The sequence below is a fragment of the Mesorhizobium sp. M7A.F.Ca.US.008.03.1.1 genome, from assembly GCF_003997495.1.
Taxonomy (GTDB): domain Bacteria; phylum Pseudomonadota; class Alphaproteobacteria; order Rhizobiales; family Rhizobiaceae; genus Mesorhizobium.
Genome location: NZ_RZRU01000023.1, coordinates 1 through 97,263, shown reverse-complemented (window position 1 = coordinate 97,263; position 97,263 = coordinate 1). Strand labels below are relative to the sequence as shown.

General features: G+C 63.4%; 90 protein-coding genes, 2 tRNA genes, 1 pseudogene and 1 riboswitch. Of the genes and pseudogenes, 57 read left to right on the top strand and 36 right to left on the bottom strand.

Going from position 1 to position 97,263, the window contains the following annotated elements; genetic code table 11:
* Window positions 1-273 precede the first annotated feature (273 nt).
* Complete coding sequence (locus EOA16_RS26275) at window positions 274-2,103, bottom strand: ATP-binding protein (RefSeq protein WP_127260799.1); 1,830 nt, start codon at window positions 2,101-2,103, stop codon at window positions 274-276.
* Window positions 2,104-2,257: 154 nt separating this feature from the next.
* Between EOA16_RS26275 and EOA16_RS26270 the strand changes: the two genes are divergently transcribed.
* From EOA16_RS26270 to EOA16_RS26260, 3 genes are read left to right on the top strand one after another with little or no spacing between them, the layout of a single operon-like run.
* On the top strand, window positions 2,258-2,821 hold the full coding sequence (locus EOA16_RS26270) for an XRE family transcriptional regulator (RefSeq protein WP_127260798.1): 564 nt from the start codon (window positions 2,258-2,260) through the stop codon (window positions 2,819-2,821).
* A 4-nt stretch (window positions 2,822-2,825) separates the two neighbouring features.
* The gene (locus EOA16_RS26265; RefSeq protein ID WP_127260797.1) at window positions 2,826-3,134 is read left to right on the top strand and encodes a hypothetical protein; all 309 of its coding nucleotides are present in this window, start codon (window positions 2,826-2,828) and stop codon (window positions 3,132-3,134) included.
* A 38-nt stretch (window positions 3,135-3,172) separates the two neighbouring features.
* Window positions 3,173-3,700 carry an N-acetyltransferase gene (locus EOA16_RS26260; protein WP_127260804.1) on the top strand — a complete coding sequence of 176 codons (528 nt, stop codon included), beginning with the start codon at window positions 3,173-3,175 and terminating at the stop codon, window positions 3,698-3,700.
* Between the two features lie 4 nt (window positions 3,701-3,704).
* On the opposite strand, the gene EOA16_RS26255 is transcribed toward EOA16_RS26260, so the two are convergent.
* Entirely contained in the window at window positions 3,705-4,583 is an 879-nt protein-coding gene (locus EOA16_RS26255) for a LysR family transcriptional regulator (RefSeq protein WP_127260796.1), read from the bottom strand.
* 120 nt (window positions 4,584-4,703) lie between these two features.
* Between EOA16_RS26255 and EOA16_RS26250 the strand changes: the two genes are divergently transcribed.
* Window positions 4,704-5,855 (top strand): gamma-butyrobetaine dioxygenase, encoded by a 1,152-nt coding sequence (locus EOA16_RS26250; protein WP_127260795.1) that lies wholly within the window; start codon window positions 4,704-4,706, stop codon window positions 5,853-5,855.
* Window positions 5,852-6,439: an HD domain-containing protein gene (locus EOA16_RS26245; protein WP_127260794.1), complete on the top strand. Its 588-nt coding sequence runs from the start codon at window positions 5,852-5,854 to the stop codon at window positions 6,437-6,439. Before EOA16_RS26250 ends, EOA16_RS26245 begins: the two co-directional genes overlap by 4 nt.
* A gap of 72 nt (window positions 6,440-6,511) precedes the next feature.
* Here EOA16_RS26245 and EOA16_RS26240 read toward each other — a convergent pair whose 3' ends face one another.
* Entirely contained in the window at window positions 6,512-8,314 is a 1,803-nt protein-coding gene (locus EOA16_RS26240; protein WP_127260793.1) for an NAD(P)/FAD-dependent oxidoreductase, read from the bottom strand.
* Window positions 8,315-8,665: 351 nt separating this feature from the next.
* Between EOA16_RS26240 and EOA16_RS26235 the strand changes: the two genes are divergently transcribed.
* The 12 genes from EOA16_RS26235 (at window position 8,666) to EOA16_RS26180 (ending at window position 21,574) form a co-directional block, all read left to right on the top strand.
* Window positions 8,666-9,889, top strand: coding sequence for a DUF6600 domain-containing protein (locus tag EOA16_RS26235; protein ID WP_245456028.1), 1,224 nt, complete (start codon window positions 8,666-8,668; stop codon window positions 9,887-9,889).
* A 257-nt stretch (window positions 9,890-10,146) separates the two neighbouring features.
* Window positions 10,147-11,928 (top strand): acetolactate synthase 3 large subunit, encoded by a 1,782-nt coding sequence (locus tag EOA16_RS26230; RefSeq protein ID WP_127260792.1) that lies wholly within the window; start codon window positions 10,147-10,149, stop codon window positions 11,926-11,928.
* An 86-nt stretch (window positions 11,929-12,014) separates the two neighbouring features.
* Entirely contained in the window at window positions 12,015-12,587 is a 573-nt protein-coding gene (gene ilvN / locus EOA16_RS26225) for an acetolactate synthase small subunit (protein WP_127260791.1), read from the top strand.
* An 82-nt stretch (window positions 12,588-12,669) separates the two neighbouring features.
* Complete coding sequence (locus tag EOA16_RS26220) at window positions 12,670-13,266, top strand: LysE family translocator (protein ID WP_127260790.1); 597 nt, start codon at window positions 12,670-12,672, stop codon at window positions 13,264-13,266.
* 108 nt (window positions 13,267-13,374) lie between these two features.
* Entirely contained in the window at window positions 13,375-13,662 is a 288-nt protein-coding gene (locus EOA16_RS26215; RefSeq protein ID WP_127260789.1) for a type II toxin-antitoxin system RelE/ParE family toxin, read from the top strand.
* On the top strand, window positions 13,662-13,976 hold the full coding sequence (locus tag EOA16_RS26210) for an addiction module antidote protein (protein WP_127260788.1): 315 nt from the start codon (window positions 13,662-13,664) through the stop codon (window positions 13,974-13,976). The genes EOA16_RS26215 and EOA16_RS26210 overlap by 1 nt, the downstream gene beginning before the upstream one ends.
* A 219-nt stretch (window positions 13,977-14,195) precedes the next feature.
* Window positions 14,196-15,455 carry an efflux RND transporter periplasmic adaptor subunit gene (locus EOA16_RS26205; RefSeq protein ID WP_127260787.1) on the top strand — a complete coding sequence of 420 codons (1,260 nt, stop codon included), beginning with the start codon at window positions 14,196-14,198 and terminating at the stop codon, window positions 15,453-15,455.
* A complete protein-coding gene (locus EOA16_RS26200) occupies window positions 15,452-18,613 on the top strand; it encodes an efflux RND transporter permease subunit (RefSeq protein ID WP_127260786.1) in 3,162 nt (1,053 codons plus the stop codon). The genes EOA16_RS26205 and EOA16_RS26200 overlap by 4 nt, the downstream gene beginning before the upstream one ends.
* A gap of 80 nt (window positions 18,614-18,693) precedes the next feature.
* Window positions 18,694-19,299, top strand: coding sequence for a nitrile hydratase subunit alpha (gene nthA / locus EOA16_RS26195; RefSeq protein WP_127260785.1), 606 nt, complete (start codon window positions 18,694-18,696; stop codon window positions 19,297-19,299).
* Window positions 19,296-19,955 (top strand): nitrile hydratase subunit beta, encoded by a 660-nt coding sequence (gene nthB / locus EOA16_RS26190; RefSeq protein ID WP_127260784.1) that lies wholly within the window; start codon window positions 19,296-19,298, stop codon window positions 19,953-19,955. Before nthA ends, nthB begins: the two co-directional genes overlap by 4 nt.
* Window positions 19,942-20,301: a nitrile hydratase accessory protein gene (locus tag EOA16_RS26185; protein WP_127260783.1), complete on the top strand. Its 360-nt coding sequence runs from the start codon at window positions 19,942-19,944 to the stop codon at window positions 20,299-20,301. Before nthB ends, EOA16_RS26185 begins: the two co-directional genes overlap by 14 nt.
* A gap of 145 nt (window positions 20,302-20,446) precedes the next feature.
* Window positions 20,447-21,574, top strand: coding sequence for an ATP-dependent RecD-like DNA helicase (locus EOA16_RS26180; RefSeq protein WP_127260782.1), 1,128 nt, complete (start codon window positions 20,447-20,449; stop codon window positions 21,572-21,574).
* Here the strand turns inward: EOA16_RS26180 and EOA16_RS26175 are convergent.
* Window positions 21,567-21,989 carry an STAS/SEC14 domain-containing protein gene (locus tag EOA16_RS26175; protein WP_127260781.1) on the bottom strand — a complete coding sequence of 141 codons (423 nt, stop codon included), beginning with the start codon at window positions 21,987-21,989 and terminating at the stop codon, window positions 21,567-21,569. The genes EOA16_RS26180 and EOA16_RS26175 overlap by 8 nt on opposite strands.
* 134 nt (window positions 21,990-22,123) lie before the next feature.
* Between EOA16_RS26175 and EOA16_RS26170 the strand changes: the two genes are divergently transcribed.
* Together EOA16_RS26170 and EOA16_RS26165 are read left to right on the top strand one after the other, a co-directional pair.
* Window positions 22,124-22,864 (top strand): pyridoxine 5'-phosphate synthase, encoded by a 741-nt coding sequence (locus tag EOA16_RS26170; protein ID WP_127260780.1) that lies wholly within the window; start codon window positions 22,124-22,126, stop codon window positions 22,862-22,864.
* A gap of 103 nt (window positions 22,865-22,967) precedes the next feature.
* Entirely contained in the window at window positions 22,968-24,887 is a 1,920-nt protein-coding gene (locus tag EOA16_RS26165) for a potassium transporter Kup (protein ID WP_127260779.1), read from the top strand.
* 61 nt (window positions 24,888-24,948) lie between these two features.
* Here EOA16_RS26165 and EOA16_RS26160 read toward each other — a convergent pair whose 3' ends face one another.
* A complete protein-coding gene (locus EOA16_RS26160; RefSeq protein WP_127260778.1) occupies window positions 24,949-25,842 on the bottom strand; it encodes an SDR family oxidoreductase in 894 nt (297 codons plus the stop codon).
* Window positions 25,843-25,977: 135 nt separating this feature from the next.
* Here EOA16_RS26160 and EOA16_RS26155 point away from each other — a divergent pair, with 135 nt between their 5' ends.
* The 3 genes from EOA16_RS26155 to EOA16_RS26145 all read left to right on the top strand — a co-directional run bounded on the left by EOA16_RS26155 (window position 25,978) and on the right by EOA16_RS26145 (window position 30,593).
* Window positions 25,978-26,388 (top strand): helix-turn-helix domain-containing protein, encoded by a 411-nt coding sequence (locus EOA16_RS26155; protein ID WP_127260777.1) that lies wholly within the window; start codon window positions 25,978-25,980, stop codon window positions 26,386-26,388.
* A 155-nt stretch (window positions 26,389-26,543) separates the two neighbouring features.
* Complete coding sequence (locus tag EOA16_RS26150) at window positions 26,544-27,746, top strand: NAD(P)/FAD-dependent oxidoreductase (protein WP_245456030.1); 1,203 nt, start codon at window positions 26,544-26,546, stop codon at window positions 27,744-27,746.
* Window positions 27,747-27,782: 36 nt separating this feature from the next.
* Window positions 27,783-30,593 (top strand): CHAT domain-containing tetratricopeptide repeat protein, encoded by a 2,811-nt coding sequence (locus EOA16_RS26145; RefSeq protein ID WP_164754395.1) that lies wholly within the window; start codon window positions 27,783-27,785, stop codon window positions 30,591-30,593.
* Window positions 30,594-30,612: 19 nt separating this feature from the next.
* On the opposite strand, the gene EOA16_RS26140 is transcribed toward EOA16_RS26145, so the two are convergent.
* On the bottom strand, window positions 30,613-31,359 hold the full coding sequence (locus tag EOA16_RS26140) for a glutathione S-transferase family protein (RefSeq protein WP_127260775.1): 747 nt from the start codon (window positions 31,357-31,359) through the stop codon (window positions 30,613-30,615).
* Between the two features lie 100 nt (window positions 31,360-31,459).
* Here EOA16_RS26140 and EOA16_RS26135 point away from each other — a divergent pair, with 100 nt between their 5' ends.
* The 3 genes from EOA16_RS26135 to ilvC all read left to right on the top strand — a co-directional run bounded on the left by EOA16_RS26135 (window position 31,460) and on the right by ilvC (window position 33,767).
* Window positions 31,460-31,918, top strand: a complete 459-nt coding sequence (locus EOA16_RS26135; RefSeq protein ID WP_127260774.1) for a MarR family transcriptional regulator — start codon at window positions 31,460-31,462, stop codon at window positions 31,916-31,918.
* A 148-nt stretch (window positions 31,919-32,066) separates the two neighbouring features.
* On the top strand, window positions 32,067-32,720 hold the full coding sequence (locus tag EOA16_RS26130) for a TetR/AcrR family transcriptional regulator (protein ID WP_127260773.1): 654 nt from the start codon (window positions 32,067-32,069) through the stop codon (window positions 32,718-32,720).
* Window positions 32,721-32,747: 27 nt separating this feature from the next.
* The gene (gene ilvC, locus EOA16_RS26125) at window positions 32,748-33,767 is read left to right on the top strand and encodes a ketol-acid reductoisomerase (protein ID WP_013531065.1); all 1,020 of its coding nucleotides are present in this window, start codon (window positions 32,748-32,750) and stop codon (window positions 33,765-33,767) included.
* A gap of 106 nt (window positions 33,768-33,873) precedes the next feature.
* On the opposite strand, the gene EOA16_RS26120 is transcribed toward ilvC, so the two are convergent.
* The gene (locus tag EOA16_RS26120) at window positions 33,874-34,437 is read right to left on the bottom strand and encodes a BA14K family protein (protein WP_127260772.1); all 564 of its coding nucleotides are present in this window, start codon (window positions 34,435-34,437) and stop codon (window positions 33,874-33,876) included.
* A 189-nt stretch (window positions 34,438-34,626) separates the two neighbouring features.
* Here EOA16_RS26120 and EOA16_RS26115 point away from each other — a divergent pair, with 189 nt between their 5' ends.
* Window positions 34,627-35,754, top strand: coding sequence for an endonuclease/exonuclease/phosphatase family protein (locus EOA16_RS26115; protein WP_127260771.1), 1,128 nt, complete (start codon window positions 34,627-34,629; stop codon window positions 35,752-35,754).
* Between the two features lie 18 nt (window positions 35,755-35,772).
* Window positions 35,773-36,489 (top strand): hypothetical protein, encoded by a 717-nt coding sequence (locus EOA16_RS26110; protein WP_127260770.1) that lies wholly within the window; start codon window positions 35,773-35,775, stop codon window positions 36,487-36,489.
* Here EOA16_RS26110 and EOA16_RS26105 read toward each other — a convergent pair.
* The 4 genes from EOA16_RS26105 to EOA16_RS26090 all read right to left on the bottom strand — a co-directional run bounded on the left by EOA16_RS26105 (window position 36,486) and on the right by EOA16_RS26090 (window position 40,084).
* Window positions 36,486-36,728, bottom strand: coding sequence for a hypothetical protein (locus EOA16_RS26105; protein WP_127260769.1), 243 nt, complete (start codon window positions 36,726-36,728; stop codon window positions 36,486-36,488). The genes EOA16_RS26110 and EOA16_RS26105 overlap by 4 nt on opposite strands.
* A gap of 131 nt (window positions 36,729-36,859) precedes the next feature.
* Window positions 36,860-38,077, bottom strand: coding sequence for an ABC transporter permease (locus EOA16_RS26100; RefSeq protein WP_127260768.1), 1,218 nt, complete (start codon window positions 38,075-38,077; stop codon window positions 36,860-36,862).
* A 2-nt stretch (window positions 38,078-38,079) separates the two neighbouring features.
* Entirely contained in the window at window positions 38,080-38,787 is a 708-nt protein-coding gene (locus EOA16_RS26095; protein ID WP_127260767.1) for an ABC transporter ATP-binding protein, read from the bottom strand.
* Window positions 38,788-38,791: 4 nt separating this feature from the next.
* Complete coding sequence (locus EOA16_RS26090) at window positions 38,792-40,084, bottom strand: efflux RND transporter periplasmic adaptor subunit (protein WP_127260766.1); 1,293 nt, start codon at window positions 40,082-40,084, stop codon at window positions 38,792-38,794.
* 101 nt (window positions 40,085-40,185) lie between these two features.
* Here EOA16_RS26090 and EOA16_RS26085 point away from each other — a divergent pair, with 101 nt between their 5' ends.
* The 3 genes from EOA16_RS26085 to EOA16_RS26075 all read left to right on the top strand — a co-directional run bounded on the left by EOA16_RS26085 (window position 40,186) and on the right by EOA16_RS26075 (window position 42,368).
* Window positions 40,186-41,094, top strand: coding sequence for a PhzF family phenazine biosynthesis protein (locus EOA16_RS26085; RefSeq protein ID WP_127260765.1), 909 nt, complete (start codon window positions 40,186-40,188; stop codon window positions 41,092-41,094).
* Between the two features lie 276 nt (window positions 41,095-41,370).
* Window positions 41,371-41,446 (top strand) — tRNA-Lys (locus EOA16_RS26080).
* 100 nt (window positions 41,447-41,546) lie between these two features.
* Window positions 41,547-42,368: a hypothetical protein gene (locus EOA16_RS26075; protein ID WP_127260764.1), complete on the top strand. Its 822-nt coding sequence runs from the start codon at window positions 41,547-41,549 to the stop codon at window positions 42,366-42,368.
* A 19-nt stretch (window positions 42,369-42,387) separates the two neighbouring features.
* Here the strand turns inward: EOA16_RS26075 and cobT are convergent, their stop codons facing one another.
* From cobT to cbiE, 7 genes are read right to left on the bottom strand one after another with little or no spacing between them, the layout of a single operon-like run.
* On the bottom strand, window positions 42,388-43,398 hold the full coding sequence (cobT, locus tag EOA16_RS26070; RefSeq protein WP_127260763.1) for a nicotinate-nucleotide--dimethylbenzimidazole phosphoribosyltransferase: 1,011 nt from the start codon (window positions 43,396-43,398) through the stop codon (window positions 42,388-42,390).
* A 37-nt stretch (window positions 43,399-43,435) separates the two neighbouring features.
* Window positions 43,436-44,212, bottom strand: a complete 777-nt coding sequence (locus EOA16_RS26065; RefSeq protein WP_127260762.1) for an adenosylcobinamide-GDP ribazoletransferase — start codon at window positions 44,210-44,212, stop codon at window positions 43,436-43,438.
* A gap of 3 nt (window positions 44,213-44,215) precedes the next feature.
* Window positions 44,216-45,529 carry a cobyrinate a,c-diamide synthase gene (locus EOA16_RS26060; protein WP_127260761.1) on the bottom strand — a complete coding sequence of 438 codons (1,314 nt, stop codon included), beginning with the start codon at window positions 45,527-45,529 and terminating at the stop codon, window positions 44,216-44,218.
* Entirely contained in the window at window positions 45,526-46,344 is an 819-nt protein-coding gene (cobA, locus tag EOA16_RS26055) for a uroporphyrinogen-III C-methyltransferase (RefSeq protein WP_127260760.1), read from the bottom strand. Before cobA ends, EOA16_RS26060 begins: the two co-directional genes overlap by 4 nt.
* Window positions 46,341-47,105, bottom strand: coding sequence for a precorrin-4 C(11)-methyltransferase (gene cobM, locus EOA16_RS26050; RefSeq protein ID WP_127260759.1), 765 nt, complete (start codon window positions 47,103-47,105; stop codon window positions 46,341-46,343). Before cobM ends, cobA begins: the two co-directional genes overlap by 4 nt.
* Window positions 47,102-47,488 carry a cobalamin biosynthesis protein gene (locus EOA16_RS26045; protein WP_127260801.1) on the bottom strand — a complete coding sequence of 129 codons (387 nt, stop codon included), beginning with the start codon at window positions 47,486-47,488 and terminating at the stop codon, window positions 47,102-47,104. The genes cobM and EOA16_RS26045 overlap by 4 nt, the downstream gene beginning before the upstream one ends.
* Window positions 47,485-48,726, bottom strand: coding sequence for a precorrin-6y C5,15-methyltransferase (decarboxylating) subunit CbiE (cbiE, locus tag EOA16_RS26040; protein ID WP_127260758.1), 1,242 nt, complete (start codon window positions 48,724-48,726; stop codon window positions 47,485-47,487). Before cbiE ends, EOA16_RS26045 begins: the two co-directional genes overlap by 4 nt.
* A 1-nt stretch (window position 48,727) precedes the next feature.
* Here cbiE and EOA16_RS26035 point away from each other — a divergent pair, with 1 nt between their 5' ends.
* On the top strand, window positions 48,728-49,489 hold the full coding sequence (locus tag EOA16_RS26035; RefSeq protein ID WP_127260757.1) for a cobalt-precorrin-6A reductase: 762 nt from the start codon (window positions 48,728-48,730) through the stop codon (window positions 49,487-49,489).
* Here EOA16_RS26035 and EOA16_RS26030 read toward each other — a convergent pair.
* From EOA16_RS26030 to EOA16_RS25995, 8 genes and pseudogenes are all read right to left on the bottom strand, one after another.
* Window positions 49,453-50,217 carry a precorrin-3B C(17)-methyltransferase gene (locus tag EOA16_RS26030; protein ID WP_127260756.1) on the bottom strand — a complete coding sequence of 255 codons (765 nt, stop codon included), beginning with the start codon at window positions 50,215-50,217 and terminating at the stop codon, window positions 49,453-49,455. The genes EOA16_RS26035 and EOA16_RS26030 overlap by 37 nt on opposite strands.
* Complete coding sequence (locus EOA16_RS26025) at window positions 50,214-50,972, bottom strand: precorrin-2 C(20)-methyltransferase (protein WP_127260755.1); 759 nt, start codon at window positions 50,970-50,972, stop codon at window positions 50,214-50,216. Before EOA16_RS26025 ends, EOA16_RS26030 begins: the two co-directional genes overlap by 4 nt.
* Window positions 50,969-51,601 (bottom strand): precorrin-8X methylmutase, encoded by a 633-nt coding sequence (locus EOA16_RS26020; RefSeq protein ID WP_127260754.1) that lies wholly within the window; start codon window positions 51,599-51,601, stop codon window positions 50,969-50,971. Before EOA16_RS26020 ends, EOA16_RS26025 begins: the two co-directional genes overlap by 4 nt.
* Window positions 51,576-53,106 (bottom strand): annotated as a pseudogene (gene cobG / locus EOA16_RS26015) (precorrin-3B synthase). Before cobG ends, EOA16_RS26020 begins: the two are co-directional and overlap by 26 nt.
* A complete protein-coding gene (locus tag EOA16_RS26010; protein ID WP_127260752.1) occupies window positions 53,103-56,630 on the bottom strand; it encodes a cobaltochelatase subunit CobN in 3,528 nt (1,175 codons plus the stop codon). The pseudogene cobG and the gene EOA16_RS26010 overlap by 4 nt, the downstream one beginning before the upstream one ends.
* A gap of 18 nt (window positions 56,631-56,648) precedes the next feature.
* A complete protein-coding gene (gene cobW / locus EOA16_RS26005) occupies window positions 56,649-57,701 on the bottom strand; it encodes a cobalamin biosynthesis protein CobW (protein WP_127260751.1) in 1,053 nt (350 codons plus the stop codon).
* A 2-nt stretch (window positions 57,702-57,703) separates the two neighbouring features.
* The gene (locus tag EOA16_RS26000; RefSeq protein ID WP_127260750.1) at window positions 57,704-58,132 is read right to left on the bottom strand and encodes a DUF1636 family protein; all 429 of its coding nucleotides are present in this window, start codon (window positions 58,130-58,132) and stop codon (window positions 57,704-57,706) included.
* A 38-nt stretch (window positions 58,133-58,170) separates the two neighbouring features.
* A riboswitch (cobalamin riboswitch) is annotated at window positions 58,171-58,374 on the bottom strand.
* A 29-nt stretch (window positions 58,375-58,403) separates the two neighbouring features.
* On the bottom strand, window positions 58,404-59,603 hold the full coding sequence (locus tag EOA16_RS25995) for a winged helix-turn-helix domain-containing protein (protein ID WP_127260749.1): 1,200 nt from the start codon (window positions 59,601-59,603) through the stop codon (window positions 58,404-58,406).
* A gap of 331 nt (window positions 59,604-59,934) precedes the next feature.
* On the opposite strand from EOA16_RS25995, the gene EOA16_RS25990 reads away from it, so the two are divergent.
* The 24 genes from EOA16_RS25990 to EOA16_RS25875 all read left to right on the top strand — a co-directional run bounded on the left by EOA16_RS25990 (window position 59,935) and on the right by EOA16_RS25875 (window position 85,237).
* Entirely contained in the window at window positions 59,935-60,300 is a 366-nt protein-coding gene (locus EOA16_RS25990) for an NADH-quinone oxidoreductase subunit A (RefSeq protein ID WP_010910112.1), read from the top strand.
* The gene (locus EOA16_RS25985) at window positions 60,291-60,872 is read left to right on the top strand and encodes an NADH-quinone oxidoreductase subunit B (protein WP_127260748.1); all 582 of its coding nucleotides are present in this window, start codon (window positions 60,291-60,293) and stop codon (window positions 60,870-60,872) included. Before EOA16_RS25990 ends, EOA16_RS25985 begins: the two co-directional genes overlap by 10 nt.
* 4 nt (window positions 60,873-60,876) lie before the next feature.
* Window positions 60,877-61,479, top strand: a complete 603-nt coding sequence (locus tag EOA16_RS25980; protein WP_127260747.1) for an NADH-quinone oxidoreductase subunit C — start codon at window positions 60,877-60,879, stop codon at window positions 61,477-61,479.
* A gap of 34 nt (window positions 61,480-61,513) precedes the next feature.
* The gene (locus EOA16_RS25975) at window positions 61,514-61,891 is read left to right on the top strand and encodes a four helix bundle protein (RefSeq protein ID WP_127260746.1); all 378 of its coding nucleotides are present in this window, start codon (window positions 61,514-61,516) and stop codon (window positions 61,889-61,891) included.
* Between the two features lie 66 nt (window positions 61,892-61,957).
* Entirely contained in the window at window positions 61,958-63,148 is a 1,191-nt protein-coding gene (locus EOA16_RS25970; RefSeq protein WP_127260745.1) for an NADH-quinone oxidoreductase subunit D, read from the top strand.
* Window positions 63,149-64,429, top strand: coding sequence for an NADH-quinone oxidoreductase subunit E (locus tag EOA16_RS25965; RefSeq protein ID WP_127260744.1), 1,281 nt, complete (start codon window positions 63,149-63,151; stop codon window positions 64,427-64,429).
* A 10-nt stretch (window positions 64,430-64,439) separates the two neighbouring features.
* A complete protein-coding gene (gene nuoF / locus EOA16_RS25960) occupies window positions 64,440-65,744 on the top strand; it encodes an NADH-quinone oxidoreductase subunit NuoF (protein ID WP_127260743.1) in 1,305 nt (434 codons plus the stop codon).
* 71 nt (window positions 65,745-65,815) lie between these two features.
* Window positions 65,816-66,505, top strand: coding sequence for an NADH-ubiquinone dehydrogenase (locus tag EOA16_RS25955; RefSeq protein WP_127260742.1), 690 nt, complete (start codon window positions 65,816-65,818; stop codon window positions 66,503-66,505).
* Window positions 66,506-66,578: 73 nt separating this feature from the next.
* Complete coding sequence (nuoG, locus tag EOA16_RS25950) at window positions 66,579-68,660, top strand: NADH-quinone oxidoreductase subunit NuoG (protein WP_127260741.1); 2,082 nt, start codon at window positions 66,579-66,581, stop codon at window positions 68,658-68,660.
* 2 nt (window positions 68,661-68,662) lie between these two features.
* On the top strand, window positions 68,663-69,706 hold the full coding sequence (gene nuoH, locus EOA16_RS25945; RefSeq protein ID WP_127260740.1) for an NADH-quinone oxidoreductase subunit NuoH: 1,044 nt from the start codon (window positions 68,663-68,665) through the stop codon (window positions 69,704-69,706).
* Window positions 69,706-70,197: an NADH-quinone oxidoreductase subunit NuoI gene (nuoI, locus tag EOA16_RS25940; RefSeq protein WP_023812382.1), complete on the top strand. Its 492-nt coding sequence runs from the start codon at window positions 69,706-69,708 to the stop codon at window positions 70,195-70,197. Before nuoH ends, nuoI begins: the two co-directional genes overlap by 1 nt.
* 120 nt (window positions 70,198-70,317) lie before the next feature.
* The gene (locus EOA16_RS25935; protein WP_063172416.1) at window positions 70,318-70,938 is read left to right on the top strand and encodes an NADH-quinone oxidoreductase subunit J; all 621 of its coding nucleotides are present in this window, start codon (window positions 70,318-70,320) and stop codon (window positions 70,936-70,938) included.
* A gap of 1 nt (window position 70,939) precedes the next feature.
* Entirely contained in the window at window positions 70,940-71,248 is a 309-nt protein-coding gene (gene nuoK, locus EOA16_RS25930; protein WP_010910101.1) for an NADH-quinone oxidoreductase subunit NuoK, read from the top strand.
* A 10-nt stretch (window positions 71,249-71,258) separates the two neighbouring features.
* Window positions 71,259-73,232 (top strand): NADH-quinone oxidoreductase subunit L, encoded by a 1,974-nt coding sequence (nuoL, locus tag EOA16_RS25925; protein ID WP_127260739.1) that lies wholly within the window; start codon window positions 71,259-71,261, stop codon window positions 73,230-73,232.
* Window positions 73,232-74,737 (top strand): NADH-quinone oxidoreductase subunit M, encoded by a 1,506-nt coding sequence (locus EOA16_RS25920; protein WP_127260738.1) that lies wholly within the window; start codon window positions 73,232-73,234, stop codon window positions 74,735-74,737. Before nuoL ends, EOA16_RS25920 begins: the two co-directional genes overlap by 1 nt.
* Before the next feature lie 18 nt (window positions 74,738-74,755).
* Entirely contained in the window at window positions 74,756-76,192 is a 1,437-nt protein-coding gene (nuoN, locus tag EOA16_RS25915) for an NADH-quinone oxidoreductase subunit NuoN (RefSeq protein WP_127260737.1), read from the top strand.
* A gap of 5 nt (window positions 76,193-76,197) precedes the next feature.
* Window positions 76,198-77,019 carry a biotin--[acetyl-CoA-carboxylase] ligase gene (locus EOA16_RS25910; RefSeq protein ID WP_127260736.1) on the top strand — a complete coding sequence of 274 codons (822 nt, stop codon included), beginning with the start codon at window positions 76,198-76,200 and terminating at the stop codon, window positions 77,017-77,019.
* A 118-nt stretch (window positions 77,020-77,137) separates the two neighbouring features.
* Window positions 77,138-78,808 (top strand): ribonuclease J, encoded by a 1,671-nt coding sequence (locus EOA16_RS25905; RefSeq protein ID WP_127260735.1) that lies wholly within the window; start codon window positions 77,138-77,140, stop codon window positions 78,806-78,808.
* 133 nt (window positions 78,809-78,941) lie between these two features.
* Window positions 78,942-79,346, top strand: coding sequence for a methylmalonyl-CoA epimerase (gene mce, locus EOA16_RS25900; protein ID WP_063168232.1), 405 nt, complete (start codon window positions 78,942-78,944; stop codon window positions 79,344-79,346).
* The gene (locus EOA16_RS25895) at window positions 79,343-79,627 is read left to right on the top strand and encodes a DUF1467 family protein (protein ID WP_023812375.1); all 285 of its coding nucleotides are present in this window, start codon (window positions 79,343-79,345) and stop codon (window positions 79,625-79,627) included. Before mce ends, EOA16_RS25895 begins: the two co-directional genes overlap by 4 nt.
* Window positions 79,628-80,294: 667 nt before the next feature.
* A complete protein-coding gene (gene proS / locus EOA16_RS25890; RefSeq protein WP_127260734.1) occupies window positions 80,295-81,623 on the top strand; it encodes a proline--tRNA ligase in 1,329 nt (442 codons plus the stop codon).
* The gene (locus tag EOA16_RS25885) at window positions 81,620-82,906 is read left to right on the top strand and encodes a lipoprotein-releasing ABC transporter permease subunit (RefSeq protein WP_013531108.1); all 1,287 of its coding nucleotides are present in this window, start codon (window positions 81,620-81,622) and stop codon (window positions 82,904-82,906) included. The genes proS and EOA16_RS25885 overlap by 4 nt, the downstream gene beginning before the upstream one ends.
* On the top strand, window positions 82,903-83,586 hold the full coding sequence (locus EOA16_RS25880) for an ABC transporter ATP-binding protein (RefSeq protein WP_206517368.1): 684 nt from the start codon (window positions 82,903-82,905) through the stop codon (window positions 83,584-83,586). The genes EOA16_RS25885 and EOA16_RS25880 overlap by 4 nt, the downstream gene beginning before the upstream one ends.
* A gap of 400 nt (window positions 83,587-83,986) precedes the next feature.
* Window positions 83,987-85,237, top strand: a complete 1,251-nt coding sequence (locus EOA16_RS25875; RefSeq protein WP_127260732.1) for a site-2 protease family protein — start codon at window positions 83,987-83,989, stop codon at window positions 85,235-85,237.
* Window positions 85,238-85,310: 73 nt separating this feature from the next.
* Here EOA16_RS25875 and lipB read toward each other — a convergent pair whose 3' ends face one another.
* Window positions 85,311-86,054 (bottom strand): lipoyl(octanoyl) transferase LipB, encoded by a 744-nt coding sequence (lipB, locus tag EOA16_RS25870; RefSeq protein ID WP_127260731.1) that lies wholly within the window; start codon window positions 86,052-86,054, stop codon window positions 85,311-85,313.
* Window positions 86,055-86,289: 235 nt separating this feature from the next.
* Between lipB and EOA16_RS25865 the strand changes: the two genes are divergently transcribed.
* Window positions 86,290-86,374 (top strand) — tRNA-Leu (locus EOA16_RS25865).
* Window positions 86,375-86,403: 29 nt separating this feature from the next.
* Here EOA16_RS25865 and EOA16_RS25860 read toward each other — a convergent pair.
* The 9 genes from EOA16_RS25860 to EOA16_RS25820 all read right to left on the bottom strand — a co-directional run bounded on the left by EOA16_RS25860 (window position 86,404) and on the right by EOA16_RS25820 (window position 96,189).
* Window positions 86,404-86,661 (bottom strand): hypothetical protein, encoded by a 258-nt coding sequence (locus tag EOA16_RS25860; protein WP_127260730.1) that lies wholly within the window; start codon window positions 86,659-86,661, stop codon window positions 86,404-86,406.
* Between the two features lie 242 nt (window positions 86,662-86,903).
* Window positions 86,904-87,638 (bottom strand): ABC transporter permease, encoded by a 735-nt coding sequence (locus EOA16_RS25855; RefSeq protein WP_127260729.1) that lies wholly within the window; start codon window positions 87,636-87,638, stop codon window positions 86,904-86,906.
* Between the two features lies 1 nt (window position 87,639).
* A complete protein-coding gene (locus tag EOA16_RS25850) occupies window positions 87,640-88,347 on the bottom strand; it encodes an ABC transporter permease subunit (RefSeq protein WP_164754394.1) in 708 nt (235 codons plus the stop codon).
* 77 nt (window positions 88,348-88,424) lie between these two features.
* On the bottom strand, window positions 88,425-89,222 hold the full coding sequence (locus tag EOA16_RS25845) for a transporter substrate-binding domain-containing protein (RefSeq protein WP_127260727.1): 798 nt from the start codon (window positions 89,220-89,222) through the stop codon (window positions 88,425-88,427).
* A 75-nt stretch (window positions 89,223-89,297) separates the two neighbouring features.
* Window positions 89,298-91,313: a DUF2817 domain-containing protein gene (locus tag EOA16_RS33580; protein WP_127260726.1), complete on the bottom strand. Its 2,016-nt coding sequence runs from the start codon at window positions 91,311-91,313 to the stop codon at window positions 89,298-89,300.
* Window positions 91,314-91,335: 22 nt separating this feature from the next.
* The gene (locus EOA16_RS25835) at window positions 91,336-92,862 is read right to left on the bottom strand and encodes an FAD-binding oxidoreductase (RefSeq protein ID WP_127260725.1); all 1,527 of its coding nucleotides are present in this window, start codon (window positions 92,860-92,862) and stop codon (window positions 91,336-91,338) included.
* A complete protein-coding gene (locus EOA16_RS25830) occupies window positions 92,859-93,980 on the bottom strand; it encodes an aminotransferase class I/II-fold pyridoxal phosphate-dependent enzyme (protein ID WP_127260724.1) in 1,122 nt (373 codons plus the stop codon). Before EOA16_RS25830 ends, EOA16_RS25835 begins: the two co-directional genes overlap by 4 nt.
* A gap of 44 nt (window positions 93,981-94,024) precedes the next feature.
* On the bottom strand, window positions 94,025-95,152 hold the full coding sequence (locus EOA16_RS25825) for a 2Fe-2S iron-sulfur cluster-binding protein (RefSeq protein WP_127260723.1): 1,128 nt from the start codon (window positions 95,150-95,152) through the stop codon (window positions 94,025-94,027).
* Window positions 95,149-96,189 (bottom strand): aromatic ring-hydroxylating dioxygenase subunit alpha, encoded by a 1,041-nt coding sequence (locus tag EOA16_RS25820; RefSeq protein WP_127260722.1) that lies wholly within the window; start codon window positions 96,187-96,189, stop codon window positions 95,149-95,151. The genes EOA16_RS25825 and EOA16_RS25820 overlap by 4 nt, the downstream gene beginning before the upstream one ends.
* Before the next feature lie 123 nt (window positions 96,190-96,312).
* Between EOA16_RS25820 and EOA16_RS25815 the strand changes: the two genes are divergently transcribed.
* Window positions 96,313-97,230 carry a LysR substrate-binding domain-containing protein gene (locus EOA16_RS25815; RefSeq protein ID WP_127260800.1) on the top strand — a complete coding sequence of 306 codons (918 nt, stop codon included), beginning with the start codon at window positions 96,313-96,315 and terminating at the stop codon, window positions 97,228-97,230.
* Window positions 97,231-97,263: the final 33 nt, after the last annotated feature.

The following is a 97,263-nucleotide window of genomic DNA, read 5'->3' as shown; positions in this document are numbered from 1 at the left end:
AACGCTCTTTGACGTATCCAGGCCAATGCGAATAAGATTTTCCACGGACGGTCTCCCTTGTTTGAGATCTGCAACGACCTCATTCTGGCACATCACGATGCCGTCGGGGGCCGTCCACCCCAACACGGACTGAATGTCCGCTCCGCTCCGGCTTCTCGAAACCACGCCATTCAACCCGGCCTGATGAATTCCCTTTCGGGATTTACCCAAGCTGGTTTGACGATGCGGAGTCCCCGGTGCGGCTTACCGGCCGGTCGTCAGGGAACTGCAGGCTCAATCGTTTTGCGGGCGCAGGCCAAAGGTTGCGGGCTTGAGACCGTAGCGCATGTCGAAATCGTCGTCCGACGGCGCGCGCGCGGCGGGTGGCTTGCGGTAGTCGGGATCGCCGGCCTGGCGGCCCGAATCGACGACCTCGGCGAAGGCCATCGCCTGCTGCGTTGATTTAGGCACGTTGCGCAGTCGTTCGACGATCGCAACCAGATCGACATCGTCGCCCGGCTTCGACGTGGCCTCTTCGCGTTTTGCGGTGCCGGGGAGCAGTTCGCTCGGCAGTTTTTCGAACTTCAGCCGCATGGTCGTCGCCACGCCTTCGCCGAAGGCGATGGCTTCGCGCTGGCCCATGGAGGACAGGAAGGCAAGCGTCGAGGCGGAAGAGTCGGCAATCGCCGAGCGGATGATCGCCTGGTCCTGCTCATTGGCGAGCCGCATGGCGAAGAAGGTCGAGCATTGCGACAGGATGGTCGGGTCGAGCTCGCCAGGGCGCTGGGTGACGACGCCGAGATAGCAGCCATATTTGCGGCCTTCCTTGGCGATGCGCGACAGCGCATGCCTGGTCGGCGCGAAGCCGAGGCGCGGGTCAGCCGGCATATAGCGGTGCGCTTCTTCGCACAAAAACAGAAGCTGCAACTTGCCCTCGCTCCACAGAGCGAGGTCGAAGGCCAGGCGCGCCAGCACCGAGCAGACCGAATTGACCACTTCGGACGGCATGCCGGCCATCTCGAAGCAGGTTACCGGTCGGCCATGATGCGGCACGCGGAAGATGTTGCCGATCGTCTCGTGGATGGTGTCCTCGATCAGGCGCGAGTTGAACATGAAGCGGTAGCGTGGATCGGCCGCCGCCGATTCGATGCGCGTCTTCAGCGATTTGAGCGTCGGGCGATCGGTCTTGCTTTCGAGCATGCCCATGCGCTCATCGATCTGCTTGAGCAGGTCGGCGATGCGGTAAGGCACCGGCGTATCGGCCGTCAGCGCATCGCTGCCGCGCCTGATATAGGAGCCCGAATTCGGGTTGCGGTAGAGATTCTTGGCGGCCGGGATGAGATCGCGCAAGGCGTCGATTTCTTCCGGCTCGGTCTCGCGACCTCGGAACAGCACCTCGGCGAATTCCTCGAGCTTGAACATCCAGAACGGCAGATCCAAGGTTTTGGAATCGACCCTGACGCAGTATTCGGGCAGCGATGCAGCGAACTCGTTGTGCGGGTCGAGGATCAGGATGCGCAGATCCGGCCGTGCCGCTATCGACTTGCGCAGCAGCAGCGAGACGGCGGTGGATTTGCCGACGCCGGTTGTGCCGACAATGGCGAAGTGACGCGCCAGCGTATCGTCGATGGCGATGTTGGCGGCGATCGTCTCGTCCTGCGCGAGCGTGCCGATGGTGATCGAATGACGCCCGGCGAGGTCATAGACCGCCTGCAGGTCGCGGGTGCGGATGCGATGCGCAACGGCACCGATATGCGGATAAGTGGTGATGCCGCGGTCGAAGACCGGTTTGGCGCCGGGCTCTGCTCCGTCACGGACTTCGCCGATCAGCTCGATGCTGACCTCGATGGCGTTTTGGCCCTCATTGCTCCAGGCGCGGTCCGACTTGCCGATCCCGTAGACCAGGCCGACGGTTCGCGTCGATCCGAGATTGATGGAAATCATCTTGCCGACCGTCCACAGGCCGGTCACCGCGCCGTCGGCATCGTCCGCATAGGCGCTGATGGTGGCGCGCGCGCCATCGCATTGCACGACATTGCCAAGGATGCGCTTGTCGTTCTGCTCGGCCTGACGGCGCTCCTGCGAGGTCGGTTCCCCGACGGAGGCTTCGCGTTCGACATACATGGACAGGCCAATCCCCATTTCCCTGGAGCATCGATCCTACCCGAATGGGGTTAAGGCCCGATGAGGTCGGATGGTGTAGAGAGCATTAAGGGCCCCGTGAAAATTGTCGCAAGGCGGCTCTTCTCCGGTGCTATATTTTCGCTATAATAGACATATGAATGATATAGCGAACGACATTTCCTCGACGATCGGCCGCAGGATACACGCCGAAAGAATCGCGCGCGACTGGTCCCTGGCCGAACTCGCGGAGCGTTCCGGCGTCTCGAAGGCGATGCTCAGCACGATCGAGCGGGGCAAGACCAGCCCGACGGCGGCGCTTCTGGTGCGCATCGCGGCGGCCTTCGGCATGACGCTGTCGACCCTGATCGCACGCGCGGAATTGCAGGGCGGCGCGCTGTTGCGCGAGGCCGACCAGCCGGTGTGGCGCGATCCCGATACCGGCTATGTCAGGCGGCATCTTTCGCCGGCTTCCGACATGCCACTGGAGCTGATCAAGGTGCATCTGCCGGCGGGAGCCAGGGTCAGTTTTCCGGCTGCTTCATACGCCTTCATCAAGCAGCAGATATGGCTGATATCCGGGCGGCTGGAATTCGTCGAAGGTGAGACAGTGCACAGGCTCGAACCAGGCGACTGCTTGGCGCTTGGGGCGCCGTCGGACTGCACCTTCCACGCCCTGGAGCCCGGTGCCGACTATCTGGTCGCGCTGGTCAGGGGCTGACACAATGGCAAGAAGACCAAAGCGCTCCCACAATGGGGGGCCGCCTCTCGATGAATACAAGGGCCCGCCATGGGGCAAGGGCGATCCCTACATCTTCCTGGCCTGGCAGGCCGCCCATGCCAAGGCGTGGAAGGCGCCGAGCCACGAGGTGATGCTGCTGCGCATGGACAGAGCCGAGCGGCTGGGCCTGACCTATGAGGAGTACACGCTCGAGATTCTCGAGCGCGGGCGGCATCTCGGGCACGAAGACACCGAACGCATCAGCGCCATCAAGGCGGCGCGAAAGCGGCGGCGCGCGCGCCATCTGGAGTGACAGCGATGCGTCAGCTTCTATCACAGGATGTCCTGCACATGAATTCGATCGAGATCGCAACCCTTGACCCGGCTGCCGAGACGCAGGACATGCTGGCCGAATTGCTGGTCGCAACGGTGGCGGCAGGCGGATCGGTCAGCTTCATGCATCCGTTGGCACCGCAGGCGGCAAGGGCGTTCTGGGAGAAATCGCTGGCCGCGGCGGCAAGGGGCGAACGAGCGGTGCTTGGCGCCTGGGACGGCAAGAACCTGGTCGGTACCGTGACCTTGCTGCTCGACTGTCCGCCCAACCAGCCGCACCGGGCCGAGATCGCCAAGCTGATGACATCAGTCGATTGCCGGGGCAGGGGTGTGGGAACGCGCCTGATGCGGGCCGCCGAGAGCCTCGCCGTGGAGAAGGGCCGCACGCTGCTGGTTCTGGACACGGCAACCGAGGAGGGCGCTTCAGGCCTCTATGAAAAGCTTGGCTTCACGCTGGCCGGTGAGATACCGGACTATGCACTGAAGCCGCATGGCGAGCTGACCGGCACGCTGATCTACTGGAAGCGGATCGGGCCAATCTCGTAACCGGTCATGCCGGCGCGGAGAGGCGCGACAGCAGCCAGTTGCGGAAATCCTGTTCGGCACCGGTCAGGCGCGCTGTCGACGCCTTGGTCAGGAAATGCCCCGATGTGCTGGAGAGTTCGTAGTCGGAAAGCCTGACCAGCGTCTTGCTGTCGAGCGCCGCGTCGACCAGCGGCCGCGAGCCCAAAAGCACGCCGGCGTCGGCCTTGGCCGCTTCCATGGCGGCAACGAAACTGTCGAAGCGGTGCGATCGCCTGGGGTGGCCGGCCAGCCCGGCGGCGGCGAACCATTCCGCCCACATCTCGCGCGCGCCGGCAACCAGAAGCAGCGGCAGGGAGGTCCAGTCCGCGACGCCGGTCAAGCCCGGCGACGCCACCGGCACGAGCCGCTCGGCGGTCAGCCTGTCGGCTTCGCGTCCGGGGAACGATCCGTTGCCGAAGCGGATGTCGAGCACCGAGCCCGGCAGATCGTAGTCAGCAGGGCGATGGATCGTCACCAGGTCGAGCTGGATGCGCGGCAGTGCCTTTGCCAGAACGGGCAGCGCCGGAACCAGCATCAGCAAGGCAAAGGAGATCGGCGCCCGGATGGTCACGGTCTGGACCGCGCGTGGCTCGAACAGTTCCGCGGTGCTGTTGCCGATGGTGGCGAAGGCCGACTGGATGTGGGGCAGGTAGGCCGCACCCTCCGGCGACAGCGCGACGCCGCGCGCCAGCCGCGAAAACAAACGTGTCTTCAGCCGCTCCTCGAGAAACCGGATGTGCTGGCTGACGGCCGCCTGGGTGAGGCCAAGCTCGCCTGCCGCCGCGGTGAAATTCGACAGCCGCGCCGCCGCCTCGAAACTGCGCAGCCAGTCCAGAGGCGGCAAGGGTGGGTTTGCTCGAGTCATTAGTGTTCTGCGGTCATTGGCCAAAAAATGATAATTTGAGTTATGCCTGTCGCGCGATCACCATGCAATCGAAACCCTGCGGATAAGGCGCGGGGACGCAAAGGACAGGAACGGATCTCCATGCTCACCCACGCGCTGATCGGCGACGAAGGCAGAACAATCGAACTTGGCTGGCAGGACGGGACGCGCAGCCATTTTCATGCCGTGTGGCTGCGCGACAATGCGCTGGACGACAAGACGCGCAGCGCCGGCAACGGCCAACGGCTGATCACCATTCTCGACATTCCCGCCGGCACCAGGATCGGTGCCGCATCGGTCAAGGGCGGCGCCCTGGAAGTCAGCTTCGTGCCCGAGCAGAAGACGGTCAGCTTTCCCGCGTCATGGCTGCGCGCCAACACCTATGATCGCCGTGAGGCGCGCCGGCCTGGCTGGACAGGCGAGGATATCTTGCGATGGACCAAGGCCACCATGCAGAATTCGGTGCCGCGCGCCGGTTATTCTGCTGCCAGCGGCGATCAAGCCGTCTTGCGGCAGTGGCTGTCGGCGGTGAAAGCCTATGGTTTTGCGGTGATGGACGATCTGCCGGCCGAATCCGGGGCGCTGTGCAAAGTGTCCGATCTGTTCGGCTATATCAGGGAGACCAATTACGGCCGCTGGTTCGAAGTGCGCGCCGAGGTCAATCCGAACAATCTCGCCTACACCAATCTCGGCCTCCAGGCGCACACCGACAACCCCTATCGCGACCCCGTGCCGACGCTGCAGATCCTGTCCTGCATCGAGAATACGGTTGAGGGCGGCGAATCCAGCGTCGTCGACGGGTTTGCTGTCGCGGCTGCGCTGCAGGCTGAGAACCCGGAAGGTTTCCGGCTGCTGAGCTCATGCCCGGCGCGCTTCGAATATGCCGGCTCTTCCGGCGTTCGGCTGCAGGCGAAGCGGCCGATGATCGAGCTCGGGCCCGATGGCGAGCTGATCTGCATACGCTTCAACAACCGCTCGCTGGCGCCGACGGTCGACGTTTCGTTCGCCGACATGGAAGCGTACTATGCCGCCTATCGCCGGTTCGCCGAACTGATCGAGGATCCATCCTTCGAGGTGACGTTCAAGCTGGAAGCGGGGCAGGCGTTCATCGTCGACAACACGCGCGTCATGCATGCGCGCAAGGCATTTTCCGGTACCGGCAAGCGCTGGCTGCAGGGCTGCTACGCCGACAAGGACGGTTTGCTATCGACGCTCGCGGCGATCGAGCACGGGTTCAAGGAGGCGGCGGAATGAGCCAGGATTTGAACGCGGACACCATCGTCGAATTCATTGCCGACATCTTCGAGCGCCGGGGCGCAGAATCCTATCTCGGCGAACCCGTCACCATGTCGGAGCACATGCTGCAGGGCGCCTGGTTCGCCGAAAAGGACGGCGCGCCGGACGAACTGGTTGCGGCGGCGCTGCTGCACGACATCGGTCACTACACCAGCGAGTTCGGCACCTATTCGCCCGAGGATGTAGAAGACAAGCATCATGACGAGGCCGGCGGCGAGGTGCTGGCACCGTTCTTTCCACCGGTCATCGTCGAATGCGTCAGGCTGCATGTCGCGGCCAAGCGCTATCTCTGCGCTGCCGACCCGACCTATTTCGGCAAGCTTTCGCAGGCCTCGGTTCATACGCTGTCGCTGCAAGGCGGGCCCATGAGTGCCGAGGAGGTTGCCGAGTTCCGCAAGAACCCCTTCCATGAGGAAGCGGTCCGGGTCCGCATCTGGGACGAGAGCGGCAAGATCGCCAACATGAAGACACGGACATTTCGCGATTACGTGCCGCTGCTGCAGCGGGTGGTGACGCAGTTCGCGGCGGGCAAGCCGGCGTAATTCCTCGAGAAAGGAGGCAGGGTGCAAGCCGTGCCTCCTTGTTTCTTCCGGCTTTGCCGGAATGGCGCTCGGCTATCCCTTGTGATGGACCTGCTGCAGCCCGTAGACCGGCGTCGGCAGGCCTGCCTGCCTTGCCTTCAACTGCAGCGACAGGAATTGCGAATAGTGGCGCGACTGATGCAGGTTGCCGCCGTGGAACCACAGTGCTTCCTGTTGCGTCGGCTTCCACATGTTGCGCAATTCGCCTTCCCAGGGGCCGGGATCCTTGGTGGTGTTCGAGCCGAGGCCCCAGCATTTGCCGACCTTGTCGGCGGTCTCGCGCGATATCAGATCGGCGGCCCAGCCGTTCATCGAGCCGTAGCCGGTGGCGTAGACGATGAGGTCCGCAGGCAGTTCCGACCCGTCGCTGAGCAGAACCGAGTGTTGCTTGATCTCTTCGACGTCGACGCCGCTCTTCAGCTTGATCGAACCATCGATGACCAGCTGCGAGGCGCCGACATCGATGTAATAGCCAGAGCCGCGCCTGAGGTACTTCATGAACAGGCCGGATTCGTCGTCGCCCCAGTCGAGCATGAAGCCGGCCTTTTCCAGCCCCTTGTAGAAGGCCGCGTCGCGTTTCTTCATCTCGGCATAGGCCGGGATCTGGAACTCGTGCAGGATCTTGTAGGGCAGCGAAGCGAAGATGAGATCGGCCTTGGCCGTGGTGATGCCATTCTGCAGCGCCTGCTCCGAATAGAGCGAACCCAGTCCGATTTCCATCAACGTGTCGGACCGGGAGATGTGGGTACTGGAGCGCTGCACCATGGTGACGTCGGCGCCGGCTTCCCAAAGTGCCGCAGCGATGTCATGGGCGGAATTGTTGGAGCCGATTACAACGGCCTTTTTGCCGGCATAGGCGTCGGGACCCGGATGCTTCGAGGAGTGGTGCTGATCGCCCTTGAAGGTTTCCATGCCCTTGAATTTTGGCAGATTGGCCTTGCCGGATTGTCCAGTCGCCAGCACCAACTGCTTGGGCCTCAGCGTGATGTCCTTGCCATCGCGGTGGACGACAACGGTCCATTCCTTCTTCTTGTCGTCATAGGAAGCGCTTTTGGCCTCGGTCGAGGACCAGTAATTCAGCTCCATCACCTTGGTGTACATTTCCAGCCAGTCGCCGATCTTGTCCTTGGGCGAGAAGACAGGCCAGTTCTTTGGGAAATCGATATAGGGCAGATGGTCGTACCAGACCGGGTCATGCAGGCACAGCGACTTGTAGCGCTTGCGCCAGCTGTCGCCGGCCCGCTCGTTCTTCTCGATGATGATGGTCGGCACACCGAGTTGCCGCAGCCTTGCGCCGAGCGCGATACCGCCCTGGCCGCCACCGATGATGACCGTATAGGGCTGCGTCTTAAAGCCGAGCTCGGCGGCCTCCCTCTCGCGTTCTTCTTTCCATGTCGGACGGTTCTTGCCCGAGCCGTGCCTGGTGCCCATCGGCCGCGCGAAGCCTGCCGGCTCCTCGTGGCCTTTCAGTTCGGCCATGGTGGTCAGCAGCGTCCAGATCTTGCCGTCTTTCAGTCTGATATGACCGAAGCCACGTGCCACCTCCGTCTCGAAGCTGATCCAGCCCTCGATCAGCCCGCCGCTCTCGGTCGCGTCCTCGCCCTTGGCAATGGCAAAATGCGATGGCTTGGTGTTCGACAACTGGCTTTTCAGCATGTCGCGGACCTGATCGCGGCCTTCCATGGTCTTGATGTTCCAGGTGAAGGTAACGAGGTCGCGCCAGTAGCAATCCTCTTGAAAGCAATCGACCGCCTTCTCGATGTCATTGGCAGCAAGCGCGGCGCCGAACTGATCGAGCAGGTCGGACAGTTTCTTGCTAGGGGCCTTGTCGAGCATCAGGTTTCCTCCCGTGAAATCCAGATCGTCATGGTGGTGGCTCCGCCGGGCTTGCCGCCGGACGATCAAGTATCGCCAGAGATGGCGGCCCTCGTCACGCCCCACCATAGTTTCCAGCGATTTCAATAGTCTATCCTCGAAATGGGATCGCCAGGCGGTTTCGGAATCGCCCGGGCGCCGGAAACGAACGTCCCATCTGTGAATGCCGCGCCGGTCGCGCAAAATTGATGGGCAAATGCCGCAATGCAGTCACCGAGGCCGATGACAACCGATCGGTGAGAAGCCGGGAAGCGGTGGCGGGCAACAGGGCGGTTCCCGGGATTTTCTGGATGCGGAACTCTGGAGCCCGTTATGATCATCATACCCTTTATCGAAGCGTCTTCACTTCACTCTCTCGGCCGGCGTGGGCGTGCTGCAGCAATGGCCGCGATCATGGCCTTGAGCGCGACCCTGACCGGCCCGCTGGTGCTGCCCGCAACGCAGGCGCATGCGGCGGAAATTTCCGTCACCGTCCACGAAAGGCTTTCGAACTATGGCGGATGGCGAACCTCCAGCCGCTTCGGCGATGTCTGGGTTCCCTCGGTCCGTACCGAATGGCGGCCCTACACCGAAGGCAGATGGGTCTGGACCGACGACGGCTGGTACTGGCAATCCACCGAGCCATTCGGCGATGTCGTCTATCACTACGGCCGCTGGGCCTATGATCCCGATTTCGGCTGGGTGTGGATATCAGGCGATCAATGGGCGCCGGCCTGGGTGGTCTGGCGCCAGGGTGGCAATGATGTCGGCTGGGCTCCGGCGCCTCCCGACGTCGGTGTCGCCTTCGACGACGCCTGGTGGTGTTTCGTGCCTGTGGCGGCGATCGGCGCGGTCGATCTGGTCAGGGTGGTGCGGCCGGTTCAGGAGAACGTCGTCATCGTGCGAAACACGACGATCATCAACCAGACGGTCGTGGTCAACAATGCGCCGCATGTGCGGCTTGGCAATCAGGTGGTTGCAATCAATGCCGGACCCCGGCTGCAGCAACTCCCGAAGCCCGTCATCGAATCGATCAAGGCGGCAAGACTGGTTCCTCCGCCCAAAGGCGTGTTTGCCAGTGCACGGCTCGATGCTTCCAGGGGCGCGGAGATCAAGAAGCTTGCCGGCAATGCAACCGGGAAGGGGCAAATCGTGGCGGGCCCCAAGACTGCGATCGGCGGCAAGGCCATTTATCCGGGCGCGGTGGCTGCCAGCAATCCGGCCGTCGTGAAGCCTGGCGACGCCGTGCGCAAGCGGATGGCCGCCGGCAACGGCGCGAAGGCCGATGCGCTCAAGCTGCATGCCGACAGGACCGCGGGCGATGGACGTAACGTTGTCAAATCGTCGGCCAAACCGGGTTCGGCCAAGCCGGTTTCGGGGCAGCGTCCAGCACGCGGTGCAGGGCAACAAAAGCCGCATCAGCAGGCGTTGGCAATGCACATGCCCCAGCACCATGGCCCGGCAAGGATGGCACCTCACCATCCGCCAGCGAAGATGCAGGCCAGGAAGGTTTCCAAATGCGATCCGCGCGTTTCCCGCTGCAAGGCGCCGGGCTGATCACCGCAATCGCGCCGGCCCGCTGCGCGCGCCGGCGCGATTTTTCCCGTTGACAGGCCGCCTTTCCCGCCCTTAGTGTCCGCCACCATGAAAACGGCACTCATTCTCGTAGGAAAGCGCGTGGGCAAGGCGGTGTAACCGCCGGGCGAAAACCCCCCATGCGCAAGACACAGGCTCCCTCGGGGGCCTTTTTTATTGCCTGAAACACGACTAAACGACCAGCAAACGCCCAATGGCGACAGTACGGGACCAGACCGATGAGCAACGGACAGAACGAGCGGCGCGAGATGACGGGCGCCGAAATGGTGGTGCAGGCGCTGAAGGACAATGGCGTCAAGCATGTCTTCGGCTATCCGGGCGGCGCTGTCCTTCCGATCTATGACGAGATCTTCCAGCAGGACGAGGTCGAGCACATACTGGTGCGCCACGAGCAGGGCGCCGGCCATGCCGCGGAAGGCTATGCGCGCTCCACCGGCAAGGCCGGTGTCATGCTGGTGACGTCGGGCCCCGGCGCCACCAATGCGGTGACGCCGCTGCAGGACGCCCTGATGGATTCGATCCCGCTGGTCTGCCTGACCGGGCAGGTGCCGACCTCGCTGATCGGCTCCGACGCTTTTCAGGAATGCGATACGGTCGGCATCACGCGCCCCTGCACCAAGCACAACTGGCTGGTGAAGGACGTCAACGAGCTCGCCGCCACCATCCACGAGGCCTTCCATGTCGCGACCACCGGCCGTCCGGGTCCGGTTGTCGTCGATATCCCGAAGGACGTGCAGTTCGCCAAGGGATTCTATGTCCCGCCGCAGATCGCGCCGCGCACCAGCTACCAGCCCAAGGTCCAGGGCGACCTGGAAAAGATCAAGGCGGCGGTCGAGCTGATGGCGGGAGCCAGGAAGCCGATCATCTACAGCGGCGGCGGCGTCATCAATTCCGGTCCGGAGGCGAGCCATCTGCTGCGCGAACTGGTCGATCTCACCGGGTTCCCGATCACCTCGACGCTGATGGGCCTGGGTGCCTATCCGGCATCGGGCAAGAACTGGATGGGCATGCTCGGCATGCACGGCACCTATGAAGCCAACATGGCCATGCATGATTGCGACGTGATGATCTGCATCGGCGCGCGGTTCGACGACCGCATCACCGGCAGGCTCACTGCATTCTCGCCGAACTCGAAGAAGATCCACATCGACATTGATCCGTCGTCGATCAACAAGAACGTCCACACCGAGGTGCCGATCATCGGTGATGTCGGCCGGGTGCTGGAGGATATGGTGCGGCTGTGGCGCGCGAGCGCCAAGGCCGACAGGAAGGCGCTCTACCCCTGGTGGGAGCAGATCGCCAAATGGCGTGCGCGCGACTCGCTCGCCTACAAGATGAACAACGACGTGATCATGCCGCAATACGCCATCGAGCGGCTCTACGAACTGACCAAGGGCATGGACACCTACATCACCACCGAGGTCGGCCAGCACCAGATGTGGGCGGCGCAGCATTATCATTTCGAGAAGCCGAACCGCTGGATGACGTCGGGCGGGCTGGGCACGATGGGCTACGGCCTGCCGGCGGCACTCGGCGTTCAGATCGCGCATCCGGACGCGCTGGTCATCGACATCGCCGGCGACGCTTCGGTGCAGATGACGATGCAGGAGATGAGCGCTGCCGTGCAGCACGATGCACCGATCAAGATTTTCATCCTCAACAACCAGTATATGGGCATGGTGCGGCAGTGGCAGCAGCTGCTGCACGGCAACCGGCTGTCGCATTCCTACACGGAGGCGATGCCGGACTTCGTCAAGCTGGCCGAGGCCTATGGCGGCCACGGCATTCGCTGCGAGAAGCCTGACGAACTGGACGACGCGATCAAGGAGATGATCTCGGTCAGGAAGCCGGTGCTGTTCGATTGCCGCGTGGCGACGCTCGCCAACTGCTTCCCGATGATCCCGTCGGGCAAGGCGCACAACGAGATGCTGTTGCCCGACGAGGCGACGGACGAGGCGGTGGCCAACGCCATCGACGCCAAGGGCAGGGAACTGGTGTAGCCGGCAGAACCAAGGCAGGGCTATCGCGAGAAAGCCCTGCGCAAACAGAGAATTAGCTCAAGAGCTTGAAAAACGAGATTCATGTCATGAACGCACAGCTACAACCGACCGGCTCTGCCTATTTCATCGCCAAGGAGACGGAAAAGCCGGAAAACCACACGCTCTCCGTGCTGGTCGACAATGAGCCGGGCGTGCTTGCCCGGGTCATCGGCCTGTTTTCCGGGCGCGGCTACAACATCGAGAGCCTGACCGTCTCCGAGACCGAGCATGAAAAACACCTGTCGCGCATCACCATCGTGACGCGCGGCACGCCGCATGTGCTGGAGCAGATCAAACACCAGCTCGAGCGCATCGTGCCGGTTCACCGCGTCGTCGACCTGACCGTGCGCTCGCATGAATCCGGCCAGGAGCGGCCGCTGGAGCGCGAACTGGCGCTGGTCAAGGTCGCCGGCACCGGCGAGGCCCGCGTCGAGGCGCTGCGGCTGGCCGACGCGTTCCGCGCCAGCGTCATCGACGCCAACACCGAGCATTTCATTTTCGAGATCACCGGCAAGGGCTCCAAGATCGACCAGTTCATCGCCATCATGAAGCCGCTCGGCCTAATCGAGATCTGCCGCACCGGCGTGGCCGCATTGAACCGCGGTCCGCAGGCGATGTAGGACTTCGGCGGGGTTGGCGCCGAACGCGCCAGCCAGCGTCCATAATGAGGCTTCCGGTGCTGACTTGCCAGGGAGGATATCCATGTCGCTCGACGCATTCCTTGCCCTGCTTGTCTACGCCTTCGTGACCTCGATCACGCCGGGACCGAACAACCTCATGCTTTTGACGTCAGGCGTGAATTTCGGCCTCGTCAGATCGGTTCCGCACATGGTGGGCATCAGCATGGGTTTCCTCGTGCTGCTGCTTGCCGTCGGTCTTGGCCTCGGCGCTGTGCTGACGGCGTTCCCGGCGCTGCAAACCGCGCTCAAGATCGCCGGCGGCGCCTATCTTCTGTACCTCGCCTGGAAGATCGCCATGTCGCGCACGCTGACCGGCAAGGGCGAGACGAAGGCGCGTCCTATGCGCTTCATCGAGGCAGCCGCATTCCAGTGGGTCAATCCCAAGGCATGGGTGATGGCGATCACCGCCATGGCCGTCTATGCCAATGCCGAGCACCCGTTCCTGTCGGTGGTGTTGATCGCTGTAGCGTTCACCGTCGTCAATTTGCCGAGCGTCTCGGTGTGGGCGGGTTTCGGCACCGCGCTGCGCGGTTTCCTGTCGGATCCGGTGCGGCTGAAATGGTTCAACATCGCCATGGGCGTACTGCTGGCGGCGACGCTTTGGCCGATGCTGAGGTAGGTTTGAGCGGCTCCGAAACGCTGACGTGGCGTGAAAGGGATGAGCTTTCTGTGAACTACAATTCACATTCCGTTTGACGATATGTGAATTGTAGATTACAAAATACCCATGATCGAAGTCCGTAAAACAGCTGAATTCTCCGACTGGTTCAGGTCCCTAAAGGACATGCGGGCCAAGGCGCGCATTCAGGTCCGGATCGATCGTGTCGAGCTTGGCAACCTCGGCGATGCCAAGTTCTTCGACGGCATCGGCGAATTGCGGGTCGACTATGGCCCAGGCTATCGCGTCTATTTCGTCAGGACAGGCAACACGATCATCATTCTGCTCTGCGGTGGCGATAAGTCATCGCAAAAGGCCGACATCAAGAAAGCCATCAGCATGGCGAAGGAGGTCTAATGACCATCGAAACCACCAAATGGGACGCTTCCGAATTTCTCGACAGCGAGGAGGCAATCTCGGCCTATATCCAAGCGGCCTTCGAAGACGGCGATCCTGCCATTATCACCCATGCGCTCGGCAACGTGGCCAGGGCACGGGGCATGACGTCCATTGCCAAGGACGCTGGCGTCACGCGTGAGGCGCTATACAAGGCGCTGAGTGACAAGGGTGATCCTAAGCTTTCAACTCTGCTCGGTGTTATGAAGGCGCTCGGGCTCAGGTTGACAGCCGAAGCTGCCAAGGACGATGCCAAGGTGCGCCTCGCTGGCTAACTCGCTTCGCGTGACCGCCCTTCACCATAACCTTGTCGTGCCGCCCTGTGTTGCACATCCATTGTGCAGTGCACATTAAATCTTCGTAATGCCGCCTTTTGGCTCTTTTCCGACAAAGGCCTGTCCTATCTATTCGGCGAAATCGCGGCAACGGGCCGTGATTTGCGCTAGAATAGAACCATCGGACCACGACGTGTCGGGTGGAGAGGGCCTTTGACCATGCGTGGAAAAGTCGTTCTTTCGTTGCTGGCCGTCGCCTGCCTGGGTGCGGCCGGGTGGCTCTATCTTTCGCCTGACGCGCTTGGCAGGGTCCAGCAGGTCATCGGTGCAAAGCAGGCTGCCGCGCCGGACAAACAGGTTGCGGCTTCGGACAAGAAAGACGCCAGTGCTGCGCGCTCGGCCTCCATCCTCTCGGCCGTCGCCTCGACAGCCGATTTCCCGATCCGGCGCTACGCCATCGGCTTCGTTTCCTCTCCCGCCGTCGTCAATATCAACGCGCGGGTGTCCAGCCAGATCGTGTCCATCGACGTCAAGGACGGGCAGATGGTCAGGGTCGGCGACGTTTTGTTTTCGCTCGATGACCGGGCGCTGAAGGCGCAGCTTGCCAAGGATCAGGCAGCGCTCGCCAAGGATCAGGCGATGCTCGCCAGCTCGCAGTCCGATCTCCAGCGCGCCAAGGATCTGGTCGCCAAGCAGGCCGGCACGCAGCAGACCTACGACCAGGCCGTCGCCGCGCAGAAGGCTGCCGCAGCGACTGTCGATGCCGACAAGGCGACGATCGACGCCGACAATGTCCAGCTTGGCTTCGCCACGATCACGGCGCCGATTTCCGGCAGGCTGGGTGCTGTCAGCGTCGCCGTCGGCGATCTCGTCACCGTCAGCAATGGCAACAGCAGTACGGCGACCCCGCTGGTGACCATCACCCAGATGGACCCGCTGCAGGTCAACTTCAACCTTCCCGAGAGCAACCTTGCGCTGCTGCACAAGGCGCTTGCCAATCCGCAGCAGGGCGCGGTGACGCTGACCAAGGATGGCGAACCGACGCCGATCGGCAAGGGCACGCTCGATTTCGTGGACTCCAGCGTCGACACCGCGTCGGGCACCATTGCGACGCGGGCAAGCATTCCCAATGCAGACCTTTCGCTATGGCCGGGCCAGTATGTGAATGTCGTGCTCGACGCCGGCATCATGCCGCAGATGACATCGGTTCCTACCGTCGCGGTGCAGCCAAGCCAGAAGGGGCCGTTCGTCTATGTGGTCAAGCCGGACAATACGGTCGAGATGCGGCCGGTGCAGGTGGCGCTGACCGAAGGCGACAACAGCGCCATCAGCCAGGGGCTGAAAAGCGGCGAGAAAGTCGTCACCGAAGGCCAGACGAGGCTGAAGGACGGCGCCGCGGTGCATGAAGGCAAGGCCACGGCGGGTGCTGCCGCGCCCAAGGTGGCCGAGGCGACCAACGCCGGCGAGGCGGCCCAATGATCTCCGAATTCTGCATACGCCGACCTGTCGCCACCCTCCTGATGTCGTTCGCCCTGGTGCTGGGCGGGCTGTTCGCCTACAAATTCCTGCCGGTGGCAGCTCTGCCCAGCGCGGAATTTCCGGTGGTCAACGTCTCGGCTTCGCTGCCCGGCGCCTCGCCGGAAACCATGGCGACATCGGTGGCGACGCCGCTGATCAAGCAGTTCGCGACCATCGCCGGCATCGATTCGATCTCGACCACCAACTCGCTTGGCCAGACCTCGATCGCCATCCAGTTCGTGCTCAACCGCGACATCGATGCGGCGGCGGCCGATGTGCAGGCCGCGATCGCCCGCACGCAGAAATCGCTGCCGCCGCAGATGACGTCGCCGCCGAGCTATCGCAAGGTCAATCCGGCCGACGCGCCGATCCTTTTGATGTCGCTGGTCAGCGACACGGTTCCGCTGACCGATCTCGATGCTTTCGCGGAAAATGTCATCTCGCCGTCGCTGTCGACCATCGACGGCGTGGCGCAGGTCTCGATCTTCGGCCAGCAGAAATACGCGGTGCGCATCCAGATCGACCCGACCGCGCTTGCGGCGCGCGGCATCTCGATCGATCAGCTGCAGGCGGCGGTCGCCTCGGCCAACAGCAACACGCCGCTCGGCGTGCTTCAGAACGACAAGCAGCAGCTCACCATCACCGCCAACACGCAGTTGACCGACGCCGCCGGCTTCTCCAACATCATCATCGCCACCAAGAACGGTCATCCGGTACGGCTGGGCGAGGTGACCCGGGTCGTCGATTCGGTGCAGACGACCACGACCGCAAGTTGGTACGATGGTACCCGCGCGATCATCATGGCCGTGCAGCGCCAGCCCGACGCCAACACGGTCGACGTCGTCGACAAGGTCAAGGCGATGCTGCCGTCCTTCAAGGACCAGATGCCGGCCGCCGCCGACATCAAGCTGCTTAACGACCGCTCCAGTTCGATCCGCCAGGCGGTCAGCGACGTGCAGTTCACGCTGCTGCTCACCATTGCACTGGTGATCATGGTGATCTTCGTGTTCCTGCGCCGGGTGACGGCGACGATCATCCCGGCCGTGGCGGTGCCGATCTCGCTGATCGCCACGCTCGGCGCGATGTTCCTGTTCGGCTTTTCCATCGACAACATCTCGCTGATGGGCCTGACGCTTGCGGTGGGCCTCGTCGTCGACGATGCCATAGTGATGCTTGAAAACATCTTCCGCCACATGGAGGAGGATGGATTGTCAGCCTTCGACGCATCCCTGAAGGGCGCGCGCGAAATCGGCTTCACCATCATCTCGATCTCGATCTCGCTGGTCGCCGTGTTCATCCCGGTGCTTTTGATGGGCGGCGTCATCGGGCGCATCTTCAACGAGTTCGCCGTCGTGGTGACGGTCGCCATCCTGGCCTCGATGTTCGTGTCGCTGACGCTGACGCCGATGCTGTGCTCGCGGTTGCTGTCGGTGACCAAGGCCGACCGCGACAAGCATGGCCCCGGCCGCAAGCAGGACCTCGTCACGCGCGGCTACGATAGGGTCTTGAGCTTCTGCCTGCGGCACACCTTCCTGGTGTTTCTCGTCTTCGTCGGCACCGCCGCAGCGTCCGTGTGGCTAATCCAGACTTCGCCGAAGGGTTTCTTCCCGCAGGAGGACATCGGCCAGATATCGGTGATCACCATCGCGCGTCAGGACATCTCTTTCGACGCCATGTCCAGGCTGCAAGGACAGGTCGCCAGCGTCTTCTCGCATTCGCCCTATGTCGACCATGTGGCGTGGTCGGCGGGCAGCGGCAACAATGCGCTCAACCAGGGGCAGCTTTTCGTCCAGCTCAAGGGCAAGGATCAGCGTCCCGATATCGAGAAGGTGCTTGCTGATCTGCGCAAGCAACTGGCCGGCGTGGCGGGCATCGAGACCTACATGCAGCCGGTGCAGAATTTGAGGCTGGGCTCGCGGTCGTCGGCCAGCGCCTACCAACTCGTGGTTCAGGGGCTTGATACCGGCCTGACCGATATTTGGGCGCAGAAACTGAACGACGCGATGGCGGCCGACCATGCGAACTTCACCGACGTCACCAGCGATCTTCAGAACAATGCGCTCCAGGCGACGCTGGTGGTGGATCGCGACAAGGCCGCCCAGCTCGGTATCGACACCGACACGTTGCGCTCCGCCCTCTATGGCGGGTTCGGCACCGACCAGGTTTCGACAATCTTCGGTTCGGCCGACAGCTACGAAGTCATCACCGAGCTCGATCCCAAGATCGAGTGGTCGCCCGAGCGGATGCTGGCCATCCAGATGAGGACGGCAAGCGGCAGTCTGGTTCCGCTCGGCGCCTTCGCCCGGGTCGATCGCACGGCCGGCGCCCTGACTGTCAACCAGCTCGGCCAGCTTCCGGCCGTGACCATCTCCTACAATCTGCCGCAGGGCGTGGCGCTGGGCGACAGCGTGACGCGCATCAATGCGCTGAAGGAGCAGATCGGCATGCCGACGGTGATCTCGACCACCTTCGCCGGCACGGCCAAGACCTTCCAGGATTCCCTTGCCAACCAGGGTTTTCTGGTCGGCGGCGCGATCCTGACCATCTACATCGTGCTCGGCATCCTCTACGAGAGCTTCATCCACCCGCTGACCATCCTCACCGGCCTGCCGTCGGCCGTGCTCGGAGCGGTTGTTGCCTTGCGCTTCGCCGGCATGGATCTGTCCGTCATCGCGGTGATCGGCATCCTGATGCTGATCGGCATCGTCAAGAAGAACGGCATCATGATGGTGGATGTCGCGCTCGAACTGCGACGAGAAGGCATGTCCGCGACCGAGTCGATCCACAAGGCCTGCCTGATGCGGTTCAGGCCGATCATGATGACGACGCTGGCGGCACTGATGGGCACATTCCCGATTGCGCTCGGCACCGGCGCCAGCGCCGAACTGCGCCAGCCGCTGGGCGTTGCCGTTGTCGGCGGCCTGCTGGCTTCACAGGCACTGACCCTGTTCGTGACGCCGGTGATCTATGTCTACATGGAGAATTTCTCGGGCTGGCTGGTCTCGCTTTGGTCGAAGCGCAAGGGCGAGCCGGCCCCGGCCGATGATGTTGACCAGCCCTCGCTGTTCAAGGCCAGGGAAGACATGCTGCCCGAACCGCAGCGGGCGGCCGCCGAATGATGTGATAGGGCCGACGCCATATGCCGTTGGCCCAAGCCGTCGTGCTTGCGGCGCCATGATCGGAAACGTATTTTGCAGTCATGTCCCATGATCATGACCACGACAACGAACTCGATCCGTTTGCCGCCCGCGTGCGGGCGCTGGAAACCATCCTCACCCAGAAGGGGCTGATCGATCCGAGCGCGATCGACGTCATCGTCGATACATACGAGACGAAGATCGGCCCGCGCAACGGTGCCAGGGTGGTGGCCAAGGCCTGGAGCGATCCTGCCTTTGCCGCATGGCTGAAGCGCGACGCGACGGCGGCGATCGCATCGCTTGGCTATACCGGCCGCCAGGGCGAGCACATGCAGGCGGTGTTCAACACGCAGGACACCCATAATCTCGTCGTCTGCACGCTGTGCTCCTGCTATCCTTGGTCGGTGCTCGGTCTGCCGCCTGTCTGGTACAAGGCGCCGCCCTATCGTTCGCGCGCGGTGATCGATCCGCGCGGCGTGCTGGAGGAGTTCGGGCTGACGCTGCCGGCGGACAGGAAAATTCGCGTCTGGGATTCCACCGCCGAGCTGCGCTATCTCGTCGTGCCGATGCGGCCCGAAAATACCGAGGGCTGGAGCGAGGAGCGGCTGGCGGAGCTGGTCAGCCGCGATGCGATGATCGGGACCGGCCTGGCGAGGCAGCCGGCATGAACGGGCCGCACGATCTCGGCGGGCAGATGGGGTTCGGCCCCGTCGCGCCTGAAAAGGACGAACCTTATTTCCATGCCGCGTGGGAAAGGCGGGCGCTCGGCGTGACGTTGTGCGCCGGCGCCATGGGAGCCTGGAACATCGACGAGAGCCGGCATGCGCGGGAATCGCTGCATCCGGCTGTCTACTATTCATCGAGCTACTACCAGATATGGATCAAGGCGCTGGAGGAGCTGTTGAAGCGCCATGGCTTCGTCAGCGAGCGCGATCTCGAGACAGGCACGGCGGTCGATCCGGCAGCGGTGCCGAGACGGGTGTTAAAGGCGGAAAACGTGCCTGATGTGCTGGCCAAGGGCGGTCCTTGTGACCGGCCGGTGGCGCAGCCGGCGCGGTTCAAGGCCGGCGATCCCGTGCGGACCAAGAACTTCAACCCGACCGGCCACACGCGGCTGCCGCGTTACGCACGCGGCAAGCATGGAACGATTGAGGCCGTGCGCGATGGGTTTGTATTCCCCGACTCGAACGCGCATGGCTACGGCGAAAACCCGCAATGGGTCTACACGGTGGTTTTCGAAGGGCCGGAAATCTGGGGCGAGGGGGCCGACCCGGGGCTTGTCGTGTCGATCGATGCCTGGGAGAGCTATCTTGAGCCGGCGTGAGTCGGACATGGCCGATTTGCCGCCGGGCGTCGATGCCCCTGTTTTCGCCGAGCCATGGCAGGCCGAAGCCTTTGCCATGACGGTTGCGCTGCACGACAAGGGCCTGTTTTCGTGGAGCGAGTGGGCGCAGGCGCTGTCGAGCGAAGTGAAGAAGCCCGGTGCTGCTGCCGACGGCCACGATTATTACGAACATTGGTTGGCGGCACTGGAAAGCCTGCTTATTTCAAAAGGGCTGGCAGCCAGAGCCGATGTCGACGCGATGGCTGAAGCCTGGGAGCGCGCCGCACACGCCACCCCGCACGGCAAGCCGATCCTGCTGGAGAACGATCCCCGGCAGATCCGATAAAGGTGTGGGGTGGATTTGTCTGTTCCCTTTACGTTCTTGTCCGTGCCTGATAGCCTGACCCGTCGGCGGCGCTGAAGCGTCCCGACGCATCGATGGTGGTGGCAGCTGTCTTGTCTTTCCCTTGCGAATCCGGTCTCTCGCGCTGATGGAATTCTCTCCCCAACAGGACGAGGCGTTGCAAGCCGTCGCCCGCTGGCTGAAGACCGGCCAGCCGCAGCTTTTTCGGCTGTTCGGCTATGCCGGCACCGGCAAGACGACGCTGGCGCGCTATTTCGCCGAACATGTCGACGGCCAGGTGCAGTTCGCCGCTTTCACCGGCAAGGCGGCGCAAGTTCTGCGCTCCAAGGGAGCGGTCAATGCGCGGACCATCCATTCGCTGATCTATCGGCCGAAGGGCGAGGAATCGGTATCGGACGAGGTCACCGGCAAGACCTCGATGTCGCCGACCTTCTCGCTCAACCGTCAGAGCCCGATCTCGCGGGCCAAGCTGGTCGTCATCGACGAATGTTCGATGGTCGACGAGCAGCTCGGCCGCGACCTGATGAGTTTCGGCACGCCGATCCTGGTGCTCGGCGACCCAGGCCAGTTGCCGCCGATCTCGGGTGGCGGCTTCTTCACCGACCATGAGCCCGACTTCCTGCTCACCGAAATCCACCGGCAGGCGCGCGACAACCCGATCCTGCGGCTGGCTCTCGATGTGCGCGAGGGCCGCGAGTTCATGCGGGGCGACTATGGCACGGCGCAAGTCATCGGCAAGGAAGACGTTACCCAGGAGCTGGTGCTCAAGGCGGACCAGGTGCTGGTCGGCACCAACCGCACGCGGCGCCGCTACAATCAGCGGCTGCGCGAGCTCAAGGGCTTCAACGCCGATTATCCGCAGGCCGGCGACAAGCTGGTCTGCCTGCGCAACGATCCGGCAAAGGGCCTGCTCAACGGCTCGCTGTGGAAGGTGATGACCTCGTCGCGCGAGACGGTGAAGCCCGGCATCAACCTTCTGGTGTCGCCGGAAGAGGACGATCCGGATCGCGGCGTCGCCAAGATCAAGCTGCTCAAGGCGGCGTTCGAGGATCCCGATGCCGACATCCCCTGGCAGCAGAAGAAGCGCTTCGACGATTTCGACTATGGCTACGCGCTGACCGTGCACAAGGCGCAGGGCTCGCAGTGGAACGAGATCGTGCTGTTCGATGAAAGCTGGGCCTTCAAGGAGACCCGCCAGCGATGGCTCTACACCGCCATCACGCGGGCGGCCGAGCGGCTGACGATCGTCAGGTAGGGGCGCCGGATGCTGTTGCCCCGATAGGCTGTGCGGCAAGCCACTGCCAGGCGGCAGCCTCGTCCTCCGCCTTGAAATGCCTGATTTCGATGGGCGGTGAGGACGGCAGAAAGCGTTGTGCGTCCGCTATCCAGTCCGGTTCGCCGATGGTTGCGCAACGGCCGACATGTTCCAAGGCATGGATGGCGCCCTGCTTCAGGGTCTCGTCCGCTATGTCGGCCCAGTCGACGCCATCGTGGTCGACGAGGCGCACCAGCACATCGACGCGCGGATGCAGGGCATAGGCTGCCTCCAGCAGCCCGAAAAGATTTTCACCGTCGGCCGCGGAAACGTGCCCGACGACATCGATGGCGAAAAGGTCGTCGCGGCTGGTCTCGAGACGGCGGATTGCCGGCACCTCATCGAGAAAATTCATCGGCGCTTCCTTTCCCGGCTCGTTCGTCAGGGTTGGAACACCCGAAACCCCCAGTCTGTTCCCACCAAAGGCATTACTGTTCCCGTCAAAGGCATTATAGGTGGGCGCGTCGAATGATTTCCGAGGCCGCTCGCATGCCTGCAAAGCTCTCCGTCAACCTCAATGCCATCGCCATGCTGCGCAACCGGCGCGACCTGCCGTGGCCCAGCGTCACCGGCCTCGGCCGCATTGCGCTGTCAGCCGGGGCGCATGGGCTGACGGTGCATCCACGCCCCGACGAAAGGCACACAAGACACTCCGATCTGCCTGAGATCCGGTCGCTGATCGATGACGAGTTTCCGCGCGCGGAATTCAACATCGAGGGTTATCCGACCGAGGATTTCCTGTTGCTTGTGGAAAAGCATCAGCCCGAACAGGTGACTTTGGTGCCGGACGATCCGGCCCAGGCGACATCGGACCATGGCTGGAACTTTGCCACCCAGGCCGCGTTCCTCACACCGATCGTCAAGCGTCTGAAAAAGGGGGGCTTTCGCGTGTCGCTGTTTTCCGATCCGGACCCCGATTGGGTGGCGGCCGCACGCGATGTCGGCGCCGACCGCATCGAGCTCTATACCGGTCCATATGGCAGCTATCACACAGATTCCGCCAAAGCCGCCAAGGAGCTGGAAAGACTGGGAAAAACCGCCGACGCCGCGCTTGCCGCCGGCCTTCAGGTCAATGCCGGGCACGATCTGGTGGTCGGCAATCTGCCGGCCCTTGCCAGGCGCATTCCGGCATTGGCCGAAGTGTCGATCGGACATGGGTTGACAGCCGACGCGTTGGAGTATGGCATGGCCGGCACGGTGGGTCGGTTCCTCAAGGCCTGCGGGTGGTAGCGATGGCAGCCTCGCGTGGCAGGCATGGCTGCCATTACGCGACGGCACTTGATATTGCATTGCAGCAAGCGTAGAGCACCGCGCGCTTATCGGAGTGTCGTCCATGGCCCTTACCAATACTGGTAGTGAGGCAGAACCCGTCGAACAATCGAGCCATTCGGAAGTCGAACAGCACAGCACCAAGGTTCTGATGCTGGGCGCGCTCGGTGTCGTCTATGGGGATATCGGCACCAGCCCGATCTACGCCTTTCGCGAGGCGCTGGTGGCGTCGTCGGGCGGACAAGTCGCCCAGCGTGGCGATATTCTCGGCGTTTTGTCGTTGATCATCTGGTCGCTGACGATCATCGTCACTATCAAATACATCATGTTCGTGCTGCGGGCGAACAACCGCGGCGAGGGCGGCGTGCTGTCGCTGATGGCGCTGGCGCGCGGCAGTTTCCCCAAGCGCTCGGCGCTGATGCTCGGCATCGGCATCGTCGGGGCATCACTTTTCTTCGGTGACGCCGTCATCACACCGGCGATATCGGTGCTGTCGGCGGTTGAGGGCATGAATGTCGTCACGCCGACCTTCCAGCCCTATGTCGTGCCGCTGACACTGGTCATTCTTGCCATGGTATTTGCGGTGCAGCGCTTCGGCACGGGCGGGGTAGGATTGGTGTTCGGCCCGGTGACGGCGGTGTGGTTCCTGGCCATTGGCCTTTCCGGGCTCAACCACATCATCGCGGATCCGGAAATCCTGTGGGCGGTGAGCCCGCACTACATCGTCGCCTTCCTGATAAATTCGCCCGACGTCGCTTTCGTGACCATCGGCGCCATCTTTCTCGCCGTGACTGGTGCGGAAGCGCTCTATGCCGATCTCGGCCATTTCGGCCGCAAGCCGATCGTGCTCGCCTGGCTGTGGGTCGTGTTCCCGTGCCTGCTGCTGAACTATGCCGGGCAGGGCGCTTTCGTGCTGGCCAAGAACGGCGTAGTCGGCCATCCGTTCTTTGAAATGAATGAAGGCTGGACGCTGATCCCGATGGTCGTGCTGGCAACGGCCGCGACGGTCATCGCCAGCCAGGCGGTGATATCGGGCGCCTTCTCGCTGACCAGGCAGGCGGTGCAGCTCAACATGCTGCCGCGCCTGGAAATCCTGCACACGTCGGAGAAGCAGTCCGGCCAGATCTACATGCCGCGCGTCAATCTCCTGCTGGCGCTGGTGGTGATGATGCTGGTCGTCGGCTTCGGTGAGTCCAGCAGGCTGGCGTCGGCCTACGGCATCTCGGTGACCGGCAACATGCTGGTGACCACCGTGCTGTTGTTCGTGGTGATGACGCGGATCTGGAAATGGAAGCTGTGGCTGGCAGTCTCGCTGACGGCGCTGTTCGGCTTCATCGACGTCGGCTTCTTTGCCTCCAACATCGTCAAGGTGTTCGAGGGCGGCTGGGCATCGCTGGCCGTTGCCTTCACCATCGTGCTGGCCATGTGGACCTGGGTGCGCGGCAGCCGCTATCTGTTCGACAAGACCCGCCGCAACGAGATCCCGCTCGATTTCCTCGCCGGCAATCTGTTGAAGAAGAAGCCGCAACTGGTGTCCGGCACCGCCGTGTTCCTCACCAGCGATCCGCTAAGCGCGCCAACCGCACTGATGCACAGCCTGAAGCACTACAAGGTGCTGCATGAGCAGAACGTCATCCTTTCGGTGGTGACCGCGCCGCAGCCGGTGGTGCCCGACAGCGACCGGGTCAAGATGGAGACGGTCAACGAGCTGTTCATGCGGGTAACGCTGACCTTCGGCTACATGGAGCAGCCCAACATCCCGCGCGCACTGGCGATCTGCCGCAAGCAGGGCTGGAAATTCGACATTATGACGACCTCGTTCTTCCTGTCGCGGCGTTCGCTCAAGGCCTCGCCCAATTCCGGCATGCCGGTGTGGCAGGACCGGCTGTTCATCGGCCTGGCGCGCACGGCCGCCGATGCGACGGAGTACTTTCAGATCCCGACCGGCCGCGTGGTGGAGATCGGCACGCAGGTGGCGATCTAGGCATGTTCTTGCGGATCGGCGAATGGACTGTGCCTCACGGCACAGTCCATGTCACTCCGCTTCAGCCGGCCAGCGCGGCCTTGTTGGCTTCGAGGAACTGCTTCAACGTCTTTGGCGTCCTGCCGGAAAGCGTCTCGATCGCGTCCGTCACCATGGCGATGCGGCCGGCGCGCGTGTTGGCGTCGAAGGACACGACCACCTCAGCGAAATCCTCGGGAACGCCTGATGCCTTCACGCCTTCGGTCAAGGCTTCATCCGAAACCTGGACGACATCGAGCGGCTTGCCGGTGACCTCGCTTACCAGGGCGGCAATCTCGGCCGTGGTGTAGGCCTGCGGGCCGGTCAAGGTGTAGGTCTTGCTTTCGTTCGAAACGGCAGCGAGGCCGGCGGCGATCGCTGCTGCCATGTCGTCGCGCGCACCAGGCGCAACGCGGCCGTCGCCGGCGGACGTATACCAGTGCCCCGAGGCGATGGCGTGTGGCAGCCCCAGGAACAGGTTCTCCTGGTACCAGCCGTTGCGGAAGATCGTGTAGGGAATGCCGCTCGCCTTAATGGCCTGCTCGGTGCTGTAGTGATCATCGGCAAACAGGACCGGCGACACTGGCTCCGGATTGGGCATCGAGGTGTAGAGCAGATGCGAAATGCCGGCGTTTTTGGCCGCAGCGACGGCATTTTCGTGCTGCTTCAGGCGCCTGCCGCTTTTGAGATCGAGATCCCCGGTCGAAATGATCAGCACCTTGTCGGCGCCCTCGAATGCGGTTTCCAGCGAAGCCGCGTCGTTGAAGTCGGCGGCCCTGACAACGACGCCGCGCAGCGCCAGATCGGCCACGCTTTCTGGATTGCGTGTGGTCGCGATGATGTTTGCCGGTGGAACTTTGTGCGTGTCCAAGAGATAGTTGATGACGCCGCGGCCGAGCTGGCCGGAGGCGCCTGTAACGAGAAGGGTTTCGGTCATGGAAGATCCTGACGTTGCGCCGCTAGGGCGGTTCTAGTGATGGTCTCAAAAAGAGACCAGCACTAGAATAGGGATTGACCTGGTGCCGTAAAGAAGGCAGTTTTTCGGGAGGTAGGCACACGCAGGGAACCAGCGATGGACGGCAAGGTCATCAATCTGAAAGCGAAGTTGGAGGTCTACAAGGCCATCTCCGGCGGCGGCAATATTGCCAATTGTCCGGTTCGCGAGGTCATCCAGGGGGTGAGCGGCAAATGGAGATCGCTGCTGATGATGGCGCTGGCTGAAAAACCCTATCGATTCGGCGAGTTGCGGCGTCTTGTGCCCGACATTTCGCAGCGCATGCTGACCCAGACGCTGTACGATCTTCAGCGCGATGGCTATGTGCATCGTGAGGTGTTCCCGACCAAGCCACCGAGCGTCGAATACAGCCTGACCGATCTCGGGCGCTCTATGTTCGGCGCCTTTCATCAATTGATCCTGTGGGCCGAACTCAACCATGATGCGGTGCGCGCAGCGCGCGCCGACTTTGATGCGTCCCAAGCTTGAACACCCGCTAAGGCCAGGCTTGAACGACCGCTAAGTCCCAGGATGCGGCTTGATTTCGTCGGGCTGCTGAAGGATTGTCCGGCCAATTCGGCTTTGGGGGCATTGGCATTTCCTACGACATCGCAATAGCAGGCGCCGGGCCGGCGGGGCTGGCCATGGCGCTCTATCTCAAGCGCGCCGGGCATCAGGTCACGGTCTTCGAGCGCTTCGATGAGCCGAAGCCGGTCGGGTCCGGGCTGATCCTGCAGCCGACGGGGCTGACGGTCCTGGCCGATCTCGGCTTGCTTGACGACATACTGGCGCTGGGCGCCCGCATCGACCGCCTGCATGGCGCCGATGCCACGAGCGGCCGTACCGTGCTCGATGTCCGCTACGATGCGCAACGCGGTGGCCGCTTCGGGCTGGCGGTGCACCGCGCGGCCTTGTTCGGCGTGCTCTTCCGCGCGACGCAGCGCGAAGCGATCGCCATCGAAATCGATGTTGAGATCGAGGCCTTGGAGACTGGCGAACGGGCGACGCTGATATGCGGCAACGGACGAAGGGTAGGGCCGTTCGACCTCGTCATCGACGCCAGAGGTTCGCGCTCGAAACTGCGCCGCGCAAGCGCTCCAGGCGAGCCAAGAGCACTCACCTATGGCGCGTTCTGGGCCTCGCTTGGCTGGCGCGGCGACGGGTTCGATGAGCATGCGCTGCTGCAACGCTATGACAGGGCGAGCGTGATGATCGGCGTGCTGCCGATCGGCCGGCCACAGCCGGGTGCTGAAAAGATGGCGGCCTTCTTCTGGAGCCTGAAGCCGTCGGATGCCGATGAGGTGCGCGTCCGGGGTCTGGACGCCTGGAAGGAGAGGGTGGTCCGGCTATGGCCGCAGAGCGAGGCGTATACCAGCCAGATCGACAGTTTCGACCAGCTCTCGTTGGCGCGCTATGGCCACCACACGATGAAGCGGCCGGTTGGGCGGCGGCTGGCCATCATCGGCGACGCGGCGCACTCGACCAGCCCGCAGCTGGGGCAAGGGGCCAACATGGCGCTGCTCGACGCCGCAGCGCTCAGCCATGCGCTGGCGCGGACGCCAAACGTCGAGGCAGCACTGGAAGCCTATGCGAGGGCGCGGCGCTGGCATGTCCGCATCTTCCAGGCGCTGTCGCTGGCATTCACGCCGTTCTACCAGTCGGATTCGCTGGCGCTGCCCTTCCTCCGTGACAGGCTGGTGGCGACGGTGGCAAAAATCCCGCCGGCGCCGCAATTCCTCGCCTCGATGGTGGCCGGCACTGTGATCGATCCGTTCAAGCGGATAGGGTTGACGGAAGCGCGGTGGGATTTCGGACAAAATCCGGGTCATGATACGACCGCATCCTAGAGTTTTCGCATCAGACCGATCCGCATGAACGCTGTCATGTCCATAGTCCGAAAATCGCTAGGCCTGATGCAGGTCGTTGCGTCTGTTCTGGCCACGTCGGTCGTCGCGCTGCCCTTGCCGATGGCGCACGGACAAGAAACAGGCCAGGCCAGTCAGCAGGCTCCAAAAGACAGTGAAACGGCGCTGAAGGCCCGGATCGATGCGGCCTACAAGCTGATGATGGAGGTCGGACGCTTCGACGATGGCTATGCGCAATTGCGGGCAGCCCTGCTCGCTGCCGCCAGAAGCGACCTCTATGAGTTTACGGTCGAGAGTTATTCGAACGCTGGTGCGACGTTCCTCGACAACCAGATTCTCGACAATGCCGAGGAGATATTTGGCGAAGGTCTGAAGACCAGGGCGATGCAGCAGGATGTCGCGAAGCGTGCCGATTTCTATCTCAACTACGCGATGCTGAAGCAGGCCGAAAATGACTATCGGGGCTTCATTGAAATGACCACCATGGCAACCAATCTCTACAATCACTATCATGGTGGGGACTCGCAAGAGCTGATGTTTGCCAATGATGTGCTGGCGACGGGCCTCTCCGCGGTCGGCCACGTCGCTTCCGCGATCAATGTCGAGCAGCGCAATCTGGAGATCGCCGAGCGGGTGCTTGGCGCGAATGATCGTTTTACCTGGAAACTGCAGAACAATCTGGCCGACATGCTGCGCCAGATGGGCGCGCCGACACGCGCCTTGCAGTACGACCTGAATGTGCTCGACAAGCGCACTGGTTATTACGGTGCCAACCATTTCAACGTTCTGGTCAGCGCCAACAACACGGCACAGGACTATCTCGACCTCGGAAAATACGATGAGGCCCTTCGTTATTTCCAGCAGGACCGGGACATCGCGGTCATTCTCAAGCAGGAGGGCAATCTGGTCGAGCAGGCCGACGCATGGCTGCTCTACACCAGGGCGATTTCAGGTGCGCAACCGCTCGACGAGCCGACGCTCGCGCATCTGCAATCGCTGACCGTCGACCAAAGCTATCCAGAGATCCTGGCAATCAAGATCGCCAATCTGCTCGCCGCCCATTTCGCAGCCGTGGGCGACACCGAAAACAGCATGAGCCAACTCGACCGGGCCTACCGTATCGCCGGGACAAAGTTCGGCCTGGCGCATCCGCTGACCTTTGCCGCGCGGCAGGCGATGGCCAATCTCAAGGCGAAGGCGGACCCTGCCGCGGCTGCCGTCGATTTCGCCGCTCTCGACAACGATATGCTGCAGTGGAATTCAATGCAGGTGAGTACATCAGGCAATCGCATAGTCGCCGAGGCCAGCCGTGCGCTGGCCGACGACATGCTCTACGACTACGCGCGGCTGGCGCAGAACAATGCATCGGCTGTGCCGGCGTTCGCCGATGCCGTGCGCCGCTGGCCGACGCTCGAAAATGGCAAGCGGGATACGCTCCGCAAGCTCTTGCGCATGATCGATCCGAACGATGCGGAGACGCGGCACCTGATCCAGAACGCAATGCGGCTGTCTTTCGCCTATCAGGAGGTTGCTTCCAGTGGCGACGGTTCCGACGACAAGGGCGCGGTGCAGATGGAAGAGCTTCAGGCGATGGATGATACGCTCAACGCCAAGCTGGCCGCGCGATACGGCTTCGACAAGATCGCGATGGACAAGCCGCTGCCGGCGGCCGGCACGCTGCTGAAGCCCAACGAGGCGCTCGTTGATTATTTCATCACCCGCAAGTGGCGGGCGGACCGTGAGAGCGCCGATCCGCTGGAAGACGAGCGCCTTTATGCGATCGTCACGCGCAAGGATCAGCAGCCGCGGCTCTATGACCTCGGCGACCCGCGCCGGATCATCCCGGCCGCGCAGGCAACCCGCATGGCAAACCTCAGATCGACCCGTTCCGCGCAGGAGCGCGGCGCTGTGACTTTGGTCGATCTGAACGCCACGTTCACCGGACTCTATGCCGGTCTCATCGCACCTCTGGAGACGTCGCTTCGTGGCGCCGACACGCTTTTCGTGGTGCCGGACGGCAAACTGTTTTCGGTGCCGTTTCCCTTGCTGCAGGACAGCAAGGGCGCGTCGCTTGATGACCGCTTTCTCGTGCGCATGCTGACGCGGCCGGAATCGTTGTTGAACGCTGGCGTCGATCAGAGTTTTCCCAAGACCGGCAAGGCCTTGCTGGCCGGCGGCCTGGATTATGCGCGCGGTCCGGAAAAGGGCGCCGAGCCGCTGCCGGGCACCCGCAAGGAGGTCGACGCGATCGCATCGATCCTGCGCGGCGATCGATACTCGGTCGAGATGCTTACCGGAACGGCGGCCGGCGAACGCGCGCTGCGCAAGGACATGGAGCAGGCGACTGTTGCGCATCTGGCTACCCACGGCGCCTATCGCGACGAGAAAGAGAGCGGCGTTGGCGCCGTCAACGCGCTGTGGCAGAGCGAGGTGGTGCTGTCGCGGTCGGGAAACCGGCAATCGATGAAGCGCGACGATGATGACGGCCGGCTCTACGGCATGGAGCTGATGACCTGGGATCTGTCAGGCCTTGACCTGATTGTCCTGTCCGCTTGCGAGACGGCCCGTGGCCAGGAGACATTCGTCGGCGGTTTGCGCGGCCTGCCGACAGCGATCAACATTGCCGGTGCGAAGCGCTCGCTGCTGACGCTATGGCCGGTGGACGACGCGGGAACCGCCGCCTTCATGGTCAGCTTCTACGACCATCTGGCCGCCGGGCAGACCTATCCGGAAGCGCTGCGCCAGGCCCGTCGCGATGCCCGTGACGGCAAGATATCTGGCGCGCAGGACCCGCGGGTCTGGGCTGCCTTCGTCATGTTCGAGAACTGACGGCTGCGAGCGAATCCGTTCAGGCGGATAGGGCTTGTACAACCGGTTTGACCGGATCGCTTCGGCCAATGAGACGCGACAGGTACGATCCCTTGGCTTGCAGGAAGGCATGCAGGCGCTGCGGGTAGTCCGGCGCAACGGCGTGCTTGATCGACGGGCGTTCACTCAAGGCTTTGCGCCAGGCGCGGACGAGCGGTTTGCCGTCAAGGATGCCGAAATCACCGATCCGGTCGAAGGCATTGAGATAGCGGAAGACCGGACCGTAAACGGCGTCGACCAGCGAAAAGTGCTTGCTGGCGAACCAGGGTCCGCCAGGCTCGTCCGCCAGCTCGGCTTCGAGACGATCGAACATGGCGGACAGCGCGCTGGATTCGCCCAGGAAGCCGGCCTCGGTCGAGGCCGAATAGAACCGGCCTATGGCGTTGAGGGTTGCCGAACCGAACTCGATCCAGGCGCGATGCCGGGCGCGGTCATAAGGGTCGGCGGGGTGCAGCGGATTGGCCTGCGTTTCCTCGAGAAATTCGAGGATCACCGCCGACTCGAAGATGACCGTTTCCGCGCTGTCGTGCTGCACGCGCAGCAGCGGCACCTTGCCGAGCGGCGAGATCGCCTTGAACCAGTCCGGCTTGTTTGCGAGGTCGATATCGACGCGCTCGAACGGCACGCCCTTTTCGGCCAGCGAAATCGCGGCGCGCTGCACATAGGGGCAGAGGTGATGGCTGACAAGAATGAGCTTGTCGGCGCGTTTGCAGATTTCGTGTTTCATCGGATCGGCTTTCCAAGGTTAATGCAATTGCATCTATCTAGACGCGCATGCATTAATCGTCAAGCTTGATGCAATTGCATCTATCGTCTAAGGGTGCGCCATGACCGAGAAAGCCACGCCTTCGCCCGAAGCCATCAAGGCCTGGGCTCGCCTGATGCGCGTATCGCGCCAGCTGATGGAGAGCGCCGAAGAGGCGTTGAAGACCGCCGGTCTGCCACCGCTTGCCTGGTACGATGTGCTGCATGAGCTCGCCGAGGCGGGCGAGGACGGGCTGCGGCCGTTCCAGCTCATCGAGCGCACCCTGTTTGCGCAATACAACATTTCGCGCCTGCTGGCCCGGCTCGAGGCCGATGGACTCGTCGAGAAACTGCCGGTGGCCGATGACGGCCGTGGCCAAACCATCCGCATCGCGGCCCAAGGGCGAGAGACACGCCGCCAGATGTGGGCTGTCTACGGGCGCTCGATCGCCGAACTGGTTGGCGCCAAACTGTCGGCGGATGAGTTGACCATGGTCTCGGCATTGCTCGGACGGTTGCGCCATCCGCCAGCCAGCGACTAGCGGGGCTTGTCGCGCCAACGCCCATCCACTTTACAGATATTTTGCTCTCCTCCTCTTGCGTGTGGCCTTGGAATGCGCAATATGCCGAACCGTAACGTACGGTACGGCATATCGGAATGACCGTGGCCTGACCTTTCGAGAGAAGAGCGTGTTGCACAGCGTGCCCGAGATCGACACCAGCGAAGCGCTGACGGAGCGGCAGAAGGCCGTGCTCGACGCGGCGTTGCGGCTGCTGGTCGAGGAGGGCGATCAATTGACCATGACCGCCGTGGCGCGCCGCGCGAGCTGCTCCAAGGAAACGCTCTACAAATGGTTCGGCGACCGCGACGGGTTGCTGACGGCGACTGTGCAGTGGCAGGCTTCGAAAGTGCGGGTGGCGCCGGTCGACGGCAAGGGGCTCGATCTTGCCTCGCTGACCGCAAGCCTTGAGCGCTTTGCCTCGGATTGGCTCAAGGTGATTTCGAGCGACACATCGATCGCGCTCAATCGGGTGGCGATCAGTCATGCCGGTTCCGGCAAGGACAATCTCGGTGCCGTGGTGCTGGAGAACGGCCGCTTCGCATTGGCCAAACGGCTGAAGCCGGTGCTTGAGGCCGGCCGACGGACCGGGCTTTTGGATTTCGCGGACGCCGAGACGGCGTTCCGCACCTTTTTCGGGCTTGTCGCCCGCGATGTGCAGATCCGTCTGCTGCTCGGCGACCGGCTGGAATTGACTGAGGCGGCGATCGGCGGCGATGCCGCGCGGGCGACGCAACAGTTTCTCGCTCTTCATGGAGCAAAAACCGGGCCGCAGGGCCTCTGATTTGTAAAAACGGGAAGGAAGACAAAAATGCGCGTCTATTACGATCGTGATGCCGATCTCAATCTGATCAAGGGCAAGAAGGTCGCCATCATCGGCTACGGCAGCCAAGGCAGGGCGCATGCGCTCAACCTCAAGGATTCCGGCGCCAAGGAGATCGCTATCGGCCTCAAGGCCGGCTCGGCGACCGCCAAGAAGGTCGAGGCCGACGGGCTCAAGGTGATGAGCGTGGCGGACGCCGCCAAATGGGCCGACCTGATGATGATGGCAACGCCGGACGAACTGCAGGCCGACATCTACAAAAACGAGATCGCGCCGAACATCCGCGATGGTGCCGCTATCGCCTTCGCGCATGGCCTCAACGTGCATTTCGGCCTGATCGAGCCGAAGTCGACGGTCGACGTCGTCATGATCGCCCCGAAGGGGCCAGGCCACACGGTGCGCGGCGAATACCAGAAGGGCGGCGGCGTGCCGTGCCTCGTCGCCGTCAACCAGGATGCCTCGGGCAATGCGCTCGACCTGGCGCTGTCCTACGCCTGTGGCGTCGGCGGCGGTCGTTCGGGCATCATCGAGACCAATTTCCGCGAGGAATGCGAGACCGACCTGTTCGGCGAGCAGGTCGTGCTGTGCGGCGGTCTGGTCGAACTGATCCGTGCTGGCTTCGAGACGCTGGTGGAAGCCGGCTACGCGCCTGAGATGGCCTATTTCGAGTGCCTGCACGAGGTCAAGCTGATCGTCGACCTGATCTATGAAGGCGGCATCGCCAACATGAACTACTCGATCTCGAACACCGCCGAATGGGGCGAATACGTATCGGGTCCGCGCATCATCACCGCCGAGACCAAGGCCGAGATGAAGCGCGTGCTGAAGGACATCCAGACCGGCAAGTTCACTTCGGAGTGGATGCAGGAATATCGCGCCGGCATGTCGCGCTTCAAAGGCATCCGCCGCAACAATGACAGCCACCAGATCGAGGAAGTCGGCGCCAAGCTGCGCGCGATGATGCCGTGGATTTCCAAGAACAAGCTGGTCGACAAGGCGAAGAACTGAGCGAAATCCACAAGCGCTCGAAAACAGCGGCTTCCATGAACAAAAAACGGCGCCACGTGGCGCCGTTTTTTCATTTTGTCGGTCAGTTCAGCTACAGGCCAGCTCATCAATAGGGTGAGTAGCATTGCTGGCGCGGGCCGTTGTAGGGCTGGAAGGTGTTGTCGTAGGCCCGGTACGACCGGTAGCGGTTGTAGCACCATTGGACATGGGCGCTCGAAAGCCGTCCCGCGCGGTAGTAGCGGCGCGGCGCCGGCCGGTCATAGTAGTCGTAGTTGTTGTACATGCTGCCGAGGCCAAGCCCCAGACCAAGGCCGAGAATCGCGGCACTCGCGCCGTCATCGTAATAACGGCCGCCGCGATAGTGATGGCGATGATGGCGCCAACGCCAGTTGTCTCCACCATTCCAGTTACCGCCGCCGCCGTGCCAGTGTCGACGGCCGCCGTCCCAATTGCCCGACCGGCGCCATCTCCAATTGTCGTTGTTGAACTGACGGTTGTTGCCGCCCGCCCAGCTATCGCGGACCGGCGTGACATTCGGCGCCGCCGTGCTGGTGGGGATAGCCATGACCGGCTGCATGATCGGCCCGGCGGCGGACGGTGCCGTGACGCCGGAGAGGATACCGAGTGCTAACAGGCCCGATTTGACCGTGGAAGAAAAGAGCGAATTCATTGCACTCTCCAAGAGTTACAGGCCCCACGCCCACCCGAGGAATGGGGCAACAATGGATGTTTGCATCTGAACGGCGGATGAACGGAAAGGTTCCGTCAACCATGACGCGAAGGCGCCCAGGACCAATCGATCTCAGCTGGCGGTCCTGCGAGCTTGTTTTCCGAAGCACTTGCGGGCAAAGGTCATGGCATGTCGCTGCGCCTTGCCACCTTCAATGTCGAGAACCTGATGAACAGGTTCGATTTTTCCGGCTATCGCAACCAGCTCAACGAGGATCGAACGCTGGCGCTGTTCGATATCCAGAGCGAGGCGGAATACAGGATTCTGGAGCAGGCCCGCGCCATCGCCCAGTCCGACGACACGCGCCAACTGACGGCGCTGGCAATCGCTGCCACCCGGGCCGACATCATCTGCATGCAGGAGGTCGACAACATCGAGGCGCTGAAAGCCTTCGAATACGGCTATCTGTTCAAGATGGTGGGGCAGGGCTACCGGCAGAAATACACCACATCTGGCAATGATTCGCGCGGCATCGACGTGGCCGTGATGATGCGCAATGAGACCGCGCAGGGCCAGCCGATCGAATTCGTGCGCATGACCAGCCACGCCTACGTCACTTACGAGCAGTTCGGACTGCACACGCCGGAACTCGAGGCACTGGGCAATCAGGCCAATGAGCGCATTTTCCGGCGCGACTGCCTGGAGATCGACGTCACCGTGGGCGGCGTGCCGCTGACGCTCTATCTCGTGCATTTCAAGTCGATGGGCTCGCCGCGCAACGGGCTCGACGGGCGCGAGGCGACGATGCCGGTGCGCATCGCAGAGGCGCAGGCCGTGCGCCGCATCATCGAGGAGCGCTTCGGTGGGGACACCGCTGACAAAAGTGGGGCCGCCGACAAACGCTGGGCGATCTGCGGCGACATGAATGATTACCGCCAGCGCGTGAAGGTCGCCGGCGACGCGATCGACGGCTATCGCTTCGAGGTGGTCGACGAAGCCCTGTCCTGTATCAACGTGCTGACAGCAGGCGGCTTCTGCGAGAACGTCGTCGAGCGGCGGCCGGAGATGAACCGCTGGAGTTTTTACCACACGCGCGGACCGGAAGAGCGGCATCTGTGCCAGCTCGACTACATCCTGCTGTCGAAGGGGCTCGCCGCCAGCAACGCGACGGCCGTTCCCGACATCATCCGCAACGGCCAGCCCTGGCGCACCATCTTTCCGCCGGGGCAGGAAGTGGAGCGCTTTCCGCGCGCCGGCTGGGACCGGCCGAAGGCATCGGACCATTGTCCGGTGGCCATCACCCTGGATATGGCTTGAGCTGCGTTAGAGCGCGAGATGAGCTTCGACCTGCCCCGCAATGTCATCCTGCCGGTCGACGCCGTCGACGTCCGGCTCGATCCCGGTCCGCACCCTTTCGCAAGGGACAATGAAGCGGCGATCGCCGAGAACTGGCAGCACGAAATCGCTGCCAATCCGGCGCTGTTCGACGGCATGGTGGTGCTGCTGTCGCAACTGGCCTACCGCGACAGCCGTCTGGTCGGCCGCTGCCATGCGGTCAACTACTCGACCTTCATGCTGTGGCGGAAGCGGCGCGAGAATTCGGGCGCCGAGCATGCCTATGCCCATGCCATGCTGGTGGCCGGCGACAATGCGCTGGTGGCGATCCGCATGGGGCGGCATACGGTCAACGCCGGCCGCGTCTATTTCGCCGCCGGCTCGTTCGAGCCTGTCGATTTTCGCGATGGGCTGGTCGATGTCGATTTCAACATGATCCGCGAGGTGCGCGAGGAAACCGGTCTCGACCTGTCAGGTGCGGAACGCGGCAAGCGATACCACGCCATGTCGACCAACAGCGGCACAGTGATCTTCCGCCGCTATCACCAGACGGCACCCGCCGACGAGATCGCCAGGCGCATCAGTGCCTTCGTCGCCACCGAGAACGAGCCGGAGATCGAGGAGCCCGTGATCATCCGCCATGCCGCCGACTTGCCGGATGGGCTCTCGCCACACATGAAGCCGCTGATCGAGTGGCATTTCGCAAACATGGATTAAGGGCGCGTCTTGTTCTGCGCGTCCTTGCGATCGTTGCGGGCGGCGACGAGGAACAGGATAAAACCGATGCCGAGCAAGCCGCCCATCGCCATTCCCATGGTCCGGCCGACGACTGCCTGGAAATCAGCGGTGACGCGATCGGGATTGGCCATGCCGTAGCGGGCGAGATACCACCAGATGCCTGCAAGGAAGGCCTCGATGATGACCATCGCCAGGATCAGTCGCGCCTTCTTGCTCATCCGCCGTTCCTCCACCCAAGGTCAATTGCCCTAGCATCGCGAACGGTGCGGCGACAGTGGCGGGGCAAGGTGGAAACTTCGAAGGCTGTGCAAAACCGGGTGGGTGCCGGCCGCGTTCCGGCCGGGTCGCCCTATTCGTGCCTGAGCGCGTCGATCGGATCGAGCCTGGCGCCGCGCAGCGCCGGGAAGAAGCCGAACACCATGCCGATCAGCGCCGAAAACCCGACGGCGAGCAGGATGACGGCCGGGCTGGGCGCGAAGGGAATGGTCAGCGTCACCGCGGCGAGGCCGGCCAGCGCCAGCCCGATCAGGATGCCGATGATGCCGCCGAGCAGCGACAGCACCGTTGCCTCGACCAGGAACTGGATGAGGATGTGCTTTTCATGCGCGCCGATGGCGAGCCTGATGCCGATCTCGCGCGTTCGCTCGGTGACCGACACCAGCATGATGTTCATGATGCCGATGCCCCCGACCAGCAGGCTGACGCCGGCGACCGCGCCCAGCATGCCGGTCATGGTGGTGGTGGCGCTGGCCATGGCGTCGGCGATCTGGGTCATGTCGCGGATGGCGAAATCGCTTTCGCGGTCCGGCGTGATGCGGCGCGCATCGCGCAAAATATCCTCGACGCGCGGCTGCAATTCGCTGGTCGGCGTGCGGTCGTCGGCGGCGATGTAGATGTTGTCGATGTCGCGGTTGCCGGCGATGCGGCGCTGATAGGCATGCAGCGGCATCAGCACGACATTGTCCTGGTCCTGGCCGAAGCCGGTATAGCCCTTGGGCTCGAGCAAGCCGATGATCTTGCAGGAGGTGCGGTTGACGCGGATGATCTCGCCCTCCGGATCGCCGGCGCCGAAGAATTGCTGGCGCACCGTCTCGCCGATCAGGCACACGCCGGTGCCCGAGCGGGTTTCGGAATCGCTGAACGGGCGGCCCGACACCAGCTTCCAGTCGCGTGCGTCGAGATAGGCGCTGTCGGTGCCGGTGACGCCCGAGGTCAGGCTCTCGGTGCCGAAGATGACGCGGACCTGCTTTTGCGAAGCCGGCGAAATCGCGCGCGCACCGCTGAGATGCGCAACGAGTGCTGCCAGGTCCTTTTCGGCCAGCGGACGAACCGCCTGATCGAGCCCGCCCGGAGCGCCTGGGCCGGCCGGGCGGCCTGAGCGGACCACCAGCAGATTGCTGCCGAGCTTGGAGATGTCGGCCTTGACCTTTTGCGTGGTGCCGGAGCCGATGGTGAGCATGGCAATGACGGCGGCAACGCCGATGACGATGCCGAGCAAGGTCAGGAACGAGCGCAGCACGTTGCGGCGGATCGAGCGGAGCGAGAGGCGGACGGTTTCCCAGATCATGGTTATGCCATTTCCAGGTTCGCGGTGTCAGAAGCGACGTGGCCGTCGAGGAAGCGGATGGTGCGCTCGGCATATTCGGCGACGTCGGCCTCATGCGTGACCATGGCGATGGTCAGGCCAAGCTCGGTGTTGAGCCGGGTCAGCAACTCCATGATCTCGTGCGTGCGCGCGGTGTCGAGATTGCCGGTCGGCTCGTCGGCGACAAGCAGGGTCGGGCGGGTGACGATGGCGCGTGCGATCGCCACGCGCTGCTGCTGTCCGCCGGAGAGTTCTGCCGGCGTGTGGTGCTCGCGGCCGACAAGGCCGACCTCCGCCAACGCCTGCATGGCAAGGTCGCGGCGCTCGCGCGCGGCAACACCGCGATAGATCAGCGGCAGTTCGACATTTTCGGCTGCCGTGGTGCGGGCCAGCAGATTGTAACCCTGAAAGACGAAACCGACATAGAGGTTGCGCAGCATGGCACGGCGGTTGCGGTCGAGGCGGCCGGCGTCGATGCCCATGAAGGAATAGGTTCCGGCCGTCGGCGTGTCGAGGCAGCCGATGATGTTCATCGCGGTCGACTTGCCGGAGCCGGACGGACCCATGATGGCGACGAATTCGCCGCGCCCGATCGCAAGGTCGACGCCGGCCAGCGCATGCACCTTGGCCTCGCCCTGGCCATAGCTCTTCCAGACCTTGTCGAAGGTGATGAGGGTCGCGCCCGCAGCCACGGTATCAGCTCCGCTGCTGCGACGCGGTGATGACCTGCGCGCCTTCGTCCAGGCCCGATATGATCTCGGTCAGTTCGCCGTCGGTCGAGCCGATCTTGACGTTCACCGGGCGCGGACGGCCGTTCTCCAGCACGTACAGGGTGCGCGAGCCATCGGTGGGCACTGTGGCGGCCTGGCGCTGGCGATTGCCGCCGGGGCGGCCCATGCGGCCGGTGAACAGGTCGCTGAGGCTCCAGCCACGGGCGGCCTGTTGCGCCGGGCGATAACGGAAGGCGGTGGCCGGCACGGTGAGCACGCCCTTGGCCTGCTTGGTGACGACCGAAACGGTGGCGGTCATGCCGGGCCGCAGCAACAGCTCGTTGTTGTCGACCTCGAGCCGCGCATTGTAGGTGACGACGCCGTCGGTGGTGACGGAGGCATAAGAGATGTCGCGGATCTCGGCATCGAACGGCCGCTCCGGGAAGGCATCGACTGTGAAGCGGGCGTGCTGGCCGGACTTGACCGCGCCGATGTCGGCCTCGTCGACCGCCGCCACCAGTTCCATGTTCCTAAGATCGGCGGCGATGATGAACAGCACCGGAGCCTGCAGGGAGGAGGCGACCGTCTGGCCGGGATCGACCGAGCGCGTCAGCACGATGCCGTCGATCGGCGCATAGATGGTGCTCTTGGCAAGGTCGGTCTGCTGCGCCTTGAGGTCGGCCTGGGCGATGGCGAGGTTGGCCTGCGCACTGTCGAGCGCTGCCTTGGAACGGTCGCGCGTGGCGGTTGCTGCTTCAAGCGACTGGTCGGTCGCCATGCCACGCCTGGTCAGTTCGGCGGCGCGCACCAGCGCCTTCTCGTTTTCGGTCAGCGTAACCGTGGCGTCCTCGACATTGGCGGCGGCGGCCTTGGCCGAAGCTTCGGCGCGCTCGATCTGAACTTCGAGTTTCACCGTGTCGAGTGTCGCCAGCACGTCACCCTTCTTGACCTGCTGGTTCTCCTCGACCGAGACCGAGCGGATGATGCCGGACAGTTCGCTGGAAATGTCGACTTGGGTGAGTGGCTGCAGCGTGCCGGTCGCCGACACCGCGACGGTGAGGTCGGCCTTGGCGGCAGGCACTGTGGTATAGTCAATCCTGGCCGGCGAGCCGGCATACCACTGATAGACGCCAAGCCCGGCGACGAGCACGATCAGCGCCAGCAGCGCATAGAGCCAGCCGCGCCGGCGCGACTTGCGCCGCCCCGTCTGGTCGAGCCCAAGCGCCGTCTCGATGGCGGAATCCGATTCCGTCTTTGGCAGATTGACAATCTGGTCCACGCTGGACCCCTATAATGCGCAATGTCCCTATCTGTGCACAGATCAGGCTTACTGGTTCAAATATCAAATTAAATTTCGCCCATGTTTGGATTGAGGCAGGAATGAAAACCCGGAATTACTTGCTTTACGATGTGTTTACGACCGAGCGACTGGCCGGCAATCCTTTGGCTGTCGTGCTGGACAGCAAGGGATTGGACACGGCCGCGATGCAGGCCATCGCGCGCGAATTCAACCTGTCCGAATCGGTGTTCGTGCTGCCGCCGGACAATCCCAAGCACAAAAACCGCATTCGCATCTTCACGCCCGACTATGAAATGCCGTTCGCCGGCCATCCGACGGTAGGCGCCGCGATCGCGCTGGCCGAACTGGCTGAGGAGGGCGGCGCCGGCATTTTCGTACTGGAGGAAAATATCGGCCCGGTGCGTTGCGCCGTCAGCAAGCACGACGGCAACACCTTCGCCGAGTTCGACCTGGCGAAGCTGCCGGAGCCGCTGGAGCTCGAGGCCGACCCGGAGGCGATCGGTGCAGCCCTCGGGCTGACGCCGCATGAGATCGGCTTCGAGAATCACCGCGTCGCGTTCTGGTCGGCGGGCGTGCCCTACGTCACCATTCCGGTCGCCAATCTCGAGGCGGCGGGCCGCATCCGGCTGGACAATCAGGCCTGGTCGGAACTGGCGCCGCGCAAGAGCGAGTGGGCCTTCGCCAGCCCCTATGTCTATTGCCGCGAGACGGTGAACCACGAGAGCGCCTTTCATGTGCGCATGATCGTGCCCGGCACGCCTTCCTATGAGGATCCGGCGACCGGCTCGGCGGCTGCCGCCTTTGCCGGCGCCATCATGCATTTCGACGCGCCGACCGACGGTATTTCGCAGCTGTGGATCGAGCAGGGGCTGGAGATGGGCCGGCCATCGCGCATCCGCCTCGAACTGACCGTGCAAGGCGGCAAACTAGCCTCGGCGCGCATTGGCGGCAATGCGATCAAGGTGGCGGAGGGCAGACTGTTCGTCTGATCGCGCATTACTGCATCGAGGAAGACCGTCGCTGTTGGCGATCCTTCACCGCCCCCCTCTGTCCTGCCGGACATCTCCCCCTCAAGTGGGGAGATTGGCCGTAACTTCGGATTTCGCCAACTTCGCTGTCCCGCCAAGAGAACGTAAGGTTTCGCCCGGCACCAACAGCTAAAAGCGAGGCTCCAGGCGATTTGTCGGGAAATGATTCCGGCAGGGCTGGACAGGACCGATGGTGGCGGCTATATGCCCGCCAACGCCGGTTTTTGCCGGCCGAGTGGGTGCGTAGCTCAGTTGGTAGAGCAGCTGACTCTTAATCAGCGGGTCCACAGTTCAATCCTGTGCGCACCCACCAAATTCTTCAAAGACTTGGTGGAAAGACCCTGAAATAGGGCGAGAACATAAGACGGCTATCGGACCGTCCACGTCCCGCGATCCCATGGATTGATCAAGCCATGCATCCGTTTTTGCTACCTGTGCAGCTTAAGCTCGACAGGGCAACTCTGCGTGCCAATAGCTTGCTCGAAATACCCAAGACCTTAGGCCTTGGTGTGGTGGGGCGTACCGAGCTTTTGGCCGAGCGCAAGGGTTTTCGTTTAATCGTCGACGACATACCGCACTTCAAGTCGCTCGATGACGCTTGCCTTGATTTGAGCGAATACGTTCACATGTTGCGTTCGGCTCTCGACAACCTCGCTTTCGCGCTAGCAAGGCTCAAGCTAGATCCTCCTGCCATGCCCGGTGCGATCCACTTCCCGATCCAAGAAACCGAGGCCGCGTTTTCCGACAAAAGGATTACAAACTGCCTTTCGCAGATGGAGCCGCAAGCCGCAGAGAAAATTACACAGGTCCAGCCGTTTCAGAGAGGGAAGCATCCAGAAATTGGTGCCGATGGCAAACCTTCCGACGACCCGCTCTTGGTACTTCAGAAGCTGAGCAATATAGACAAACACCGGGTTCCGGCCGTGGCTTTGCTAGGGCAAGTTAAGCAGGATCACAGTCACACCGTTGAGTTCTACTCGGAAGATGACGCTTCGGCCAACGTTCCCCCCGATACGACTGTCGCGGTCGATCCTCTCCGGCCGGGCCTAGTCGTAATGGAGTACAGAACGAATTGCCCGATCAAGTCAGCGACTGGACAATGGGCAGTCGAAGCTAGATTGATGGTCTCAGTCGATGGCGGCTGGCTGCCTTTCGAGCAGACCGTTGGACAACTCGTTTGGTACGCGAACTTGGTTGCAGATCAATTTCGACCTTTCTTCAAAGGCGAAGTTTAACGGACCAGCAACGGCCCTTTCACTTCTCCGAAACGCCAGCCTCTGCAAAACTTGCCATGCGGGCATGGCACTCCAGCGCCGAGCGGACGATGTTGACGGCGAGGCAGGCGCCGGAGCCTTCGCCGAGCCGCATGCCGAGATCGAGCAACGGCGGCAGGCTAAGCGCTTCGAGCAACCCGCGATGACCCGATTCGGCCGAGACGTGCGCGGCGATGGTGTGGGCGAGGCCGGTCGGGTGCAGTTTGGCCAGCGGGGCTGCCGCGGCGGTGCAGACGAAGCCGTCGAGCAGCACGGGGATGCCCAGATGGCGGGCCGCCAGCGTCGCGCCGAAGATGGCGGCGAGTTCGCGGCCGCCGAGCGCGGCAGCGATAGCAAGCGGGTCGGCGAGGGTGGCGGCGTGGCGCTTCAGGCCGGCTTCGATGGCGACGACCTTGCGCTTCAGGCCGGCGTCGTCGACGCCGGTGCCGCGTCCGGTCCACTTTTCCGCGCCGCCACCGAACAGGGCGGCTGAGATGGCAGCCGCCGGTGTCGTGTTGCCGATGCCCATTTCGCCGAAGCAGATGAGGTCGAGGTCTTTTGTCACGGCGTCATAGCCGGTGGAGACAGCCGCGAGAAACGCGTTCTCATCCATCGCCGGACCTTGGGTGAAATCACCCGTAGGATGGTCGAGATCGAGCGGGATGACATCGAGTTCGGCGCCGGCCATGCGGGCAAGCTGGTTGATGGCGGCACCGCCGCCGGCGAAATTGGCCACCATCTGCACGGTGACTTCCGAGGGATAGGCCGACACGCCTTGCGCGGTGACGCCATGGTTGCCGGCGAACACGAAAACTTTGACGCGGTCGAGTTTTGGCATGTCGCGGCCCTGCCAGCGCGCCAGCCACGCGGCGATCGTCTCCAGCCGGCCAAGGCTGCCTTGCGGCTTGGTCAGCGTGTCCTGGCGGCTCGCAACTGCATTGGCGGCAGTGTCGCTGCCGGCCGGTAGGTCGAGGCAGGCGGCGCGCAATTCACTAAGCGATTTGAAGGGCATGGGGGCAAAGTCTCCGAAAGGGAATCAGGCCAAGGGATCAGGAAAGCGCTACGGAAGCGACGAGCAGCACCGCGATTTCGCTCGCCTGCTGCAAGGCGCCGATCGTGTCGCCGGTCTGGCCATCGATCTGGCTGAGGCAAAGGGCACGGAAGGCGGCAAACAGCAGGCCAAGCAGGATCAGCGCGAAGACGGCGCCGCCCAGCCCAATCAGGAGCAGCGGGATCGCGCCGAGCACGGCGCCGGCCACGGCGGTTTCCTGCGAGACGGTGCCGGCGTCGGCCGAGAGGCCGTCGACCCGCGCCGGGGGCAAGAGATGCATGAAGGCGCCAAGCAGGCCGCGCGAGGCCGCGTGTGCGGCCAGCAGGGCGAACAACGCCTGTGTGGGGTCGACGAGTTGCGAAAGCGCGCTCCAGCGGATCAGCAGCGACAGGCCCAGTGCCATGGCACCGTAGGCGCCGATGCGGCTGTCGCGCATGATCTCGAGTTTGCGGCCGCGCGATTTGCCGCCGCCAAAGCCGTCGGCGACGTCGGAGAGGCCGTCTTCATGCAGGCAGCCGGTGGCGAGCACTGTTGCGACGAGGGCGAGGGCGGCCGCCGGACCCATGGCGAGGCCGAATCGTTCCGCAGTGGCAAAGACGATGGCGCCGATCAGACCGACGACAAGGCCGGCGATGGGGGCGGCCCAGATCGCGGCGGCAAGGCTGCGGCCGCGGAAATCGAAGACGGGCAGAGGCAGACTGGTGAAGAAGACCAGGCAGAGCGCGATGTCGTCGACGATCTGCCGCGGTGAAAGAGCCAGGTTCTTGAAGTTCATGCTCTAGCCCCTCGCAATCGCGTGGAAGAAGGTGCCGCTGACATGGCCGCGCCGGTAGCCCGAGGCGCCGATCGGATTGCCCTGGCCGTCGGCCAGGTCGGCGAGCGGCTCCTCATTGCCGGTGGCAGTCATCTGCGCATAGTGGAATTCGTGGCCACGGATCAGGGCGCCAGCCGAGCCCAGCGGGCAATCGGCGCGCAGCCGCGCCTCTCGGTAGCCGAGGTTCATCTTGCGTTTGGCGAAGCTGGTGGAATGGCCGAGCAGGTCGAGCATCGCATGCGTTTCGCCTGACGCGTCCTCCAGCGCTTCGCCGAGCACCATGAAGCCACCGCATTCGCCATGGACCGGCTTCGTCGCGGCGAAACGCGCCATCCCGGCGCGGAAATTCGTGGCCGCTGCAAGGCGGGCCGCGTGAAGTTCGGGATAGCCGCCGGGCAGCCAACAGACGTCGCAGCCCTCGTCGGGTGCTTCGTCGGCGAGCGGCGAGAACGGGACGATTTCGGCACCGGCCTTGCGCCAGTACGCCGCGACATGCGGATAGAGGAAGGTGAAGGCGGCATCCTCGGCCAGCGCGATCCGCTGACCGGGTGGCGCGAGCGCGTCGTCGAAACCGCCGGGCGCTGGGGTGAAAGGTGTCGCCAGGGCCATGATGGCGTCGAGGTCGAGCGACTTTTCCGCCATGTCGGCCAGCCGGTCGAGATGCGCCATCAGGTCGTCATACTCGCCGGCCTGGACGAGGCCGAGGTGGCGCTCGGGCAGGTTGAGCGTGGGGTCGCGCAGGATGGCGCCGACGACCGGCAGGCCGATCGCCTCGATGGCGTCGCCCGACAGCCGGCGGTGCCGCTCGCTGCCCAATCGGTTGAGCACGACACCGGCCATGCGCACGTCCGGATCATAGGTGGCAAAACCCTTGGCGACGGCGGCCGCGGTGGTCGACTGGCCGGAAACGTCGAGCACCAGCAGCACCGGCAGGCCATAGAGCCGGGCCAGGTCGGCCGCCGAACCGGTGCGGCCTTGAGCTGCCGGAATGCCGTCGAACAGGCCCATGGCGCTTTCGAGGATGACGAAATCGGTATCGTCGGCGGCCTGTGCGGCGAGCGCGTTGAGCAGCGATGGCGGCATCGCCCAGCTGTCGAGATTGACGCCGGACAGTCCCGTGGCGGCGGTGTGGAAGCCGGGGTCGATATAGTCGGGGCCGGATTTGGCGCCGCGCACTTTCAGCCCGCGCCGGGTCAGCGCGCGCAGGATGCCGATGGTGACGCTGGTCTTGCCGGAGCCGGAGCGCGGCGCGCCGATGATGATGGCGCGGGCCGTCATGCTTCCCCCACCAAAGCCGAGCGCATGGCGACGATGCCGCCGACGACGATCAGCGCCGGGGAGGCGAGACCGGCGGCCGCAGCTTCCTCGGCAATGGTGGCGAGCGTGGCAACGACGGTCCGTTCCTGTGGCGTCGTCGCGGCGACGATCACTGCCGCCGGTGTCGACGGCGCCAGCCCGCCATCCAGCAGTGCGGCTGATATCAGCGGCAGATTGGCCATGCCCATATAGACGACGACAGGCTGGCCGGTGCGGGCGATCGCCGCCCAGTCGAGATCGTCATCGGTGCCGGCTGCGTGGCCAGTGGCCAGGATCACAGCCTTGTTGATGCCGCGCATGGTGGCGGGAATGCCGGTCGCGGCCAGCGCGCTGAGCCCCGATGTCAGACCGGGCAGCACGCGAAACGGGATGTTTTCGCGTGCCAGCGCGAGGGCTTCTTCGCCGCCACGGCCGAAGATGTAGGGGTCGCCGCCCTTCAGCCTGACGACACGGCGGCCGTCGCGCGCCAGCCGCACCAGAAGGGCGGTGATGTCGTCCTGCTTCATCGACGGTTTTCCGCCGCGCTTGCCGGCGAAGAAAAGCTCGGCATTTTCGGCAACGGCGACAACATCAGGCGAGACCAGCGCGTCATAGACCAGCGCATCCGCCTCGACCAATGCCGCCAGCACTTCCAAGGTCAGGCAGCCGGGGTCGCCGGGACCGGCGCCGGCCAGCCAGACATGGCCCGGCTCAAGCCGGCGCGGCTTGAAGTTCAGCCGGGACAAGGCTTTTTCGAGCGTGGCGGTTTCGCCGGTATTTGGGGTGCTGCCGCTCACAATCCGTCCCGTCCGCGAAAACGCCGCTGGTAGTGGGCGTCGTACAATGAACTCTCGCCAAAACCTTCCGCCGTCAGCGAGCGGCCGACGAAGATGATCGCCGTGCGCTCCATAGGATCGGCAGCGAGTTGTGCCTCGATCGTCGCCAGCGTGCCGGTCAGCACGCGCTCGTCCGGCCAGGAGGCGCGGAAGACGATCGCCACCGGGCAATCGCCGCCATAGTGCGGCGTCAGTTCGGCGACCACGCGGTCGATGGCGTGGATGGCCAGATGAATGGCCAGCGTGGCGCCGGTGCGGCCAAAGCCGGCCAGCGTTTCGCCGGGCGGCATTTTTGATGCGCGCCCGGAAATGCGGGTCAGCACCAGGCTTTGCGCGACTTCGGGAATGGTCAGCTCGCGGCGCAGTGCAGCGGCAGCGGCGGCGAAGGAGGGCACGCCCGGCGTCAGCGTGTAAGGGATGCCGTGCTTTTCCAGCCGCCGGATCTGCTCGGCAACGGCGCTCCACACCGACAGGTCGCCGGAATGCAGGCGGGCGACATCATGGCCCGATTTGTGGGCCGCGACATACTCGGCCTCGATCTCGTCGAGCGACATCGGCGCGGTGTCGATCAGTTTTGTCCCCGGTGCGCAATGCTGCAAAAGCTCTGGCGCGACGATGGAGCCGGCATGCAGACAGACAGGGCAACTGGCCAACAGCCTCGCGCCGCGCAGCGTGATGAGGTCGGCCGCACCCGGGCCGGCGCCGATGAAATGAACGGTCATGGCGCATCTCCGCCGATGGCGATGGCGCAGGTGACCGGGCCGAGCACCGTGCGGGGGCCGAGCAGCCTGGCGCCCTTGCCGGCGACGGCAAGGGCGGATGCCTCGGAAACCGATGGCGTGCCGGCAACATCCTGCGAGAGGTCGGAATGGCTGATCGTGTCCAGCGAGGCGGCCTCGATCGCAGCCGCATCGGCGACGATGACCGGAAGATTGAGTTGATGACCGGCAGCGACGATGGCGTTTTCGTCCTGCTTTAGAGGGGCAGTCGCCAGTGCGGAAAGAGCCGTCATCGCCAACCCATGCGCTTCGAGCGCGGTTTCTATCGCGGCAAGCACGTCCTCGACACGCACACCTTTTCGGCTGCCGATGCCCGCGACCATCATGGCTTCACCCAGTTCCATTGGGTGACCGGCATGGCCGGCCGCCATGCCTGCATCGCGCCGACGGGCGAAGCGCGGGATATGTTTATCCGCGTGAGATCGCCGCCGAGCGAGACATGGCGGGCAAGAAGCAAGGTTTCCATCTCCAGCGTCACCGCATTGGCGACGAGACGGCCGCCCGGACGCAAGGCCTTGATGGCAGCGTTCAACACTCCGGTATCGCTGCCGCCGCCGCCAATGAAGATCGCGTCCGGCGTGTCCAGCCTGGCAAGCGCCTTGGGCGCACTGCCTTCCACCACGACAAGGCCGGGAACACCACAGGCGGCGGCGTTGCGGCCAATGCGGGCGGCGCGGATCGGGTCGGCCTCGACGGCTATAGTGCGCATGGAAGGGTGGGCCAGCATCCATTCGATGCCGATGGAGCCGGAGCCGGCGCCGATGTCCCACAGCAGTTCGCCGCGCTTTGGCGCCAGCGCCGACAGGGTGATCGCGCGGATTTCGCGCTTGGTGATCTGGCCGTCATGGTCGAACAGATGATCGGCAAGGCCTGATGTGAGCGGCAGGACGCGCGCGTCCGGACCGGATTCAACTTCGACCGCCAGGACGTTGAGCGGATTGATGTTTTCGAGATCGAAGGCGTCGGCGCGGGCCGAGCGTCGGTTCTCGTTTGGCCCACTCAGCGCCTCCAGAACCGTCAGCTGCGATGCGCCGAAGTCGAGTTCGGTGAGCAGGCGGGCGATCGCCGCAGGGGCTTCGGCATCAGAAGTCAACGCCAGTATGCGTGCGTTTGGCTGCAGCAGCGGCCGGATCAGGTCGAGCGCCCGGCCATGCAGCGAGACGGTCTCGGTGTCCTGCAGCGCCCAGCCGAGCCGCGCGGCTGCCAGCGAAATGGCCGACGGTGCAGGAATGACATGCATCTCCAGTGGTTTCACCTTGCGGGCGAGGGTGGCGCCGACGCCGTGGAAGAACGGATCGCCGGAAGCGAGCACGCAGACATTCCGGCCGGCAAGCGCCAGGACCTCAGTCATCTCGGCATCGAAAGGAACCGGCCATGAGCGCGGCTCGCCCTTGGCGAAGGACGCGACCAGCGCCAGGTGCCGCTTGCCGCCGAAGATGATTTCCGCGTCTGCGATCAGTCGCTTGGCCTCGTCGCCGAGACCCGCTAAACCGTCCTCGCCGATGCCGACGACTGTAAGCCATCTTGAGTTGAGCTTGGCACCGCGCGGACCCTTAGCAGGCATGATGACCCACCGCATTCTGATCCTTGGCGGCACCACGGAAGCCCGGCAACTGGCCGGGAAACTTGCGGACCGTGCCTCTGTCACGCTGTCGCTGGCCGGGCGCACCGAAAGCCCTGTTGCGCAAGGCGTGCCGGTGCGAAGCGGAGGTTTTGGCGGTGCCGACGGGTTGGCCGCTTACCTGCGGAAAGAGCATATCGACCTGCTGATCGACGCCACGCATCCCTATGCGGCGCAGATTTCGGCCAATGCCGCGCAAGCCGCGCGCATGGTCGGCGTGCCGATCCTTGCGCTGCGGCGCTCTGGCTCGGAGCTCGTCGAAGGCGACCGCTGGACGCTGGTCGATACGCCCAGCGATGCCGTGCAAGCACTTGGACCGGCGCCGCGCCGCGTTTTCCTGGCACTGGGCCGGCAAGAGGTCGCTGCTTTCGAAGCTTCGCCCCAGCACCATTATCTCATTCGCAGTGTCGATCGTGTCGAACCCCCGCTGGCTGTGCCCGATGCCGTGTATCTGTTGGCCCGTGGCCCGTTTCGCGAGGCGGAAGAACGCGCGCTGCTCGATGAGCATCGCATCGATGTCGTCGTGTCCAAGAACAGCGGCGGTGAAGCGACCTACGGCAAGATCGCCGCCGCGAGGACACTTGGCATCGAGGTGGTGATGATCCGCCGGCCTGATCTGCCGGATGTGCCTTCGGCTGAAACCGTCGAAGCTCTGGCCGCGATGGTCTATCATTTCGTCGAGCCCGCTGCCGACCGCGGCGTGTAGACCAGCGCCGGCTTCTCTGCGCGCTTGATGATCCTTGTTTCCGGCGAGCCGATGATGATGCAGGTCGACATATCGGCCTTCTGCGCGTCGACATCGGCCAGCAGATAGACCTCGATGCGCTCGTCGGGACGGCCGGCGGCGCGGCCGAAAATCACCGGCGTCGTGCCCGGCAGGATCGCGGTCAGGCATTCGAAGGCACGGCCGAGCTGCCAAGGACGCGCCTTGCTGATCGGGTTGTAGAGCGCGATGACGAAGCCGGCGCCGGCCGCCGCCAGCAGGCGCAGTTCGATCAGTTCCCAAGGCTTCAGATTGTCGGACAGCGAGATGGCGCAGAAATCATGGCCGAGCGGCGCGCCGATGCGGGCGGCAACGGCGAGCATGGCGGTGATGCCGGGCACCACAATGACATCGACCGCGCGCCATTCGATTGGGCCGGCCTCGATCGCCTCGCAGACGGCGGCCGCCATGGCGAACACGCCTGGATCGCCACCGGAAACCACGGCAACGTCATGGCCCTCGGCGGCCTTGACCAATGCGTCCTTCGAGCGGGCGAGCTCCTCGCGGTTGTCGGACGCGACGCGGGTCTGGTCCGGGCGCAGCTCCAGCCGGTCGAGATAGGGTTTGTAGCCGTAAAAGAATTTAGCTTCGACGACGGCGCGACTGGCTTCCGGGGTGACTTGATCGGCATTGCCGGGCCCAAGGCCGATGACGGTGAGACGGCCGCTCATGCCTGCGCTCCCAATGCGCCTGGGCGGCCGGACCAGCCGGCTACCAGCACGATGGCGAAATAGGGCGCCTTGTCGTCCTGCTTGTCGGCAAGTTTCATCGAGACGCTGCCGGCCATGGTGCCGCGCTCGACATAGACGGCGCGCGACAGCTTGGCCGTAGCTTCAAGTGCCCGCTTGATCTTGGGCAGGTTGCGGCCGACCTTCATGATGACGGCGGCATCGGTGTCGGCCAGCCGGCGGGTCAATTCGAATTCGCTCATCGTGCCGGGCAGCACGGTCAGCACATCGTCGCCCTGGACGATCGGAATGCCGGTCTGCGACCAGCAGCCGGACATGGCGGTGACGCCGGGAATGACTTCGGTCGGAAAACGATGGGCGAGCCGCACATGCAGATGCATGTAGGAGCCATAGAACAGCGGGTCGCCTTCCGACAGCACGGCAACCATCCTGCCTGCCTGGAGATGCTCGGCGACCTTTTCGGCCGACTCCTCGTAGAAGCCAGTGATCTGCGACCGGTAGTCGTCGTGATCCTTGTCGATTTCGGTGGTGACGGGATAGAGCAGCGGCAGCTCCAGCATATCGGGCCGGAACTGCGCTTCGACGATGGCGCGCGCGTTGCTGTTGTTGCCGCGCTTGGCGAAATACGCCACGACGTCAGCCTCGGCCAGGATCCGCGCGGCCTTCAGCGTCAACAGTTCGGGATCGCCGGGACCGGTGCCGACGCCGACGAGACGGCCTTTTGCAATGATGTTCACAGGCCGGGCCTCGCCAATGAATTGAGCGCTGCGGCGGTCATGGCGCTGCCGCCAAGCCGGCCACGCACGATGGCATAGGGAACGCCGTAGGAATTCTCGGCCAGCGCATCCTTCGATTCGGCAGCGCCGACGAAGCCGACCGGCATGCCGATGATGGCCGCCGGCTTCGGCGCGCCGTCGCGCATTTTTTCCAGCAAATAGAAGAGCGCGGTCGGCGCATTGCCGATGGCGACCACCGAACCGGCCATGCGCTCGCCCCACAGGTCGATCGCGGCGGCCGAACGGGTGTTGCCGATCTCCCTGGCGATGTCGTGCGTGCGCGGGTCGCGCAAGGTGCAGATCACCTCATTGCCGGCCGGCAGCCTGGCGCGGGTGACACCGTGCGAGACCATCTCCGCGTCGCAGAAGATCGGCGCGCCGGCGGCGAGTGCTTTGCGCGCGGCAGCGACGAAATCAGGTGAAAAAACAAAATGGCTTGATGCCTCGACCTGGCCGCAGGCATGGATCATGCGGATGGCGACATCGGCCTCGGCTTCGGAGAAGCGCGACAGATCGGCCTCTGCGCGGATGATGGCGAAGGAGCGCTCGTAGATCGCCGTGCCGTCATGGATATAGTCGTAGGCGGCCATGCTCATTTCCGTTTTTCAGTTCGGGCCTGTCGGTAAGCCTCGGCAATACCGACCGGCCCGAGCCTTGTCAGGCAAGCGGCGGCGTTTTCGCCTTGGTATCGTGTGCTGCGGATCATTGCCGCGATACGGCTGATGCCGCGTGCGGCGTCATAGCCCGGCCTGTAGCCGGCAGGAAGGGCCTTTGCCGTCGCGTTCACGACAAGTCCGGCTCCGTTTTCGCCGCCGACTATCGTCAGCGCCGCCGGACCGGGGTGGGCGCAGCCTTTGGCGCAGCCGGAAATGTGGAGCGTGAAGTCGAGGATGTCGGCGTTTTCAGCCGCGATCGTCTCGGCAATGTCGCGCGTGGCGATGCGGCCGGAAGCGCAGGCCGGCGTGCCGGGGCAGGCCGCAATGCGGGTGCGCGGATCGGCGGGGGAGGTGACGAAGCCGAGGGTGGCGGCGGTGTGCTGGAGGGGTTGGTTGGCTGCCAGTGGCTGACCGACGAAGAGCAGGGCGCGGCCTGGGGCAAGACGGATTTCGGTTGTGCCGACAGCGCTTTGCATGAGGGCGATGATCTTGTCTGCAGGCATGCTACCATAGGGGAGAGCGATGCCGAGGGTGAAAGTGTCGCCGGCTAAGGGGAAAAGGCCGATAGGTTTGCGCGAGGCGCCCCCCTCTGTCCTGCCGGACATCTCCCCCTCAAGGGGGGAGATCGGCAGCTTCGACGCCGGCTTTTTCTTAACAACGCTGGAGTTTGGCGAAACCATCGGTGACAGCGTAATCTCCCCCCTTGAGGGGGAGATGTCCGGCAGGACAGAGGGGGGCGCCTCGCGCAAACTTGTCAAGCATAGCCAACCCGCCAGAGACACCAACTGCCTCTCCGACAGATCCCTTGCGTGGGCCTCACGGCCTTTTTCGGCAACCATTCTTAGGGCCGCGACGGTGATGTCACGGGCCGCACCTTCATCGGCAAGGGCAAGCAGCCTCGCGTTCTTCCCGTCACCCGCGACAGACACCCGCCACCGAACTCCCGCATCGATGCGCGTTGCAGAAAGCCGCACATCGGCCGTGACCGCATCCATCGTCAGTTGCCCGCCGCCGTCCACGACAACCGAAACCTTCGGCCCGAGCCGTTGCGTCAGCCCAGCCTCTTCGACCGCTGTCCTGATCCGTTCAGCCAGCGGCCGGGGATCGGCAATCTCCTGCGGGTCGATGCCGGCCAGCGGGCCGGTCTCGACCGGCACGCCGGTGCGCACCGCGATATCAAGCGCATCGACCTCCGCCGCCAACAGAAGCGCGCTTTCCGCCGTCAGTCCGCGTATCTGCAGACTGCCGCGCGCGGTGACTTCCATGATGCCGTTGCCATGCCGCAAGGCGGATTCGCAGAGCCCAATCAAAAGCTTCGGCGACAATCCTCCAGAAGATGGGCCTCCCGTGACTGGGTTGAGCCGCACCAAAAGCCCATCGCCGGTCTGCATCGGCGCCGACAAGGCCGGACAGGCACCGCGGCGCGAGAAGGCGTTCATGCCGCCACCCCAAGCGCTTCTGCCTCGGCAATCAGGGCTGTCAGATCGTCGTCGATAGAATTGCGCAGGGGATGCCAGAGGCCGCGCCGGCGGGCCGAGAGAAAACGCTCGGCAATGATTTTGGCAGCGGCCGGGTTTTCACGCAGGATGAAGGCGCGGACCAGGGGGTCGCGGAGATAAGCGTCATGCACGGCCTCGATCAGCGTTCCCGAGATGGCGTGCGTGGTTTCGGCAAAGCCGACCAGCCGGTCGACGGTCTCGGCGAATTCGGAGGCGCCGCGCGGGCCGTGCCGCATCTGGCCTGATATGAAACGTGGATTGATGGCGCGAGCGCGTACTACGCGCGATACGGCCTCGCTGACCGAGCGTGGTTTCGGCTTTTGCGGGTCCGTGGTGTCGAGCACGATGACGTCGGCATTCCTGCCGAGCGCCGCAAGGGCAGCCGAAAAGCCACCGATGAAGGCGACGTCGGCGGAACCTTCGAGGATGTCGCGGCCGGGATCGTCGCCGGTGTGGACGAGAAGATCGGCCTCGGCGATGCGGGTTTCGAAGGCACCGGGCGCGGAGACGCCTTCGCCCTGCGCGCCGCCATAGGCATGCGAGGTGGCGTCGAGATAGGCGCGGCCGATCTCTTCGCGCGCCGCCCAGTCGCCGCTGGACAAAAGGTCCTCGACGCCGGCGCCGTAGGTGCCGGGCGAAGTGCCGAAAATACGTGGGCTGATCTTGCCGTCAGCGCGGGTTTTGGCCGCGAGCGGGTTTTCCGAATCGTCCTCGTCGCGGGCGGCAACGGCGTTGGCGGCGGCATCGATCAGCGCGATCTGCGTCGGGAACATGTCGCGGAACAGGCCTGATATGCGCCAAGTGACATCGACGCGCGGGCGGCCAAGCGTGGCCGGCGGCAGCACTTCGATCCCGGTGATGCGACCGGTCGCAGAATCCCATTGCGGCCGGCAGCCCATCAGCGCCAGGCCTTGGGCGATCTCCTCGCCGCCGGTGCGCAGCGAGGCCGAGCCCCAGAGATCGATGACCAGCGAGCGCGGCCAGTCGCCATGCGACTGCATATAGCCGCGCACGACCTCCTCCGCTGCTGCCTTGCCCAGATCATAGGCGGTCGGCGTCGGCATGGTGCGCGGGTCGGATGTGAACAAATTGCGGCCGGTGGGCAAGACGTCGGAACGTCCCCGCGCGGGCGCTCCGGCCGGACCGGCCTTGACGTGGCGCCCATCGAGCGCGGCGAGCAGCGCCGCCTTCTCGGCTGCCGCACTTTGTCGCCGCGTGGCGTCGGGCTCCTCCTCGGGGGAGCGGCCGTAGATATGCAGGCCGTCCTTGATGGCGAAGTCCTTCAGGTCGCAGAGCCAGGCATCGATGCGGCGCAGCGCTTCGTCCGGCGCGTCGGTCCTGGCGACGCCGGCTTCGGAGGCGAGGCCGGTTTTTTGCGCGGTGTCGACGATCAGCTTGGCCAGCCGGTCGCGGCGGCGGCGGTCGAGCCCGTCGGCCTGCGCATATTCGTCGACCAGCCGCTCGAGCTTGTGCTGATCCTCATCCAACCCGGCGCCGGTCAGCGGCGGCGGCAAATGGCCAAGGGTGACGGCGGCAATGCGCCGCTTGGCTTGCGCGGCCTCGCCGGGGTTGGAGACGATGAAGGGATAGATGACGGGCAGGGGACCCGTGACGATCTCGGGAAAGCAGTTTTCCGAGAGCGCTACCGTCTTGCCGGGCAGCCATTCCAGCGTGCCATGGGCGCCGACATGGACAAGCGCATGGACGCCGAGCGACTTGCGCAGCCACAGGCCGAAGGCGAGCAATGCATGGCGCGGGGGGAGTGTCGGGTCGTGGTAGTCGGCGCGACGGTCGGCGGAGCGGCCGCGGTCTGGGGCGAGTGCTACGGTGATGTTGCCGAAGGTGGCGGCACGGAAGGGGAAACTTGCAGTGGTCGGCGCTTGAACACCCCCCTCTGTCCTGCCGGACATCTCCCCCTCAAGGGGGGAGATTGGCAGTTTCGACGCTCCGCCCACTCCCGCAACATCGGAGATTGGCGAAACCGGCAATGACAGCGCAATCTCCCCCCTTGAGGGGGAGATGTCCGGCAGGACAGAGGGGGGTGCCTCGCACAGGCCTGTGTCGTCTTCCGCCTTCCCCCAAGCAGCTTCGACTGCGGCAATTGCCGCTTTCGGCAACTCCATGGAATGTGCGAGATAGCCTTCCAACCCCAGCCCATCATTGCTGCGCACCAGCAAATCCAACAACACCCGCGGCGTCTCCGGAATCCCCTCAACTCCATAGCCCTGTTCGCTAAGGTCGTGCAGCATGGCCAGCACGCTGGACGGCACGTCGAGGCCGACGGCATAGCCGGTGCGGCCGGGGGCGCTGGGATAATCGGGGATCAGGATCGCCAGCTTGCGCTTGGCGCGGGGCGTCTCCCGCAGACGGATGAAGGCCGCGACGCGGTCAGCCACTTGCGCGACGCGATCCGGTTCCGGACGGTTGGCGAAGGCGCGGTGGCCAAGTCCGGGATCGGTCTCGCTCTCACCCTTGAAGGAAATAGCGCCAGCGAGAATGCGACCGTCGAGTTCGGGCAGCACGACATGCATGGCAAGGTCGGCGGGCGCCAGACCGCGCTGGTTGTTCTCCCAGATGTCGCGGCGGGTGGTGGCGACAATGACCTGGAAGACGGGCACGCCAGCGCGGTCGAACAGGGTTTCGACGCCGGGTTCGGCGCCAGACGCGAAAGCGGTCGCGGTGATGATCGCGGCTGGATTTAGTGTGGCCAGCGCTGTTTCCACGAAGACGAGTGACGCCGGGTCCTTGAGGCTGGAGACGAAGATAGGGACCGGGTTGATGCCGCGCTGCCGCAGCGCTTCAACGAGGGCGTCGATGGGCGCGACATCGGCGGCCAGCAGCATCGAGCGGTAAAACAGGATGGGAACGACAGGAGCGTGGACGTTTGAAATGTATGGCCTCTCCATGACGCTGCGTCCCGGCTCGTAAAACCCCGCTTTAGGCACGCTGACCGGCTCTGCAACAGCCACATCCTGCCCCGCCAACCGCGCAAGCCTGTGCACCAGCGCGCTCATATTGGCCGGGCCGCCCTCGCGGAAATAGTCGAGCAGGCCGTCGAGCTCTTGGCGCGGCAGCGTCGAGGCTTCGATCAGGCGCAGATCCTCGTCACGGCATTCGCCAGGCAGCAGCGCCAGTTTGATCCCGCGCTCGCGGGCGGTCGAGGCGAGCTGGTCGCAGCCGTAGCGCCACCAGTCGTAGCCGCCGAGGATGCGCACCAGGATGATCTTGGCGTGGCGGGCGATGCTGTCCACCCAGAGATCGACGGACATGGGATGGCGCAGGTCACGCAGCGCCGCCAGCCGCATCGAGGGCAGGCGGCCGGCGTCGGCCTTCCACGCCGCCGCCAGTCCGGCGAGATCGCTGTCGGTGAAGGACAGGGCCACGATATCCGCCGGCGTCTGCCGCAGATCGACCGGCTCGGCGAGGTCGTCGAGCGAAGCGGATGTCGTGGTTAGGATGTGCATCGCAACCCGTGTCCGAAATCAGCCGGCGAGTATACGCTCGATCGCCGGGCGGTTCAGCCCCTTCAGGCCGATGACGACGAGGCGCGAGCGGCGGTCGTCCTGCGCCGTCCAGGCGCGGTCATAGTAGTGATTGACGCGCGGCCCGACGGCCTGCAGCAAGAGCCGCATCGGCTTGCCGCCGACCTCGACGAAGCCTTTTACACGCAGCACGTTTTCTTCTTCGGCGACCGTGGCGACACGCTTTGCCAGTTCATCGGGATTGGCGATCGAGGCAATGTCGACGATGAACGTGTCGAAGTCGTCATGCTCATGGTCGAAGGCGCCGTCATGATGGGACTTGCGGTTCTCGATGTCGTCCTCGACGGCCAGACCGAGCCCGAGCAGCACGGAGGGATCGACCTTGCCATGCGAGGTCGGCACGATCTTCACGGCGCGGGCGGAGTGTTCGCCAATGATGGCATTGGCGCGTGCGGTGCCGGCGGCGTCCATCAAGTCGCTTTTCGACAGGATGATCAGGTCGGCGCAGGCGATCTGATCCTCGAACACTTCTTCCACCGGGTCGTCGTGGTCGAGTGTCTCGTCCTGGGCGCGCTGCGCCTGCAAGGCGTCCATGTCGTTGGCGACGCGACCCTCGGCCAACGCCGGCCCGTCGACCACGGCGATGACGCCATCGACTGTGACGCGGCTCTTCACGCTCGGCCACTGGAAGGCCTGGACCAGCGGCTTGGGCAAAGCGAGGCCGGAGGTCTCGATCAGGATGTGGTCGACCCTCGGCGTCAGCGCGAGGATCTTGTCGAGCGCCGGCACGAAATCGTCGGCGACGGTGCAGCAGATGCAGCCATTGGCCAGTTCGACGATGTTTTCTTCCGGACAGGTGTCGATGCCGCATCCCTTCAGGATCTCGCCGTCGATGCCGATGTCGCCGAACTCGTTGACGATGATGGCAATGCGCTTGCCGCCGGCGTTTTCTAGGAGATGGCGGACCAGCGTCGTCTTGCCGGCGCCGAGGAAGCCGGTGACGACGGTGCAGGGAACGCGGGAGAGGTTGGCAGACGAATCTGGGGCGGTCATGGTCAGTCCTTCAGCAGGTCGAGGGGAGGGATGCGGGCAACGAGGCCGCGCTTGAGGCTATCGGGGCGACCGCGCCACGGGATCAGGCCGTCCTTCGAAGTGGCGAAGAGTTTGGCGCCGGTGACGAGGTCGGCGCCGCTGGTCGCGGTCAGGTCGCCGAAGACATAGCTCCAGCAACCGTCGCGCAGAATGGCGGCGCTGAGACGCCGCTTGCAATTGCCAAGGCATTCAACGCTGCGGATGCGGATGTTTTCGCCGGATGCGGCGCGGCGCGTGTCGTCCGCCAGTGATTCGCCGGCGCGGGGATGAGTTTCGGAACCGGTTTCATCGCGGCAGGAGGCGCAGACGATGATGGTGACGCCGGCCAAGGCATCATCATGGCCGGACGAAATATCCGCTGTGCCAGCCGAAGAACTGCTGTCGTGGTCCAAAGATCGGGCTCCTTGCCCGGAAACCCGCCGGGCGATCGGATTCTACAGTCGCAGACGGCAGGTCTCCTGGCTCGCGGGTCATCGCCTTGGTAGCCGCCTTCCCGGGAACTCCCAGTGGCTTTCGGCCTTGGCTCTTCGCTTACAGTTGCGGGGACAGCCGCGGATTTGGGATTTTGTCCCGCACCGCATTCCCTCTTGGCTCCTCTCGTTGAAGAGAAGAGACCGTCTGGAACGGATTTAGGCTTTTGCGGGCAGCGGTGTCAACGCGAGCTTACGACACGGTCAGGTCGGCCAGCGCCGGACCCAAGTCACCGGCGGACATCACTTCGATGCGCTCGAGCCCGAGCCAACCTTGCATCTGCTTCAATTCCTCAAACAGCTGAGCAGCTGTTTCGGCCGGCGCACCGGGCTCAGCATAGGCCGCATGGACGCGTAGCACGCTTGCCGGGCGATCGGCCTTGAGATCGACACGCGCCATGATCCTGTCGCCGAGCAGGAAGGGCAGGACGTAGTAGCCGAATTGGCGCTTTTCGGCCGGGGTGTAGATCTCGATGCGGTAGTGGAAATCGAACAGCCGCTCCGAGCGCGAGCGTTCGAAGACAACCGGATCGAACGGCGCCAACAAGGCGCGAGCGTCGATCTTTCGTGGCAGACGGGCGTCTTTATGAAGATAGGCCGGTTTGTCCCAACCTTCGACACGCACCGGCAGCAGCTCGCCCGTTTCGACCAGTTCCTCCAGCCGGCCTTTCATGTCGGCGGGCGACAGGCGGAAATAATCGCGCAAATCGCCCGATGTCGCCACACCGTGGGCGCGGGCGGAAATGCGCAGCAATTCGCGGTGCGCGTCCTCGACGGCCGGCACCGGCAGATCGACGACCGCCTGCGGCAGCACGCGTTCGGGCAGATCATAGAAACGTTCAAAGCCGCGCCGGTGCGCCGTGGTGATGCGCCCGGCCCAGAACAGCCATTCGAAAGCATGCTTGGCATGGCTCCAGCCCCACCAGCCGCCCGAACCTTTCTGGCCTTCCAGCGCGGAAGCGGCGATCGGGCCGCGCTCGGCGACCTGGCGGTAGATCTCCTCGATATAGGCGGCGTGCTCGCGGCCCCATTTGGCGAGGCCCAGATACATTTCATCGCCGCGTTCGGCGCGCTGCATGCGCCAGCGCATCAGCGGGTAGGTCTCGACCGGCAGGAAGGACGCCTCGTGCGCCCAGTATTCGAACACCGTGCGCTTGCGCGTCACCGCGGCGTTGTCGAGCAGCGAGAGCGGGTAGGGGCCAAGGCGCGAATAGAGCGGCATATAATGAGCGCGTACCACCGCGCTGACGGAATCGATCTGCAGCAGGCCGGTGCGGGAGAGGGTGCGGGCAAGATGCCTGCGGTCCGGCGTGCCGGTCGGGCGGGGATCGAGGAACCCCTGGGCGGCAAGCGCGATGCGCCGGGCCGTGGGGAGCGAGATCTTTTCCTTCATGCAGGCATCACTTTGAAGTGTTTTGACCGAGGGTCGAATGGCTGATTCCAACCCATGCTAGCAGGGTTTTGGCGGCATTCATGTCAGGAGAGAAAAGTGGAGTAACAAACGAAGGAAATCAAACAGGAGCGGATCGGACCAGTTTGCCGCGATATGCCATCCAGGTCGGTGTTTTGAACAAGGTTTGACTTGCTTCGCTGGAAGTGCTGCGCTAACCCTCGCCGCGTTGCAGCATAGGCCCTTAAAACGGTTCAGCGGTTAAACTGTCACGCTTCCGCATTAGGGTCCGGTGCTGTAATCAACGTGGATTGGCGCCAACGGAAAGCCGAGCATGAATGCACTCTTGAGCTCATACCTGCCCATCGTCCTGTTCATAGGCGTGGCGCTGGTTGTCGGCCTGGCGCTGCTGGCCGCGCCCTTCCTGGTGGCCTACCGCAATCCCGATCCCGAAAAGCTTTCCGCCTATGAGTGCGGTTTCAACTCGTTCGACGACGCCCGCATGAAGTTCGACATCCGTTTCTACCTGGTGTCGATCCTGTTCATCATCTTCGACCTGGAAGTGGCCTTCCTGTTTCCGTGGGCGGTGTCGTTTTCGAAGATCGGCATGCTCGGTTTCTGGTCGATGATGGTGTTTTTGGCGGTGCTGACCATCGGCTTTGCCTATGAATGGAAAAAAGGAGCGCTGGAATGGGATTGAACGACAGTTCAGGCACCCTCGTCGCGCCGAAGCCTAGGGGTATCATCGATCCCAACACCGGAAGGCCGGTGGGGGAGGATGATCCCTTTTTCCTCGAGATCAACAACGAACTGGCCGACAAGGGCTTTCTCGTTACCTCGACGGAAGCGCTGATCACCTGGGCGCGCAGCGGCTCGCTGATGTTCATGACCTTCGGTCTCGCCTGCTGCGCGGTGGAGATGATCCACACTTCGATGCCGCGCTACGACTCGGAGCGCTTCGGTGTTGCGCCGCGCGCGTCTCCGCGCCAGTCCGACATCATGATCGTGGCCGGAACGCTGACCAACAAGATGGCGCCGGCGCTGCGCAAGGTCTACGACCAGATGCCGGAGCCGCGCTACGTCATCTCGATGGGCTCCTGCGCCAATGGCGGCGGCTATTACCACTATTCCTATTCGGTGGTGCGCGGCTGCGACCGCATCGTGCCGGTCGACATCTATGTGCCCGGCTGCCCGCCGAGCGCCGAAGCGCTGCTCTACGGCATTCTTCTCCTGCAGAAGAAGATCCGCCGCACCGGCACGATCGAACGGTAAATCCATGACCGCATCCCTGAGCGAACTGTCGACCTATCTCGGCGAGAAGCTGATCGGCCGTGTGAACGACGCGGCGATTGCCTATGGCGAGCTTACCGTTCATGTCGAGCCGCGCGATCTGGTCGAGGTGATGACCTTCCTGCGCGACGATGCGCGCTGCCAATTCATCTCGATCATCGATGTCTGCGGCGCCGACTATCCGTCGCGGGCCAAGCGCTTCGACGTCGTCTACCATCTGTTGTCGCCGAAGCAGAATGTGCGCATCCGAGTCAAGGTGCAGGCCGACGAGGAAACCATGGTGCCGTCGATCACCGGCGTGTTCCCTGGCGCCGACTGGTTCGAGCGCGAGACCTACGATCTGTACGGCGTGCTGTTCTCGGGCCATCCCGATCTTCGTCGCTTGCTGACCGACTACGGTTTCGAAGGCCATCCGCTGCGCAAGGATTTCCCGCTGACCGGCTTTGTCGAAGTGCGCTACGACGATGAGGCCAAGCGCGTCATCTATGAGCCGGTCGAGCTCAAGCAGGAATTCCGCAATTTCGATTTTTTGTCCCCGTGGGAAGGTACGGATTACGTGCTGCCGGGTGACGAGAAGGCGAACCAGTAAGTAGGGAAGTAGTGAGTAGTCAGTAGGGAAAGAATTGGAGCAACGGATCGAATCCTATCGCGACTTGAAGGTGTGGCAATCGGCGATGACGCTCGCCGAAGATTGTTACCGCTTCACCAAAGAGTTTCCGAGGGATGAGATTTACGGCATGACATCTCAGATGCGTCGATCGGCGGTTTCGATCGCGGCGAACATCGCGGAGGGCTACGGCCGGGAAAACAGAGGTTCGTTCGTTCAGTTCTTGCGCATGGCGCAAGGCTCGTTGAAAGAGTTGGAAACGCACGTACTGCTGGCATGCCGGGTTGGGCTGCTACGAAAAGACAATGAGATTGAGCTGCTGCTGCGATGCGAAGAGATTGGAAAAATGATGAGATCTCTTATTCGAACGGTGCAGGCCAAGCAGGCGGAATGAAGCAGGCATTGAGATTGATGATCACTACTCACTACTCACTACTGACTCTTCGCCAGAGGCGCCAGAATGGCTGAAACCTCCGTCCGTAACTTCAACATCAATTTCGGCCCGCAACACCCTGCGGCGCACGGCGTTTTGCGCCTAGTGCTGGAGCTGGATGGCGAAGTCGTTGACCGCGTCGATCCGCATATCGGGCTCTTGCATCGCGGCACCGAAAAGCTGATCGAAGCCAAAACCTATTTGCAGGCGATCCCTTATCTCGACCGGCTCGACTATTGCGCGCCGATGAACCAGGAGCACGCCTTCGCGCTCGCCGCCGAGCGCCTGCTCGGCATCGAAGTGCCGAAGCGCGGGCAGCTGATCCGCGTGCTCTATTGCGAAATCGGCCGCATCATGTCGCACATCCTCAATGTGACGACGCAGGCTATGGACGTCGGCGCGCTGACGCCGCCGCTGTGGGGCTTCGTCGAGCGCGAAAAGCTGATGGTGTTCTATGAGCGCGCATCCGGTTCGCGCATGCATGCCGCCTATTTCCGTCCCGGTGGTGTCCACCAGGACCTGCCGCAGAAGCTGGTCGAGGACATCGGCAAGTGGATCGACCCGTTCCTGAAGTCGATCGACGACCTCGATCAGCTGCTGACAGGCAACCGCATCTTCAAGCAGCGCAATGTCGATATCGGCATCGTTTCGCTGGCCGATGCCTGGGCCTGGGGCTTTTCGGGCGTGATGGTGCGCGGTTCGGGCGCTGCCTGGGACCTGCGCAAGTCGCAACCCTATGAATGCTATTCGGAAATGGATTTCGACATTCCGATCGGCAAGAACGGCGACTGCTTCGACCGTTATCTCGTGCGTATGGAAGAAATGCGCCAGTCGGCGAAGATCATGCGCCAGTGCGTCGATCTCCTGCTCGGCAAGGAAAGCACCGGCCCGGTGTCGAATCTCGACGGCAAGGTGGTGCCGCCCAAGCGCCAGGCGATGAAGCGCTCGATGGAAGCGCTGATCCATCACTTCAAGCTGTACACCGAGGGTTATCGCGTGCCGGCCGGCGAGGTTTACGCCGCGGTCGAGGCGCCGAAGGGCGAATTCGGCGTCTATCTGGTTTCCGACGGCTCCAACAAGCCCTACCGCTGCAAGCTGCGCGCGCCGGGTTTCGCGCATCTGCAGGCGATGGATTTCCTCTGCCGCGGCCACATGCTGGCCGACGTCACCGCCGTTCTCGGCTCCCTCGACATCGTGTTTGGTGAGGTCGATCGCTAAATGTCAGTCCGCCGTCTCGCAGAAGCCAGTGTCCAGCCAGCCTCCTTCGCCTTCAACCGGGCGAATGCGGCAGCGGCGAAGCAATGGATCAAGAAGTACCCGAAGGGCCGCGAACAGTCGGCCATCATCCCGCTTCTGATGATCGCGCAGGAGCAGGAAGGCTGGGTGACCAAGGCGGCGATCGAGACGATTTCCGACATGCTCGGCATGCCGCGCATCCGCGGGCTCGAAGTCGCGACCTTCTACACGCAGTACCAGTTGAATCCGGTCGGCACGCGTGCGCACATACAGGTCTGCGGCACCACGCCCTGCATGCTGCGCGGTTCGGAAGCGCTGATGGATGTCTGCCGCTCCAAGATCCATCACGATCAGTTCCACACCAACGACAAGGGCACTTTGTCGTGGGAAGAGGTCGAATGCCTTGGCGCCTGCGTCAACGCGCCGATGGTGATGATCTTCAAGGACACGTTCGAGGATCTGACGCCGGAACGCCTGGCTGAAATCATCGATCTCTATGACGCCGGCAAGGGTGCTTCGGTGGAACCGGGGCCGCAGAATGGCCGCACCGGCTCGGAGCCGGCCTCCGGCCTCACCACGCTGAAGAGCGAAAAGGCGATCCTCAAGTCGACCCGCGAAAGGGAAGCCAGGGAGGCAGCCAAGGCCGCCAGGGCGGCGCCCGACGCGATCATCGCAGCGCCGGTGCCGGCGCCGGGTGCGGCCCCTGTCGCACCGTCCAACACCAGCAAGCCGAAGACCGACGCCCCTGAAACCAGCCCGGCGTTGAAGACGCCTTCAAAAACCAAGGTCGCGCCGGCGGTTGAAAAGGCGGCGAGCGTTGCCGCCCCACTGCATTCGGCCGCCAATGCCAACAAGGCAGACTCCAAAGTCGAGCAGGTTTCCAAGCAGCGCAACGGTCCAATAACCAAGGCCGAGCCGGCCTCCGCCTTCAAGGCGCCGGAGGTCAAGGTACCGGTAGCCAAGCCGGCCAAACCGTCGCTCGAGGACAAGAACCGTCCGGCCGGCATCGCTAAACCGACACAGGTCGATGACCTCAAGCTGATCTCCGGCGTCGGCCCCAAGATCGAGGGCATCCTGCATACGCTGGGCATTTTTACCTTCGCGCAGGTCGCGTCGTGGAAGAAGGCCGAGCGCGAGTGGGTGGATGGCTACCTCTCTTTCCAGGGCCGCATCGATCGCGACGACTGGGTCAAGCAGGCCAAGGCGCTCGCCAAGGGTGGCGTCGCCGAATACATCCGCGTCTTCGGCAAGAAACCGGTCTGAGGGACGAAAAATGCTTCAGGACAAAGACCGCATCTTCACCAATATCTACGGCCTGTTCGACAAGTCCTTGGCCGGCGCGATGGCGCGCGGCGCCTGGGACAACACGCCCGGCATCGTTGCCAAGGGGCGCGAGTGGATCGTCAACGAGATGAAGGCGTCGGGCCTGCGCGGCCGCGGCGGCGCCGGCTTCCCGACGGGTCTCAAATGGTCGTTCATGCCCAAGCAGAGCGATGGCCGGCCGAGCTATCTCGTCATCAATGCCGACGAATCCGAGCCCGGCACCTGCAAGGACCGCGACATCCTGCGCAACGACCCGCACACACTGGTCGAGGGCGCGCTGCTTGCCGGTTTCGCCATGGGCGCAATTGCCGCCTACATCTATGTGCGCGGCGAGTTCATCCGCGAGCGCGAGGCACTGCAGCGCGCGATCGAGGAGGCCTATGAGGCCAAGCTGATCGGCAAGAACAACACCTCCGGCTACGATTTCGACGTCTACATGCATCACGGCGCCGGCGCCTATATCTGCGGCGAGGAGACAGCGCTCCTCGAAAGCCTCGAAGGCAAGAAGGGCCAGCCCCGGCTGAAGCCGCCGTTCCCGGCCAATGTCGGCCTCTATGGCTGCCCGACCACGGTCAACAATGTCGAATCGATCGCGGTTGCGCCGACCATCCTGCGCCGCGGTGCGGCCTGGTTCTCGTCCTTCGGCCGGCCCAACAATGTCGGCACCAAGCTGTTTTGCATCTCCGGCCACGTCAACAATCCGTGCACGGTCGAAGAGGCGATGTCGATCCCGTTCCGCGAGCTCATCGAGACGCATTGCGGCGGCATTCGCGGCGGCTGGGACAATCTTTTGGCGGTCATACCGGGCGGCGCCTCGGTGCCGTTGGTGCCGGCCGAGCAGATCATCGACGCGCCAATGGATTTCGATGCCTTGCGCGACCTCAAATCCGGCCTTGGAACCGCGGCTGTCATCGTCATGGACAAGTCGACCGATGTCGTGAAGGCGATCGCGCGGCTTTCCTATTTCTACAAGCACGAGAGCTGCGGCCAGTGCACGCCATGCCGCGAAGGCACCGGCTGGATGTGGCGGGTGATGGAACGGCTGGTGCGCGGCGAGGCGCAGAAGCGCGAGATCGATATGCTGCTCGATGTCACCAAGCAGATCGAAGGCCACACGATCTGCGCGCTGGGCGACGCGGCGGCATGGCCGATCCAGGGCCTGATGCGGCATTTCCGCGGCGAAGTGGAGCGGCGCATCGATGAGTTTTCGCGCAATGCGCACCGGGCCGAGCCTGTGATGGTGGCGGCGGAATAGAAGAACGTTTTATGCGGACGAAAGTCCGCAGCGAAGGGCGGGGCGAACGAAGAAACGACCAGGAGAACTCTATGGCGCCGTATTCGAACCCGCTGATGCCCAATTTGGACCAGATCGAGAAGATGAACCAGGACTTGACCAGGATGATGCCGAAGGAGATGGCCAGCGCCGTCAACCTTTTCGTGCATCCTGTGGCGGGTGCGGCGGCGATGTCGGCGCTTGGCCTCGGGCTCGCCAATCATGCTTTCGGCGTCTGGCTGGGTGCGCTTTCAGGTGCGGCAGAAGCCTCGCAGCGGCTGCTGCAGCCGATCGTCGATGATTTCGAGGCGCGCGTCGCGCAGTTCGACGATCCGAACTCTTCCTCCACCAAGGCGCGGGCGACGGCGAAAACCATGATCGCCGAGGCGCAGTCCTTCGCCAGGGAGGTCACCGATATTGCCGCCAAGGAAGCCGCCACTGCCGTGCCGGCCGCGAATGCCGCTCCGGCGACAAGCGGCGCCGGCAATGTGCTGATGCCCGAAGATTTCAGGCAGCCCAAGGCTATGGAGAAGCCGGCCAATCCGGTGGATCTCAAGGCGATATCGGGCATCGGGCCGAAGCTGGAAAAGGTTCTCAACGGCCTCGGTATCTGGACGTATGCCCAGATCGCGGCATGGACGCCGCAAGAGGTTGCCTGGGTCGAAGACTATCTGTCGCTCGGCGGCCGCATCGGCCGCGACGATTGGACAGCCCAAGCGGCGGCGCTCGCCGTCAAGAAGTGAATGAAATGCCCGACGTGGTCTCGACCGCGTCCGGAAAAAGAGATTGCGGGAACTCCGCAGGGGTTTGAGGCGAATGGCAAAGCTCAAGGTCGACGGGAAAGAGATCACTGTACCCGACCACTACACGCTGCTGCAGGCGGCGGAAGACGCTGGCGCGGAAGTGCCGCGCTTCTGCTTCCATGAACGGCTGTCGATCGCCGGCAATTGCCGCATGTGCCTGATTGAGGTGAAGGGCGGGCCGCCCAAGCCCCAGGCCTCCTGCGCCATGAACGTGCGCGACCTGCGTCCGGGGCCGAATGGCGAGGCGCCGGAAATCTTCACCAACACGCCCATGGTCAAGAAGGCCAGGGAAGGCGTGATGGAGTTCCTGCTGATCAACCATCCGCTGGATTGCCCGATCTGCGACCAGGGCGGCGAATGCGACCTGCAGGACCAGGCGATGGCCTTCGGCGTCGATTCCTCGCGCTATCACGAGAACAAGCGCGCGGTCGAAGACAAATACATCGGACCGCTGGTGAAGACGGTGATGAACCGCTGCATCCACTGCACGCGCTGCGTCCGCTTCACCACCGAAGTCGCCGGCATTTCCGAACTGGGCCTGATCGGCCGTGGCGAGGATGCAGAGATCACCACCTATCTCGAACAGGCGATGACCTCGGAGCTGCAGGGCAATGTCATCGACCTTTGCCCGGTCGGCGCGCTGACCTCGAAGCCATTCGCTTTCCAGGCGCGGCCGTGGGAGCTGACCAAGACCGAATCGATCGACGTGATGGATGCGGTCGGCTCGGCGATCCGCGTCGATAGCCGGGGCCGCGAAGTGATGCGCATCCTGCCGCGCGTCAACGAGGCGGTGAACGAGGAGTGGATCTCCGACAAGACCCGATTTATCTGGGACGGCCTGCGCACGCAGCGTCTCGACCGCCCCTATGTGCGCAAGGACGGCAGACTGGTTGCCGCCAGCTGGGCCGAGGCCTTCGCCGCGATCAAGGACGCGGTGTCGAAGACGGCGCCCGAAAAGATCGGCGCTATCGCGGGCGATCTCGCCGCCGTCGAGGAGACCTATGCGCTCAAGCTGCTGATGGCTTCGCTCGGCTCGAAGAATATCGATTGCCGCCAGGACGGCGCCGCTCTCGACCCGGCGCTCGGCCGTGCGAGCTACATCTTCAACCCGACCATCGAAGGCATCGAGCAGGCCGATGCGGTGCTGATCATCGGCGCCAACCCGCGCTATGAAGCCTCGGTGCTCAACGCCCGTATCCGCAAGCGCTGGCGGATCGGCAATCTGCCGGTAGGCGTCATCGGCGATGTCGGCGACACGCGTTACGACTATGAACAATTGGGCGCCGGACCGGATTCGCTGAAGGATCTGGCCGAAGGCAATGGCAAGTTCTTCCAGGTGCTGAAGAAGGCGACGCATCCGCTGATCATCGTCGGCCAGGGCGCGCTGGCGCGTGCCGATGGCGCGGCTGTGCTCGGCCAGGCGGCCAAGCTCGCCGCCGCCGTGAACGCTGCCCGCGCGGACTGGAACGGCTTTGCCGTGCTGCACAATGCGGCCGGACGTGTCGGCGGCCTCGATCTCGGCTTCGTGCCGGGCGAGGGCGGCAAGGATGTCGCCGGCATGCTGGGCGAGATGGAGCTGCTGTTCCTGCTCGGCGCCGACGAGATCGACATGGCCAAGACCGGCGGCGCCTTCGTCGTCTATATCGGCACGCATGGCGACCAGGGCGCGCACCGCGCCAATGTCATCCTGCCGGCGGCCGCCTACACGGAAAAGTCGGCCACCTATGTCAACACCGAAGGGCGTGTGCAGCAGACCAACCGCGCCGGCTTCGCGCCGGGCGAGGCGCGCGAGGATTGGGCTATTCTAAGGGCGTTGTCGGATGTGCTGGGCAAGAAGCTGCCGTTCGATTCGCTGCCGCAACTGCGCGCCAAGCTCTATGGCGAATACCCGCATCTGGCCCGTATCGACCAGGTCGCGACAGGCAATGCCGAGGACATCGCTGGGGTGGCGAAGCTCGGCGGGCGGCTGAACAAGGGCACCTTCACCTCGCCGGTGACGGATTTCTACCTGACCAACCCGATCGCGCGAGCATCGACCGTGATGGCGGAATGCTCGGCACTGGCCAAGAGCGGCTTCAAGCAGGCGGCGGAATAAGCATGGACACTTTCTTCTCTTTCTACGTGCTGCCGGCGCTGCTGATCCTGTTGAAGTCGGTCGTGCTGATCGTCGTGCTTTTGATCTTCGTCGCCTACATCCTCTACGCCGACCGCAAGATCTGGGCGGCGGTGCAGTTGCGCCGCGGTCCGAACGTCGTCGGTCCCTGGGGCACGCTGCAGGCCTTCGCCGATCTGCTGAAATTCGTCTTCAAGGAGCCGGTCATCCCGTCCGGCGCCAACAAGGGCGTGTTCCTGCTGGCGCCGCTGGTCTCGGCCGTGCTGGCGATTTCGGCCTGGGCGGTCATCCCGGTCAGTCAGGGTTGGGCGATCGCCAACGTCAATGTCGGCATCCTCTATGTCTTCGCCATCTCCTCGCTCGAAGTCTATGGCGTGATCATGGGCGGCTGGGCCTCGAACTCGAAATATCCGTTCCTGGGCGCGCTGCGTTCGGCGGCTCAGATGGTGTCCTACGAAGTCTCGATCGGCTTCGTCATCGTCACCGTTCTGCTCACCGCCGGCTCGCTCAACCTCACCGATATCGTGCTGTCGCAGCATGATGGAATTGGTACGCGGCTTGGCCTGCCCAACACCTTCCTCGACTGGAACTGGCTGGCACTGTTCCCGATGTTCATCATCTTCTTCATCTCGGCACTGGCCGAGACGAACCGCCCGCCTTTCGATCTGGTGGAGGCCGAATCGGAACTGGTCGCCGGCCACATGGTCGAATATTCGTCGACGCCGTTCCTTTTGTTCTTCCTCGGCGAGTATGTCGCCATCGTGCTGATGTGCGCGCTGGCCACCATCCTGTTCCTCGGCGGCTGGCTGCCGCCCTTCGACTTCGCGCCGTTCACCTGGGTGCCGGGCGTCATCTGGTTCGTGCTGAAAGTCTGCTTCGTCTTCTTCGGCATCTCCATGGTGAAGGCCTTCGTGCCGCGCTACCGCTACGACCAATTGATGCGGCTTGGCTGGAAAGTGTTCCTGCCGATCTCGTTGTTCATGGTGGTCGCCACCGCGGCCTTCCTCAAGATCACGGGGTTTGCGTGATGTCCGCTCTTTCCCAAGCCGCCAAATCGCTGCTGCTGCAGGATTTCGTCAGCGCCTTCTTCCTGTCGATGCGCCAGTTCTTCGCGCCGAAGGAGACGATCAATTATCCGCACGAGAAGGGGCCGACCAGTCCGCGCTTCCGCGGAGAGCATGCGCTGCGCCGGTATCCCAACGGCGAGGAACGCTGCATCGCCTGCAAATTGTGCGAGGCGATCTGCCCGGCGCAGGCCATCACCATCGAGGCCGGCCCGCGCCGCAATGACGGCACACGCCGCACGGTGCGTTACGACATCGACATGGTGAAGTGCATCTATTGCGGCTTCTGCCAGGAAGCCTGCCCGGTCGACGCCATCGTCGAGGGGCCGAATTTCGAGTTCGCGACGGAGACGCGCGAGGAACTCTACTATGACAAGGACAAGCTGTTGGCGAATGGCGACCGGTGGGAGCGCGAACTGGCGCGCAACATCTCGCTGGACTCGCCCTACCGCTGATATTTGACGCATGGACGGGGCGAGGGGCCTCGTCTAAGGACACAACTTGCCGACCGGAGGCGGTGGCAAAAATCGAGCAGGACGAGCGTCCTGTTTCGGACAGAACCCGGGGGATCCCCAATGTTGAGTGGACTAGAGGCGGCCTTTTTCTACCTCTTCGCCTTTGTCGCGGTGGCATCGGCGTTCATGGTCATTTCGTCGCGCAACCCCGTGCATTCGGTGCTGTTCCTGATCCTGACCTTCTTCAACGCCGCCGGCCTGTTCATGCTGACCGGGGCCGAATTCCTGGCGATGATCCTGCTCGTCGTCTATGTCGGCGCGGTGATGGTTCTGTTCCTGTTCGTCGTCATGATGCTCGACGTCGATTTCGCCGAACTCAAGAGCGGCGCCCTGCAATATGCGCCGATCGGCGCGCTGGTCGGGCTGATTCTGGCGGCCGAGCTGATCGTCGTGCTCGGCGGCTACACTTTCGCGCCGCAGCTCGCCTCGACGGTCTCCAAGCCCATTCCGGATCTCGCCGCGCGGACCAATACCGCCGCGCTCGGCGACATCCTGTATACCGACTACCTCTATTATTTCCAGATTTCGGGCCTCGTGCTGCTGGTCGCCATGATCGGCGCCATCGTGCTGACGCTGCGCCATAAGCCAGGCGTCAAGCGACAGTCGATCGCAGCCCAGGTCGGCCGCACGCCGGCGACCGGCATGGAAATCCGCAAGGTCAAGACAGGCGAGGGACTCTGAGATGGTTGTTGGCATCGCACATTATCTGACCGTATCGGCTGTTCTGTTCACGCTCGGCGTGTTCGGCATCTTCCTGAACCGCAAGAACGTCATCGTCATCCTGATGTCGGTCGAACTGATCCTGCTCGCGGTCAACATCAACTTCGTCGCCTTTTCGGCAGCACTGGGCGATCTGGTCGGTCAGGTGTTCGCGCTGTTCGTGCTGACGGTCGCGGCGGCCGAAGCCGCCATCGGACTTGCCATTCTCGTCGTCTTCTTCCGCAACCGCGGCTCGATCGCGGTCGAAGACGTGAACATGATGAAGGGTTGACGGAACCACCATGTATCAGGCCATCGTCTTCCTTCCCCTGCTCGGCTTCCTGATCGTCGGCCTGTTCGGCACGTCGCTCGGCGCCAAGGCATCCGAATACATCACCTCGGGTTTCCTGGTGATCGCGGCTGTGCTGTCGTGGGTCGCTTTCTTCACCGTCGGTTTCGGCCATGGCGAGGTGTTCACCGTGCCGGTGCTGCGCTGGATCCAGTCGGGCGGACTGGAAGCGTCCTGGGCGCTGCGGATCGACACGCTGACGGTGGTCATGCTGGTGGTGGTCAACACCGTGTCGGCGCTGGTCCACATCTATTCGATCGGCTACATGCACCACGATCCGAACCGGCCGCGCTTCTTCGCCTATCTGTCGCTGTTCACCTTCGCCATGCTGATGCTGGTGACGGCGGACAACCTCGTGCAGATGTTCTTCGGCTGGGAAGGGGTGGGCCTCGCCTCCTACCTCTTGATCGGCTTCTGGTACAAGAAGCCGTCGGCCAATGCCGCGGCAATCAAGGCCTTTGTCGTCAACCGCGTCGGTGACTTCGGCTTCGCGCTCGGCATCTTCGGCGTGTTCGTGCTGTTCGGCTCGGTCAATCTGGGCACCATCTTCGCCAATGCGGCGACGTTCATCCCCGCTGAAGGCGCACCGCACGGTGCCGCCGTGCTGACCTTCCTTGGCCATGCGCTGGACAAGCAGGCGGCCATGACGATCGTCTGCCTGCTCCTGTTCATGGGCGCCATGGGCAAGTCGGCGCAGGTGCCGCTGCACACCTGGCTGCCGGATGCCATGGAAGGTCCGACGCCGGTTTCGGCCCTGATCCATGCCGCCACCATGGTGACGGCCGGCGTGTTCATGCTGGCCCGGTTGTCGCCGCTGTTCGAACTGTCGCATTCGGCGCTGACCGTGGTGACCTTCATCGGTGCCTTCACCGCCTTTTTCGCGGCAACTGTCGGTCTCGTCCAGAACGACATCAAGCGCGTCATCGCCTATTCGACCTGCTCGCAGCTCGGCTACATGTTCGTGGCACTCGGCGTCGGCGCCTATGGCGCGGCGATCTTCCACCTGTTCACGCATGCCTTCTTCAAGGCGCTGCTGTTCCTCGGTTCGGGCTCGGTCATCCATGCCGTCTCGGACGAGCAGGACATGCGCAGGATGGGCGGCCTCAGGAAACTGATTCCGACCACCTACTGGATGATGGTGATCGGCACGCTGGCGCTGACCGGCGTCGGTATTCCGGTGACGGTCATCGGCACCGCCGGCTTCTTCTCCAAGGACGCCATCATCGAGAGCGCCTTTGCCGGCCACAATTCGGTCGCCGGCATGGCCTTCGTGCTTTTGGTCATCGCCGCCTGCTTCACCTCCTTCTACTCCTGGCGGCTGATCTTCATGACCTTCCACGGCAAGCCGCGGGCGAGCCATGAGGTCATGCATCACGTCCATGAATCGCCGCCTGTGATGCTGGTGCCGCTGTTCATCCTGGCCGCGGGTGCGCTGTTTGCCGGCGTCATCTTCCACAACGCGTTCATCGGTGAGGGCTATACCGAGTTCTGGAAGGCATCGCTGTTCACGCTGCCCGGCAATCACATCCTGCACGAGATCCACGAATTGCCGCTGTGGGTCGAGCTGTCGCCCTTCATCGCCATGCTGATCGGCTTCGCGCTGGCCTGGAAATTCTACATCCGCTCGCCGGAAATGCCGGTCAACCTGGCCGCGCAGCATCGCGGGCTGTATGCCTTCCTGCTCAACAAGTGGTATTTCGACGAGCTCTACGACTTCCTGTTCGTGCGGCCCGCCAAGCGCCTCGGCCATTTCCTGTGGAAGTCCGGCGACGGCACCGTCATCGACGGCCTCGGCCCGGATGGTATTTCGGCGCGCGTCGTCGATGTCACCAACCGCGTCGTCAAGCTGCAGACCGGCTATCTCTACCACTACGCCTTCGCCATGCTGATCGGCGTTGCCGCACTCGTCACCTGGATGATGCTCTGATGACCGCTTGGCCAATCCTCTCGCTGGTCACCTTCCTGCCGCTGGTTGGTGTGCTGCTTATCCTGTTCATCAATGACGACAGCGAAAATGCACGCCGCAACATCCGCGCCATCGCGCTGTTGACGACGACGTTCACGTTCATCATCTCGCTGTTCATCTGGACGGGATTCGACAATTCGCAGTCCGGCTTCCAGTTCGTCGAGAAGGTCGCCTGGCTCGACTCCGGCATTTCCTACCATATGGGCGTCGACGGCATCTCGATGCTGTTCGTCATCCTGACGACCTTCCTGATGCCGCTCTGCATCCTGGCGTCGTGGGAATCGATCGAGAAGAGGGTCAAGGCCTACATGATCGCCTTCCTGCTGCTCGAGACGCTGATGATCGGCGTGTTCTGCGCGCTGGACATCGTGCTGTTCTACGTCTTCTTCGAAGCCGGGCTGATCCCGATGTTCATCATCATCGGCGTCTGGGGCGGCAAGCGGCGCGTCTACGCCTCGTTCAAGTTCTTCCTCTACACGCTCGCCGGCTCGGTGCTGATGCTGCTCGCCATCATGGCGATGTTCTTCCAGTCCGGCACAACCGACATCCCGACGCTGCTGACCCACAACTTCCCGGCCAACATGCAGACCTGGCTATGGCTTGCCTTCTTCGCCTCCTTCGCGGTGAAGATGCCGATGTGGCCGGTGCACACATGGCTGCCCGACGCGCACGTCGAAGCGCCGACGGCAGGCTCAGTCATCCTGGCCGGCATCCTGTTGAAGATGGGCGGGTACGGCTTCCTGCGCTTCTCCTTGCCGATGTTCCCGCTGGCGTCGGAAATGTTCGCGCCGCTGGTCTTCGCGCTGTCCGTCGTCGCCATCATCTACACCTCGCTGGTGGCCCTGATGCAGGAGGACATGAAGAAGCTGATCGCCTATTCGTCGGTCGCCCATATGGGCTTCGTCACCATGGGCATCTTCGCCATGAACCAGGAAGGGGTGCAGGGCGCGATCTTCCAGATGCTCAGCCACGGCCTCGTCTCCGGCGCGCTGTTCCTGTGCGTCGGTGTCATCTACGACCGCATGCACACACGTGAGATCGCGGCCTATGGCGGCCTGGTCAACAACATGCCGAAATACGCCACGGTGTTCCTGATCTTCACCATGGCCAATGTCGGCCTGCCCGGTACCAGCGGCTTCGTCGGCGAGTTCCTGACCATGCTGGGCGTGTTCCGGGTCAACACCTGGGTGGCGTTCTTCGCCGCCACCGGCGTCATCCTGTCGGCCGCCTACGCGCTCTGGCTCTATCGCCGGGTGATCTTCGGGGCACTGACCAAGGACAGCCTGAAGGGCCTGCTCGACCTGTCGCCGCGCGAGAAGGTGATCATCTACCCGCTGGTCGTGCTGGTCATCTTCTTCGGCGTCTATCCCGCCCCGGTCTTCGACGCGACGGCCGAATCGGTCAAGTCGCTCGTCACCAATGTCACTGCATCCATCGGCGCCGCGCAGACCGCGGCGGCGAACTGACCAGAGGTTTTGCGAACCATGACGCCGGACCTTCTCTCCAGCCTGTCGCTCTCGACGCCAGAGCTGATCCTTGCCGTCGGCGCGCTCGCGCTGCTGATGGTCGGCGCCTATTCGCGCGCCAACACGGCCAACACCGTAACCGGCCTTGCGGTTGCCGTGCTGGCGGTCGCAGGCGCCTGGCTGATCTTCCGGACCGGGCAGGGCAGCGCTTACGGCAATGCCTTCATCCAGGATTCCTTCGGCCGCTTCATGAAGGTGCTGGCGCTGATCGGCTCGGCGGTGACGCTGGTGATGTCGATGCGCTTCGCCAAGGCGGAGCGTTTCGACAAGTTCGAATATCCCGTGCTGATCCTGCTCTGCACGCTCGGCATGATGCTGATGATCTCGGCCAACAGCATGATCGGCCTCTATCTCGGCCTCGAGCTGCAATCGCTGGCGATCTATGTGCTGTGCGCGATCAATCGCGACAATCTGCGGTCGACCGAAGCAGGCCTCAAATATTTCGTCCTCGGCGCGCTGTCGTCGGGCATGCTGCTCTACGGCATCAGCCTGGTCTACGGCTACACCGGGAACACCGGTTTCCAGGAGATCGCGTCAGCGCTCGGCAGCGGCGAGCGCCAGCTCGGTCTCGTCTTCGGCCTCGTCTTCGTGCTGGCCGGCCTTGCCTTCAAGATTTCGGCGGTGCCGTTCCACATGTGGACGCCTGACGTCTATGAGGGCGCGCCGACGCCGGTGACGGCGTTTCTCGCGGCGGCCCCGAAGATGGCGGCGATGGCGCTGATGGTGCGCGTCACCATGGGCGCGTTCAAGCCGATCGCCTCCGACTGGCAGCAGATCATCGTCTTCATCTCGATCGCCTCGATGGCCCTTGGTGCTTTCGCCGCCATCGGCCAGACCAACATCAAGCGGCTGATGGCCTATTCCTCGATCGGCCATATGGGCTACGCGCTGGTCGGCCTTGCCGCCAACAGCCAGGCCGGCGTGCGCGGCGTTGCCATCTACATGCTGATCTATCTGGTGATGACGCTCGGCACTTTCGCCTTCATCCTCGCCATGCGGCGCAAGGAAGGCAATGTCGAGCAGATCAGCGACCTGGCCGGCCTGTCGTCGACCAATCCGATCATGGCGACGATCCTGACGATCCTTATGTTCTCCCTGGCCGGCATTCCGCCGCTCGCCGGCTTCTGGGGGAAATGGTACGTCTTCCTCGCCGCCATCAACGCCAACCTCTACGCTCTGGCGATCATCGGCGTGCTGGCCTCGGTGGTGGGCGCCTATTACTACCTGCGCATCATCAAGATCATGTGGTTCGACGAACCGGTCGGCGGCTTCGTGCCGATGGCGACGGAATTGCGTGTCGTGCTCGGCGTCTCCGGCGCCTTCGTGCTGTTCTATGTGCTGATCGGCGGGCCGATCGGCACCTATGCCGAAGCCGCCGCCAAGACGTTTTTCTAGACGGCATGGCATTTCGGCTGGCTCCAACCTCGGCGTCGGATGGGTTCCGGCTCGAGGCGCATGAGAGCGTCGGCTCCACCAATGCGCTGGCGCTGGACCACGCAAGGGCAGGCGACCCCGGCAAATTGTGGGTCGTTTCCAAGAAGCAGGAAAGTGGACGTGGCCGGCGCGGCCGCGTCTGGGCAACCCCCGAAGGCAACCTCGCGGCGACGCTGCTGGTCATCACCAAGGCAGAGCTTCGCCTTGCCGCGACGCTGGGCTTCGTCGCCGGGCTGGCGCTGGCCGATGCACTCGATGCCGTGGTGCCGAAGGGCCGGATCGCCATCGGCCTCGACGGTGGCAGCGAAGGAAAAAACCGTTTCGAGCTGAAATGGCCAAATGACGTGCTTGCCTCCGGCGCCAAGCTGGCCGGCATCCTGCTGGAATCGGCAATCCTGGAGGGGGGTCGTTTCGCGGTGGCGGTCGGTATCGGCGTCAATGTGGTGGCGTACCCCGAGGATTTGCCCTATCCCGCAACATCACTCAGCGCGCTGGGCGCGGCATGCGATGCGGAAACACTGTTCCTGGCGCTGTCGGATGCCTGGAGCGGGAATGCCCGATTGTGGGATGAGGGGCGCGGACTTGCCGCCGTCAGACGACGGTGGCTTGATCGTGCCGCGGGGCTCGGCGGCGAGGTTGCTGTCAGAATTGACGGTAATGTGGTGCGTGGGGTGTTTGAGACCATTGACGAGGACTGCCGTTTCGTGATCCGCGACGATGAAGGTTCGGTTCGGACGATCGCCGCCGGGGATGTGCATTTCGGCGCGGTCGCTTCGGCCAGGGCATAGGGCCGTTCATGAACGGTTCTAACTGTATGTTTTTGCGCAATTCCGGTGGGAAAACCGTTACACACTTTTCCCGGAATTGCTTTTTAGGCTTGGCCTGAGGGCCAGGAAGGGAAAAATCATGGCGAAAGCGGAAACCGCCGAACTCGTCTTCGTGCCGCTCGGCGGCGTCGGCGAGATCGGCATGAACTTCGCTCTTTACGGCTACGGGCCGCCCAATGCGCGCGAATGGATCGTCATCGATGTCGGGGTGACCTTTCCCGATGCCAGCCTGCCGGGCGTCGACCTGGTGCTGCCCGACACGCGCTTCATCGAGGAGAACCTCGCCAATCTGCGCGGCATCATCATCACGCATGCGCATGAAGACCACTATGGCGCGCTGCTCGACACATGGCCGAAGCTGAAGGCGCCGGTCTGGATGACGCCGTTCAGCGCCGGCCTGCTGGAAGCCAAGCGGCAAGGCGAGCAGGGCGCGCCGAGAATACCAGTCACGATCTACCGGGCGGGCGAAAAATTCACCGTCGGCCCCTTCGAGATCGAAGCCATTCCGGTCGCGCACTCGATTCCCGAGCCGATGTCGCTGGCGATCACCTCGCCGGCAGGCACCGTCATCCATACCGGTGACTGGAAGATCGATCCGGAGCCGACGATCGGGCCGAAGACCGACGAGGCGCGTTTCCGTGCCTATGGCGACAAGGGCGTTCTGGCACTGATCTGCGATTCGACCAATGCGCTGCGCGAAGGCGAGTCGCCTTCGGAAGTGGCTGTGGGCGAGGGCCTCAAGGGCGTCATCCAGGCTGCCAAGGGCCGTGTCGCCGTCACCACATTCTCCTCCAATGTCGGACGCATCGTCTCGATTGCCAAAGCGGCGCGCGATGCCGGACGCCAGTGCCTGGTGCTCGGCCGTTCGCTGAAGCGGGTCATCGATGTGGCCGGCGAACTCGGCTACATGGACGGTCTGCCGGAGTTCATCGCCGAGGAGGATTTTGGTTTCATCCCGCGCGAAAACCTGGTGATCATCTGCACCGGCAGCCAGGGCGAGCCGCTAGCCGCACTGGCCAAGCTGTCGCGCGAAGAGATGAAGTCGGTGTCACTGACGGCAGGCGACACGGTGGTGTTTTCCTCGCGTACCATTCCCGGCAACGAGAAGGCGATCCTCGAGATCAAGAACCGTCTCATCGACCTCGGCGTCAAGATCATCGAGGACGGCGATGCACTGGTGCATGTCTCCGGCCATCCGCGGCGCAGCGAATTGCGCAAGATGTATGAATGGGTGCGCCCGCAGATCGGCGTTCCCGTGCATGGCGAGGCGGCACATCTGGTGGCGCAGGGCTCGCTGATGTCGACATCGGGCATCGGCCAGGTAGCGCAGGTGCGCGACGGCGACATGCTCAGGCTTGCTCCCGGCCCAGCCACCATCATGGATCAGGTGCCGTTCGGCCGTATCTACAAGGACGGCAGACTGATCGGCACCGATCAGGCGATGGGCATCCGCGACCGGCGCAAGCTGTCCTTTGCCGGCCATGTCGCGGTCAATGTCGTGTTGGACGACAAATATGAGCTTGCCGGCGACCCCGACCTGGTCGCCATCGGCGTCGCCGAGGCCGAAGGCCGTGGCGAGTCGCTGGAAGATCTGATGATCGATGCGGCAATCGGCGCGGTGGACTCGATCCCCCGTCAGCGCCGAAAAGACCTCGACCTGGTGCAAGAAGCAGTGCGGCGCGCCGTGCGCGGCGCCGCCAACGAAGCTTGGGGCAAGAAGCCGCTGGTGACTGTATTCGTCACAAGGTGACGAACAGGGGAGTAAGGCAGTAGGGCAGTAGGGCAGTAGGGGCGTATGGGAGTGAGCCGTTGCTTTTCTTCTGTCTTGTTTTCCCTACTCCCATACTGCCCTACTCCCTTACTCCCCTAAAGCGGAGCGCTCTATGCTCGGACGTCTGAACCATGTCGCACTTGCCGTGCCGGACCTTGCGGCCGCCGTTGCTGCCTATCGCAACACGCTCGGCGCGGAAGTGACGGCGCCGCAGGCGCTGCCGGAGCATGGGGTGACGGTGGTGTTCGTCAATGTCGGCAACACCAAGGTCGAACTTCTGGAGCCTCTGGGCGAGGGGTCGCCGATCGCCGCCTTCCTGGAGAAGAACCCTTCCGGCGGCATGCATCACCTTTGCTATGAGGTCGACGACATCCTGGCCGCGCGCGATCAGCTCAAGGCCGCCGGCGCCCGCGTGCTGGGCGACGGCAATCCGAAGATCGGCGCGCACGGCAAGCCGGTGCTGTTCCTGCATCCGAAGGATTTCTTCGGAACGCTGATCGAACTGGAGCAATCATGAGTTGGGTTTCGTTCACCGCCCTGTTTTTCGCGACCTGGTGGGTGGTGCTGTTCGCCGTGCTGCCGTTCAGCGTGAGGACGCAGGACGACGATCGTGACGTGACGCTCGGCACGGTTCCGAGCGCGCCGCGTGGGCCTCACATGCTGCGCGCCGTGATCCGCACCACCATCGCCACCGCGATCCTGATGGGCATTTTCTATGGCCTGACGCATGGGCTGGGATACAGCCTCAACGACATCCCGCACATCGTGCCGGAATTCAGCCAAACCCCAGCCAAATAGACGGTCCGGCCCAAGAAGATTGTCCGGCCCAAGAAGATTGTCCGGCAAGACGTTTTCATCCGTCGGAACAGCTTGGTTCCCAGACAGGAATGCCGTGCCGTTTTGCGGCCGGACGAGCGCTGACGCTAGGTAAGGTGGTTTGGCAACGCGTTGCGCTAAGCAGATGATTGCACAAAAAAAATGCAAGGCACGAGGCCTTGCAATTTAAACGCGTCCGATCTGTTTCCGGTTTCCGGCGGCAGCGAGTAACCGCGCCTAGATCGCATCCTCCCAAGACTTTGACCGCGTAGGAGAGCAGATTTTTTTCTACCCTCTCGGTTATCGAGGTACATTAGCCTAAGGCGAATGAAAATGTCACGAAGAATTTTGCCTTGAAACGGGCATTCTCGTGCTGCACTGCACAATAGTGTGGCAGGCGTTGCTTGGCGAACGATCATCAACACGCGCGCAGTGACCGGGAGGCCTTGCAGCGCCGTGGGTCTTCCGGACGGCGAAGGACGGTGCGACGCTTCCGATCCCCGCTACCCCATGCTTTTTGAAAATCGATTCCGCTTTTCGGGCCCAAGCGTCCGGGTTCCCATTCCGCCTTGAAATGGCTATGAAGCCGGGTCAAGCAAGCCAAAGTCGCGCCGATTCTGACGCGGCCCTCCTCACTCACGGATCAGTCATGCGTTTGTCGCGCTATTTCCTGCCTATCCTCAAAGAAAATCCGCGCGAGGCCGAGATCGTCTCGCACCGGCTGATGCTGCGCGCCGGCATGATCCGCCAGCAGGGGCAGGGCAGTTTCTCATGGCTGCCACTCGGCAAGCGGGTTCTGGACAAGGTCTGCCGCATCATTCGCGAGGAGCAGAATCGCGCCGGTGCGCTGGAAATCCTGATGCCGACCATCCAGTCGGCCGATCTGTGGCGCGAAAGCGGCCGCTATGACGACTACGGCAAGGAGATGCTGCGCATCAAGGACCGGCAGGATCGCGACATGCTCTACGGCCCGACCAATGAGGAAGTGGTCACCGAGATCGTCCGCGCCTATGTGAAGTCCTACAAGGACCTGCCGCTCAATCTCTACCACATCCAGTGGAAGTTCCGCGACGAAGTGCGGCCGCGCTTCGGCGTCATGCGTTCGCGCGAGTTCCTGATGAAGGACGCCTATTCCTTCGACCTCGACTTCGAGGGCGCCAGGGCGGCCTACAACAGGATGTTCGTATCCTATCTCCGGACTTTTACGCGCATGGGGCTGCAGGCAATACCGATGCGGGCCGACACCGGGCCGATCGGCGGCGATCTCAGCCACGAATTCATCATCCTGGCCGACACCGGCGAGAGCCAGGTCTACTGCCACCGCGACTATCTTTCGCTCGATGTGCCCGGCGCCAACACCGATTTTGCCAACGACGCCGAGATCGCCGACATCGTCAAGACATGGACGACGCCCTACGCGGCCACCGACGAGATGCATGACGAGGCGGCGTGGGAGAAGATCGGCGAGAGCGACAAGGTCTCGGCGCGCGGCATCGAGGTCGGCCACATCTTCCATTTCGGTGACAAATATTCGAAGCCCATGGGTGCCAAGGTGACCGGACCCGACGGCAAGGATCATTTCGTCTCCGGCGGTTCCTACGGCATCGGTCCGTCGCGGCTGGTCGCGGCGATCATCGAAGCCAGCCATGACGACAACGGCATCATCTGGCCGGAGGCGGTGGCGCCGTTCGACATCGGGCTGATCAACATGAAGGCGGGCGACGCCGAGTGCGACCGCGTCTGCGACGAGCTGCATGCCGCTTTCGTCGCCGCCGGCAAGGACGTGCTCTACGACGACACCGATCAGCGGCCCGGCGGCAAGTTCGCCACCGCCGATCTGATCGGCCTTCCCTGGCAAGTGATCGTCGGGCCGCGTGGTGTCGCCGCCGGCGAGATCGAGATCAAGAATCGCAAGACCGGCGAGCGCGAGACGCTGCCGATCGCGGACGCGAAAAAGCGCTTCGGTGTCGCCGCATGAGCGAGGCGGTGGCGGCAAGATCGGTCGGCGCCGGACCCTTTTCCATCTTCGAGCGCATGGTCGCCTGGCGCTATCTGCGCTCGCGGCGCAAGGAGACGGTGATCTCGGTGATCGCCTCGATCTCGTTCCTCGGCATCATGCTGGGCGTCGCCACGCTGATCGTGGTCATGGCGGTGATGAACGGTTTCAGGGCGGAGCTTTTGACGCGCATCCTCGGCGTCAACGGCCACCTGATCGTGCAGCCGCTCGATTCGCCGCTGGAGGACTATGCGCAGGTCGCCAGCCGCATCAACGGTGTAGCAGGCGTCAAATACGCCATCCCGCTGATCGATGGCCAGGTGCTTGCGCAAGGCAATGTCGGCGGCGGAACCGGAGCGCTGGTGCGCGGCATACGCGGCGAGGATCTGAGCAAGATCGCCATCGTTGCCAGCAACATCAAGCAGGGTTCGATCGCCGATTTCGACTCCGGTGAGGGCGTTGCCATCGGCAAGCGCATGGCCGAGAATCTCGGCCTGACGCTTGGCGATACCATCACCTTGATTTCGCCCGACGGCGACGTGACGCCGATCGGCACCACGCCGCGCATGAAGGGCTACAAGATCGCGGCGATCTTCGAAGTCGGCATGTCCGAGTATGACACCTCCATCGTCTACATGCCGTTCTCGGAAGCGCAGCTTTACTTCAACATGGACGGGCGGGCGCAGACGATCGAGATCTATGTCGACAATCCCGACGATGTCGATGCGCTGAAACCGAAGGTGGAGGCGGCGGCGCAGCGGCCTATCGACATGGTCGACTGGCGACAGCGCAACGAGACCTTTTTCTCCGCCCTGCAGGTCGAACGCAACGTCATGTTCATGATCCTGACGCTGATCGTGCTGGTGGCGGCGCTGAACATCATCTCCGGCCTGATCATGCTGGTGAAGGACAAGGGCCACGACATCGCCATCCTGCGCACCATGGGGGCGTCGCGCGGCGCCATCCTGCGCATCTTCCTGATGACGGGTGCGGCGATCGGCGTGACCGGCACGCTTGCCGGTGTGCTGCTCGGCGTGCTGATCTGCACCAATATCGAATCCATCCGCCAGTTCTTCTCATGGATGACCGGCAAGGTGCTGTTCAATCCGGAGCTCTATTTCCTCAGCCAGCTGCCGGCGAAGATGGATCCGCGCGAGACGACCTATGTCGTCCTGATGGCGCTCGGCCTGTCCTTCCTGGCAACGGTGTTCCCGGCATGGCGGGCCGCGCGTCTCGATCCGGTCGAAGCCTTGAGGTACGAATAGTGGCCGAGGTCATTATCGAGCTGAAGAGCGTCGAGCGGCACTATGTCCAGGGGCCGCGCAAACTCACCATCCTGAACGGTGCGGACTTCTCGCTGAAGCGCGGCGAGATGGTGGCGCTGGTGGCGCCGTCGGGCACCGGCAAGTCAACGCTGCTGCACACTGCCGGCCTGCTGGAGCGTCCCGACGCCGGCGACGTCATCCTGGCCGGTCGTGCCTGCGGGCGGCTTTCCGACGACGAGCGCACGACGATACGCCGCAACGATGTCGGCTTCGTCTACCAGTTCCATCACCTGCTGCCGGAATTCTCGGCGCTGGAAAACATCATGATGCCGCAGCTCATCAAGGGGCTCAGCCGCAAGGACGCGGCCGAGCGCGCGGCGCAGCTGCTCGATTACATGCAGATCGGCAAACGTGCGTCGCACCGGCCGTCCGAACTCTCCGGCGGCGAGCAGCAGCGTGTCGCCATCGCACGCGCCGTTGCCAATGCGCCGCTGGTGCTGCTGGCCGACGAGCCGACTGGCAATCTCGACCCGGTCACCGCGTCCTATGTGTTCGAGGCGCTGGCGGCGCTGGTCAAGCAATCGGGCCTCGCGGCGCTGATCGCCACACACAATCACGAACTGGCATCGCGCATGGATCGGCGTGTCACGCTGGCCGACGGCAAAGTGGTGCCGCTTTAGGGCACGGCGCTGTTCGAAGCCGGCGTGACCTGAGTCTCGACGCGCCCTGGTCGGCGCTGGGCAACTATCGTTCGCCATCAACCTTTTCTTAACCCTGCCGATTTGATCGCCACAAAAATTCGGACGCGGGCGGATCGTGCCCGTTGACTTTGAAACAAAATTAGAACAAAATGCGAACATATCAACAACAGGAGAGAGTTATGACCGATCTGGTTCAGGATGTCATCTCACTGGTTTGCATGAGCACCTTTCTCGTTTCCATGGCGATCTGGATCGGAGCCATGTGATTTGGCGGCTTTCGCCGCCGTGGGTCCTATGCGGTCGAAGCCCGCTCCGCCGTTAAGCTTTTCTTGCCGTCGCGACGTTAGGGTACGCCGGCAAGGCAGGGAGCAACGTCCAGGTGTCGCCCATAGTCACGGCCATTCTGGTGGCCAGCAATCTCGGGCTGATCTTTCTGTTGATGACCGTGCCGCTTGGTTTGCGCACGGTGCGGCTGACCCGTCTGGTGGCGATGGACCGTCTTCGCCTCTGGCAGGCGCTATGGCCGCTCGGCAGCGATGCTGGCTGGTCCGGTGAGATCCTTTCCGCCGAGGCGCCGGACGGCGAGGGCGTGGTCCGCATCACGCTGTCGTGGGAAGGACGCGATGGCAAGCCGATCGAACGTAGGTCGCGGTTTGAAGACGTCGTCGAAGGCAGCCGCTTCTCGATGCGTGTCATCGAGGATACGGCGCTCGACGCTTCGTTCTGGAAGGATTTTCGCGAGACCGCTGAACTCGTTTCCGAAGGCAACGGTACGCGGGTGACCCTCAGCCAGACGGATCGCTATCGCGGCGTCGCCTTCCTGGTGTTCCGCTATTTCGCCCTGCGCCGCGAACTCTCCAAGCTGCAGCGCTGGGCGCGGACCGGAAAGTATCGCAAGGGCGGCTGGTTCGAGCATCCGCTCAGCCAGGTCGGCTTTGCCGGGCTTTCGGCGCTGATCCTGTGGCCATTCTTCGGCCTTCACCTCGGCGGCCTGGCGCTGGCCGCGATCCTCACATCGGTCGTCGCCTTGCACGAACTCGGCCACATGGCGGCATTCCGCCTGATGGGCCACAACCGGGCGCGAATGATCTTCATCCCGCTGCTTGGTGGTATCGCCATTGGCGGACGGCCCTATGACAGCCGTTTCGAAGTGGCCTTCGTGGCTTTGATGGGCGCCGGCTTCTCCGCATTCCTGGTGCCGGTTGTGATCGCCGCCAGCACCTTTGCCGGCGCGGAAGGACATCGGCTGGCAGCTGGCCTGCTGGCGACGCTGGCCGGCTTCGCCGCCCTGTTCAACATCGCCAATCTGGTGCCGGTGTGGAAATTCGACGGCGGCCAGGTGCTGCGCCAGATCTGTCCGGGACCGGTCGCGCTGGCGCTGGCCTCGTTTTTCCTGCTCTCGGCTTTCCTGGCTGTCGGCTGGCAGGCCGGCTTTTCCTCCAACTTCCTGCTCGCGACGGGAGCGGTGTTTTCGATCCTCAGCCTGCTGACGATGAGCAGCGGCGTCAAGCCGCGCTACGAGCTAAAGCCGATCCGCACCGTCGACCGGCTCGCCATGGCGGCGGCGCTGCTGGCAGTGTTCGCCATCCATGGCTATGGCGTGTTGTGGGCCTCCGCCCAGCTCATCTAAGGTGTGTTGATATTCAGGTGATGCCGGCCTGACCTGACTCTCGACACCTTGAGCCGTACCGGATCAGGAAGAATCAGCCGGCCTTGCGCTCGGCTTCGGCAGGCAAGATCGTGGCGGGACCGAACACATCCTCGAAGGCGGATTTCAGCGCCAGATCAAGATCGGCCATGGTCAGGGGAAGGCCGAGGTCGACGAGGCTGGTGACGCCGTGGTCCTGCACGCCGCAGGGCACGATGCCGCTGAAATGGTCGAGATCGGGCTCGACATTGATGGCGATGCCGTGGAAGCTCACCCAGCGCCGCAGCCGAATGCCTATGGCCGCGATCTTGTCCTCCGCCGGCGAGCCGTCCGGCAGGGCAGGGCGATCCGGCCGCACGACCCAGACGCCGACCCGGTCCTCGCGGCGCTCGCCCCGCACATTGAAGGCGACGAGCGTGCCGATGATCCACTGTTCGAGCGCCGCGACGAAGGCGCGGACGTCCTCGCGCCGCCGCTTCAGGTCAAGCATGACGTAAGCGACCCGCTGGCCCGGCCCATGATAGGTGTATTCGCCGCCGCGGCCGGCCGCGAACACCGGGAAGCGGCTGGCGTCGATCAGATCCTCGCCGCGGGCGCTGGTGCCGGCCGTGTAGAGCGGCGGGTGTTCGACCAGCCAGACCATTTCGCCGGCAGCCCCGCTGCGGATCGCCTCGGCGCGCGCCTCCATGAAGACAAGCGCATCCGGATAGGCGGTGAGGCCGGGCTCGATCAGCCATTCGACCGGTGCTGAACCGGGGAGCGGCAGGAACGACGTGGCGATCTGGCTGCGTTCGGGCATGTCGTATCGTCTTTTCGCTTATGCATGTCGCGTCCCAAAACCGCCTCGCACCTTTGGGTGACATCAACTTGCCTTCCATATGGCGATATCAGGCGCAAACGTCCAGTTCCGGCGCTGCATTCGGGCCCTGTGGAGCATTATGCCAATCGCCTGACATTATTGCTTGCCGTGCACTTGTTTCGCCGGAAACGATTTGCTACACGCCGCGAGCCGGTCGGTTCCGGCTCTACCACGTGCGGTCGTGGCGGAATTGGTAGACGCGCAGCGTTGAGGTCGCTGTGGGGCAACCCGTGGAAGTTCGAGTCTTCTCGACCGCACCATTTGATTTTTTTGGCTATTGAAATCATTGCTATTCCTCAGGTTTTCCCCGCACTTCGTTTGTCTGGTGCGGGCGCTGCGCGTTCTCGATCTTTTCCGAAGCCTGCATCGCTAGCCGTTCCGATCGGCAGTCTTGGTATAAAGCGAAGCCATCGATCCGCCCGTCGGAAGAAAATGATGGACTGGTGTCAGGTGGCGCGGTCATCTCCAGCGTGACAACCTCGACTCGCTCTTCATCTGATACCTTCTTGGAGGTTTTCGGGTTGTAATTGACCGACTTGAGCTTCACTTCCTTCTGCTGGAATAGTGAGCACCAGTCGCTCGGTCGATGAGCTTTTCAGCCACGCGGCGGTCAGTTACCGCTTTGCCCCTCTTTATGGCCCCGGAAAACTCGAGTGGGCCTTCTTCCATTCGTAGATCGGCCGTAGCCGCCGCCTGAAAGCGGACCTCCCCGACAGCGAAGTTCAGTTCGAGTTTGTGCTTGAGCGGACCGTTTGTTTTCGGATCGCTCTATCTTACTTAGCAGGGGCGTCACGAACCCACGGTCGATCGATTTGGTTGCGGCGCCGCCAGATATCGGACAGAGGAGGTCTCGTGACGCATGAGAAAGCGCTCTATGGCGCGGATGATCCCGATCAGCAGCAGATTGATGACGAGGTAGAGCACGCCGGCAATGGCGAAAATCTCGAAGATCGCGAAGGTCTGGCTCATCAGCCGCTTGGCGTAGCCGGTGATCTCGAGCACCGTGATCGTCGAGGCAAGGCTGGTCCCCTTGACGACCAGGATGAGCTCATTGCCATAAGCCGGCAGCGCCTGGCGGATGGCGAGCGGAAACTCGATGCGCCGAAACCGCAGCATGCGCGACATGCCGCATGCCTGGGCCGCTTCGACGAGGCCAACCGGAACCGACATCAATCCGCCGCGCAGTATCTCGGACGTGTAGGCAGCCGTGTTCAGCGCAAGTGCCAGCACGGCGCAGCGCGCGCCGTCACTGATCAACCACCACAAAACCGCGTTGTCCTTGATCAGGGAAAGCTGGCCGAGGCCGTAGTAGAAGAGGAAAATCTGCACCAGCAGCGGCGTCCCGCGAAAAACATTGGAATAATATTTGGCGAAGCCTGACAGGAAGCGGTTCGACGAGAGCCGCATCAGCGCCAGGCCAAGGCCCAGATTGAAGCCGATCAGCACCGAAATGAACGTCAGCACCGCCGTGACCCATAGGCCCTTGAGCAGGACGGGAACCGCAAGCTGGATGAGATCGATCATGCTACTTCCTCGTCCGCAGCCTGAGCAGGCGTTCGATGCCGTCGAACCCGGTCTGGCTGACAAGCGTGATGACTAGATAAACCACCGCCGCGATCAGGTAGAAGATGAACGGGTGGCGGGTGGAATTCGCGCCGATGAAGGAAATGCGCATCAGTTCTTGAAGACCAACCACCGACACGAGGGCGGTATCCTTGATGGTGGTCTGCCAGACATTGTTGATGCCGGGAACCGCGATGCGCAGCATCTGCGGCGCGATGATGCGGCGAAAGATCCGGCCGCCCGATAGCCCGAGCGCGCGAGCGGCCTCGATATGCCCATCGGGGATCGCGCCCAGGGCTCCGCGCACGACCTCGGTCGAATAGGCGCCGGAGATCGCGCCGATGGCGATGACCGCGATGACGAACGCATAGCCGCTCTCCGCGACACCGGCATAGCCGAAAGCGGTCACGACCTTGGTCACGAATTCAACCGAACTGAAAAACAGGAGGTAGATGATGAGCAGTTCGGGCACGCCGCGCACCAGCGAGGTATAGGCATCAACGAGCAGCGAGAGCGGAAATATCCGCGCCCATTTGATCAGGCCGCAGACAACGCCGATCACCAGCCCGGCCGTCATGCTGACGAGACCCACCAGGATCGTTATCGACGCGCCACGCAGGATGGCGGTCACCCAACCCGCTTCCCAAACCTGCCAGAGACCGAATTCCATCTGAGTTGCCCTAGTCTGTCGTGCCAATGAGACGCATGCGTCCGGCCGGTCCGGGCGCATGCGCGAATTCCAAGGCGTTATTTGCAGGGCCGGGAAATGTCCGCCTTGAACCATTTCTGGCTGGCCTTGCCGACCGAACCGTCCGCGATCAACTCGCACAGCGCCTTGTCGATCTTGGCCTTGAGCTCGGTGTTGTCCTGCGCGATGCCGACGCCGATGCCTTCGCCAAGCGTCGGATCGAACGTGCTCTTGATCTCAACGCCGACCATCTGGAAGTTCTTGCCATCCGGCTTGTCCAGGAAGTCCTGCAAAGCGGATTTGTCCGCGAAAGCAGTGTCGATACGCCCGCTCGCCAGATCGATCTGCATTTGATCCAGCGTATCGTATGTCTTCAGGTCGGCATTAGGGGCACGCTTCTCGAGAAAATGCGCGTGCGTTGTGCCGGCTTGCACGCCGACCTTCTTGCCATCCAACGATTTCAGCAGTGTGTCGACATCGGTGATGGCTGCCAGATCAGAACCCTTCGCAGCGACGAACGTGTTGGCCAGTTCGGCGTAGCCGACGCTGAAATTGATCTCCTTCTTGCGATCGGCGGTGATCGACATGCCCGAGATGATGACGTCGAAGCGCTTGGCCTTCAGTGCAGGGATCAACCCATCGAACGCCTGCACGACGAAATGGCACGTCACGCCAAGTTTGGTGCACAGCAACGCGCCGACATCGGCGTCGAAGCCGGTTACGTTGCCATTGGCGTCGGACATGCTCCATGGCGGGTAGGCGCCTTCCGTGCCTATCGACAGCTCGCCTTCGGCCGCCAATGCGCTTCCCATGCTTCCCGCGAGACATGCGAGCAGCGTCAAGACTTTCAGTTTCATGCTAGTTCCCCTTTTGTTGATCTTCATTGCCGTTTGTCCGGTCCGAACCGGACGCTTCGAGGATGCGGGCTTGCCTCACAGTGTCCGGGCCAGGAATTGGCGCAGACGCTCCGAGCGCGGGCTGCCGAACAGCTCCGCGGGTGCACCCTCTTCCTCCACCTTTCCCTGGTGGAGAAACAGAACCTTGTGGGAGACCTCGCGCGCGAACTGCATCTCATGCGTCACGAGAATCATGGTGTTGCCTTCCTCCGCCAGTTGGCGGATCACCCGCAGCACCTCGCCGACCAGCTCGGGATCGAGCGCCGATGTCGGTTCGTCGAAGAGGATGACCTTGGGCCGCATCGCCAGTGTGCGGGCGATCGCCGCCCGTTGCTGCTGGCCACCAGACAACTGGCCGGGATAATGGGCGTGCTTGTCGGCGAGCCCGACCTTCTTCAACAGGGCGTGCGCATGTTCGATGGCCTTCTCGCGAGGCTCCTTCAGCACATGCCTGGGCGCTTCGACGATGTTCTCCACCACCGTCATGTGCGGCCAAAGATTGAAGTTCTGGAACACCATGCCGACGCGGGCGCGAATGCGTTCAACCTGTGCCATGTCGGCTGGCCCGAGACGGCCGTTCGACAACGGCTTCATCTTGATGAGCTCCCCGTCGATGGCGACCTTGCCGCCATCCGGTTGTTCCAGAAGATTGATGCAGCGCAGGAACGTGCTCTTGCCCGAGCCCGACGAGCCGATCATGGAAATGACCTCGCCGGCATGGGCGGTGAGATTGACGCCCTTCAACACCAGAAGCGAGCCGAAGCTCTTGTGAAGCTCGTCGATCTGCACTGCCGGCGTGGCGATCTTCGCCCCGTCTGCGGGCGCCGGATCGGCCACCACAGCCAGGACGGTTGGCAGCGTCTGTTCGCCGCCGATGGCCGCGTCCTGGGTTATCTCGACAGTGCGTAAATCCGCCAGCGCACGGTCAAAATAGCGCAGGCTGCTGGACAGGCAGGTGCGTTGCCAGTCCGGGTCATCCGGGAGGAAGGCAGCGCGCAGCGTGCCCTGGATCCGCTTGCCCAGAGGCGATTCGATCTTGCCGAAAAGGTGCAGCCAGTTGTCTGCCTGCACCGCCTCCATGACGGCGGGCCCGTCCAGCGTTCCGCATTCGACAACAAGCGGCAGCACGCGCGCGCTTGGCATTGCCTTGCGGACGGCGTCGGAGACGTAGCCTGTCGCCGTCGCCGCGATGCCGGTGCCGGTCTTGGCGCCCGGGCCGGTCAGCACTGTCACCAGCGCCGGCCCGAAGATGGATTTGCCCCAGGCAAGGCCGGCATGCTCGGAGCTCGCAACCGAAAGCAGAGCCGGGTAACCATAAGGCCCTGCACCGGTATGCAGGTCGAAGACGATGACCTGGCGTGCCGCGCCGGCAAAGGTCTTGAGGATTTCGTTCAACGTGCGGTTCGACCAGACCGGGCTACCACCGCCATAGAACATGCCGTCGGCGAACTCATACTGGCCGGCCTCGACGATTGCCGCCAGCCCGGCATGCCCAAGCCTCTTGCGCGCAGCCGCGAGCTTCTCGTCGGCCGCTACGCGGCCCGGCCCTTCCCATTCTCGATAGGCCACGGCGTCGTGTAGGCCCGCATAGCCATTGTTGACCGGAGTGTTCGAAGACCAGTCGATGAAGTTGCGGTTGAGGTCGACATTGTCCTCGTTGACGCGCCGCGACCATGCCGTGCCCCAGGGATTGATAAGGTGAATGGCAAGGATCGCGGTGTCGCCGGGCAGGCGCCGCAGGTTCTTCTGGCCGAGCCAGGCGGTCTGGCAGGTCGAGCCGAACGGGCCCTCGACACCATGCGTGCCGGAGATGAGCACGATGAGCTTGCGCGCATCGCGGTGGCCAAGCAGCGCCACATCGGTCGCCAGCGTCTCGCCATCCGGGCCGTTCAGCGGATGGACATATTCAGACAGTTCCGCGCCCGCCCGCTCAGCTGCGTCGCGAAATCCCTTGCGAAGGGTGGCGAAATCGCGGGCATAGGCTGGTGCTGGTTCGTCGTGGCGCATGGTCGATCCCACTGGACCGCTGGCCGTTGCGGTCAATCCGTTCATTCCCTGTCGTTCCACCGTAGGACTATTCATCGTTGTGATCGCTCGCGTTCTGAGGTGGCAATCGGCGCTCGTTACCGGAAAGGAGGTGATTTGAGGACCGGACGAACCAGGCGTCGGAGGCAAGCACCTTGTCGGGGTTCATGATCGACTGATCGTCCAGCGCAAGTTTCACCCGCTCCATCATGGCGAGCTTCGTCGGGTCAGCCGTCGCCAGCAGCGAATGGATGCGCTTGGACCCAACACCGTGCTCGGCGGAAAAGGAACCGCCGATCTCCCGCAGTTGTTGATACAGGACGCCCTCGACAGCCTCCGCCACGTCAGGCGCCAGCGGCCCTCGACGGTTGAGGATGATATGCAGATTCCCATCGGCCAGGTGCCCGAAGACATAGGGTGCCAGACCCGGTTCGATCGCGGCGAGCCCGGGCAGGATTCTGTCGAGATAGGCCGGAATTTCCGACAGAGGCACCGACACGTCGAAGGAAGGCGCATTGGGATGGGCGCGATAGAGCACGCCGGTGTCCTCGCGCAACCGCCACAGGTCGTCCTCTTGCCGCCGCGAACCGGCGATGATGCCGGTGGCTTCGGGGTAGCGCTCCATCACTTCCGAATAGATCCGCTCGAAATCCTCGTGCAGCGCCTCTTCGCGCGCGCCGCCAAGCGACAGCAGCAGGAACAGCGGCTGGTCAAGCGGCACGCCGGATTCGGTCCATTCATGTGCGGCGGCGGCCAGACTGAAATACGAGGTCCACATCGCCTCCGCCGCGCGCAGATGCCCGGCATCCAATTCAAGTGCCAGGCGGATTGTTTGCAGAGCCGCTTCGACAGATGGCAGCCCGAAAAGCGCGGTGGCGGTGGCTCGCGGCGAAGGGTCGAGCTTGACGACCACGCGGGTAACGATGCCAAGCGTGCCCTCGGCGCCGATGAAGAGATGCTTCAGATCGTAGCCGGCGGAATTCTTCACCACCCGGGTCAGATCGGAATAGATCGACCCGTCGGCCAGCACGGCCTCCAGGCCAAGCACGCGGTGGCGCATGACGCCGTGGCGAAAGGCCATCACGCCCCCGGCATTGGTGGACACCATACCGCCGATCGTCGCCGAGCCGCGCGCGGCAAGGTCGATGCCCGGTTCCAGCCGGTGTTCGAGCGCGGCCATCTGCAGGGCTTCGAGGGTAACGCCGGCACCGACTACGGCCACGCGTTCGAGCGGATCAAGCCGCTCGATGCGGTTCATGCGTACCAGGGAAAGAACGATCTCGCCCGGCCGCGAAACGCTGCCGCCGACCAGACCGGTCTTCCCGCCTTGCGGCACGATGGGAATCTCGTTCTGACGGCAGATACGTATTACCGCCGCGACCTCGTTGGTTGATGAAGGTGCAACGACGATGCCGGCGCCGCGATCCGTTCCGTCCGAACCATCGTCGATCGCCCCGGCTTCGTCACCGGTGCGAACATTCGAGGCGCCAACGACCTCGCGGATCGCGTCGACAACCCGGAACAGCACCACTTGCTCGATTGAGTTCGTTTGCCTGGAAGACGCGCGGCTGCTCATCGGCCCGTCAATCCGCGAAGCGCTGCAATCAGCCGATCGTTGTCAGCCGGCAAGCCTATCGTGGCGCGCAGATAGTGTTCGTAGCCGGCTTCGCGCCACGCCTTGACGATGATCCCCTGCTTCAGGAGACCGGCGGCAAGGCTGGAACTGTCGCCCTTGCAGTCGAAGAACAGAAAGTTTGTTTGCGACTCGGCAACCCCGAAGCCGAGGCCGGCAAGTGCGGCGGCCGTGCGCGCTCGCTCGGCCATGACGCGGCCCGCCGACGCCTTCATCCAGCCTTCGTCATCAAGTGCCGCGATGGCGGCGGTCTGCGCCGCCGCATTGACGTTGAAGGGCGTCTTGGCGGCCGCGATCACTCTTGCCAGCTCGAGGCCGGAACAGACAGCATAGCCAACGCGCAGACCCGCCAGGCCATAGGCCTTCGAGAATGTCCGCAGCACCACATGGTCGATGCCGCTGTCGCGCAGGATTTCGATGCCGTCGGGCGCGCCGGGATCGGCGAATTCGAAATAGGCCTCGTCCAGGACAAGAAGCGTGCCGGGCCGCACGGCGCCGATCAGCCGTTGCAGGCTGGAATGGTCGAGACCCGGCCCGACCGGGTTCCACGGCGAGGATATGAAAACGGCTCGTGGCTGGGCGCCGATCGCCGTCTCGAGCGCGGCAAGATCGAACCCCATTTCGGGGGTCATCGGAATCTTGACGACATCGGCACCGGCCGCCAACGGCTCTATCTCATGCAGGCCGAAGCTCGGCACCGTCGTGACGACCGACGCCCCTGGCACCAGGACGGCGCGCGAGATTGCGGCGATCATCTCCTCGGAACCATTGCCGGCAACGATCAGGCCGGGATCGACGGCCAGTTTTTCGCCAAGTGCTGCCCGCAGCGCGGTGCAGGCCGGATCGGCATAGCGCCATGGCTCGAAGGATGATGAGGCCAATGCGGCCATGACCGCGGGAGAACACCCGTCCGGGTTCTCGTTGCTGGCCAGCCGGGCGATGTCGTGGCGGCCACTCAGCGCCCGCGCCATCGCGATGTTCATGCCGGCATTGTATGGCGGCAAGGCGGCGATATGCGGATTGAGCGGTAGGCTCGTCGCTGGTTTGACCGACTTTTTCAAATCTCGACTTCCTTTTCCCGCGCCCACGCGCGGCATCAATCTTGTCAAATATCCAGGACGACTGATCCACGCGGCTTGGAGCAGCACAGCAACACTTCACCTGCCCCAAGCTCATCCAGCGGTTCTTCAAAATAGGTGACGTCGCCCAAGATCAGTCGCGACTTGCATGTGCCGCAGATGCCGGCCCGACAGCTGAACTCCGGCAACAGACCCTGGTTCTCGGCGAAGTCGAGCAAAGATGCCGCCGAGCCATCCCAGACAGCCGTCAGGCCCGACTTCCGGAATTCCACGGTTGTTGCCTCCCCGACCGGCTCGACCCTTGCCGGCTGCGCCGGAACTGAGGGAATTCGCATGGCATCGGGCTCAAGCACCGTCGCTGGGCCGAAGAATTCGTAGGCAATGCGATACTTCGGCACGCCAAGCTCGCGCAGCATGGCGTAGATCGCCTGCATGAACGGCGGTGGGCCACAGAGGTAGAAGTCATAATCATCGATCGGCAGCAGGCCCTGCAGCACGTCGCGCGAAATCATGCCTTCGCTGTGGAAGCGCTGCTCGGCTTTGTCGCGCTCGGACGGGAACCGGTAGCAGTAGTGCGCAGTCAGGCCGGGCCGGGTGGTGACCAGGCCGGTCACCTCGTCGCGCAACGCGTGCACGTCGCCGTTCTCGCAAGCGTGGATGAAGACGGCTCGGCGATCCGGCATCGAAGCCAGCGCATACAGCATCGACACCATCGGCGTCAGCCCGACGCCGCCGCTGAGCAGCACGACTGGACGGTTGCTGGTCCTGTCGAGCACGAAATCGCCGCGCGGCCCTTCGGCCTGAAGCACGTCGCCGACGTCGATCCGGTCATGCAGGAAGCATGAGCTTATCCCGTCAGGCAGGCCAGGCGCGGCTGCTGCTTCCCGTTTCACGCTGATCCGGTAGCGACCCTTGCTGGCCGGAGAACAGGAAACGCTGTAGTTGCGCAGCACATATCCCTTTTCGCCGGCCGCCTGCGGCACGGGTATCTTGAACACCAGGAACTGGCCCGGTTCGAAATCGCGCCAGTCCCGTGGATTGACCGGCTCCATGTGGAACGACGTGATGATGGTGCTTTCGCGCACCTTCGAGACCACTCTCAGGTCGCGAAACCCGCTTCTTGCGACGGTGTCGCGAGCGGTGAATGCGTTCATTCGGCAGCTGCCAATTGCTGGCTCTCGCTGGCGATCAGCTTGGCCAGGTTGCGGCGAAAGCGCAGCGGCCCGACATCGATCTTGAGATCGAGATTGGGCGTGCGCTTGTTGGCCATGCCTTTGTGCACGGCGTTGAGCACGGTGCGGTCCTCGTCGAAGGCACCGCGCACGGAGGTGGCGAACTGACGCGAGACCTCCAGGTCGTCAGGGGCGAAATTGCGCATCTGGAACCAGTAATATTTCGTCTGGTTCTCATCGACCGGCGTCATGAAATTGTAGCTGTCCATGAGGAACACGTCCTCGTGCAGCGGCTTGCCCTCGCCGCCGGTGCGGGCCGGCACGAAGATCGCCTTGATGATGGCGTTGGAGGGGTAACGCACCTCGTAGTGCTGCTTGCGGTCGCACTTTCCGGAGAATTTGAGGAAAGGCGCATAGAAGGGCGCCGGCGCGGCATCGACCACCCAGCGCCACACGGTCACGCCGTCTGTACCCACCGTGGTTTCGAGCGGCGCATCCTCCATTGCCTGGACACCACCGAACGACGATTGGTGTACCCACGACACATGGGAAGGATCGAGCAGGTTGTCGGTCATGTAGAGATAATTGCAATCGAGCATCATGGACTCGCCGCGATTGACGCCCCATGCCGGATCACCCCAGTGATCGACATCGAAAATCAGAGCCGAATCCGCCTTGTCCGCTTCGCCCATCCATATCCAGAGCAGTCCGTATCGTTCGGCAATCGGATAGGAACGAACGCATGCAACATGCGGTATCTTTTCAGCACCGGGCACACGCGTGCAGGTTCCCGTGCTGTCAAAAGTCAGACCGTGATAGCCGCACTCGACCGTGTCGCCCTTGATGCGGCCCATGGATAGCGGCAGCTTGCGGTGAGGGCATGCATCTTCAAGCGCCGCCACAGCACCATCCCTGCGGCGATAGAGGACGATATCTTCGCCAAGGATTCGAGTGGGCTTCAGCTGGTCCGTGACCTCGTGGTCCCATGCCGCAACGTACCAACAATTTCGAAGAAACATGGCGTCCTCCCAAGCTTGTGAACGCCTAAACGAATATCTTGCGAGCCCGGGACGACATAGGGCTTGCATCTGCGTTCTATTTTAGAAAAACTAAATCAAGATGACCCCAGGATCGTTGCCCAGGTGAACAAGACGCCTCCGCTACGTGCGATACAGGCCTTCGAGGCTTTCGGCAGGCGTGGGAGCGTGACGGCGGCGGCCAACGAGCTCGGCGTCTCCGTCGGCGCGGTCAGTCAGCAAATCCGCAAGGCCGAAGACGCCCTGGACGCGAGGCTTTTGGAACGGCGCGGCAGAAGTGTCGCCCTTACGGCGCTGGGCCGGGTTTACTTCGCAGCGGTTTCCGTCGGCTTCGAACACATTCGCGAGGCCCAGGATCTCATCGAACGGGCCCGATCCGCGGACACTTTGACCATCTCCTGCCTGCCGTCGCTCGCCAGCAAATGGATCGGCCCGCAGCTCCTGGATTGGCAGATCGACCACCCGGGCGCGACTGTGCGGCTGGTGGGGGCCGAGACAGAGCCCCGGCTGGGCGCCGAACAAGTCGACTTTCGTATTTCCTACGGCACCAAATATCGCGACTTCGAGGACTACACCGAACTGTTTACCGATTGGGTGGTGCCGGCCTGCGCGCCGACGCTGTTGGCGAAACATCCTATCAACAAGCCCGCCGATATTCTCGACCTGCCGCTTCTCAGGATCGAGTGGGCTCGTGACCACCGCTCGCCGCCGACATGGGCGGAATGGGCCGCAAGCATCGGCGCGGTGCACCGCAGAACATCCGGCGAAGTGGCCTTTTCCTTATCGAGCGCGGCGATCGATGCCGCGGCCAACGGAAGGGGCTTTGTGCTGGCGCAACTGTCGATGGCTGCCGACGATATTGCGTCGGGCAGGCTCGTCGCTCCGTTCAACAAGCGGATCAGGCTGCCGGAACCTTATTTTTTGGCTTGGGATCGGGCCATTCTGGAGAAGCCTTTTGGTCCCGAGTTGCGAGCCTGGATTGTTTCGATTTCCAAGCGACTGGGCGCAACCTTAGCAGGATAGGCAAACACTGATGTGGCGACGTAAATATAGGGG

Excerpts from the sequence above, each read along its gene's own strand:
- EOA16_RS26275 (WP_127260799.1), bottom strand. The coding sequence starts at position 2,103 with ATGTATGTCGAACGCGAAGCCTCCGTCGGGGAACCGACCTCGCAGGAG.
- EOA16_RS26270 (WP_127260798.1), top strand. The coding sequence starts at position 2,258 with ATGAATGATATAGCGAACGACATTTCCTCGACGATCGGCCGCAGGATA.
- EOA16_RS26265 (WP_127260797.1), top strand. The coding sequence starts at position 2,826 with ATGGCAAGAAGACCAAAGCGCTCCCACAATGGGGGGCCGCCTCTCGAT.
- EOA16_RS26260 (WP_127260804.1), top strand. The coding sequence starts at position 3,173 with ATGAATTCGATCGAGATCGCAACCCTTGACCCGGCTGCCGAGACGCAG.
- EOA16_RS26255 (WP_127260796.1), bottom strand. The coding sequence starts at position 4,583 with ATGACTCGAGCAAACCCACCCTTGCCGCCTCTGGACTGGCTGCGCAGT.
- EOA16_RS26250 (WP_127260795.1), top strand. The coding sequence starts at position 4,704 with ATGCTCACCCACGCGCTGATCGGCGACGAAGGCAGAACAATCGAACTT.
- EOA16_RS26245 (WP_127260794.1), top strand. The coding sequence starts at position 5,852 with ATGAGCCAGGATTTGAACGCGGACACCATCGTCGAATTCATTGCCGAC.
- EOA16_RS26240 (WP_127260793.1), bottom strand. The coding sequence starts at position 8,314 with ATGCTCGACAAGGCCCCTAGCAAGAAACTGTCCGACCTGCTCGATCAG.
- EOA16_RS26235 (WP_245456028.1), top strand. The coding sequence starts at position 8,666 with ATGATCATCATACCCTTTATCGAAGCGTCTTCACTTCACTCTCTCGGC.
- EOA16_RS26230 (WP_127260792.1), top strand. The coding sequence starts at position 10,147 with ATGAGCAACGGACAGAACGAGCGGCGCGAGATGACGGGCGCCGAAATG.
- ilvN (WP_127260791.1), top strand. The coding sequence starts at position 12,015 with ATGAACGCACAGCTACAACCGACCGGCTCTGCCTATTTCATCGCCAAG.
- EOA16_RS26220 (WP_127260790.1), top strand. The coding sequence starts at position 12,670 with ATGTCGCTCGACGCATTCCTTGCCCTGCTTGTCTACGCCTTCGTGACC.
- EOA16_RS26215 (WP_127260789.1), top strand. The coding sequence starts at position 13,375 with ATGATCGAAGTCCGTAAAACAGCTGAATTCTCCGACTGGTTCAGGTCC.
- EOA16_RS26210 (WP_127260788.1), top strand. The coding sequence starts at position 13,662 with ATGACCATCGAAACCACCAAATGGGACGCTTCCGAATTTCTCGACAGC.
- EOA16_RS26205 (WP_127260787.1), top strand. The coding sequence starts at position 14,196 with ATGCGTGGAAAAGTCGTTCTTTCGTTGCTGGCCGTCGCCTGCCTGGGT.
- EOA16_RS26200 (WP_127260786.1), top strand. The coding sequence starts at position 15,452 with ATGATCTCCGAATTCTGCATACGCCGACCTGTCGCCACCCTCCTGATG.
- nthA (WP_127260785.1), top strand. The coding sequence starts at position 18,694 with ATGTCCCATGATCATGACCACGACAACGAACTCGATCCGTTTGCCGCC.
- nthB (WP_127260784.1), top strand. The coding sequence starts at position 19,296 with ATGAACGGGCCGCACGATCTCGGCGGGCAGATGGGGTTCGGCCCCGTC.
- EOA16_RS26180 (WP_127260782.1), top strand. The coding sequence starts at position 20,447 with ATGGAATTCTCTCCCCAACAGGACGAGGCGTTGCAAGCCGTCGCCCGC.
- EOA16_RS26175 (WP_127260781.1), bottom strand. The coding sequence starts at position 21,989 with ATGAATTTTCTCGATGAGGTGCCGGCAATCCGCCGTCTCGAGACCAGC.
- EOA16_RS26170 (WP_127260780.1), top strand. The coding sequence starts at position 22,124 with ATGCCTGCAAAGCTCTCCGTCAACCTCAATGCCATCGCCATGCTGCGC.
- EOA16_RS26165 (WP_127260779.1), top strand. The coding sequence starts at position 22,968 with ATGGCCCTTACCAATACTGGTAGTGAGGCAGAACCCGTCGAACAATCG.
- EOA16_RS26160 (WP_127260778.1), bottom strand. The coding sequence starts at position 25,842 with ATGACCGAAACCCTTCTCGTTACAGGCGCCTCCGGCCAGCTCGGCCGC.
- EOA16_RS26155 (WP_127260777.1), top strand. The coding sequence starts at position 25,978 with ATGGACGGCAAGGTCATCAATCTGAAAGCGAAGTTGGAGGTCTACAAG.
- EOA16_RS26150 (WP_245456030.1), top strand. The coding sequence starts at position 26,544 with ATGGCGCTCTATCTCAAGCGCGCCGGGCATCAGGTCACGGTCTTCGAG.
- EOA16_RS26145 (WP_164754395.1), top strand. The coding sequence starts at position 27,783 with ATGTCCATAGTCCGAAAATCGCTAGGCCTGATGCAGGTCGTTGCGTCT.
- EOA16_RS26140 (WP_127260775.1), bottom strand. The coding sequence starts at position 31,359 with ATGAAACACGAAATCTGCAAACGCGCCGACAAGCTCATTCTTGTCAGC.
- EOA16_RS26135 (WP_127260774.1), top strand. The coding sequence starts at position 31,460 with ATGACCGAGAAAGCCACGCCTTCGCCCGAAGCCATCAAGGCCTGGGCT.
- ilvC (WP_013531065.1), top strand. The coding sequence starts at position 32,748 with ATGCGCGTCTATTACGATCGTGATGCCGATCTCAATCTGATCAAGGGC.
- EOA16_RS26120 (WP_127260772.1), bottom strand. The coding sequence starts at position 34,437 with ATGAATTCGCTCTTTTCTTCCACGGTCAAATCGGGCCTGTTAGCACTC.
- EOA16_RS26115 (WP_127260771.1), top strand. The coding sequence starts at position 34,627 with ATGTCGCTGCGCCTTGCCACCTTCAATGTCGAGAACCTGATGAACAGG.
- EOA16_RS26110 (WP_127260770.1), top strand. The coding sequence starts at position 35,773 with ATGAGCTTCGACCTGCCCCGCAATGTCATCCTGCCGGTCGACGCCGTC.
- EOA16_RS26105 (WP_127260769.1), bottom strand. The coding sequence starts at position 36,728 with ATGAGCAAGAAGGCGCGACTGATCCTGGCGATGGTCATCATCGAGGCC.
- EOA16_RS26100 (WP_127260768.1), bottom strand. The coding sequence starts at position 38,077 with ATGATCTGGGAAACCGTCCGCCTCTCGCTCCGCTCGATCCGCCGCAAC.
- EOA16_RS26085 (WP_127260765.1), top strand. The coding sequence starts at position 40,186 with ATGAAAACCCGGAATTACTTGCTTTACGATGTGTTTACGACCGAGCGA.
- EOA16_RS26075 (WP_127260764.1), top strand. The coding sequence starts at position 41,547 with ATGCATCCGTTTTTGCTACCTGTGCAGCTTAAGCTCGACAGGGCAACT.
- cobT (WP_127260763.1), bottom strand. The coding sequence starts at position 43,398 with ATGCCCTTCAAATCGCTTAGTGAATTGCGCGCCGCCTGCCTCGACCTA.
- EOA16_RS26065 (WP_127260762.1), bottom strand. The coding sequence starts at position 44,212 with ATGAACTTCAAGAACCTGGCTCTTTCACCGCGGCAGATCGTCGACGAC.
- EOA16_RS26060 (WP_127260761.1), bottom strand. The coding sequence starts at position 45,529 with ATGACGGCCCGCGCCATCATCATCGGCGCGCCGCGCTCCGGCTCCGGC.
- cobM (WP_127260759.1), bottom strand. The coding sequence starts at position 47,105 with ATGACCGTTCATTTCATCGGCGCCGGCCCGGGTGCGGCCGACCTCATC.
- EOA16_RS26045 (WP_127260801.1), bottom strand. The coding sequence starts at position 47,488 with ATGATGGTCGCGGGCATCGGCAGCCGAAAAGGTGTGCGTGTCGAGGAC.
- cbiE (WP_127260758.1), bottom strand. The coding sequence starts at position 48,726 with ATGCCTGCTAAGGGTCCGCGCGGTGCCAAGCTCAACTCAAGATGGCTT.
- EOA16_RS26035 (WP_127260757.1), top strand. The coding sequence starts at position 48,728 with ATGACCCACCGCATTCTGATCCTTGGCGGCACCACGGAAGCCCGGCAA.
- EOA16_RS26030 (WP_127260756.1), bottom strand. The coding sequence starts at position 50,217 with ATGAGCGGCCGTCTCACCGTCATCGGCCTTGGGCCCGGCAATGCCGAT.
- EOA16_RS26020 (WP_127260754.1), bottom strand. The coding sequence starts at position 51,601 with ATGGCCGCCTACGACTATATCCATGACGGCACGGCGATCTACGAGCGC.
- EOA16_RS26010 (WP_127260752.1), bottom strand. The coding sequence starts at position 56,630 with ATGCACATCCTAACCACGACATCCGCTTCGCTCGACGACCTCGCCGAG.
- cobW (WP_127260751.1), bottom strand. The coding sequence starts at position 57,701 with ATGACCGCCCCAGATTCGTCTGCCAACCTCTCCCGCGTTCCCTGCACC.
- EOA16_RS25995 (WP_127260749.1), bottom strand. The coding sequence starts at position 59,603 with ATGAAGGAAAAGATCTCGCTCCCCACGGCCCGGCGCATCGCGCTTGCC.
- EOA16_RS25990 (WP_010910112.1), top strand. The coding sequence starts at position 59,935 with ATGAATGCACTCTTGAGCTCATACCTGCCCATCGTCCTGTTCATAGGC.
- EOA16_RS25985 (WP_127260748.1), top strand. The coding sequence starts at position 60,291 with ATGGGATTGAACGACAGTTCAGGCACCCTCGTCGCGCCGAAGCCTAGG.
- EOA16_RS25980 (WP_127260747.1), top strand. The coding sequence starts at position 60,877 with ATGACCGCATCCCTGAGCGAACTGTCGACCTATCTCGGCGAGAAGCTG.
- EOA16_RS25970 (WP_127260745.1), top strand. The coding sequence starts at position 61,958 with ATGGCTGAAACCTCCGTCCGTAACTTCAACATCAATTTCGGCCCGCAA.
- EOA16_RS25965 (WP_127260744.1), top strand. The coding sequence starts at position 63,149 with ATGTCAGTCCGCCGTCTCGCAGAAGCCAGTGTCCAGCCAGCCTCCTTC.
- nuoF (WP_127260743.1), top strand. The coding sequence starts at position 64,440 with ATGCTTCAGGACAAAGACCGCATCTTCACCAATATCTACGGCCTGTTC.
- EOA16_RS25955 (WP_127260742.1), top strand. The coding sequence starts at position 65,816 with ATGGCGCCGTATTCGAACCCGCTGATGCCCAATTTGGACCAGATCGAG.
- nuoG (WP_127260741.1), top strand. The coding sequence starts at position 66,579 with ATGGCAAAGCTCAAGGTCGACGGGAAAGAGATCACTGTACCCGACCAC.
- nuoH (WP_127260740.1), top strand. The coding sequence starts at position 68,663 with ATGGACACTTTCTTCTCTTTCTACGTGCTGCCGGCGCTGCTGATCCTG.
- nuoI (WP_023812382.1), top strand. The coding sequence starts at position 69,706 with ATGTCCGCTCTTTCCCAAGCCGCCAAATCGCTGCTGCTGCAGGATTTC.
- EOA16_RS25935 (WP_063172416.1), top strand. The coding sequence starts at position 70,318 with ATGTTGAGTGGACTAGAGGCGGCCTTTTTCTACCTCTTCGCCTTTGTC.
- nuoK (WP_010910101.1), top strand. The coding sequence starts at position 70,940 with ATGGTTGTTGGCATCGCACATTATCTGACCGTATCGGCTGTTCTGTTC.
- nuoL (WP_127260739.1), top strand. The coding sequence starts at position 71,259 with ATGTATCAGGCCATCGTCTTCCTTCCCCTGCTCGGCTTCCTGATCGTC.
- EOA16_RS25920 (WP_127260738.1), top strand. The coding sequence starts at position 73,232 with ATGACCGCTTGGCCAATCCTCTCGCTGGTCACCTTCCTGCCGCTGGTT.
- nuoN (WP_127260737.1), top strand. The coding sequence starts at position 74,756 with ATGACGCCGGACCTTCTCTCCAGCCTGTCGCTCTCGACGCCAGAGCTG.
- EOA16_RS25910 (WP_127260736.1), top strand. The coding sequence starts at position 76,198 with ATGGCATTTCGGCTGGCTCCAACCTCGGCGTCGGATGGGTTCCGGCTC.
- EOA16_RS25905 (WP_127260735.1), top strand. The coding sequence starts at position 77,138 with ATGGCGAAAGCGGAAACCGCCGAACTCGTCTTCGTGCCGCTCGGCGGC.
- mce (WP_063168232.1), top strand. The coding sequence starts at position 78,942 with ATGCTCGGACGTCTGAACCATGTCGCACTTGCCGTGCCGGACCTTGCG.
- EOA16_RS25895 (WP_023812375.1), top strand. The coding sequence starts at position 79,343 with ATGAGTTGGGTTTCGTTCACCGCCCTGTTTTTCGCGACCTGGTGGGTG.
- proS (WP_127260734.1), top strand. The coding sequence starts at position 80,295 with ATGCGTTTGTCGCGCTATTTCCTGCCTATCCTCAAAGAAAATCCGCGC.
- EOA16_RS25885 (WP_013531108.1), top strand. The coding sequence starts at position 81,620 with ATGAGCGAGGCGGTGGCGGCAAGATCGGTCGGCGCCGGACCCTTTTCC.
- lipB (WP_127260731.1), bottom strand. The coding sequence starts at position 86,054 with ATGCCCGAACGCAGCCAGATCGCCACGTCGTTCCTGCCGCTCCCCGGT.
- EOA16_RS25855 (WP_127260729.1), bottom strand. The coding sequence starts at position 87,638 with ATGATCGATCTCATCCAGCTTGCGGTTCCCGTCCTGCTCAAGGGCCTA.
- EOA16_RS25850 (WP_164754394.1), bottom strand. The coding sequence starts at position 88,347 with ATGGAATTCGGTCTCTGGCAGGTTTGGGAAGCGGGTTGGGTGACCGCC.
- EOA16_RS25845 (WP_127260727.1), bottom strand. The coding sequence starts at position 89,222 with ATGAAACTGAAAGTCTTGACGCTGCTCGCATGTCTCGCGGGAAGCATG.
- EOA16_RS33580 (WP_127260726.1), bottom strand. The coding sequence starts at position 91,313 with ATGAACGGATTGACCGCAACGGCCAGCGGTCCAGTGGGATCGACCATG.
- EOA16_RS25835 (WP_127260725.1), bottom strand. The coding sequence starts at position 92,862 with ATGAGCAGCCGCGCGTCTTCCAGGCAAACGAACTCAATCGAGCAAGTG.
- EOA16_RS25825 (WP_127260723.1), bottom strand. The coding sequence starts at position 95,152 with ATGAACGCATTCACCGCTCGCGACACCGTCGCAAGAAGCGGGTTTCGC.
- EOA16_RS25820 (WP_127260722.1), bottom strand. The coding sequence starts at position 96,189 with ATGTTTCTTCGAAATTGTTGGTACGTTGCGGCATGGGACCACGAGGTC.